The sequence below is a fragment of the Luteibacter sp. 1214 genome (assembly GCF_031455395.1).
GTDB classification, from domain to species: Bacteria; Pseudomonadota; Gammaproteobacteria; order Xanthomonadales; family Rhodanobacteraceae; genus Luteibacter; species Luteibacter mycovicinus.
Map to the genome: position 1 here is coordinate 115,066 of NZ_JAVDSQ010000006.1, position 115,343 is coordinate 230,408.

103 protein-coding genes, 1 pseudogene and 1 riboswitch (2 of these 105 only partly in view) are annotated in these 115,343 nt (G+C 65.3%); of the genes and pseudogenes, 46 read left to right on the forward strand and 58 right to left on the reverse strand.

Annotation, left to right across the window (positions count from 1 at the left end; translation table 11 throughout):
* Positions 1-616: the 5' portion of a glutamate synthase large subunit gene (gene gltB, locus J2X57_RS14550; RefSeq protein WP_308846274.1), read on the reverse strand. Its footprint begins 3,836 nt before the window's first position; the window shows 616 of its 4,452 coding nt (coding positions 1-616); it begins with the start codon at positions 614-616; its stop codon lies off the left edge, out of view.
* A gap of 308 nt (positions 617-924) precedes the next feature.
* Between gltB and J2X57_RS14555 the strand changes: the two genes are divergently transcribed.
* Both J2X57_RS14555 and J2X57_RS14560 read left to right on the forward strand, forming a co-directional pair.
* Positions 925-2,115, forward strand: a complete 1,191-nt coding sequence (locus J2X57_RS14555; protein WP_036116306.1) for a peptidoglycan DD-metalloendopeptidase family protein — start codon at positions 925-927, stop codon at positions 2,113-2,115.
* Positions 2,116-2,129: 14 nt separating this feature from the next.
* Positions 2,130-3,488 carry a S41 family peptidase gene (locus tag J2X57_RS14560; protein ID WP_036116308.1) on the forward strand — a complete coding sequence of 453 codons (1,359 nt, stop codon included), beginning with the start codon at positions 2,130-2,132 and terminating at the stop codon, positions 3,486-3,488.
* 12 nt (positions 3,489-3,500) lie between these two features.
* Here the strand turns inward: J2X57_RS14560 and J2X57_RS14565 are convergent, their stop codons facing one another.
* The 5 genes from J2X57_RS14565 to J2X57_RS14585 all read right to left on the reverse strand — a co-directional run bounded on the left by J2X57_RS14565 (position 3,501) and on the right by J2X57_RS14585 (position 6,357).
* Positions 3,501-4,133: a hypothetical protein gene (locus J2X57_RS14565; RefSeq protein WP_051944042.1), complete on the reverse strand. Its 633-nt coding sequence runs from the start codon at positions 4,131-4,133 to the stop codon at positions 3,501-3,503.
* A 4-nt stretch (positions 4,134-4,137) separates the two neighbouring features.
* A complete protein-coding gene (gene tatC / locus J2X57_RS14570; RefSeq protein WP_036116310.1) occupies positions 4,138-4,899 on the reverse strand; it encodes a twin-arginine translocase subunit TatC in 762 nt (253 codons plus the stop codon).
* Positions 4,886-5,332, reverse strand: coding sequence for a Sec-independent protein translocase protein TatB (tatB, locus tag J2X57_RS14575; RefSeq protein ID WP_079520632.1), 447 nt, complete (start codon positions 5,330-5,332; stop codon positions 4,886-4,888). Before tatB ends, tatC begins: the two co-directional genes overlap by 14 nt.
* Before the next feature lie 13 nt (positions 5,333-5,345).
* Positions 5,346-5,591 (reverse strand): twin-arginine translocase TatA/TatE family subunit, encoded by a 246-nt coding sequence (gene tatA / locus J2X57_RS14580; RefSeq protein WP_036116312.1) that lies wholly within the window; start codon positions 5,589-5,591, stop codon positions 5,346-5,348.
* Positions 5,592-5,667: 76 nt separating this feature from the next.
* Positions 5,668-6,357 (reverse strand): lipid-binding SYLF domain-containing protein, encoded by a 690-nt coding sequence (locus J2X57_RS14585; protein ID WP_036116315.1) that lies wholly within the window; start codon positions 6,355-6,357, stop codon positions 5,668-5,670.
* A 110-nt stretch (positions 6,358-6,467) separates the two neighbouring features.
* On the opposite strand from J2X57_RS14585, the gene hemH reads away from it, so the two are divergent.
* Genes hemH through J2X57_RS14600 form a run of 3 tightly spaced genes read left to right on the forward strand, consistent with a single transcriptional unit; the run spans position 6,468 to position 9,390 of the window.
* A complete protein-coding gene (gene hemH, locus J2X57_RS14590; RefSeq protein WP_308846276.1) occupies positions 6,468-7,589 on the forward strand; it encodes a ferrochelatase in 1,122 nt (373 codons plus the stop codon).
* Positions 7,582-8,418, forward strand: coding sequence for an alpha/beta fold hydrolase (locus tag J2X57_RS14595; protein WP_308846277.1), 837 nt, complete (start codon positions 7,582-7,584; stop codon positions 8,416-8,418). Before hemH ends, J2X57_RS14595 begins: the two co-directional genes overlap by 8 nt.
* Positions 8,419-8,436: 18 nt before the next feature.
* A complete protein-coding gene (locus J2X57_RS14600; protein ID WP_051944044.1) occupies positions 8,437-9,390 on the forward strand; it encodes a bile acid:sodium symporter family protein in 954 nt (317 codons plus the stop codon).
* Here J2X57_RS14600 and cyoE read toward each other — a convergent pair.
* From cyoE to J2X57_RS14620, 4 genes are read right to left on the reverse strand one after another with little or no spacing between them, the layout of a single operon-like run.
* On the reverse strand, positions 9,387-10,304 hold the full coding sequence (gene cyoE / locus J2X57_RS14605) for a heme o synthase (protein WP_309868216.1): 918 nt from the start codon (positions 10,302-10,304) through the stop codon (positions 9,387-9,389). The genes J2X57_RS14600 and cyoE overlap by 4 nt on opposite strands.
* The gene (locus tag J2X57_RS14610) at positions 10,301-11,452 is read right to left on the reverse strand and encodes a COX15/CtaA family protein (protein WP_309868218.1); all 1,152 of its coding nucleotides are present in this window, start codon (positions 11,450-11,452) and stop codon (positions 10,301-10,303) included. Before J2X57_RS14610 ends, cyoE begins: the two co-directional genes overlap by 4 nt.
* The gene (locus tag J2X57_RS14615; RefSeq protein ID WP_309868219.1) at positions 11,452-12,018 is read right to left on the reverse strand and encodes a hypothetical protein; all 567 of its coding nucleotides are present in this window, start codon (positions 12,016-12,018) and stop codon (positions 11,452-11,454) included. Before J2X57_RS14615 ends, J2X57_RS14610 begins: the two co-directional genes overlap by 1 nt.
* Positions 12,015-12,746 (reverse strand): SURF1 family protein, encoded by a 732-nt coding sequence (locus tag J2X57_RS14620; RefSeq protein WP_036116334.1) that lies wholly within the window; start codon positions 12,744-12,746, stop codon positions 12,015-12,017. The genes J2X57_RS14615 and J2X57_RS14620 overlap by 4 nt, the downstream gene beginning before the upstream one ends.
* 41 nt (positions 12,747-12,787) lie before the next feature.
* Between J2X57_RS14620 and J2X57_RS14625 the strand changes: the two genes are divergently transcribed.
* Positions 12,788-13,024: a twin transmembrane helix small protein gene (locus tag J2X57_RS14625; RefSeq protein ID WP_036116337.1), complete on the forward strand. Its 237-nt coding sequence runs from the start codon at positions 12,788-12,790 to the stop codon at positions 13,022-13,024.
* A 52-nt stretch (positions 13,025-13,076) separates the two neighbouring features.
* Here J2X57_RS14625 and J2X57_RS14630 read toward each other — a convergent pair whose 3' ends face one another.
* Both J2X57_RS14630 and J2X57_RS14635 read right to left on the reverse strand, forming a co-directional pair.
* Positions 13,077-13,361 (reverse strand): helix-turn-helix domain-containing protein, encoded by a 285-nt coding sequence (locus J2X57_RS14630; RefSeq protein ID WP_043691971.1) that lies wholly within the window; start codon positions 13,359-13,361, stop codon positions 13,077-13,079.
* The gene (locus J2X57_RS14635; RefSeq protein WP_309868221.1) at positions 13,345-13,698 is read right to left on the reverse strand and encodes a hypothetical protein; all 354 of its coding nucleotides are present in this window, start codon (positions 13,696-13,698) and stop codon (positions 13,345-13,347) included. The genes J2X57_RS14630 and J2X57_RS14635 overlap by 17 nt, the downstream gene beginning before the upstream one ends.
* A gap of 375 nt (positions 13,699-14,073) precedes the next feature.
* Here J2X57_RS14635 and ilvA point away from each other — a divergent pair, with 375 nt between their 5' ends.
* Positions 14,074-15,657, forward strand: a complete 1,584-nt coding sequence (gene ilvA / locus J2X57_RS14640; protein WP_309868223.1) for a threonine ammonia-lyase, biosynthetic — start codon at positions 14,074-14,076, stop codon at positions 15,655-15,657.
* A 53-nt stretch (positions 15,658-15,710) separates the two neighbouring features.
* On the opposite strand, the gene J2X57_RS14645 is transcribed toward ilvA, so the two are convergent.
* The 6 genes from J2X57_RS14645 to J2X57_RS14670 all read right to left on the reverse strand — a co-directional run bounded on the left by J2X57_RS14645 (position 15,711) and on the right by J2X57_RS14670 (position 22,095).
* Positions 15,711-17,195, reverse strand: coding sequence for a trypsin-like peptidase domain-containing protein (locus J2X57_RS14645; RefSeq protein ID WP_309868225.1), 1,485 nt, complete (start codon positions 17,193-17,195; stop codon positions 15,711-15,713).
* A 125-nt stretch (positions 17,196-17,320) separates the two neighbouring features.
* Positions 17,321-17,908 (reverse strand): DUF4760 domain-containing protein, encoded by a 588-nt coding sequence (locus tag J2X57_RS14650; RefSeq protein WP_081907603.1) that lies wholly within the window; start codon positions 17,906-17,908, stop codon positions 17,321-17,323.
* 91 nt (positions 17,909-17,999) lie between these two features.
* Positions 18,000-18,893, reverse strand: a complete 894-nt coding sequence (locus J2X57_RS14655; RefSeq protein ID WP_036116344.1) for a cytochrome c oxidase subunit 3 — start codon at positions 18,891-18,893, stop codon at positions 18,000-18,002.
* Between the two features lie 153 nt (positions 18,894-19,046).
* Entirely contained in the window at positions 19,047-20,660 is a 1,614-nt protein-coding gene (gene ctaD, locus J2X57_RS14660; protein WP_036116347.1) for a cytochrome c oxidase subunit I, read from the reverse strand.
* Positions 20,661-20,692: 32 nt separating this feature from the next.
* Positions 20,693-21,592, reverse strand: a complete 900-nt coding sequence (coxB, locus tag J2X57_RS14665; protein WP_036116349.1) for a cytochrome c oxidase subunit II — start codon at positions 21,590-21,592, stop codon at positions 20,693-20,695.
* A gap of 20 nt (positions 21,593-21,612) precedes the next feature.
* Positions 21,613-22,095, reverse strand: a complete 483-nt coding sequence (locus J2X57_RS14670) for a DUF2244 domain-containing protein (RefSeq protein WP_197056540.1) — start codon at positions 22,093-22,095, stop codon at positions 21,613-21,615.
* Positions 22,096-22,228: 133 nt separating this feature from the next.
* Here J2X57_RS14670 and putA point away from each other — a divergent pair, with 133 nt between their 5' ends.
* The 4 genes from putA (at position 22,229) to J2X57_RS14690 (ending at position 27,245) form a co-directional block, all read left to right on the forward strand.
* On the forward strand, positions 22,229-25,414 hold the full coding sequence (gene putA / locus J2X57_RS14675; RefSeq protein ID WP_309868234.1) for a bifunctional proline dehydrogenase/L-glutamate gamma-semialdehyde dehydrogenase PutA: 3,186 nt from the start codon (positions 22,229-22,231) through the stop codon (positions 25,412-25,414).
* Positions 25,415-25,629: 215 nt separating this feature from the next.
* On the forward strand, positions 25,630-26,052 hold the full coding sequence (locus tag J2X57_RS14680) for a DUF2599 domain-containing protein (RefSeq protein WP_036116351.1): 423 nt from the start codon (positions 25,630-25,632) through the stop codon (positions 26,050-26,052).
* A gap of 6 nt (positions 26,053-26,058) precedes the next feature.
* Positions 26,059-26,532, forward strand: coding sequence for a DUF2599 domain-containing protein (locus J2X57_RS14685; protein ID WP_043691959.1), 474 nt, complete (start codon positions 26,059-26,061; stop codon positions 26,530-26,532).
* Between the two features lie 113 nt (positions 26,533-26,645).
* Positions 26,646-27,245, forward strand: coding sequence for a hypothetical protein (locus J2X57_RS14690; protein WP_036116355.1), 600 nt, complete (start codon positions 26,646-26,648; stop codon positions 27,243-27,245).
* A gap of 58 nt (positions 27,246-27,303) precedes the next feature.
* Here the strand turns inward: J2X57_RS14690 and dcp are convergent, their stop codons facing one another.
* The 3 genes from dcp to bioD form a co-directional block, all read right to left on the reverse strand.
* Entirely contained in the window at positions 27,304-29,490 is a 2,187-nt protein-coding gene (dcp, locus tag J2X57_RS14695; protein WP_308846285.1) for a peptidyl-dipeptidase Dcp, read from the reverse strand.
* 90 nt (positions 29,491-29,580) lie between these two features.
* The gene (locus J2X57_RS14700; RefSeq protein ID WP_308846286.1) at positions 29,581-29,916 is read right to left on the reverse strand and encodes a hypothetical protein; all 336 of its coding nucleotides are present in this window, start codon (positions 29,914-29,916) and stop codon (positions 29,581-29,583) included.
* A 36-nt stretch (positions 29,917-29,952) separates the two neighbouring features.
* Positions 29,953-30,624: a dethiobiotin synthase gene (gene bioD / locus J2X57_RS14705; protein ID WP_309868238.1), complete on the reverse strand. Its 672-nt coding sequence runs from the start codon at positions 30,622-30,624 to the stop codon at positions 29,953-29,955.
* Between the two features lie 79 nt (positions 30,625-30,703).
* Here bioD and J2X57_RS14710 point away from each other — a divergent pair, with 79 nt between their 5' ends.
* Positions 30,704-31,192, forward strand: a complete 489-nt coding sequence (locus J2X57_RS14710) for a GAF domain-containing protein (protein ID WP_309868240.1) — start codon at positions 30,704-30,706, stop codon at positions 31,190-31,192.
* Positions 31,193-31,252: 60 nt separating this feature from the next.
* Here J2X57_RS14710 and yihA read toward each other — a convergent pair whose 3' ends face one another.
* On the reverse strand, positions 31,253-31,897 hold the full coding sequence (gene yihA / locus J2X57_RS14715) for a ribosome biogenesis GTP-binding protein YihA/YsxC (protein WP_036116362.1): 645 nt from the start codon (positions 31,895-31,897) through the stop codon (positions 31,253-31,255).
* A gap of 330 nt (positions 31,898-32,227) precedes the next feature.
* On the opposite strand from yihA, the gene J2X57_RS14720 reads away from it, so the two are divergent.
* The 5 genes from J2X57_RS14720 to J2X57_RS14740 all read left to right on the forward strand — a co-directional run bounded on the left by J2X57_RS14720 (position 32,228) and on the right by J2X57_RS14740 (position 35,778).
* Entirely contained in the window at positions 32,228-32,869 is a 642-nt protein-coding gene (locus J2X57_RS14720; protein WP_239709142.1) for a c-type cytochrome, read from the forward strand.
* Positions 32,870-32,950: 81 nt separating this feature from the next.
* Positions 32,951-33,814, forward strand: a complete 864-nt coding sequence (locus tag J2X57_RS14725; RefSeq protein ID WP_255364036.1) for a thiol:disulfide interchange protein DsbA/DsbL — start codon at positions 32,951-32,953, stop codon at positions 33,812-33,814.
* 30 nt (positions 33,815-33,844) lie between these two features.
* Complete coding sequence (locus tag J2X57_RS14730) at positions 33,845-34,492, forward strand: thiol:disulfide interchange protein DsbA/DsbL (RefSeq protein ID WP_036116366.1); 648 nt, start codon at positions 33,845-33,847, stop codon at positions 34,490-34,492.
* Between the two features lie 86 nt (positions 34,493-34,578).
* Positions 34,579-35,388 (forward strand): endonuclease/exonuclease/phosphatase family protein, encoded by an 810-nt coding sequence (locus J2X57_RS14735; RefSeq protein ID WP_036116368.1) that lies wholly within the window; start codon positions 34,579-34,581, stop codon positions 35,386-35,388.
* 12 nt (positions 35,389-35,400) lie between these two features.
* Positions 35,401-35,778, forward strand: a complete 378-nt coding sequence (locus J2X57_RS14740; RefSeq protein WP_090354793.1) for a hypothetical protein — start codon at positions 35,401-35,403, stop codon at positions 35,776-35,778.
* Here J2X57_RS14740 and J2X57_RS14745 read toward each other — a convergent pair whose 3' ends face one another.
* Positions 35,779-37,413 carry a glycosyl hydrolase family 17 protein gene (locus J2X57_RS14745; RefSeq protein WP_090354796.1) on the reverse strand — a complete coding sequence of 545 codons (1,635 nt, stop codon included), beginning with the start codon at positions 37,411-37,413 and terminating at the stop codon, positions 35,779-35,781.
* A gap of 152 nt (positions 37,414-37,565) precedes the next feature.
* On the opposite strand from J2X57_RS14745, the gene J2X57_RS14750 reads away from it, so the two are divergent.
* The 3 genes from J2X57_RS14750 to J2X57_RS14760 are packed head-to-tail and all read left to right on the forward strand — an operon-like array spanning position 37,566 to position 41,882.
* On the forward strand, positions 37,566-39,668 hold the full coding sequence (locus tag J2X57_RS14750; RefSeq protein WP_309868247.1) for a transglycosylase SLT domain-containing protein: 2,103 nt from the start codon (positions 37,566-37,568) through the stop codon (positions 39,666-39,668).
* 40 nt (positions 39,669-39,708) lie between these two features.
* The gene (locus tag J2X57_RS14755) at positions 39,709-40,650 is read left to right on the forward strand and encodes a complex I NDUFA9 subunit family protein (protein ID WP_309868249.1); all 942 of its coding nucleotides are present in this window, start codon (positions 39,709-39,711) and stop codon (positions 40,648-40,650) included.
* 8 nt (positions 40,651-40,658) lie between these two features.
* Entirely contained in the window at positions 40,659-41,882 is a 1,224-nt protein-coding gene (locus tag J2X57_RS14760) for a multifunctional CCA addition/repair protein (RefSeq protein WP_309868250.1), read from the forward strand.
* Here J2X57_RS14760 and J2X57_RS14765 read toward each other — a convergent pair.
* On the reverse strand, positions 41,879-43,072 hold the full coding sequence (locus J2X57_RS14765; protein WP_309868251.1) for an SAM-dependent methyltransferase: 1,194 nt from the start codon (positions 43,070-43,072) through the stop codon (positions 41,879-41,881). The two genes, J2X57_RS14760 and J2X57_RS14765, sit on opposite strands and share 4 nt — an antisense overlap.
* Positions 43,073-43,153: 81 nt before the next feature.
* Positions 43,154-45,265 (reverse strand): TonB-dependent receptor, encoded by a 2,112-nt coding sequence (locus J2X57_RS14770; RefSeq protein ID WP_309868252.1) that lies wholly within the window; start codon positions 45,263-45,265, stop codon positions 43,154-43,156.
* Between the two features lie 292 nt (positions 45,266-45,557).
* Here J2X57_RS14770 and J2X57_RS14775 point away from each other — a divergent pair, with 292 nt between their 5' ends.
* Both J2X57_RS14775 and J2X57_RS14780 read left to right on the forward strand, forming a co-directional pair.
* Entirely contained in the window at positions 45,558-46,565 is a 1,008-nt protein-coding gene (locus J2X57_RS14775; RefSeq protein ID WP_309868253.1) for a hypothetical protein, read from the forward strand.
* Between the two features lie 52 nt (positions 46,566-46,617).
* Positions 46,618-47,355: a pteridine reductase gene (locus J2X57_RS14780; RefSeq protein WP_309868254.1), complete on the forward strand. Its 738-nt coding sequence runs from the start codon at positions 46,618-46,620 to the stop codon at positions 47,353-47,355.
* Between the two features lie 133 nt (positions 47,356-47,488).
* Here J2X57_RS14780 and J2X57_RS14785 read toward each other — a convergent pair whose 3' ends face one another.
* The 5 genes from J2X57_RS14785 to tsaD all read right to left on the reverse strand — a co-directional run bounded on the left by J2X57_RS14785 (position 47,489) and on the right by tsaD (position 51,716).
* A complete protein-coding gene (locus J2X57_RS14785; RefSeq protein WP_309868256.1) occupies positions 47,489-48,343 on the reverse strand; it encodes a DUF6159 family protein in 855 nt (284 codons plus the stop codon).
* Between the two features lie 103 nt (positions 48,344-48,446).
* Entirely contained in the window at positions 48,447-48,947 is a 501-nt protein-coding gene (folK, locus tag J2X57_RS14790; RefSeq protein ID WP_036116383.1) for a 2-amino-4-hydroxy-6-hydroxymethyldihydropteridine diphosphokinase, read from the reverse strand.
* A 1-nt stretch (position 48,948) separates the two neighbouring features.
* Positions 48,949-50,232: a mechanosensitive ion channel domain-containing protein gene (locus J2X57_RS14795; protein WP_309868258.1), complete on the reverse strand. Its 1,284-nt coding sequence runs from the start codon at positions 50,230-50,232 to the stop codon at positions 48,949-48,951.
* Positions 50,229-50,588, reverse strand: coding sequence for a dihydroneopterin aldolase (gene folB, locus J2X57_RS14800; RefSeq protein ID WP_309868259.1), 360 nt, complete (start codon positions 50,586-50,588; stop codon positions 50,229-50,231). The genes J2X57_RS14795 and folB overlap by 4 nt, the downstream gene beginning before the upstream one ends.
* Positions 50,589-50,693: 105 nt before the next feature.
* Positions 50,694-51,716, reverse strand: coding sequence for a tRNA (adenosine(37)-N6)-threonylcarbamoyltransferase complex transferase subunit TsaD (gene tsaD, locus J2X57_RS14805; protein ID WP_079520740.1), 1,023 nt, complete (start codon positions 51,714-51,716; stop codon positions 50,694-50,696).
* Positions 51,717-51,799: 83 nt separating this feature from the next.
* Between tsaD and rpsU the strand changes: the two genes are divergently transcribed.
* The 6 genes from rpsU (at position 51,800) to J2X57_RS14835 (ending at position 63,208) form a co-directional block, all read left to right on the forward strand.
* On the forward strand, positions 51,800-52,015 hold the full coding sequence (gene rpsU / locus J2X57_RS14810) for a 30S ribosomal protein S21 (protein WP_029213735.1): 216 nt from the start codon (positions 51,800-51,802) through the stop codon (positions 52,013-52,015).
* A 135-nt stretch (positions 52,016-52,150) separates the two neighbouring features.
* Positions 52,151-52,594: a GatB/YqeY domain-containing protein gene (locus J2X57_RS14815; RefSeq protein WP_308846299.1), complete on the forward strand. Its 444-nt coding sequence runs from the start codon at positions 52,151-52,153 to the stop codon at positions 52,592-52,594.
* Between the two features lie 175 nt (positions 52,595-52,769).
* Entirely contained in the window at positions 52,770-52,943 is a 174-nt protein-coding gene (locus J2X57_RS14820) for a DUF1328 domain-containing protein (RefSeq protein ID WP_036116391.1), read from the forward strand.
* 61 nt (positions 52,944-53,004) lie between these two features.
* A complete protein-coding gene (gene dnaG, locus J2X57_RS14825; RefSeq protein ID WP_036116393.1) occupies positions 53,005-54,747 on the forward strand; it encodes a DNA primase in 1,743 nt (580 codons plus the stop codon).
* 91 nt (positions 54,748-54,838) lie between these two features.
* Positions 54,839-55,453: a DedA family protein gene (locus J2X57_RS14830; RefSeq protein ID WP_036116396.1), complete on the forward strand. Its 615-nt coding sequence runs from the start codon at positions 54,839-54,841 to the stop codon at positions 55,451-55,453.
* A gap of 120 nt (positions 55,454-55,573) precedes the next feature.
* Positions 55,574-63,208, forward strand: coding sequence for a neuraminidase-like domain-containing protein (locus J2X57_RS14835; RefSeq protein WP_309868279.1), 7,635 nt, complete (start codon positions 55,574-55,576; stop codon positions 63,206-63,208).
* A gap of 52 nt (positions 63,209-63,260) precedes the next feature.
* Here the strand turns inward: J2X57_RS14835 and J2X57_RS14840 are convergent, their stop codons facing one another.
* Positions 63,261-64,238: a LysR substrate-binding domain-containing protein gene (locus tag J2X57_RS14840; RefSeq protein ID WP_309868280.1), complete on the reverse strand. Its 978-nt coding sequence runs from the start codon at positions 64,236-64,238 to the stop codon at positions 63,261-63,263.
* 3 nt (positions 64,239-64,241) lie between these two features.
* Here J2X57_RS14840 and J2X57_RS14845 point away from each other — a divergent pair, with 3 nt between their 5' ends.
* The 9 genes from J2X57_RS14845 to J2X57_RS14885 all read left to right on the forward strand — a co-directional run bounded on the left by J2X57_RS14845 (position 64,242) and on the right by J2X57_RS14885 (position 73,436).
* A complete protein-coding gene (locus tag J2X57_RS14845; protein WP_036116403.1) occupies positions 64,242-65,246 on the forward strand; it encodes a 2-dehydro-3-deoxygalactonokinase in 1,005 nt (334 codons plus the stop codon).
* A 16-nt stretch (positions 65,247-65,262) separates the two neighbouring features.
* Entirely contained in the window at positions 65,263-66,255 is a 993-nt protein-coding gene (locus tag J2X57_RS14850) for an arabinose ABC transporter substrate-binding protein (RefSeq protein ID WP_309868284.1), read from the forward strand.
* A gap of 2 nt (positions 66,256-66,257) precedes the next feature.
* The gene (gene araG, locus J2X57_RS14855; RefSeq protein WP_309868287.1) at positions 66,258-67,790 is read left to right on the forward strand and encodes an L-arabinose ABC transporter ATP-binding protein AraG; all 1,533 of its coding nucleotides are present in this window, start codon (positions 66,258-66,260) and stop codon (positions 67,788-67,790) included.
* Entirely contained in the window at positions 67,787-68,788 is a 1,002-nt protein-coding gene (araH, locus tag J2X57_RS14860; RefSeq protein ID WP_308846303.1) for an L-arabinose ABC transporter permease AraH, read from the forward strand. The genes araG and araH overlap by 4 nt, the downstream gene beginning before the upstream one ends.
* A complete protein-coding gene (locus J2X57_RS14865) occupies positions 68,788-69,681 on the forward strand; it encodes an SMP-30/gluconolactonase/LRE family protein (RefSeq protein ID WP_036116407.1) in 894 nt (297 codons plus the stop codon). The genes araH and J2X57_RS14865 overlap by 1 nt, the downstream gene beginning before the upstream one ends.
* Positions 69,678-70,487, forward strand: coding sequence for an SDR family oxidoreductase (locus J2X57_RS14870; protein ID WP_239708941.1), 810 nt, complete (start codon positions 69,678-69,680; stop codon positions 70,485-70,487). The genes J2X57_RS14865 and J2X57_RS14870 overlap by 4 nt, the downstream gene beginning before the upstream one ends.
* A 5-nt stretch (positions 70,488-70,492) precedes the next feature.
* Entirely contained in the window at positions 70,493-71,104 is a 612-nt protein-coding gene (locus J2X57_RS14875) for a 2-dehydro-3-deoxy-6-phosphogalactonate aldolase (protein ID WP_308846306.1), read from the forward strand.
* Positions 71,105-71,106: 2 nt separating this feature from the next.
* Positions 71,107-72,258, forward strand: a complete 1,152-nt coding sequence (gene dgoD / locus J2X57_RS14880; protein ID WP_036116413.1) for a galactonate dehydratase — start codon at positions 71,107-71,109, stop codon at positions 72,256-72,258.
* 71 nt (positions 72,259-72,329) lie between these two features.
* Positions 72,330-73,436: a hypothetical protein gene (locus J2X57_RS14885; RefSeq protein WP_309868294.1), complete on the forward strand. Its 1,107-nt coding sequence runs from the start codon at positions 72,330-72,332 to the stop codon at positions 73,434-73,436.
* A gap of 36 nt (positions 73,437-73,472) precedes the next feature.
* Here J2X57_RS14885 and J2X57_RS14890 read toward each other — a convergent pair whose 3' ends face one another.
* Positions 73,473-74,021 carry an rRNA large subunit pseudouridine synthase E gene (locus J2X57_RS14890; protein ID WP_309868296.1) on the reverse strand — a complete coding sequence of 183 codons (549 nt, stop codon included), beginning with the start codon at positions 74,019-74,021 and terminating at the stop codon, positions 73,473-73,475.
* A 1-nt stretch (position 74,022) separates the two neighbouring features.
* Positions 74,023-74,871, reverse strand: a complete 849-nt coding sequence (locus J2X57_RS14895) for a methyltransferase (RefSeq protein WP_309868297.1) — start codon at positions 74,869-74,871, stop codon at positions 74,023-74,025.
* A gap of 171 nt (positions 74,872-75,042) precedes the next feature.
* Between J2X57_RS14895 and J2X57_RS14900 the strand changes: the two genes are divergently transcribed.
* Positions 75,043-77,154, forward strand: coding sequence for a TonB-dependent receptor (locus tag J2X57_RS14900; protein ID WP_309868298.1), 2,112 nt, complete (start codon positions 75,043-75,045; stop codon positions 77,152-77,154).
* Positions 77,155-77,166: 12 nt separating this feature from the next.
* On the opposite strand, the gene J2X57_RS14905 is transcribed toward J2X57_RS14900, so the two are convergent.
* Genes J2X57_RS14905 through J2X57_RS14925 form a run of 5 tightly spaced genes read right to left on the reverse strand, consistent with a single transcriptional unit; the run spans position 77,167 to position 81,235 of the window.
* Positions 77,167-78,342, reverse strand: a complete 1,176-nt coding sequence (locus tag J2X57_RS14905; protein ID WP_036116420.1) for an ABC transporter permease — start codon at positions 78,340-78,342, stop codon at positions 77,167-77,169.
* A complete protein-coding gene (locus tag J2X57_RS14910) occupies positions 78,339-79,073 on the reverse strand; it encodes an ATP-binding cassette domain-containing protein (RefSeq protein WP_036116422.1) in 735 nt (244 codons plus the stop codon). Before J2X57_RS14910 ends, J2X57_RS14905 begins: the two co-directional genes overlap by 4 nt.
* Positions 79,070-80,629 carry an alpha/beta hydrolase gene (locus tag J2X57_RS14915; RefSeq protein ID WP_309868301.1) on the reverse strand — a complete coding sequence of 520 codons (1,560 nt, stop codon included), beginning with the start codon at positions 80,627-80,629 and terminating at the stop codon, positions 79,070-79,072. Before J2X57_RS14915 ends, J2X57_RS14910 begins: the two co-directional genes overlap by 4 nt.
* Positions 80,630-80,633: 4 nt before the next feature.
* Positions 80,634-80,828 (reverse strand): helix-turn-helix transcriptional regulator, encoded by a 195-nt coding sequence (locus tag J2X57_RS14920; protein ID WP_036116425.1) that lies wholly within the window; start codon positions 80,826-80,828, stop codon positions 80,634-80,636.
* Entirely contained in the window at positions 80,825-81,235 is a 411-nt protein-coding gene (locus tag J2X57_RS14925; RefSeq protein ID WP_036116428.1) for a hypothetical protein, read from the reverse strand. The genes J2X57_RS14920 and J2X57_RS14925 overlap by 4 nt, the downstream gene beginning before the upstream one ends.
* Before the next feature lie 294 nt (positions 81,236-81,529).
* Between J2X57_RS14925 and J2X57_RS14930 the strand changes: the two genes are divergently transcribed.
* The 4 genes from J2X57_RS14930 to J2X57_RS14945 are packed head-to-tail and all read left to right on the forward strand — an operon-like array spanning position 81,530 to position 86,094.
* Entirely contained in the window at positions 81,530-82,036 is a 507-nt protein-coding gene (locus J2X57_RS14930; RefSeq protein ID WP_036116434.1) for a spore coat U domain-containing protein, read from the forward strand.
* A 2-nt stretch (positions 82,037-82,038) separates the two neighbouring features.
* Complete coding sequence (locus J2X57_RS14935; RefSeq protein ID WP_051944308.1) at positions 82,039-82,767, forward strand: molecular chaperone; 729 nt, start codon at positions 82,039-82,041, stop codon at positions 82,765-82,767.
* A 1-nt stretch (position 82,768) separates the two neighbouring features.
* Positions 82,769-85,078 carry a fimbria/pilus outer membrane usher protein gene (locus J2X57_RS14940; RefSeq protein ID WP_309868303.1) on the forward strand — a complete coding sequence of 770 codons (2,310 nt, stop codon included), beginning with the start codon at positions 82,769-82,771 and terminating at the stop codon, positions 85,076-85,078.
* Entirely contained in the window at positions 85,075-86,094 is a 1,020-nt protein-coding gene (locus tag J2X57_RS14945; protein WP_309868305.1) for a spore coat U domain-containing protein, read from the forward strand. Before J2X57_RS14940 ends, J2X57_RS14945 begins: the two co-directional genes overlap by 4 nt.
* A gap of 12 nt (positions 86,095-86,106) precedes the next feature.
* Here J2X57_RS14945 and J2X57_RS14950 read toward each other — a convergent pair whose 3' ends face one another.
* Entirely contained in the window at positions 86,107-88,629 is a 2,523-nt protein-coding gene (locus J2X57_RS14950) for a pertactin-like passenger domain-containing protein (protein ID WP_309868307.1), read from the reverse strand.
* A gap of 89 nt (positions 88,630-88,718) precedes the next feature.
* On the reverse strand, positions 88,719-89,774 hold the full coding sequence (gene rsgA, locus J2X57_RS14955; RefSeq protein ID WP_036116442.1) for a ribosome small subunit-dependent GTPase A: 1,056 nt from the start codon (positions 89,772-89,774) through the stop codon (positions 88,719-88,721).
* Positions 89,775-89,892: 118 nt separating this feature from the next.
* Between rsgA and J2X57_RS14960 the strand changes: the two genes are divergently transcribed.
* The 4 genes from J2X57_RS14960 (at position 89,893) to grxD (ending at position 93,786) form a co-directional block, all read left to right on the forward strand.
* On the forward strand, positions 89,893-91,137 hold the full coding sequence (locus tag J2X57_RS14960) for an aminotransferase class I/II-fold pyridoxal phosphate-dependent enzyme (RefSeq protein WP_036116445.1): 1,245 nt from the start codon (positions 89,893-89,895) through the stop codon (positions 91,135-91,137).
* 3 nt (positions 91,138-91,140) lie between these two features.
* A complete protein-coding gene (locus tag J2X57_RS14965) occupies positions 91,141-91,755 on the forward strand; it encodes an SGNH/GDSL hydrolase family protein (RefSeq protein WP_309868312.1) in 615 nt (204 codons plus the stop codon).
* 167 nt (positions 91,756-91,922) lie between these two features.
* Positions 91,923-92,792: a UDP-2,3-diacylglucosamine diphosphatase gene (locus tag J2X57_RS14970; RefSeq protein ID WP_079520686.1), complete on the forward strand. Its 870-nt coding sequence runs from the start codon at positions 91,923-91,925 to the stop codon at positions 92,790-92,792.
* A 70-nt stretch (positions 92,793-92,862) separates the two neighbouring features.
* A complete protein-coding gene (gene grxD, locus J2X57_RS14975) occupies positions 92,863-93,786 on the forward strand; it encodes a Grx4 family monothiol glutaredoxin (RefSeq protein WP_036116451.1) in 924 nt (307 codons plus the stop codon).
* Positions 93,787-93,907: 121 nt separating this feature from the next.
* On the opposite strand, the gene J2X57_RS14980 is transcribed toward grxD, so the two are convergent.
* The 18 genes and pseudogenes from J2X57_RS14980 to mgtA form a co-directional block, all read right to left on the reverse strand.
* On the reverse strand, positions 93,908-99,553 hold the full coding sequence (locus J2X57_RS14980; RefSeq protein ID WP_309868323.1) for an autotransporter-associated beta strand repeat-containing protein: 5,646 nt from the start codon (positions 99,551-99,553) through the stop codon (positions 93,908-93,910).
* A gap of 394 nt (positions 99,554-99,947) precedes the next feature.
* Positions 99,948-100,664, reverse strand: coding sequence for an adenosylcobinamide-GDP ribazoletransferase (locus tag J2X57_RS14985; RefSeq protein ID WP_309868325.1), 717 nt, complete (start codon positions 100,662-100,664; stop codon positions 99,948-99,950).
* The gene (locus J2X57_RS14990) at positions 100,664-101,203 is read right to left on the reverse strand and encodes a histidine phosphatase family protein (RefSeq protein WP_309868327.1); all 540 of its coding nucleotides are present in this window, start codon (positions 101,201-101,203) and stop codon (positions 100,664-100,666) included. Before J2X57_RS14990 ends, J2X57_RS14985 begins: the two co-directional genes overlap by 1 nt.
* Positions 101,200-102,243: a nicotinate-nucleotide--dimethylbenzimidazole phosphoribosyltransferase gene (gene cobT, locus J2X57_RS14995; RefSeq protein ID WP_309868329.1), complete on the reverse strand. Its 1,044-nt coding sequence runs from the start codon at positions 102,241-102,243 to the stop codon at positions 101,200-101,202. The genes J2X57_RS14990 and cobT overlap by 4 nt, the downstream gene beginning before the upstream one ends.
* Entirely contained in the window at positions 102,240-102,761 is a 522-nt protein-coding gene (cobU, locus tag J2X57_RS15000; protein ID WP_079520691.1) for a bifunctional adenosylcobinamide kinase/adenosylcobinamide-phosphate guanylyltransferase, read from the reverse strand. The genes cobT and cobU overlap by 4 nt, the downstream gene beginning before the upstream one ends.
* Positions 102,749-104,221: a cobyric acid synthase gene (locus J2X57_RS15005; protein ID WP_309868331.1), complete on the reverse strand. Its 1,473-nt coding sequence runs from the start codon at positions 104,219-104,221 to the stop codon at positions 102,749-102,751. The genes cobU and J2X57_RS15005 overlap by 13 nt, the downstream gene beginning before the upstream one ends.
* Positions 104,218-105,198 (reverse strand): threonine-phosphate decarboxylase CobD, encoded by a 981-nt coding sequence (gene cobD, locus J2X57_RS15010; RefSeq protein ID WP_309868333.1) that lies wholly within the window; start codon positions 105,196-105,198, stop codon positions 104,218-104,220. The genes J2X57_RS15005 and cobD overlap by 4 nt, the downstream gene beginning before the upstream one ends.
* Positions 105,191-106,081 carry an adenosylcobinamide-phosphate synthase CbiB gene (gene cbiB, locus J2X57_RS15015; protein WP_309868448.1) on the reverse strand — a complete coding sequence of 297 codons (891 nt, stop codon included), beginning with the start codon at positions 106,079-106,081 and terminating at the stop codon, positions 105,191-105,193. Before cbiB ends, cobD begins: the two co-directional genes overlap by 8 nt.
* A gap of 14 nt (positions 106,082-106,095) precedes the next feature.
* On the reverse strand, positions 106,096-107,385 hold the full coding sequence (locus J2X57_RS15020; protein ID WP_309868335.1) for a cobyrinate a,c-diamide synthase: 1,290 nt from the start codon (positions 107,383-107,385) through the stop codon (positions 106,096-106,098).
* Positions 107,382-107,984, reverse strand: a complete 603-nt coding sequence (gene cobO / locus J2X57_RS15025; RefSeq protein WP_343218462.1) for a cob(I)yrinic acid a,c-diamide adenosyltransferase — start codon at positions 107,982-107,984, stop codon at positions 107,382-107,384. Before cobO ends, J2X57_RS15020 begins: the two co-directional genes overlap by 4 nt.
* Positions 107,985-108,010: 26 nt before the next feature.
* Complete coding sequence (locus J2X57_RS15030; RefSeq protein ID WP_090354870.1) at positions 108,011-108,592, reverse strand: hypothetical protein; 582 nt, start codon at positions 108,590-108,592, stop codon at positions 108,011-108,013.
* A 28-nt stretch (positions 108,593-108,620) separates the two neighbouring features.
* Positions 108,621-110,498 (reverse strand): TonB-dependent vitamin B12 receptor, encoded by a 1,878-nt coding sequence (btuB, locus tag J2X57_RS15035; protein WP_309868341.1) that lies wholly within the window; start codon positions 110,496-110,498, stop codon positions 108,621-108,623.
* A 122-nt stretch (positions 110,499-110,620) separates the two neighbouring features.
* Positions 110,621-110,856, reverse strand: a riboswitch (cobalamin riboswitch).
* Positions 110,857-110,879: 23 nt separating this feature from the next.
* Positions 110,880-111,956, reverse strand: a pseudogene (locus J2X57_RS15040) (acyltransferase); the annotation flags it as partial.
* Positions 111,957-112,040: 84 nt separating this feature from the next.
* Positions 112,041-112,757 carry a LytTR family DNA-binding domain-containing protein gene (locus tag J2X57_RS15045; RefSeq protein ID WP_309868343.1) on the reverse strand — a complete coding sequence of 239 codons (717 nt, stop codon included), beginning with the start codon at positions 112,755-112,757 and terminating at the stop codon, positions 112,041-112,043.
* Positions 112,754-113,770, reverse strand: coding sequence for a histidine kinase (locus J2X57_RS15050; protein WP_309868346.1), 1,017 nt, complete (start codon positions 113,768-113,770; stop codon positions 112,754-112,756). The genes J2X57_RS15045 and J2X57_RS15050 overlap by 4 nt, the downstream gene beginning before the upstream one ends.
* 72 nt (positions 113,771-113,842) lie before the next feature.
* A complete protein-coding gene (locus J2X57_RS15055; protein ID WP_036116473.1) occupies positions 113,843-114,319 on the reverse strand; it encodes a nuclear transport factor 2 family protein in 477 nt (158 codons plus the stop codon).
* A gap of 263 nt (positions 114,320-114,582) precedes the next feature.
* Complete coding sequence (locus J2X57_RS15060; protein ID WP_036116475.1) at positions 114,583-115,062, reverse strand: hypothetical protein; 480 nt, start codon at positions 115,060-115,062, stop codon at positions 114,583-114,585.
* A 118-nt stretch (positions 115,063-115,180) separates the two neighbouring features.
* Positions 115,181-115,343: the final stretch of a magnesium-translocating P-type ATPase gene (gene mgtA, locus J2X57_RS15065; protein WP_036116477.1), read on the reverse strand. Its footprint extends 2,465 nt past the window's final position; 163 of the gene's 2,628 nt are visible here — the last part of the coding sequence; the start codon falls outside the window, past its right edge — the gene reads right to left on this strand; its stop codon occupies positions 115,181-115,183.

The following is a 115,343-nucleotide window of genomic DNA, read 5'->3' on the forward strand; positions in this document are numbered from 1 at the left end:
CCGGATAGACCTGACGAAGACGACCGGGGGCCGCCATCGCCTTGTAGCCCACGACCTCGCCCGAGAGCGAGACCACATAGAACTGCTTGTCGTCGGCCAGCTGCAGCTCGGTGCGGCGACGCGCACGGAACAGTGCGGCTTCGAATTTCGCCGGCGAAAGGTCGCCCGGCGCGTCGACGAAGATCTGTCGCACGCGTGGCATCGAAGACGACGCCAGCGGACCGCAGGCATCCGTGTCGACAGCGACGTCGCGCCAGCCGGCGACGGAAAGATTCACGGCGGCCAGCTCGGCCTCGAGCACACGAGCGCCGGTGTCGTCGCCGTTCGGGTCGAGGAAGACCACGCCCGCGGCGAAATGGGTGGCGAGCGTCACGCCCGCTTCGCCGGCGAGCGCGCGCAGCCATTCGACAGGACGGCGAATGAGCACACCGCAGCCGTCGCCGCTTATACCGTCGGCGTTCACGCCACCACGGTGGGAAAGTTTCGCGAGCGCGTCGAATGCGGTGTCGACCAGCTTCGCGCTGGCGTGACCGTCGATCTGCGCGACGATACCGAAGCCGCAGCTGTCGTGTTCGAACGCCTCGTCATAGAGGCGCGGAATGCCTTGCTTCACCATCCGCCTCCTGGTGGCCGTTGGTTTTGCTGGGGTGACGCAGACGTGGCCCCGCGACCTGGAACGGCCGACTCTTCACGTATACGCAGGAAACTAGCGGCCCACTTTAGTCACATTTGTCGCGGCGCGTCAAAGCGTTCGGACGTCCAAACGGAAAGCCAACGGAAATCTTACGGAAGGGAACGAAAGACCAGTCGGGGAAAATGAGGCATGGGGCGGGTTGCGGGGCATACCAGGCCGTACGGCGAGGCGACCCCGAATCGCCAGCAGGGCTGACTCCTACCGGGCCCGGATAGGTAATAATCGACCCTATGCGCCCAACTTTCCGTCTGCCACTCGCCCTGACCCTCGCCATCGCCACGCTTACGCCCCTCCTGCCCGCCCACGCGGCGCAGGATGGCAAGACGCGGTCCCAGCAGGACGAGGCACGGCAAAAGCTCGAAGGTGTCCGCAAGGACATCGACAACCTGACGAAAGAGCAGCGCGAGACCGCCAACGCCCGTGACAGCGCCAACGCCGCGCTGGCGAAACAGGCCGAGCAGGTATCCGCCGCCGCCAGGGCGGTGCGCGAGACGGATGGCGACCTCCAGCAGCGCCAGCACGACCTGGAGCAGCTGAACGCGCAGCGGGCACAGATGGAAGCGGGCCTCTCGAAGCAGAAGGACGCCCTCGGCGACCTGCTCCGCGCGACCTATACGCTCGGACGCGGCTCGGATCTGCAGCTCCTGCTCGGCGACGAAGACGTCAACCGGATCTCGCGCGCCCTGGCCTACTCGAAATATTTTCAGGACAACCGGGTCGAGAAGATCCGCGGCCTGCTTGCGGATCTTTCCCGCCTGCAGGAGGTCGAAGCCGCCATCACCGCCGAACAGCAGAAGCTCGAGGCGACGCGGGCGGAGCGCGAGTCGCGCGCCGCGGAACTGGAAAAGCAGCGCGCCAGCCAGGCGAAACTGGTGGCCGAGGCGGACTCGAAATACAAGGACCAGGCCCAGCGTATGGCCGCGCTGAAACAGAACGAGCAGGACATGAACTCACTGGTCGGCCGCCTGCAGAAGGTGATCGACGACGCGGCGAAGGCCGAGGCGGCCCGGGCGGCCGTCGAGGCGGCTCCTGCGCCCAAGGGCACGCCCGCAGCGGCACCGGTGGGCAACATGCGCGGCAACCTGCCCTGGCCGGCCAACGGTCCGGTGCACGCGTTCGGCAGCGGCGTCATCATCGTCGCGCCGCGCGGCAGCGAGGTGAAAGCGGTCGCGCGCGGCCGCGTGGTCTTCGCCAACTTCCTGCGTGGCTACGGCATGATGATCATCGTGAACCACGGCAACGGATTCATGAGCATGTACGGCAATAATGAGACGCTGCTGCACGGCGTCGGCGACACGGTGGAGGCCGGCCAGGCGGTCGGCACCGCCGCCGCACCCGCCGGCGACAACGGCGCGTACTTCGAGCTGCGCCAGGGTGGCAAACCCATCGACGCGCGTGGCTGGTTGAGCAAGAAGCATTGACCCCGGAGACAGGCATGCGTCAGCACCCCCTTCGCCTCGCCCTCGCACTGGCTCTCGCCGGTGCGATCGCGGTTCCCACCGTCCAGGCGCAACAGGCGAAGCCCGCGCTGAAGCAGCCCGACGCCCCCGCCGCGTCGTCGACCACGGCGGCGAAGGTCGCCACTCAGGCCGACGACGCCGTCGATCTGGACGACATTCGCAATTTCACGCGGGTGTACCAGATCGTTCGGCAGGCCTACGTCGAGAAGCTCGACAACAAGACGATCATGAAAGCCGCCATCAGCGGCATGCTCCAGAACCTCGATCCGCACAGCGAATACCTCGACAAGGAAGGCCTCGACGAACTCGATGAGGACACCACGGGCCAGTACGGCGGTCTGGGCATCGAAGTCCTGCAGGTCGAAGGCGCGCTGAAGATCGTTTCGCCCATCGACGATACCCCCGCGTCGCGTGCTGGCATCAAGCCGGGCGACACCATCCTCAAGGTCGACGGCATGGTCGTCGACAGCCAGAACATCGACGACGCGTTCAAGAAACTGCGAGGCGATCCCGGCAGCAAGGTCACGCTCACCATCCTGCACGAGAAATCCGACAAGCCGATCGACATGCCGCTGGTGCGCGAGCGTATCGCGGTCACCAGCGTCAAGCTGCGTCAGCTCGATCCCGGCTACGTCTACATCCGTCTCAGCCAGTTCCAGGAAGACACGTCGACCGACCTCGACAAGAAGCTGTCGGACTGGATCGCGAAGAACGGCGCGCCCCGTGGCGCCGTGCTCGACCTGCGCTCCAATCCGGGCGGTCTGCTGACCACGGCCGTCGGCGTCGCCGACACCTTCCTGGACTCGGGCACCATCGTCACGACCAAGGGCCGGTTGCCGGACGCCAACCTGCACTTCGATGCCCACCCGGGCGATCTGCTCAAGGGCGCACCGATGGTCATCCTCACGGACAACGGTACGGCGTCCGCCGCCGAGATCGTGTCCGGTGCACTGAAGGACAACCACCGCGCACTCATCATGGGTCGTCGCACCTTCGGCAAGGGCGTGGTGCAGACCGTGCTGCCGCTGGATCAGGACCACGCGGTGAAGATCACCACCGCACGCTACTACACCCCCAACGGCACCTCGATCCAGGCCGAAGGCATCAAGCCGGACATCGCGCTGGCCGATCTCTCCGTGAACAAGAGCGACACGCCGCCCGCGCTGATCGGCTCGGAAGCGGACCTGCCCAATCATCTGGTGAACGAGAAAGCGTCGTCGGACGACAAGAACGCCAACGACGACGACGGCAAGCTCGCGATCGAAGACTATCCGCTGTCGCAGGCGCTCAACGTGCTGAAGGGTTTGTCGCTGGGCCGTAACGTATCGAAGTAAGCGCCCCGGCGCTTACCAGAACTTCCACCACGGACGCGCGGCGCGGGCCTTGACCATCTCACGCCGCAGCTTCCGTGGGAGCTGCGGAGTGGCGCCCGGCGCCAGGGTTTCTTTCGCCGTCCAGCCGGTGAACACCAGCTTGCCGTAAGCGCTGGCGGGAAGGTCCACGTCGAAGGTGGTCACGCTCTGCGCCAGCTCGGGCGGCAGCGAATAAAAATGGTCGACATCGTCGCCTTCGGCATCGGAGGCATCCTGCAATGCTTCGATACGGGCGTGGATGGCATCGAACGCCGGCGGTGGTTCGCCATGCGAGACGATGTGACGGACGTCGTCGCCCTCCCCGTCGTGCTCGACATGCCAGGTGCGCAGGCCATCGACGTAGCACGTGGCGGCGCTGACCATCACGTGCTCCTCCTGTTCGCAGGTGATCACCGTGCAGCCACGCGAAAGCGGGCGCAGCGATTCCTCCGCGATCAGGGGCGAGGCGAACCGTGTGACGACGACAAACCAGCCGGACGGCAGTTCGATGGCGTAGCCTCGACGCGGATCGGTCGTGGTCTGCTCATTGCGGACCAGGTCGAGAGCGGCGAGGACGGCATCGCCATCCTTGCCTTTGACCGCCAGCCAACCGACCGAAACGCCCATCGGCTCACGCCTGCTCGGGCGGTGGTTTCAGAAGAAACTTCACGGCCAGCAAACCGAGCTCGTACAGGATGCACATCGGCACGGCCAGCATCACCATCGAGAGCAGATCCGGCGGCGTGATGAAGGCGGCGATAGCGAACGCGCCCACGACGGCGTAACCGCGCCCCTTGCTGAGCTTTTCGGCGTCGACGATGCCGATGGCGGCAAGGATCACGACCGCGACCGGCACTTCGAAGCACAGGCCGAAGGCGAAGAACATCAGCATGACGAAGTCGAGGTAATGCGTGATGTCCGTCATCATCGCCACGCCGTCGGGCGTCACGGCATTGAGAAACTTGAACGCCGCCGGCAGCACGATGAAATAGGCGAAGGCGCAGCCCGAATAGAACAGCACCAGCGATGCCACCAGCAACGGGCGCGCCAGGCGCTTCTCGTGCTTGTAGAGGCCCGGGCTGACGAAGGCCCAGAGCTGGTACAGGATCATCGGCATGCTGATGAACAGCGCGCAGAAGAAGGCCAGCTTCAACGGAGTGACGAACGGGCTGGCGACCTCCGTGGCGATCAGATGCGCGCCCTGCGGCATGCGCTCGACCAGCGGTTTGGCCAGTTCCGCATACAGGTGGTTGGCGACGGGCATCAGCGCCAGCAACACCACGAGCAACACCACGATGGCGCGGAGCAGGCGGGAACGGAGTTCGATCAGGTGGGAAAACAGACCCTCTTCGACCACGTCGTCGCCGGACGGATCGGAGTCAGCTGCGCTCATGCGGTTCGTTCCTGGGCGGCGGGGTGTCGCCGTGGGCCAGCGGCAGCATGTCGCGCGCCGGGTCGGGCTCACGACCCTCGACGCGAGCTACCGGGGTATCGGAAAAGGTGTCGCGCACACGGTCACCGGTCTGGCGGGCATCGTCGGCGGCGGCACGGAAGTCTTCACGGACGCTGCTGCCAGCCGCGCGGATGTCGTCACGCACGCTGTCATGCGTGGCACGCGCGTTTTCGGCGGTCTCGCGCAGCGTGCGCTTGATCTCTTCGGCCTGGATCTCGCGCTCCACCTCGGATTTGACGCTGTCCCAGCCGTTGCGCATGCGCCGCAACAGGGCACCTGCCGTACGCGCGGCATGCGGAAGGCGCTCGGGGCCGAGCACGATGAGCGCCACCACCGCGAGCAGCAGCAATTTACCGAAGCTGATCTCGATCATGGCGCCGCCGGGATCACGGAGCGCGGTCGCGCGGCTCGGTGGTTTCGCTGTGGACCGGCGGGACCTGGGTGCTCACGGGCGGATCGGCACGCAGCTTCTCCTCCCGTTCGCGCGCTGCACGGGCCTCTTCGTCGCCGTCCAGACCCTTCTTGAAGTCGCGCATGGCGCCACCCAGGTCCGAGCCGATGTTGCGCAGCTTCTTCGTGCCGAAGATCAGCACGACGACGAGCAGCAGGAGGACGATATGGGTAATGCTCATGAAAAACCTCGCGGGCCCGTTCGCTCCGGGCCGTGGGACGGTCCGGCGCCCCTTGGGGCACCGGGTGGGACGACACTCAGCGGTTAGTGTACTCCTCAAGTTTATCCCTGAATTCCACTACCTCGCTTGGAACATTCGTCACACCGCCTTCAAAAATGCGGCGGGCCGTGATTCCAGGGCCGTAAATCTGCTCGTTGGAGTCGTCGTCGATGCTGAAATGGGTGCCATCGAGCGCGATGCCGGCAAACAGGCCCTTGGCGCGCGAATAGGTGTAGATCTCGGCTTTCATCTGGCCATCAGTGGCGGCCGTGGCGGAGCGGCCGACCGGGCCGGCCGCCGCGGAGGCGTTGGCGCCCATGGTGAACTTGCCGTCGATGATGCTCTGTACGCCACGGTCGGTGCGGAACACGAGGATCACGTCGGCGGACTGGATGCCGACCTGGAAGCCGACGCCCGCACCGGCCATCGAGATGAAGTTGGGGTTCGACCACGTGCCGTCACGCGTCTTGATCGAGATCAGGCCTTCGCCCTTGGAGCCAGAGAACACGAAGCCACCCTTGACCATGGCCGGCAGCACCGCGATGGCCTTGGCGTTCTTGAGCAGATCGGCAGGCAGCGATTTGTCGGGCGCGTCGTCGATCATCTCGGACAGCACACGGACCGCGTTCCGGGCCTGTTCTCTCGGCGGGTCGGCGGCCTGGACGGCCAGCGAGGGCAGCAGGGCGAGAAGGCCGAGGGCGAGCAGGCGAAGCGGGCGTGGGGACATCGGGTGGCTCCTATCGATACGCGGGGTGGCAGCGGCTGCGGCATTGAGAGCGAGCCTCGTCGCGCCGCCCTATGGCAGACTGCAACGATTCCCGCGAGCGCCGGACTCCGATGCCAGGTACGCCAAACTATACCGGCCTTGCCGGTCATTCCCACGACACCCTGCCCCAGGCGGGTGTGCTGCTGGTTAATCTCGGTACACCTGAGGCGCCCACCGCGGCCGCCGTACGGCCGTACCTCGCCGAGTTTCTGGGTGATCCGCGCGTCATCGAGTACCCGCGCCTGCTGTGGAAAGCCATTCTCCACGGCGTCATTCTCCGCGTCCGTCCCAAGCGCTCCGCCCACGCGTATGCCCGTATCTGGACCGCGGAAGGCTCGCCCCTGCGAACAGGCAGCGAGGCGCTGGCCGCGTCCCTGCAGGCCGAGCTTGGGCGCCGTCGCAACGGACCGATCCGCGTCGCCCTGGCCATGCGCTACGGGCGGCCCAGCGTAGCGGCGACAGTTGCCCAGTTGCAGCGTGAAGGGGTGCGGCGGTTGCTCGTTCTGCCGCTCTACCCCCAATACTCGGCCACCTCGACCGGCAGCGTGTTCGACGCGGTGGCCGACACGGTGAAGGGTCTGCGCTGGCCACCGGAACTGCGCCAGATCAACGACTACCACGACGATCCCGCCTATATCGCCGCGCTCGCCGCCAGCGTGCGCGACCACTGGGACCGCAACGGCCGGGGCGAAAAGCTGCTGATGAGTTTTCACGGCATTCCCGAGCGCTACGTGCGCAACGGCGATCCGTACTTCTGCCAGTGCCACGCCACCGCTCGCCTGCTCCGCGAAGCGCTGGGCGTCACCGCGGACGAGGCGCCGATGAGCTTTCAGTCACGCGTGGGCCGTGAACGCTGGTTGCACCCGTACACCGACGAGATGGTCAGGCAGTTCGGCGCACAGGGCGTCAAGCGCATCGACACGATCAGTCCGGGCTTTGCCGTCGATTGCCTCGAAACCCTCGAAGAGATCGCCATGCAGAACGCGGAATTCTTCCGCGAGGCCGGCGGCGAGACGCTCAGCTACATCCCCTGTCTCAACGCCCGTCCGGACCACGTGGGCGCCATCGCGGACCTGGTGCTGCGCCACACGCAGGGATGGCCCGAGTTCGCGGCAGATTACGACCCGGCCGCGGCGGCCATGCGCCTCGCCGCCGCGCGCGAACGTGCGCGTAAGGCACGCGCCGATGCGTGAGTTGCGCATCGCCATACCAGGCATGGAGCTCGCCGGACTGAGCTGGGGCGAACCCGACGCCGCGCCGCTGGTGCTGATCCATGGCTGGCTCGACAACGCCGCGAGCTTCGCTCTGCTCGCACCCCGGCTTGCCGACCGGTTCCACGTGATCGCGCTGGACCTTCCTGGCCACGGTCACTCGGACCATCTGCCCGAGAGCACGATCTACACGCATCAGGATTACACGCGGGCTGTGCTCGCCGCCGTCGATTCGCTCGCCCTGCCGCGTTTTCATCTGCTGGGTCATTCTCTGGGTGCCGGTGTGGCGACGATGGTGGCCATCGCGGCGCCGGAGCGCATTCGCGCACTGTCTCTGATCGAAGGCCTGGGGCCGCTCGGAGACGACGGATCGCGCACGCTGGACCGGTTTCGCGAAGCGATGGTGTCGACGGCTGGCGGCGCCCGGCCCCTGCGCGTCTTTCCGTCGATCGACGATGCGGCTCGTGCCCGCGCACTGGCCAGCGGCCTCGATGCGACGCTGGCACGACACATCGTGGAACGCGGCCTGCGCGAAGTCGACGGTGGATACAGCTGGCGCAGCGATGCGCGCCTGTCGCGGCCCACGGCCCTCCGTCTCGCGGAAACGCAGATCATGTCGTTGCTGCTGGGGCTCGCTGCGCCGACGTCGTTGTTGCTCGCCAACCCCTCGCCGCCTTATCTCGAGCCCGAGGCATTGCAGGTACGGATCGATTGCGTCGACGACATCCGGGTGAAGCACATGGATGGAGGGCATCATCTGCACCTCGAGCACCCGGAGGCCGTGGCTGACTGGGTGCATGGCGCGCTGTAAGCAGACAGGGAAAGACACATGCTCGCCAGAGTCACTCGCCTGTTTCCTCTCTGGGCTCTCGCCGTTTCGGTCGCTGCGTACTTCCAGCCCGCCCTCTTCCTCCCCGTCGGCCCCTGGATCGCCTGGCTGCTCATGCTCGTGATGTTCGGCATGGGCGTGACCCTCAGCCTGGACGACTTCAGACGCGTCCTCGTACGCCCCATGCCCGTCTTCGCCGGCACGTTCCTGCACTATCTGGTGATGCCACTTGCGGCGTGGGGGCTGACAAAGATATTCACGATGCCGCCCGATCTCGCGGCCGGCATGATCCTGGTCGGCAGTGTCGCCAGCGGTACGGCGTCCAACGTCATTATCTATCTGGCGAAAGGTGACGTGGCGCTGTCGGTCACGCTGTCATCGGTATCCGCCCTGGTCGGCGTGGTGGCGACACCGCTGCTCACGCGCCTCTACGTCGACACCCGCGTGGCGCCGGACACATGGGCGATGCTGCTGAGTATCGTGCAGATCGTCGCGCTGCCGATCGGCCTGGGCCTGTTGATCCATCACACGGCTCGCGGCGTGGTCAAACGCATCGAGCCCGGCTTACCCTTGTTCTCGATGGTCTGCGTACTGATCCTGATCGGTGCCGTGGTCGCGGCCAGTCAGCCGTCGATCGCCGCCGTGGGCGCGATCACCATCGTCGCGGTCATCCTGCACAACGGCATCGGGCTGATCAGCGGCTACTGGGGCGGCAGGCTGTTCCGCTTCGACGAATCCACCTGCCGCACCCTGGCGATCGAGGTGGGCATGCAGAATTCGGGGCTCGCGGCGACGCTGGGCAAGCTCTATTTCTCACCGCTGGCCGCGCTACCCGGGGCGCTGTTCTCGGTCTGGCACAACCTGTCGGGCTCGATGCTGGCCGGCTACTGGTCGGGCAAGCCGACCGGCGAAGCAACGCATGACGGCCCGGCGGCTCCACGCGGGCCGGTTTAAACCACCGGCTCCATCCGGACGCCCGGCTGCACGACCGGGTCGACCAGCCAGTGATCCGCGAGCAGGAAGGCGAACAACACCATCAGGTACACGATGGAGTAGTTGAACATCTTCATCGCGAACATCTCGTCCGGCGGATTGAACATGCGTGCGGCGTACCAGAGGAAACCGAGGCCGAGGATCACCGCGCCGAACAGGTAGATCAGTCCGCTCATCCCCGTGAAGAACGGCAGCATGGTCACGACGAACAGCAGGATCGTGTAGAACAGGATGTGCCAGCGCGTGAACACCACGCCGTGCGTCACCGGCAACATGGGCACCTGGGCCCGCGAGTAATCGTCGACGCGGAAGATCGCCAGCGCCCAGAAATGCGGCGGCGTCCACACGAAGATGATCAGCAAAAGCTGCAGCGCGAACGGATGCAGCTCGCCGGTCACCGCGGTCCAGCCGAGCATCGGCGGCGCGGCGCCGGCGAGGCCGCCGATGACGATATTCTGCGGCGTCGCACGCTTCAGGTAGGCGGTATAGATCACCGCATAACCGATCAGCGAGAAGAACGTCAGCACCGCGGTCAGCCTGTTGACCAGGAAGACCAGCACCAGCATCGAAACGATGCCCAGCGTCATCGCGAAGACGAACACCTGCATCGGCGTCAGCTGGCCGGTCGCCAGCGGACGATGCGAGGTACGCGCCATGATCTTGTCGATGCGCTGGTCGATCAGGTGATTGAACGCCGCGGCGGAAGCCGAAGCCAGCCAGATGCCGAGCGTGCCGAAGATCGCCGCATGCCACGTCGGCAGTACACGCTGACCGTCGGCGTCCACGGCGAGGAACATGCCGATGACCGCGCAGAACACCAGCATCGCGACGACGCGTGGCTTGGTCAGCTCGAAATATTGACCGATGATGCTCACGGGGACTCCGTCGTGGCGGGCAGCCGCTGCGTGCTCGCCAGGGCGGCAAGCAGCGTGAACAGGAGCAGCGCGGCGACACCATTGTGCGCCGTGGCGACGGGCAACGGCAGGCCGAGGTGCACATTGCCGATGCCGAGCAGCACCTGCGCGATCAGCACCACCGCCACGGCGATACCGATCCTGCGCAGGCCGGCGCGCGCCAGCTTGTGCGACAACCAGCCCAGGTAGACGAAGGTCACCAGCGCACCGATGCGGTGGGCGATCTGGATCGCGCTACGTGCGGCCATGTCCAGCACGCCGCCCTCGTAGTTGACGCCGATGCCGCGCCAGAGCACGAAGGCCTGCGGGAAGTCCGTCTGCGGCCACCACTGACCGAGGCACTGCGGAAAATCCGTGCCACAAGCGAGCGCCGCGTAATTGGAACTGGTCCAGCCGCCGAGCGCGATCTGGCAGACGAGCACGACGATGCCGATGGCGACCGGCGCGCGAAGTGCCGCGAACCGGTCGTCCGGTGTGCCGACACGCCACCAGCGCAGGGCTGCCCATGCGAGAAGGGCGAAGGTCGCCAGTCCGCCGAGCAGATGCCCCATCACGACGATGGGCTTGAGCAGCAAGGTCACCGTCCACATGCCGAGCATGGCCTGGAAGATGATCACGGCAAGCGCGGCCACGCCGACGCGCCAGGCGCCGGGTCGGTCGAGCATCGCCGCGGCGATCAGCGGCAGCGCGATGGCCAGTGCGGACAGGAACGACGACACCACGTATTCGCCGCGCATGTACATCACGACACCCACCGTCGCGAACACCGCCGCCACGAGCACCGCGGCCACCGCCATGCGTCGGCGCCAGGCCGACATCAGGGCGATGGCGAGGACCATCACACCGAGGCTGCCGGCGAGGAAGCGGTGTACCTGCTCACGCCACGCCTTGTGCGTTTCGTACGGACGATCGGGGAAGGCTTCGTTCGCGCGGGCGATGTCCTGAGCGTGGCCCGGCCACGTGGCCTTGCCATAGCAGGTCGGCCAGTCGGGACACGACAGCCCCGCGTTGGACAGACGCACGAAGGCACCGAACATCACGATGCAGAAAGCGAACAGCGCAGCCAGCAAGGCCAGCGTGCGCAGGGTTTTGAGAGCTCGGGGCGACATCAGCGGATCACCTTCTGCAGATCCTTGCGCAGGCCGCTCGGGTCGAAACCGGCGGGATACCAGGACAACGCGGTGGCATTGGATTCAACCAGCACGGCGGCGACCGTGTCGGGCTGGGTGGGACGGAATTCTTCGAAGGCCTTCGCCGCGTCGGTACCGACCTTCCAGTCGGGCATGACGGCGTCCGCGCCCTGCGCGGTCGGCGGCGTGCCGATATAAAGAAGGCGCAGGCGATCGGCGTTGCGGTTGAGCACGATGCGCGCGTTACGCATGAGCGCCAGCGTCTCGAGGCAGTGTGCGGCGCAATCCGGCCCCGGCAACGCGACCAGGGTCAGTCGCGGCTCGCTGTCACGCCATGCCCAGGCCGTGCCGGCGACGTCCACGCGGACCTCGGCCATGCTGCGCTGCGGCACGATGGGACGACCGTTGCCTTTGCCTTCCGGCTGCCAGCCACTCAGCGTCAGCAGGCCCGCCGCGATAATGGGCGCCAGGAACACCAGCATGATCAAGACGAGCTTGAGCCGGCCACTGCCGGGTTTGCGTGGGGGGACGTTCGGATCGGTCATGAATGCTCGGGCCGTTTCGGGCGTCGCTTGCGATGCAGGAGGACGAAGATCACCACAGCCGCCAGGGCGAAGGTGAACCATTGGAAGGCGTAGGCGCGATGGCGCGCCGGCGGCATGAAGCCGGGCGTCCATTCACGGATGTAGATGCTGGCCGGGTCGGGATCCAGAAGGAGTACGCGAGGATACAGGGAGCGCCCGATGTCGTTACCGATCTCCCTGAGATCGACGTAGACCATGGTCTTCTCCGCGCCGTGCTGCTCCGGGAGACGGTCGCCACCCAGGCGCACACCGACACCCGGCGCCGGTACGTAGAGCCCCCGCACGGTGGTGACGCCCACGGGAAGCGGCGGCAGCCGGGGGTTGGCGCCCGCTTCCTTCGGCAGGAAACCGAGGTCGACGAGGAGGTACGGATCGCGCCCATGCGGCGAAAACGGCGCATAGACGTGCACGCCGACCTGACCGGAGTGGGTCTGGTCGTCGAGCAGGTAGTAGTGGTCGGGCAGGTAAACGCCACGTACCGAAAGCCTCGGGTATCGATCGAGGGGAGGATTATCGGCGATGGAACCGAACTCCTCGACGCTTGCTGCGGCCGATGCGGCGTACCGCCGCAGCAATTCATCCTTCTCGTCCGCGCGATCCAGCTGCCATATGCCCAGGCGTACGAACGCCAGCACGCCCACCAGCGTGAGTGCGACAGCGAACCACGTCGGACGGCGCAGGAAAGTCATGCAAGACGCCCCGTGCCCAACGCTATACTCGGATTGTCGATATGGCGCGGAGCCGTCACGTGGAAACCATCTACAAATATGCGCTGGTGATTTTGCTGCTCGTGGTGTTGTTCAACCTCGGGCAGGCGCTGTTCTTCATGATGACCGACAAGGGCCAGAGCAAGCGCACCGTCTGGGCACTCACCCGCCGTATCGGACTCTCACTGCTGCTCATCGCCATGGTGGCGCTGGGCATCTTCATGGGCTGGCTGCACCCCCACGGGGTCGGTCAATTCTAACGCTTGGGGCCGGGGGGCCAAGGCGCGGTGCGGCAATCGGTGCCGTGAAGGGTCAGGCCAGTGCCGCGAGGACATGGCGGGGATCCTTGCGAATGGCCCGAAGGAGAGCCCGGGCGGGACCGGTAGGGGCACGCCGTCCTTGCTCCCAATTGCGCAACGTACCCACGTCGACATCGAGAAGCAGCGCGAACTTTGACTGCGATAAGCCCGTCGTTTCGCGCAGCTCTTTAATCGCGCCGGGATCGACTTCAAACACGCGAGAAGCCTGCTTCTCGCCGCGAAGAATGCCATCCATTTCCTGGACGCTTTCCAGGAGGTCTTCAAAGAACTTGGTCATATCTCCGCTTCCAGTTATCCATAATGGTGGCAAGGACCTTTCGCTGATCGGAGGTCAGGTCTTGCTGCTCGTTCTTCGAAAATATCAACAACATCGCGATCTGTGATCGCGCTACGAAGTGATAATAAATAACTCGGGCGCCGGCACTCTTTCCCCGGCAGCCCAAGGCGACGCGTATCTTTCTGAGACCACCGGTGCCTTCGATCACATCGCCTGCTTCGGGGTAAGCAGCGAGATGCACCTGTAGACGCCCGTAGTTCGCGTCGTCGAGCAATTCCGTAACACGCCTCGTGAAGGCCCGCGTCTCCACGAAGATCACTTCGTGATAGTGCGCCATTGACGCACATACGTCAATGGCGCACCCCTCGATATTTGCTTTCTCATCAGAACACCTCCCTGACGCGGTGAATTCGCCGCATCTGAGAGGGTCGCGTGATGCACAAGCCATGTTCAGTGGCCCTCGCCCAAACGATGCGGAGAGCCAGTGCCGCCCGACGTGCCGTCTCCGGCTGGCATGCGCTGGTTGACACCCCGCTCGTTCAGTAAGAGGATCGGACCATGAACCGCCTCGCCGCCCTCATTACGCTGATTAGCATCGCCGTCTCATCGATGGTGGGTTGAATCACGCGCGACAGGTGACCGACAACCCGCCCTCCGAGGCGGGTTTTTCGTATCCGCCTCCGGGAAAACGAACGCACCGGAGACGCACGCCATGTCCCTCCCCGCTTCACGTCACGCCACTCGGGACGAACCCGTACGCGATGCCGCCGACTACCTGAGGCGCATCCTCAACGCCCGCGTGTACGACGTGGCCCAGCGGACGGAACTGCAGCATGCGACGGTGCTGTTCGAGCAACTGGGGCACCACGTCCTGCTGAAGCGGGAAGACACTCAACCCGTCTCGTCGTTCAAGCTCCGCGGCGCCTACAACCGGATCCGCAACCTTTCCGCCGACGTACTGGCACGCGGCATCATCACGGCGTCAGCGGGAAACCACGCGCAAGGCGTCGCCTGGTCCGCCGCGAAGCTCGGCATCCCGGCTGTCATCGTCGTGCCTGAAACGGCACCCCTCGTTAAGGTCAATGCGACGCGGCGATTCGGTGGGCCCACGGTGGAAGTCATCAAGGCGGGCGATTCGTATAACGATGCGTTCGCCCACGCGATGGCGCTGCAGCGAGAACGCGGCATGACGTTCATCCCAGCCTTCGACGACCCCGACGTTATCGCAGGACAAGGCACCGTAGCGATGGAGATACTGAGCCAGCACCACGGGCATCTCGACGCCATCTTCGTGCCCATCGGAGGGGGTAGTCTCGCCGCGGGAGTCGCGACCTACGTGAAAGCGCTCCGCCCGGATATCCGCGTGATCGGCGTGCAGACGCGTGACTCGTGCGCCATGGCGCAATCGATCCGGGCGGGGCGACGGGTCGAACTCACGGAGGTCGGGCTTTTTTCCGACGGCACGGCGGTGAAGCTGGTGGGGCAGGAAACGTTTCGACTGTGCAGCCAGTACCTCGACGAAGTGATGCTGGTCGACACCGACGAGGTATGCCTTGCGATCAAGGATATCTATCAGGACACGCGGCGTTTCGTTGAGCCGGCGGGAGCGCTCGCCGTCGCGGCTGCGCGTCGCTACGCGACCCAGGCCACCGCCTCGGGAGCGGTCGACCACCCGCTCACCCTTTGTGCCATCGTCTCCGGCGCCAATCTCAATATCGACCGCATCCGCTTCATCGCCGAGCGCGCCGCGGTGGGCGAATCGCGCGAAGCCTTGTTCGCGGTGAGCATCCCCGAGGAGCGCGGCAGCTTCCTGCACTTCTGCGAGCTCGTAGGCGAGCGCAACGTGACGGAATTCAACTACCGTCTCGGCACCGATGAAAACGCACGGATCTTCGTCGGCCTTCAGGTGGACGACCCGGTAGACGAAGCGTCGCTTGCAACCGTCTTCGAGGCAGCGGGATTCGCCGTCGTCAATCTTGGCAACGATGAGCTATCGACGCAGCACATCAGGCATATGGTGGGCGGACGCTCGACAGCCGCACAGGGCGAGCGATTGTTTCGCTTCGAGTTCCCCGAACGACCGGGCGCGTTGATGCGCTTCCTTCGTTCGATGTCGCCAAGCTGGAATATCAGCCTGTTCCATTACCGCAACCAGGGCGCCGATTACAGCTCGACGCTGGTCGGCATCCAGGCGGAAGCGGCGGACGAAGACGCGCTCACGCGGTTCCTCAACCGGCTGGGCTATCCGTACCGCGAAGAGACCAGCAATCCCGCCTACCGACTGTTTCTGAGATAAACGGGGGAAGCAGGAGCGCGCGAGCGCTCCTGTGAAACAACGGCCCGTGCGGATCAATGAGCCTTTGACACGACCAGGTCGATCGATCCCACCGGCGAGAGGTTCCCCGCTTCGTCCGAGCCTTTCGCACACACGCGTAACGGGCCTTTGGCCTTGGGCAGACTGATGAACGACGAAGACAGCGTGCGGTACTTCGCGTCGTCGGCGCAATCGGTGGAGTCGAGGCGCCCCACCTTCACGATCGGCGGCGCGACGTAAGGGCTACGGATCTCCACAATCCATGCAGCATCCGTTTCATCGCGAACGGCGGGTACCGGTACCGCGGTAGGCGCCGTATCGTCGATCACCCGGAGCATGACGCTCGCATGCTCCGGCGCCTGCCAGTCGTTATCGATGCCCAGCTGTCCGATGACGCACATGGCGTACACGCCTTCGGACGGTCCGACCGGCAGACGGTCCAGCGGCTGCTCGCGGGCATACATCGGAGCGCTGTAACCCTCGGGGCTGGCGCAATCGACCGTCGCGGCATCACCGTGCTTGTAGCGGACCCAACGGGTATCGTCATTCACCAGCACGCCCCACCGCGCGGGTACGAGATCCCCCTCTTCGTCGATCTGGCTGCGCGTGTACTCACCGACGGTGCGATCGAGCTTCACACCGTTACCCGCGTCGAGGGCACTGGCGTCCCAGCCGCCATCGGCACGAAGTGCCGAGAGCAGCGGCGCCGCAATACTCTGGTAGCTCGCGCCGACGCGCGACACCGGCTGCCGCCCGGTGAGTTCGCACGGGCGGTCGAAACCGCATCCGTCAAAGCGCGGATCGACCTTCGTACCGAGCACGCCGACAATATCCGACGTGCCGTGGCGCAGCACCGGGGAGCCCGACGAACCACCCGATACACCGGCGCAATCGGTCGCCGATTCACGCAGGAAGAAGCGTTCGCCCTCGAACAGCCGAACGGGCTCACTGGCCTGACAGGTTGCCAGGCGAAGGAAGCGGTCTTCTTCCGACACGCCCACCGCGGGAACCTGCACTAGGTCGACAGGGAGCGACCCGACAATCGCCGGCGCACTCGGGACAAGCGGAGCGACACCGAGTGCCGCAAGATCGGCGTATGAGACGTCCAGCCGGAGCACGGCGATGTCCATGTTCTTGGTGGTCGCGTACAGAATTCGCTCGACTCCAATGGGTCGATGGACCGGCTGGGCATCCTGAAAATAAGCGGGCGTAAAGCGGTAACCCGATGGCGCCACCTCGTCGATCATGACCTGATTGGGGATGAGTTCCTGGCCGAGAACGCAGTGCCCGGACGTAAGCAACAACGCGGGCCGACGACCGTCCGGACTGGCGGAACCCGCGACGATCGAGCCGGTACAGGTTCTTCCGTCGAGCAGATCGAGCTGACCGACAGCGCGGAAGCGCGGGTCGCTGGACGAAGGAAGCAGGTTTGCGTCGCTTGCTAATGCACCGACGGCGTAGCCCATCGACAGGAGCAAGAGCGATGCACGCGACAAACGAGCGGATACTCTCCGATTCATAAGCACTCTCCATGTGTTTGCGTTTTTCGAAGACCTTCACTGCGAAGGCCGATGCCGACTTTAGCAACGCGGTTGGAGAGGAAACATGTCAGAAAGCCCGGTAGATCTGTAGGCGTAAGCCGAAGTCAGTCACGCTTTGACAAAGGCGACTTCTTCCAGCGTCCGTGGAGCCACTCGTACTCTTGCAGCACCGTCGGGGAAAACCGCTCGCGGAGTTTATTGACGAGCGGTTTAGCCCGCTCCCAGGACGTAACAACAGCCGAGTACCAAGTCTTCTTCAGCATCTCTTCGTCGTAAATTCCGGCCTGAATGCCGATACTCACCGCCTCGAAATGATTGAGGAAGTACCGAATGCATACAGCTTCTTCCGACTCGATATTTTCCGGCGAGGCGAGGCAAGCCACATTTCTGTCGTTCGCGTCGACGAAATACTCCAGCTTCCTGGCGCCATTCTGGAGGATGACATCGTTCCGACTCGCAAATAGAAGATCCGCGCTTTGCTTTTTCCGCGCGATGCTGCGCGCGGTGAGAACCGACGCAACGGCAACACCGACGCCGCTGGCAACCAGAAGATTCCTGAAGAGGCCAGAATCGACGGTATCGAAAATCCACTGAAACACTGAGCTTTCCTTCGCATTTCTTGTCCCTGAAAACAAGCTACCCGCCAAGGGGCGGGTAGCTTGGTGTGGCTCACAGGCCGCCAGCGGTGTCATTCATGACTGTCTCCTTTGATGGCAAGACCAGTCTAGCTTGTGCTCAGATCATACGTCCGTAGGAAAAATCTGAATTTCAAACAGAAAAAACTCAAAGCACGTAAACAAACAAGAACAGCGCCAGCCACACCACGTCGACGAAATGCCAGTACCAGGCCACCGCTTCAAACCCGAAGTGATCGTCCTTCGTGAAGTGTCCCTTCGCGCAGCGCAGCCAGATGATGGCCAGCATGATCGTGCCCAGCGTCACGTGCATGCCGTGGAATCCGGTGAGCATGAAGAACGTCGCGCCGTACACGCCGCTGCCCAGCGTCAGGTTGAAGTGCTCGTACGCCTCGGCGTACTCGTGCGCCTGGAACCACAGGAACAGGCAACCCAGCAGCACGGTGGCGCCGAGGCCGATCAGCAGCGCCGTGCGATGACCCGCCTTGAGCGCGTGGTGCGCAATGGTGATGGTCACGCCGGATGACAGCAGGATCAGCGTATTGAGCAGCGGCAGGCCCCATGCGGCGATGGTCTGGAACGAGCCGCCGATCTTCTGCGGACCGCCGCCGCCGTTGGCGCCCCACGAGGCTTCATAACCCTGCCAGACGAACTGGTGGGTGAGCACACCGTGGCCTTCGCCGCCCAGCCACGGCACCGAGAAGATACGGGCGTAGAACAGCGCACCGAAGAAGGCGCCGAAGAACATCACCTCGGAGAAGATGAACCACATCATCCCCATGCGGAACGAGCGATCCACCTGGCCGTTGTAGCTGCCTGCCATGGACTCGCGGATGACCGAACGGAACCAGCCGAAGAACATGCCCAGGATCATCACGATCCCGATCCAGAACAGCGGCTTGCCAAACGTGCTGCCCTCACCCGGTTGCGAGTTCAGCCAGTGCGCGGCCCCGAACACCGTGACGAACATCGAGACCGCGGCCACGATCGGCCAGTAGCTCTTGCTCGGTACATAGTAGACGTCGTGTTGCTGGTGACCCATGGTGGTTTCCCGTGGATATCGCGTGTTTGGCCGGTCAGACCCGGAGCATCTGAACGATCGAGAGCAGAAACACCGCGACCGCGAAACCGCCCGCGATCATGGCCGTCCTGCGGGCGCGTTTGCGACGCGCCTCCGTCCCGGTGTCCGTCATGCTCAGTGATCCGTGTTGCCGTGGGCGAGCTCGTCGTCATGGATGACCGGCGGCACGTCGAACGTATGGAACGGCGCGGGTGAAGGCACCGTCCACTCCAGACCCTTGGCGCCTTCCCAGGAACGATCGGCGGCTTTCTTCTTCGAGAAGAACACGCAATGCACGACCACACCGAGGAAGATCAGCTGCGAGGCGCCGAACCAGAAGCCGCCGATCGAGCTGATCATGTTGAAGTTCGCGAAGGCCACGTTGTAGTCGGGGATACGGCGCGGCATGCCGGCCAGCCCGAGGAAGTGCTGCGGGAAGAACAGCACGTTGACCGAGATGACGCTGGACCAGAAATGGATCTTGCCCCAGGTCTCGCTGTACATGTTGCCCGACCACTTCGGCATCCAGTAATACGCGGCGGCCATGATCGAGAAGGCAGCGCCGGTCACCAGCACGTAGTGGAAATGGGCAACCACGAAGTACGTGTCGTGGTACTGGAAGTCGGCCGGGGCCAGCGCGAGCATCAGGCCCGAAAAACCGCCGATGGTGAACAGGATGACGAAGGCGATCGAGAACAGCATCGGCGTCTCGAAGGTCATCGAGCCGCCCCACATCGTCGAGACCCAGTTGAAGACCTTCACGCCCGTGGGCACCGCGATCAGCATGGTCGCGTACATGAAGAAGATCTCCGCGCCCATCGGCAGGCCCACGGCGAACATGTGGTGCGCCCAGACGATGAACGAGAGGAAGGCGATGGAAGCGATGGCGAACACCATCGCGCGGTAGCCGAAGATCGGCTTGCGGGCGAAGGTGGGGATGATCTCCGAGATGATCCCGAACGCCGGCAGGATCATGATGTAGACCTCGGGATGCCCGAAGAACCAGAAGATGTGCTGGAAGAGCACCGGGTCGCCGCCGCCCGCGGCATTGAAGAAGTTGGTATGGAAGTACTTGTCGGTCAGCAGCATGGTGACCGCGCCGGCCAGTACCGGCATCACCGCGATCAGCAGGAATGCCGTGATCAGCCAGCTCCACACGAACACCGGCATTTTCAGCAGGTCCATGCCGGGCGCGCGCATGTTGAGGATGGTGGCGATGATGTTGATCGCGCCCATGATCGAACTGATGCCCATCAGGTGGACCGCGAAGATGGTGTACGCGATGGACTCGCCCTGCAGCGACAGCGGCGGGTACATGGTCCAGCCGCCGGCCGGGCCACCGCCCGGCATGAACAGCGTCGACAGCAGCAGGATGAAGGCGAACGGCATGATCCAGAACGACAGGTTGTTCATGCGCGGCAAGGCCATGTCCGGCGCGCCGACCATGAGCGGAATCATCCAGTTGGCCAGGCCGACGAACGACGGCATGATGGCACCGAAGATCATCACCAGCGCGTGCATCGTCGTCATTTCATTGAAGAAATACGGCTGCACCAGCTGCATGCCCGGCTTGAACAACTCCGCGCGGATGACCATCGCGAAGGCGCCGCCGATGAAGAACATCGTCAGCGAGAAGATCAGGTACAGCGTGCCGATGTCCTTGTGGTTCGTGGACATCACCCAGCGCTGGAAGAACCCCTTCGGGGCCCCGTGGTGATCGTGGTGGTCGTGGGTGGCTGCGTGGGCCATAACCTTGAACCTCTGCCGGATACTTGAGCGGGTTAACCCTGGGGGACCGGGGCGGGGGCGTTCTGGGCGGTCGCGGCGGCCTTCTGCAGCCTGGAACCGTCTTCCTGCGTCGCCAGCCACTGTTCGAATTCGGCCTTGGGCACGGCCTTGACCACGATCGGCATGAAGCCGTGATCCTGGCCGCAGAGCTCGGCGCACTGGCCGCGGTAGACGCCCGGCTCCTTGATCTTGGTCCAGGCCGCGTTGGCGATGCCCGGGATGGCGTCCATCTTCCAGCCGAGCGCCGGCACCCACCAGGAGTGGATGACGTCGCCGCCGACGATGATGAAACGGATCTTGGTACCGACAGGGACGACCAGGGGTTTGTCCACGTCGAGCAGATAGGTCTGGTAGCCGTCGACCTGGATCTTGCCCGGGTCGAGGTTGGAATGAAGCTGGCGGGTACGGTCGGAGGACTCTTCGAGCTTGGAGATGAAGCCGACCTTGTCGACCCCCTTGCCCTTGTAGTCGACGTAGTCGTAGCGCCACTTCCACTGGTAGCCGGTGATCTTGATGGTCATCTCGGCATTCGTGGTGTCGGCGAACGAGGTCAGACCGCCGGTGGCCAGATGGGCCAGGAAGATCAGGATGATGACGGGGATGACCGTCCAGACGATCTCGAGTCTGGTGCTGTGCGACCACTTCTCGGCGACCGCACCCCGCGACTTACGGAAGCGGAACATCGCCACGAACATGGCACCGAAGACGATGACGCCGATGACCACGCAGACCCACAGGGCCACCATGTGCATCGCATAGGGCGACCACTCGCTGACACCCCGGGTCATGTTCAGCTGGTTGGGTTCCGGGTTGGCCCATGCCGCCCCGCCGAACAGGGCGAGGGCAACCGCCGCCCACGCCGCTTTCCATCGTCCGATGCCGCCAGATGTCATGTCTTGCACCTTTAGTGAACCTACCTGCGCGTCTGGCCTGAGACTTCGGACAGCAGCACCATGAGTTTCCTGGACGCCTCGGCCCTTTCCTCTTCCCCAAGGAACGCGCCGATTTCAAGCTGATTGCCGTGTGACCTGAGCAACAGACGCTGACGCCCGTCCCCCGATGCCAACCCTACCCGTACCCAGTACGTCTGGAAACGGACGATCCGACGACCCGGCACGGCACGCACCTCCAGCGTGTCGGGCCCCACCACGATCCGCTCGCCCCGGCCGCCGGCCCGCCAGGCCGCGCCAAGGGCGAACCCCACGACGAAAGCCTCCGCCAGGGCGAACACGGGAGCGAAAACATTCCCCTGCCACGCACCGAGCGACGCCGTCGCCAGGGCCATCGCCGCGAGACCCACGATCAGTCGACGCAGACCGCGCCTGTCCAGCGCACGGTTGGGCCGGAGCCACAACACGCGCGGCTGACCCGCGGCGGTCGGTCGAAGCACGATCATGCGAATCCCGCGTGCCTTGAACGGACCGATGATAGGGCGGCGGTCAGAATGCGGCAAGGTTGGGAAGCGGCGTGATGCCGCAGGGCGCCCCATCCCGCAAAGCAACACACATGCAGGCCCTGCGTCCCATACAATGCGCGGTCTCCCCCGTCCCGACCCACCCCAAGTGAACCCACAGATCCTCCGTCCCGAACTCCCGACCGGCGCCGAGCCGGCACGCGCGCGTATCACGTCCGCCTGGTTGCGCGACGAAACCGAGGCCGTGAACGACCTGCTTGCCCAGGCCACATTGCCCCCGACCGAGCGTGAGCACGTCATCGACGTGGCCGCCGGCCTGGTGACGCGGGTTCGCGCCCGCGCCAAGGACCAGAGCGCCGTCGAATCCTTCATGCGCCAGTACGACCTGTCCTCGGAAGAGGGGGTCCTGCTGATGTGCGTGGCCGAAGCGCTGCTGCGCATCCCCGACAAGGCCACGGCGGACAAGCTCATCCGCGACAAGCTGGGCGATGCGGACTGGAAGAAACACCTGGGCCAGAGCGAGTCGGTGTTCGTCAACGCCTCGACCTGGGGCCTGATGCTCACCGGCCACCTGGTCAACCTGGCGGAAGAAACCCGCCACGACTTCACCTCCGCGCTGCGCCGCCTGGTCGGCCGCGCCGGTGAACCGGTGGTGCGCCTCGCCGTGCGTCAGGCCATGCGGATCATGGGCCACCAGTTCGTGATGGGTCGCACCATCAAGGAAGCGCTGGACCGTTCCGCCGAAAAAGAGCACGCGGTCTACCGCTATTCGTACGACATGCTCGGCGAGTCGGCGCTGACCCAGGCCACGGCTGAGCGTTACCAGCAGGATTACCGTGACGCGATCAACGCGCTCGGTGGCCGTGGTCCGTTCACCAGCAACCTCGAAGCGCCGTCGATCTCGGTCAAGCTGTCGGCGCTGCATCCGCGCTACGAAGTGGCCAACCGCGCCCGCGCCCGTGCCGAACTCGGCGCCAAGCTGCTCGAACTCTCGCAGCTGGCCTTCAGGAACGGCATCGCGCTGTCCGTCGACGCCGAAGAAACCGATCGCCTCGAGCTCTCGCTCGACATCATCGGCGACGTCTTCGAGCATCCGTCACTGCAGGGCTGGAACGGCCTGGGCATCGTCATCCAGGCGTACCAGAAGCGCGCGCCGTTCGTGATCGACTGGGTGACCGAGAAGGCTCGTACCACCGGTCGCCGCTGGTTCGTACGACTGGTCAAGGGCGCCTACTGGGACGCCGAGATCAAGCGGTCGCAGGAAAACGGCCTGTCGGGCTATCCGGTGTACACGCGCAAGCCCAACACCGACGTCTCGTACCTGGCCTGCGCGCATCGTCTGTTCGCCGCCGGCAGCGACGCGGTGTATCCGCAGTTCGCCACGCACAACGCGCACACCATCGCCGCGATCCACCACATCGCCAGGGGCCGTCCGTACGAAAACCAGCGCCTGCACGGCATGGGCGCGGACCTCTACGCGGAAGTGATCGGCAAGGACAAGCTCAACGTGCCCTGCCGCGTGTACGCGCCGGTGGGCAGCCACGAAGACCTGCTGCCTTACCTGGTCCGCCGCCTGCTCGAGAACGGCGCCAACACCAGCTTCGTCAACCGCGTGGTCGACGAAAGCGTGCCGGTGCGCGACCTGGTCGCCGACCCGTGCGAAACGGTGCGCGCCTTCACCTCCATTCCCCACCCCCGCATTCCCCTGCCGGTCAATCTCTACGGCGAACTTCGGAAGAACTCCATGGGCATGAACTTCGCTAACGACAACGAGCTCAACGAGCTCGCCGACGCCGTCAACCGCCACAGCGGTCCGTGGACGGCCGCGCCGCTGGTCGCCGGTGGCGCCGCCGCCGGCACGAAGACCGAAGTGACGGATCCGTCCGATCGTCGCCGCATCGTCGGCACGGTCGAGAACGCCGATCCGGCGCTGGTCGACAAGGCGCTCGCCGCCGGTGTGAAGGCGCAGCCGGGCTGGGACCGCCTGCCGGCCGCGAGCCGCGCCGCGATCCTCGAGCACGCCGCCGAGCAGCTCGAGCACAACCGCGCGGAGTTCATCGCGCTGTGCGTGCGCGAAGCCGGCAAGAGCCTGCCCGACGCCATCGCCGAAATCCGCGAAGCCGCCGACTTCCTGCGCTACTACGCCACGATGGCGCGTCGCCTGTTCGGCCAGCCCGAGCAGCTGCCGGGCCCCACCGGTGAGAGCAACCAGCTGTTCCTCAATGGCCGCGGCGTCTTCGTCTGCATCAGCCCCTGGAACTTCCCGCTGGCGATCTTCCTCGGTCAGGTGGCCGCCGCGCTCGCCGCCGGCAACGCGGTCGTCGCCAAGCCCGCCGAGCAGACCTCGCTGATCGGCTACGCCGCCGTGAAGCTGCTGCACGCCGCGGGCGTGCCGGCCGACGTGCTGCAATACCTGCCGGGCGACGGTGCCACGGTCGGTGCCGCCCTCACCCGCGACCCGCGCGTCGCCGGCGTCGCCTTCACCGGCTCGACCGACACCGCCTGGGCGATCAACCGTGCGCTGGCCGCGCGTAATGCGCCGATCGCCGCCCTGATCGCCGAGACCGGCGGCCAGAACGCGATGATCGCCGACTCGTCCGCGCTGCCCGAGCAGATCGTCAAGGACGTGATCAACTCGGCGTTCCAGTCGGCCGGCCAGCGCTGCTCCGCCGCGCGCGTACTGTTCGTGCAGGAAGACATCGCCGACAAGGTGATCGACATGCTCGCCGGTGCCATGGCCGAGCTGAAAGTCGGCAACCCCGGACTGCTCTCGACCGACGTCGGCCCGGTCATCGACGAAGACGCGCGCCAGATCCTCGTCGACCACGCCGCGCGCATGGATCGCGAAGCGAAGAAGATCGGCGAAGTCGCCCTGCCGGAAGCCACGACGCACGGCACGTTCTTCGCGCCGCGCGCCTACGAGATCCCGTCGCTGGACGTGCTCACGCGCGAAGTGTTCGGCCCGGTGCTGCACGTCATCCGCTGGAAGGGCGCCGACCTGGAGAAGGTCGTCGACCAGATCAACGCGACGGGCTTCGGCCTGACGCTGGGTATCCACAGCCGCATCGACGACACCATCGATTACATCTCCAGCCACGCGCGCGTCGGCAACTGCTACGTCAACCGTAACCAGATCGGTGCGGTGGTCGGCGTGCAGCCGTTCGGCGGCGAAGGCCTGTCCGGCACCGGCCCCAAGGCGGGTGGCCCGCACTACCTGCTGCGCTTTGCCGGCGAACGGACGCTCACGGTCAACACCACCGCCGCCGGTGGCAATGCGTCGTTGCTGACGATCGGCGAGTAATCGCCGGCCTGCGTCAGCGCTGGCCATTCGAAGCCGCGCCCCTGCGAGGGCGCGGCTTTTTTTCTGCGCGCAATTCCGGCAACTCGCCGGCAACTCTTTTACGCGACGGTGGAAGATCAAATGCCCGGCCCGTTGCAGCCCGGACACGCCAGGCCTAGGCTGAAGCATGTCAGGACACGACGTCGCTGACCCATCGTGCCGCGAGGGAACCACCGATGAACCACAGGATGTGGGCGCGTATCGTCGCTGTGCTGATGCTGGTGTGCTCCGTTGCAAGCCACGCGGCACCCGGGCGCGCAAAGAGCGAGCTTTGTCCGGCGCCTTTCATTTCGGACGGGCAGTGGAGCGTGGGGCCTTATGGACCCATCCTGACACTGCACACGACACTCTGCGGACGTCTGGCGGATGGCTACGATCTGGCCTCCGTGTATGTGGAGGTGGTCAAGCGCTTCAGCGGCAATCCGCTCTGGTACAACCCGCAAGGGCTGCGCGACCAGGTTCGCTGCCACTTCGCGCTCTTTCGTCAGGATGTCACGTTCGAGATCGAGCCCAGCCTGCCTTACGTCGGCGAAGCCAGGACCATAACGTCGCGGTGTAAACCGAAAGTCGCCGACCCCGATCCGCCGGCAAAGAGCTGAACCGACATGAAGACGAGAACGTGCCATCTCACCGCCTTCATCACGCTCGCCTGCGGTGTGGTGACCGCCTGCGCTTCCACACCGGACCCACGGGAGATAACGTCATCGCGCGCCGTCAAGGCTCCGCCCTCCGACTGCCCGCCCCCTTTTGTCGAAAAGGGCGAGTGGACCATCGACGAATACGGCCCGATCCTGCATATCACGCCGACGGCATGTGGGCGCCAGGCGCGAGACCGGGATCCGACGTATGTCGACGTTTTCGACGACGAGGTCCTCAGCAAGTTTTCGGGAAACCCTCTCTGGGATATGGGGCATAACACCAGGGGCCTGCTCGACCAGCTGGAGTGCCACGTCCGGCTCTATCCCGACAAGCCGACCTACAACATCGAACCGACGCGACCCTATGTAGGGCGCAGGAAGACCGAGCAGGAGCAATGCAACCCGTCGGTGTACGATCCCGATCCCGCACCCAAAACCTGATCCGCCGCGCTACGCCTCACGGCCTATTGCGCAGTGCCACGGCGTGATGCAAGAGTTGCCATACTTCGCGTCGGCCGGTACCCGACGTCCATCCCCCAGAGGAGGACAGCGACATGACGTCGCCCGGTACCGATTGCCTGATCCAGCAAGACCGCGGCCATGCCCGCACGATCACCATGCGGGCGCCCTCACCAAAGGGACACCTGACGCCGCTGCAACATATACGCTCGCACAAGGAACTCATGCATCTGAGCTTGCCGCAGGGCAATGAACAAGCCAGTGAGCGTCAGGTGCTGTCGTTTGCCCATCTCGATGAAGGACAGTTGCCGGCCGATGTGCCATTTCGCATCCCGGGAGCGTGGATACTTCCTGTCGAAAAGGACGCCTTGATCGGCGTTCTCGAAGACGACGACGAAAGTCGCGTCGTGTTGACGGCACGACGAGGGTCGAAGAACGAGTGCCTCGTATTGTTCGATGCCAGTTACCGGAAGGTATGCGTCAGCGTCCTGCAGCCGCCGTCGACCCATGAAGCGACCATCACGTTTCTGCGTCATACGACGTTCGCGCGTCTGTACGCGGCGCACTATGAAAAGAGCGGCAATGGGTGCATCGAACGGATGGATAAGCTGGCTGCCCAGAATCTGCACGAGATCCAGGGCATCGTCTGGCGCGGCATGGCCATGGGCATCGAGCGAATCGAACTGATCCCGTGAGGCACTCAAACGAAGACGGCCTCCTTGCGGAGGCCGTCGATCAGGCATTTAAAAATGCTTATTTGAGACCGCGATCCTTCAGCATCGGCTCGATGCTCGGCTCCTTGCCGCGGAAGTCACGGTAGAGCTTGCCGAGTTCTTCCGTGTTGCCCTTCGACAGGATCTTGTCGCGGAAGATCTGGCCGTTTTCGCGGGTCAGGCCGCCGTGCTCCTTGAACCACTCGAAGGCATCCGAGTCGAGCATCTGCGTCCACAGGTACGCGTAGTAACCGGCGGCATAACCGTTACCCCAGATATGCTGGAAGTAGCTGGAGCGGTAACGCGGCGGCACCTGCGCCAGCGTAAAGCCGGCCTTTTTCAGCGCATCGGCTTCGAACTGGTCGACGTCCTGCTTCTTGTCGCTGGCCGGCAGCATGTGCCACTGCATATCGAGCAGCGCCGCCGAGATCAGCTCGCTCATCGCGTAGCCCTGATTGAAGCTCGAGGCCTTCTTGATCTTTTCGACCAGCTCGGCAGGCATGGGCGCGCCGGTCTGGTAGTGCTTGGCGTAGTTGGCGAAAACCTTCGGGTCGGACGCCCACTGTTCGTTGAACTGCGACGGGAACTCGACGAAGTCGCGTGCGGTATTCGCGCCCGAAAGCGACGGGTACTGCGAGTCGGCGAACATGCCGTGCAGCGCGTGACCGAACTCGTGGAACATGGTGGTGACGTCGTCGAACGAGATCAGCGCCGGCTGGCCCGGGGCGGGCTTGCTGAAGTTGGCGACGTTATAGACCACCGGCTTGTTGCCGAACAGCTTGGACTGGTCGACGAGATTGCTCATCCACGCGCCGCCGTTCTTGTTGTCGCGCTTGAAGTAATCGACGTAGAACAGCGCCATCGAGGTGCCGTCCTTGTCGAACACCTCGAACACGCGCATGTCGGGCTGCCAGGTCGGGATGTCCTTGCGCTCTTTGAACGTGATCCCGTAGAGCTGGTTAGCGGCGTAGAACACGCCGTTCTGCAGCACGTTGTCGAGTTCGAAATACGGCTTGACCTGCGCTTCGTCGAGATCGTACTTGGCCTTGCGGACCTTCTCGGCGTAATGGTCCCAGTCCCATGCCTGGACCTGGAAGCCACCCTTTTCCTTGTCGATCACATCCTGGATGTCCTTCGACTCGCTCTTCGCGCGGGCGACCGCCGCAGGCACCAGGCGCTCCATGAACTTCTCGGCGGCCTCGGGCGTCTTCGCCATCTGGTCGTCGAGTTTCCATGCGGCGTAATTGGGGAACCCAAGAAGCTTGGCGCGTTCGGCGCGCAACTGCGCAATGCGCGTGATGGTCTCGCGCGTGTCGTTGGCGTCGCCGTGCTCAGCGCGCTCCCACGAGGCCTTGAACAGCTTCTCACGAGTGGCGCGATCGTTCAGGCCCTGCAGGGCGGGCTGCTGCGTGGTGTTCTGCAGCGCGACCACGTACTTGCCGTCGAGCTTGCGATCTTTGGCGGCATCGGCGGCGGCGGCGATGTCGCCGTCGGACATGCCATCGAGTGCTTTCTTGTCATCGACCACCAGCGCGCCAGCTTTGGTATCGGCGAGCAGCATGTTGGTGAATTTCGTGCTGAGGGTCGACTCTTCCTTGTTGAGCTCTTTCAGCCTGGTTTTGTCGGCTTCGGAGAGCTTCGCGCCTTCATGCACGAAGTCCTTGTAAGTGACCTCGAGCAGACGTGCCGATTCCGGATCGAGTTTGAGCGAATCGCGCTTCTCGTAGAGCGCCTCGACGCGCTTGAACAGCTTGTCGTTGAGGTAGATGGCATCGCTGTGCGCGGCGAGTTTGGGCGACTCTTCTTCGTCGACCTTCTGCAGCGTGTCGTTCGTGTTCGCGCCGGTGAGCGCGCTGAAGACGCTCTGCGCGCGCTTGAGCAGCACGCCGGACTTTTCCATCGCGACGATGGTGTTGTCGAAGGTCGGCTCGTCGGCCGAATTGGCGATCGCCTCGATCTCGGCGATCTGCTGCTTCATGCCTTCTTCAATAGCCGGCTGGAAGTCGCCGTCGACGATCTTGTCGAAGGGCGGCGCCTGGAACGGCAGCGTGCTGGCGACCAGCAGCGGGTTCTCGTGCGCGGCCGGGGCGGCGGCGGTCGTAGCCGCATGGGCGGGAGCCGTGCCGGCGGGTGCCGGGGCGGTGGCCTTATCGGCGTCGTTCGACGACGAGCAGGCGGCGGTGAGGGCGATCGAAGTGGCGATCACGAGGCTACGGACCTTCAGCATGGGTAGGTTGTCCCCTGGCGGTGAGCAAAGCGCCGACTCTAGCGGCGTAAGCCCGGCGGGGACAACCGCCATCAGTCAGGGCAAGGGTTTTCACCGGGTGTCGCGCAGCTCCCAACTGGAGCCGATGAGAAGATTCAGACGATGCTTGACGATCCGCATGGGCAGCGATGTCGTCAGCTGAATGTCGGTGCGGTCGTTGGACAGCTCACCTTTTGCCGAAGCGGTGCCGTCGGTCACGCCCAGGCTGGGATCGACCTCATCCGGCTCGGGCTGCCTGGCGCGCCAGCGCTGGAACAAGCCATCGCCGCGCATGGCGTCGGCGATGTCCGCGGCGAGCTTGTCCGGGCCGATGCCCTCGAACGAAAGCTCCGGGTCCGGACCTTTCGCCCGGCTCATGTCTTTGATCGAAAGAAAGTACGTGGTCATGACGTCCTAGTTACGGCCGCGCGCGTGAAGCCGCCGTCAGCCCAGCGGGGAGAGATCGAGAAACATGGCCGCATCGGGCGGGGCCACGCGGTAAGGCAGCACGCCCAGACAGGGGGCGGCCAGGCTCGCCCGGAGCGTTGCGATGTTTTCTTCCAGCACCGGCATCGTCGGCTCGATAATGTTGGCGATCCAACCGGCGAAGCGACAGCCGTCGGCCTCGATCGCCCGTGCGGTGAGACGGGCATGACTGATGCAGCCAAGACGGACACCGACCACCATCACGACCGGCAGGTCCCAGCGACGAGGAATGTCCTCGGCCGAGATGCCGTCCCCCAGTGGCACCAGCCAGCCGCCGACGCCTTCGACCACCACACGCTCGTAGTCGGCGGCCAGGGACTGAAAGGCCGCGTCCAGCGGTGGCCAGGTGACGGGTCGTCCGCTGCGCTGCGCAGCCAGATGAGGGGCCACGGCCTCCTCGTAGGCGAGCGGGTTGACCAGCGCATACGGGGGCGGGGGCGCGCTGGCGCCGATCAGATCGAGCGCGTCCTGATTACGCAGGCCCTCCTGGCTTCGCGCCGAGCCGCTGGCCACCGGCTTCATGCCGGCGACGCGCTCGCCCGCCTGACGAAAGGCATGAACCAGAGTCTGGGCTCCGTGCGTCTTGCCGATGCCGGTGTCGGTACCGGCGACGAAGAGGTGTCGCGACATGCTGTGACGGCCTTGCGGGGACAGGGTCGTGGCACCATACACGTCTTCTTCCGATCACGAATCCCCTGGATATATCGCCATGTTTGAAGCCAAGGCGCTCGCCACCGACGACAAGGCCACCCTCTACGCCGAGCTGCTGCAGCAGGCGAAGGGGCTGATGCACGGCGAGACGAATACGATCGCCAATGCCGCCAACTTCGCCGCACTGATCTACGACGCCGTACCCGATCTCAACTGGGCCGGGTTCTACCTGTTCGATGGCACCGAGCTGGTCGTCGGCCCGTTCCAGGGCAAGCCTGCCTGCATCCGCATCGCGCTGGGTCGCGGCGTGTGCGGGACGGCTGCGCAGACGCGGCAAACCCAGGTCATCCGTGACGTGCACGACTTCGACGGCCACATCGCCTGCGATGCCGCATCGAATTCGGAGATCGTGGTGCCGCTGGTCAAGGCCGACGGCAGCCTGTTCGGCGTGTGGGACGTGGATAGCCCGTCGGTGGCGCGCTTCGATGACGAGGATCGTCGCGGGATGGAGGCGCTGTGCGAGGTTTTTATGGCTACCGTCGCCTGATACCTTGATCGCGCGCAGGGCGCGCTCCTACCTGTAGGAGCGCGCCCTGCGCGATGTTTTTTATAGTTCGTGCGGTCGCGGCGTAGCCAGCAACTCCATCACCCGCGCCCGCGCTTCCTCGATACCGGTCTTGGCCAGCGACGAGAACATCTGCACGGTCCCCGGCACGTTGTTCTTGCGGAAATCCTTGCGCAGCGTTTCCAGAGCGGCTGACGCCTGGCCGCGCGACAGCTTGTCGGCCTTGGTCATCAGCACGTGGCACGGCAGGTCGGTGGCCGCGCAGAACTCGATCATGGTGCGGTCGAAGTCCTTCAGCTCATGGCGAATGTCCACGATCAGCACGATGCCGCGCAGGCTCCGGCGCATCTTCAGGTAGGCGTCGATCTCGCCACGCCAGTGCTTGCGCATGGCTTCGGGCACCTTGGCGTAGCCATATCCGGGAAGGTCGACCAGGCGCGCGTCCACTGGCGACTCGCCCTCGATCTTCAGTGGCGCCAGGTCGAACACCACCATCAGCTGCGTACGCCCCGGCGTCTTCGACGTGCGGGCCAGGCCGTTGTGCCCGGTCAGCGCGTTGAGGGCGCTCGATTTGCCGGCGTTGGAGCGACCGGCGAACGCCACTTCGGCGCCCTGGTCATAGGGCAGCTGGGTGATTTCATTCGCGGCCAGGACGAAGCGGGCGCTGTTGAGGGGGTTCGAAGACATGTTCGGCGGGCCGGGGAGCGTATACGACAGTCCGGCAGTGTATGCGATACCGCGCGGAGCCGCGCGCCGCACCGGTTTGACCGGGCTCTCTCCCGCCCCCCATAATCTTTTGATCGCGGCGCGCTGGGGAGTTCGCCCGACTCGGAAGCATCCCTCCTGGAGATAGCTATGAAGTTTCGGCACGCCGCCGCTGCCATTACCGCGATGCTCGTCATGAATCTCGCCACGGCTCAGACCGCGGCACCCGCCAGGGCAGGCACCGCCCCGGCAGCGGCAGGCACCGCCGCGACACCGGGCGCGAATCCGGCGACCGACCCGGCGACACCGGGGATGCCGAAAACCGAAACCAGCGTCGCGCCCGTCGGCGGCACCACCGCCGCGATCAAGCCCGGTGACGCCACCGCCGGTCAGGGCAAGGCCGCCGCCTGCGGCGCCTGCCACGGCCTCGACGGCAACTCCACCGATCCGCAGTACCCGCGTCTGGCCGGACAAAGCGAGCAGTACATCGCCGCGCAGCTGGCCGACTTCAAGTCGGGCAAGCGCTCCAATCCGATCATGGCGGGCTTTGCCGCGCCACTGAGCGAACAGGACATGCACGACATCGGCGCCTACTTCGCCACCAAGGCGTCGCTGCCGGGCGTGGCCGATCAGGCCTATGTGGATCAGGGCCAGAAGCTCTATCGCCAGGGCGATGTCGATCGCGGCATTCCCGCCTGCATGGCCTGCCATGGGCCGGACGGCGGCGGCAACCCGGGCGCGCGCTACCCGCAGCTGACCAGTCAGCACGCGAAGTACGTTGAGTCGCGGCTCAAGGCCTGGCACGAGGGCGGCACGCCCAACGACGACCCGCACACGAAGATCATGGTGACCATCGCGCAGAAGCTCGACGACAAGGATATCGCCGCCGTCGCCAGCTATATCGAGGGTCTGCACACGAACGAGGCGACGCAGGCCGCACCCGCGACGCCCTGATGGCGTTAAAGTTGGAAGATCGAACGGGCCCCTTCGGGCCCGTTCTCGTTTAAGAAGGTAAGAAAAGGAACCCTGATGCGTATGCGCCTTCCCCTCCTCTGCGCCGCCCTGATCGGCCTCGCGGCCTGCAGCTCCGGCAACAACGATGCGGCCACCGCGCCGCCACCCGCCGCCGCTTCCACCGCCGCGCCGGCTCCGGCCGCCGCGCCGGCCACGCCGTCCACCGCCAGCGCGCCTGCCGCCACGGATGCCACCGCTTCGGCCGCCCCGGTCGCCGCGCCCAGCGACGCCGACGACAAGCGCCCGCCGGCCAAGCCCTTCGTCGACGACGGCAAGTGGGTCGAAGGTAAGCACTACTTCCGCATCGATCCGTCGCAGCCCACCAGCACCCCGGGCAAGATCGAAGTCACCGAGGTGTTCTCGTACGGCTGCCCGGCCTGCTTCCAGTTCCACGGCATCGTCGACCAGCTGGTCAAGGACCTGCCGCGCGGCACGGTCATGACCTTCACGCCCGCCTCGTTCCGCCCGGATGAGAACTGGCCGCTGCTGCAGCGCGCCTATCTCACCGCGCAGGCCTTCGGCGTCGACAAGCAGAGCCACGACGCCATGTTCGACGCCGTCTTCAAGAGCGGCGAGCTGGGCATCATGGATCAGCAGACCAACAAGCCGAAGCCGCAGTCGGCATGGCCGACCATCGACGACGTCGCAAAGTTTTACGCGAAGTACGGCGTCAAGCCGGAAGAGTTCGTGGCCACCGCCAACTCCTTCACGATCAACACCAAGATGAAGCGTGCGGATGAACTGATCCGTGCCTACGAGGTCGATAGCACGCCGACCATCGTAGTGAACGGCAAGTACCGCTTCACGGCGATCACGGCCGGTGGCTATCCCCAGGCGATAGAGCTCGCACAATGGCTCATCAGCAAGGAAGCCGCGGGTAAGTAACCGCGTTCTCGACCTCTCACGGAGATATCCATGTTCAAGCGTCTCTCGCTCCTTTTCGTCGGCCTCGCGCTCACCGCCGCGTGCAGCGCCAAGCCGGCCGAAGGTGCGCCCCCCTATACCGAAGGCCAGCAGTACGTGGCCACCACCACCCCGCAGCGCCTGGATCCGAAGGACGGCAAGGTGGAAGTGGTCGAGGTGTTCTCGTACGGCTGCATCCATTGCGCCCATTACGAGCCGTACGCGGAGACCCTGCAGAAGAAGTTGCCCAAGGGCGTGACGTTCCGCGTCATTCCGGCGGCATTCAACGATGCATGGCTGCCGTACGCGCAGGCTTACTACGCGGCCAAACAGCTTGGCGTGGCCGAGAAAGCCCATGCGGCACTGTTCAAGGCGATCCATACCGACCACTACCCGATCGCCACGATCGACGAGCTGGCCGACTGGTACGCGAAGAACTACGGTGTCGACAAAGCCAGGTTCCTGCAGCTGGCGACCAAGGACGATGCCATCCGTCAGCGGATCCTCGCCGACGGCAAGCTGATTCAGAACTGGGGCATCGACGGCACGCCCACCGTCGTGGTCGACGGCAAGTACCGCAGCGCGCAGATCAAGGACTTCGACGAGCTCAACGGCGTCGTCAGTTACCTGGTCGACAAGGAACTGAAGGGCGGCAAGTAAGCCCTGACGATCGCCTGCCCTCCGTTCACACGACGGAGGGCATTCTCTGGCGTTATCGCCAGACGAGACCCGACAAAGCCCCTCACATGACCCGCTTCACGCCGCCATCCATCCTCGCTCCGGAGCGCACCCTGCGCCTTCTGAGCTGCAACATCCTCGCCGGCGCGAGCGTCCAGCGGTACACGGACTACGTCACGCGCAGCGTGAACGCGGTCCTTCCGGGCCGCTCGAAGCTGGCAAACCTGGACTCGCTCGCCGAGCTCCTTCACGAATTCGATGTGGTCGGTTTGCAGGAAGCCGATGCCGGCAGCCTGCGCTCCGGCTTCCTCAACCAGACCCGTTACATCGCGGAAGCCGCCGGCATGCCCTTCTGGAGCCATCAGCCGAACCGGCCGATGGCACGCGTCGCGCATTCCGCCAACGGCCTGCTCAGCCGCATCGAGCCCACCGAAGTCATCGACTATCCGCTGCCCGGCCGCATCAAGGGCCGGGGCGCGCTGTTCGTGCGTTTCGGCACGGGGGCCGATGCTCTGGTGGTGGTCATCGCCCACCTGTCTCTTGGCGCCGCGGCACGCATGGGACAGCTGGGTTTCATCGCGGAATTGCTCGCGCCCTATCCGCATGCGGTACTGATGGGCGACCTCAACACCGAGCCCACCTCACCCGAGATGCAGCGCCTGTTCGAGAAGACCGCCCTGCAGATGCCGACGATCAGCACACCGACGTTTCCCAGCTGGAAACCGCGCCGTGCGCTCGACCACATCCTCACGTCGGCCGACATCAAGCTCGAGCGCACGTGGACATTGCCGCGGGCGTTCTCCGATCATCTGCCGCTCGCCGCCGAAATTCGCCTGCCGCTCGCGCTAGCCGAAGCCGCTGGCGCCGCCACCCCCTGAGGTAAGTCGTCCATGAAATCGAGCCTGCGCGCCGCCCTGCCCTGGGCCGTCATCGTTATCGTCGCGTTCGCCGCCACCGTGCTGCGTTACGGCTTCATCGAGCCGGCCGATGCGGCGCATGCCTGCGACGGCGCGGGCGGTCCGTGGTGGTGCGGCACGCGCAACCTCATCGTGCAGGGCTTCCTGACCTACGCCTACGGATACGCGGCGGTGCTGATGGCGCTGGTGGCGCTGTTCTGGCGTAGCACCGTGTCGGCGGTGCTGGCGGCGTCGCTGGGCGTGATCGCGCTGCAGCTGTATTGCTACGAGGGCGGCGCGGTGGCGCTGCTGATCGGCTCGCTGCGACTGGTACGTGCGCAGTTCGGTGGAGCGGAGCCCGCGGCGGCCTGACTAAAGCCGCCGTGCCCGCCGCCAGGCCGTCAGCACCGGCCACGCCAGCGCCAGATTGAGCAGCAGCCAACCCCAGGAGACCGCGTTGACACCGGTTTCCTCGACGACGACCGCGATGCCCAGCAGCGGAATCCACACGGCCATCAAGCGCTCCTCGACCAGCGGCATCAGGCTGTCCTCGCGCGTGCGCAGCAGCCCCAGCAGGAAGAACCCGATGCAAGGCAGCGCGAACAGGCCGATCGGGAAATCGCGATAGCGACCGTTGAAGACCTGCAGAATCCCGTACAGGGTCAGTACGAACATCCAGAAGAAGCGCTGCGGTGTAAACGCGTCCGACCACGCGATACCCAGGCGACGGCGCTCGACCGGACGCGGTGCGACCGCCGCCAGATCGATCGGCGATGCCAGACGCGCGGCGATCGCACGCGCCAGCGACAGCGCCGTCGCCAGTGCGACGACTCCGATGATGATGCCGGTAGCCCATTCGACGTTGTCGCGCGCGGCGAAGGACAGGAGCCGCGCGTGCGCCGCCAACGCCGTGCCCGAGGCAAAACCGGCGAGCGCCAGCGACACCCAGCCCGACGCGCCGTGCCAGCGACGGCGAATGGCGCCCGCAAGCAGGAACAGCAGTGCACCGACGCCGCCGATGCCGAGTGCCCAGGTCCAGCGCGGCTCTTCGACGATCGGGCCCTGCATGGCGAACTTCGGCTTCGCATCCACGTCGAAGATGCCCCAGTAGCCGCCGACCGTGCCTTCCAGGTCGCGCTTCCACGGCTGATCGAAGGCCTCGATCACGTTGTAGGGCATGTCGACCGTGGCGGCGTAGTTGAGGAACTCGCGCATGTAGCGCGCCTCGTTGACCAGGCTCGCACTCGCGTGCCGGCGCGTACGGCCCTGGCTGGGCCAGCCCGTCTCACCGATCATGATTTGCTTGCCCGGGAACTCGCCCTTCATCTTCTGGTAGACGTCGGCCACATGGCGCACGGCATCTTCCGGAGCGACGGGCTCGTCTTCCCAGTAGGGGAGAATGTGAATCGTGAGGTAGTCCGTAACCTTGGCCAGTGCCGGGTGCTTCTGCCAGAACTCCCACACGTCAGCATAGGTGACCGGCACGTCGGTCGCCTCGTTGACGCGGGCGATGTAGGCAGCGAGCGCCTTTTCCGACAACTCGCCCCGGAGAAGCACCTCGTTACCGACGACGATGCCCCGCAGACTGTCGTGATCCCGACGCGCGGCCTCGATGCCCAGCTTGATCTCGCGCTCGTTGGCGACGGGGTCGCGCCCCAGCCAGATGCCCATCAACACCTTCATGTGGTATCGGCCGGCGATGTCAGGCACGGCGCCCAGTCCCTGCCCCATGGAATACGTGCGCACGCAGTCGAAACGCGTGGACAGCGCCTTGAGGTCGGCATCGATCCGCTCGGGCGGGATAAACGCGTTGAGGTCGAACGGCGTCTCGCCCTTGAGCCGGAAGGGCGCGTAGGACACGCAGGCGATCTTCGCCGTCGGCGAATCCGGCAGGGCGATCGGGCGGCCCAGCACAAACCAGTAGCCAGCGCCGAAGACGGCGGCGGCGGCGAGCACGAGCCATGCGAGCGGTCGCGCGAATCGCGCGTAAGGAAGATGGGGCGGCATGCCGTTCCAGTTCGAGAGCGTAAAGGGGGAAGCCGGACAAGCTTAACGGGCTGGGCCCGCGAGGGCGATTGCCGCTGCATTGGCTGCGTTCATCAAGCCTGCGCACACGCTTCCCTTACAATGATGCGGTACGTACACGTGAAGGAATCCCGATGGTCTCCGCCCCGGCAACGCGACGCGCCGCCCGTTCCATTCGCATCCTGGCCGGCCTCGCCCTTGCCGCCTGCGGCCTCGCCGGTAGCCTCCGGGCCTCGGCGGAAGGTTCCGACGCGGAGCGCACGCGCTTCCGCCAGGCCTACGCGACGGCCCAGCAGGGCGGCGATGCATGGCGCGCCCAGGCCACCGGACTCGAACACTACGTGCTTTTCCCGTACCTGGAAGCCGCGTCGCTGGAGCATGATCTGCGGACGCTCGATCGCGCCCGGGTCGATGCCTACCTCGCCGCCAACGCCGGCCTCATCCCTGCCGCCGACCTGCGCCGCGACTTCCTCAACGAGCTGGCGCGCCGTAAGGACTGGGTGACTTTCACCGCGATGTACCAGCCCGGTCTCGGGGACGGACTGAGTTGTTTCGCCCTGCAGGCCAAGCTGTCGCGCGGCCAGCCGCTCGTCTTCGAGACCGACCTGGCCGACCTGTGGAAGAAGGCCAGCCTGCCGAACGCATGCGATCCGGTGCTGAGCGCCGCGCATGACCAGGGCCTGCTGACGCCCGATCGCCTGTGGACGCGGATCCAGACCGCCGCCGATGCGGGCAAGGGCGGCACGGTGGCCGGACTCGCCGCCTGGCTTCCGCCCGAAGATGCCGCTGCGGCCCAGCGCATCGCGCAGGCCCTCAACGACCCGACCAGTGCGCTGCGTGACGCGGCCACCTGGCCGGATACGCCGCGCCATCGTCAGGCCGTGACGCTCGCCCTGCAGCGCATGGCCCGCAAGCAGTCGACCGTGGCCGACAGCGCATGGACCTCGCTGGCGCCGCGCTTCTCACTGAGCGAGCAGCAGAAGGGCGCCGTTCTCAACGCCCTCGCCCTCTTCCACGCGACCGATTTCGACGAGTCGGCGCTCGATCGCCTGGTCGCGCTGCCGCCGGGTGCGCAGACCGACGCGACGCGCGAGTGGCGCGTGCGCGTCGCATTGGCACGACAGGACTGGCCGGCGGCACTCGCTGCCATCGACGCGCTCGCGCCTGCGCAGAAAGACGACGGCGAATGGCGTTATTTCCGTGCGCTGGTGCTCGCAAAGCTCGGACGCCAGGGCGAGGCCAAGGCCATTTACCAGAACGTTGCACAGGAGGCGACGTACTTCGGTTTCCTGGCCGCCGACCGGATCGATGCCTCGTACGCCATCTGCCCCGCGACGATGGCCACCGATGAGCGTCGTGAGGCCGCGTTGCTGACGGAGCCCGGCGTCGACCGCGCTTTCGAGCTCTATGCGGTCGGCCTGCAGAAGTACGCACGTCGTGAATGGACGGCCGCGCTGGCAGGGCGGGACGCCGACACCCAACGGCTCGCCGCCGACCTCGCCTTCCGCAAAGGCTGGTACGACCGTGGCGTCTTCGGCCTGTCGTCGGGCGAGGCCCTGCGCTTGTACGAACAGCGCTTCCCGCTGGCACGCCAGGATGGTGTGGTCGAGCAGGCCAGCCAGGCTGGCATCGAAGCACCCTGGGCCTACGCCATCATCCGCGCCGAGAGCGCATGGATGACGGACGCCCGTTCCGGCGCCGACGCGCGAGGGCTGATGCAGCTGCTGCCCGGCACCGCGTCTCTCGTCGCCAGGCGTAACGGGCTTGCGTGGAGCGGCGGCGACAGCCTCTACGAACCGACGACCAACATCATTCTCGGCACGCGTTATCTCTCGCAGATGGCCGCCCGCTACAACGGGGCGCCCTGGCTGGCGAGCGCCGCCTATAACGCCGGCCCGAACAAGGTCGACCAGTGGGTGAGCGCCCGTGGCTCGCTGGACCCCGACCTCTTCGTCGCGAGCATCCCCTACAAGGAGACGCGCGAATATGTCGCACGCGTGATGGCCTTCGCCGTGATCTACGATTGGCGGCTGACGGGTAATGCGCTGCCGATCGGGTCGCGCATGACACGGATCGGCAGCACGTATGCCCTGCCTGCCCCTGGCGCCGTACGTAAACCGGTCTCCTGTCCGGCGCCTTCGGTCGCCAGACCCGCACCCCCCACGGCGCCGGCTGTCACCCAGCCGGCGCCCGCCGAGGCGACTTCCGCTCCGGCCCCACAGGAACCCCAGAGCTGACTCGCTTGGCGTCGGGCGCCAAGCGGCCTAGGCTGAACTCATGAACGCTCAACGCATTGTCATCCTCGGCGGCACCGGCTTTGTCGGCGGCACGCTCGTACCCCGGCTTGCCGCCGACGGACACTCGCTTCTGTTGCTGTCACGCAACCGGGAAAACCGCCGGCATAGCGCGGTGGGTCGGCAGGTCACCACGGTCAGCGCCGACGTCTACGACCCCGCCGTCCTGCGCAGGCACATCGCGGGAGCGGATGCCGTCATCAACCTGGTGGGCATCCTCAGCGAGAGCGGTCGTCAGACCTTCCAGCGAGCGCACGTCGAACTGATCCGCCTGATCATCGAGGCCTGTCAGGCCACGGGCGTCCATCGTCTGCATCAGATGAGTTCACTCAAGGCCGGCCAGGGGCTGTCCAGATACCTGCGTTCGCGCGGTGAGGCGGAGGCCCTGGTCAAGGCGTCGACGCTCGACTGGACCATCTACCAGCCCAGCACGATTTTCGGCCCGGGCGACGGACTCGTCACGCGCTTCGACAAGCTGCTGCGCGTCGCGCCCGTGATGCCGTTGCCGCGCCCGCAGGCGAAGATGGCGCCCGTCTACGTAGGCGATGTGGCGGAAGCCATCGCCCGCTCGGTCGCCAACCCGGCGATCGGCGCCTTGCGCACGTTCGAACTGTACGGGCCCGAGACCTTGACCCTGATCGACATCGTGCGTGCCATTCGCGATGCGCGCGGCCGCCGTCGTGTCGTCATCCCCATGCCCGACAGCCTCGGCCGCCTGCAGGCGGAGTTCGCGCAGTTCGTGCCGGGCAAGCCGTTCACGCCGGATAATTTTCTCTCGCTGCGTACGGATTCCGTCGGCAAGGTCGATGGCCTCGCGCAGCTGGGCATCGCGCCCCAGTCCTTTTCCGCCTGGTTGCCGCGTCTGCTCGGCCAGCCCGTTCGTCAGCGCCGCCTGGATGAAGCGCGCACCAAACGTCGGCCCTGAACGATCTTATGGATATCTACCTCGTCGGCGGCGCCGTCCGCGATCAGCTGCTGGGCCGTCCGGTCGTGGATCGCGACTGGGTGGTCGTCGGTGCCACGCCCGAAGCCATGCTCGCCGCTGGCTATAAGGCCGTCGGCAAGGACTTCCCCGTTTTCCTGCACGGAGAAACGAAAGAGGAATACGCCCTCGCTCGTACCGAGCGAAAGACGGGTCGCGGATATCACGGGTTCGCGTTTCACGCCGATCCGTCCGTCACGGTGGAGCAGGACCTCGAGCGCCGCGACCTGACCATCAACGCCATCGCCCAGCACGAGGACGGCACGCTGGTGGACCCGTTCGGTGGCGTAGGCGACATCGAGACACGCACGTTGCGTCATGTGTCGGATGCCTTCGCCGAAGATCCGGTCCGCCTGCTGCGCGTTGCGCGCTTTGCCGCACGTTACGCTCCGCTGGGCTTCACCGTAGCGGAGGACACCATGGCGCTGATGCGACGCATGGTCGACGACGGTGAAATCGACCATCTCGTTCCCGAGCGCGTATGGGCCGAGACCCGCAAGGCACTCGCCGAACCGGCGCCGTCGGTCTTCGTGCGCGTGCTTCGGGATAGCGGCGCGTTGCGCGTGCTGTTCCCGGAAGTGGACGCGCTGTACGGCGTACCGCAACGTCCCGAATACCACCCGGAAGTCGACACGGGCATCCACATCGAAATGGTGCTGGATGCCGCGGCCGCGCTCGCGCCCGGCGACGCTCTGGTCGGCTTCTGCGCCCTCACTCACGACCTCGGCAAGGCGCTGACACCGGCGGACGTCCTGCCGCGCCACATCATGCATGAGCAGCGCGGCATCGAGCCCGTGCGCGAGATCTCCGCGCGACTCAAAGTGCCCGCGGAATACGCCTTCATGGCGGAGATGGTCTGCAAACACCACCTCAACGCACACATGGCGTTCGAGCTGAAGCCGACCACGATTCTGCGCCTGCTCGAAGCACTCGGCGCGCTACGCCGACCGGAACGTCTCGAGACCTTCCTCCTTGCCTGCATGGCCGACAAGCGCGGCCGCGGCGGCAACACTGATGCTCCCTACCCGCAAGCCGATTTCCTGCGCGCCTGTCGCCAGGCCGCCGCGGCCGTTACCTCACAACCCTTCGTCGAAAAAGGCCTGCAAGGCCCGGCGATCGGCGAGGCCATGAAAAAAGCCCAGGCATCAGCCATCGCGTCGGTGCTTAAGCCTTAAAGCCGGGCCCCCTGATCCGCCGCCAACACCGCTTCCGGCAATGCCGCCGGATCCACGCCCTTGGCGAACATCATCACCTGAAACCGCTCCCCCATCTGATCGGGCAGGGTCAGCTTCTTCACTTCCTGCGACAGACGAAAGCGCGCCGCCTCATCGCTGAGCCGCAGGTAATCGTCCTCGAAGAACTCCTGCATCCCCGCCGCGATCAGAAACTGCGCCTGAGGGAGATACGCGGCGACACCGAACCCGGCGTTATTTCCCGCCTCCGCAAGCGCCGTGAAGTCGACCGATGCCGTCAGATCCTGCAGTCCCGGAAGAAAGAACGCATCCCCATGCGCACGATGCCGATAAAACGCACGCAGCGTCCCGTCGGTGCGCTCAGGCAGGTAGTACTCACTGCGGGTGTAGCCGTAGTCGGCGAACACCATCGCGCCACGGCGCAACGTGCCCGCCACCGCCTGCATCCAGTACGGCAGCTGCGGAAGAATTTCCGTCCGGTAACCCGCGTCGAATTCGCGTCCGAGGTCACGCTCCACGTGACGGACGGCGCCGCCGACAAGCGCGTCCGCCGGACGATCGCTACGCATGAAGCGGCCATCGCCGTCGAGGATCACGTACTCCTCGTAGATTTCTCCGTCGCGCGCGGTAAACCGCGTCGTCGGCAGCGCATCGATCACCTCGTTGGCGAAGATCACGCCGTCCCACTCCTCCTCGAGCGGACCGTCGAGCCATACGGCACGTGCCGCAAGCCCCGCAGGAAGGTTCGCATGCAGTCGTTCGCGCTGACGCTCACGCAGGTCGGCGCTGGGTTCCAGGATCATGAAGCGGCGTGGCACGACACCCGCTGCCTCGAGCGCCAGCAGGGCCGCCTCGGCGAACGCGCCGCTGCCGCCGCCGATCTCGAGAAAATCCGCGTCGGGGCCGAGCGACGCCAGCACCGGCTCGAACGCGCGCACAACGCAACGCGCGAACAAGGTCCCCAGTTCCGGTGCGGTGACGAAGTCGCCGTCCGCGCCGAACTTGGTCTTGCCGGCGCTGTAATAACCGAGGCCAGGAGCGTAAAGGCAGCGTTCCATGAAACGAGAGAACGGCATCGGCCCGTGGGCCGCGATCTCCTCGCGCAGGAGGCTGGTCAGGTGCTCGGAATGAGCGCGCTCGTCGGCGCTGGGTTCGGGAAGCCGGGTATTCATGCCTTCAGGATAAACGAAGGCATGGCCCCGTTGCAGCGGAGCGCTCCCCGGGGATGCGAAGCCCCCGGGAAGCGCCCGGACTCAGAAGTCCTGCTGTAGCGACAGGAACACGCCGCGGCGCGGACCGAACTGCGGCGCACCGACGCCGATGCCGGAACCGTCACGGAGTTCGTACGTGCGATCCAGCGCATTGACCAGAGCCAGCTGCGTGTGGGTAGCACCGAGGCTGGTGAGGTTGAAGTCGTGCGCCACGCTCAGGTTGAGCTGAAAGTACGACGGCATCGTGTCGCCGTTGGGCACGAGGCCGTCGCGGCGCAGGCCGGAACCGAACAGGTAGTCGGCACCGATGCGCGTGCTGTCGGCGAACGCGTAGCTGACGCCGCCCGACGAGGTGTACTTCTGGTCGTGATCCAGGTGGATGAAGTGGTCCTGGATGTAGGCGAGATCGTCCGGATCGAAGTTGTACTGACCCGTGATAATGCGCTTGCCGACGGAACGGTTGTACGCGAAGTTGAAGTACGCGGTCAGTGCGCCGCCATTGTAGTTCAGGGTGAACTCGTCGCCCTTGACCTTGCCCTGGTCGTAGTTGAAGGTCGAGTAGACCACGGCGGCACCGAACTGGCCTTCGTCCTGGATGCGCGCAACGTGACGCAGATAGCTGTCGATGCCGACGGTCCACTGGTCACCCAGCTTCTGCGAGATGCCCACGTCGTAATAGCTGCTGCGCTCGGCCAGGGGCGTGTCGTTACCGTTGTCCGGCAGCGCGTTGGTCGTGCCGTTGAACTTGGCGATGGAGGTCGGGCTGATCGACTCGCTGGCCGGCGGCGTGAAGTAACGCGAGTAACCGGCGTGGATCGTCGTGCTGTCGGTCGGCTGATAGACGACACCGAGGCGCGGGCTCAGCTGGCTTTCCGGCTTGAACGCATCGTAGCGATCCGCGCGCGCACCGTAGTTGACCGTCCACTTGTCGCCGATGCTCCACTCGTCCTGCAGGTACAGGGCATAGGTGCGGGCCAGGATGCGGCTGCTGTCGAGGATGTTCATCGGCGTGGTCGACGTCTGATTGCCGTCGGCATCGGCCGGGAACACCAGCGCATTATTGCTCGACGTCGCGCGCTCGAACTCACCGTAAACGCCGTAGCGCAGCGTGTGGGTGTCGCCCAGCGGCGTGGAGAAGTCCGCCTGCAGGGTGGTCGCGCGGTTGGCGCGGTGGACGTCCGATGCGACGCCGTTGAACATCAGGTCGCCGATGTCGTCCGGCGTGAAGTTCAGACCGCTGTAACGTTCGCCGGCCGAGACCTGGTAGGCGGTGCTGCCCATCTTGCCCTGCAGGCTGAGGATGCCGAAGCGCGTCTTCTCCGACTGACGCTCGTTGAGCTGTGCCGAGTCGAAGTCGGTCACGTCGAGGTAACCGAACTGCGGCGACTGGCCGGGATTGTTCGGGATCTCGAAGCGGTTGTTGGTCGCGCCGAACATGAAGCTGAGGCGCGTGTCGTTATTGATCAGGTACGAGATGTCGCCGAATGCCTTCACCTGGTTGGTGTGGTCGTGGATGGCCTTGCGGCTCGAGGTCGGGTTTTCGATACCGACATCGTTCTCGAGGTAGTTGGCGGTCAGGAAGAAGCTCCAGTCGTCCTTCTTGCCGAACAGCGTGGCATTCGGGTTGAGCGTGCCGAACTGGCCGCCGGTGATACCGACACTGCCGCCGATGCCGTCCTTCGCCGTGCGGGTGGTGATGTCGACGATGGCCGCGGTGCGCTCGCCGTACTGCGCGGGCAGCGCGCCGGTGAGCAGCTTCACGCTGTCGATCATGCGGGCATCCAGCGTCTGGCCAAAGCCGCCGATGCTCTCGGGGATCAGCACGCCGTTGATGCGGTACTGCAGGTTGGCGTGGTCGCCACGCACATGCAGCTGGCCGTAGGAATCCTGCACCACGCCCGGCGCCTGAAGGACGACCTGGTTCAGCGGCGTCGAATCACCCAGCGGCAACGCCTGGATCGTCTGGCGATCCATGACGTACTGGCTGCTGCCGGTGTCGGGCGAAAGGCTGTTACGCGCCGCGTCGAGCTGCGCGCTGACATCCACTTCGCCCAGATTCGTGGTTTTTTGCGGCGGAGCCGGGTCATCGGTCGCGAAGGCCGGAGCGGCGGACAAGGCAAGGGCGATGCAGAGTGCAAGGCGAACGGGTGTCATCAGGGACTCTTCTTGGCAATGTTATAACGTAACTACCTGCGGCCGCAGGAAGGGGGAATTGGGCGAGGCGACTATGAGGTCTGGACCTTTCGAGCCGCTTTCATCCTTGAGATTTACCTCAAAGCATACACCCGCCCGTTGCGCCGCAACATGCGACCCGCCGCCCCGCCCCGATCAAACTCGGCTCCTTGTAGGAGCCAGCCCTGCTGGCGACCCACCCCGCCTCAAGGCTTCATGACCGACTCACGCTCCCACCCCCACCATTACCTCCATCGAATCCCAGGGAGCACACATGGCGAAGAACGACGCCACCTCCACCTCGAAAGAGATCATCGCCGTCGTCGCCGACCGCGCCGAAAGCCCCGTCGCGAAAGCCATTCTCGAGTTCGTCAGCCGCATCCCCGACAGCGACGTCCCCCGTGCCGCAAAGGGCACCGTCGAGGACGAATGCCGCCGCCTCTCCAGCGCGGCAGCGAACAAGGCGGGTCTCACCGCTGGTTCCCTCGCCCTGCCGCCGGGCCCGCTCGGCTGGCTGACCGTTCTCCCCGAACTCGTCGCCATTTGGCGCATCCAGGGCCAGCTGGTCAGCGACATCGCCGCCGCTTATGGCAAAACGGCGAAGCTCGGCCAGGAACAGATGCTCTGGTGCCTGTTCCGCCACACTGCCGCGCAGGCCTTCCGTGACATCGCCATCCGTGTCGGCGACCGCCTCGTCTTCCGTACGGCCGCCACCAGCGTCCTCCAGCGTCTCGCCGGTCGCATCGGCGTCAGCGTTTCGAAGCGCGCCGTAGGCAAAGGCATCTCCCGCTGGCTGCCCATCGTCGGTGCACTAGGCGTCGGCGCCTACGCCTACTACGACACCGGCCAGGTCGCCAAAACCGCCATGGAACTCTTCAGCGGCGAAATCCACATCGAAGGCGACGACACCCCGGACGGCAGCGGCAGCAAGAAGTCCTCGCGCAACGAGCCGAAAGGCGAGCCAGCGCCACACACCTCGGGCGCCACCGGCCCAGTGGCAGCCAGCTCCGCTGGCGAAACCCCGCCTGGCCCCACCGCCAGGCGAGCCGCAGCCTCTGCAGGAGCCAGCCTTGCTGGCGATGCGCCCAAAGGGCGCTCCCGCAAGGCAGCAACAAAAAAACCGGCCACCCCCAAACGCGCCACCGCCAAAAAATCCGCCTCCCGCAAAGCCACCCCCACCAGGGTCGCCAAGGCATCCACCAGGAAAGCGACAAAGAAAACCGCCGCCCGCCGCACGCCCGCAAAGAAACCAGCTGCCCGCAAAATCAAACCCGCGACGTGACGACAGCACCCGTTTACGGCAAGCTCCCCACCGATAGAACAGGGAGTCGCACGTGAACAAGCAACCGGTCGTCCTCGTCACCGGAGGCGCACGCCGCGTCGGCGCCGCCATCGTGCGTCACCTGCACGCGTCAGGCTGCGACGTCGCTATTCACTATCGTCAATCGGCAGACGAAGCCAAAGCTCTGTCGCAGGAGCTCAACGCTGCGCGCCCTGAAAGCGCCGCCATCTTCGCCGGCGCTTTGGAAGACGACGCCACACCCGACATACTCATCGCCAGCGTCACCGACCGCTTCGGCCGCCTCGACGGACTGGTCAACAACGCATCGGCGTTCTACCCGACGCCGATCGGCGACACCACGGCAGCCCACTGGAACGACCTGTTTGCCGCCAACGCGCGCGCACCGTTTTTCCTCGCACAGGCAGCGACTCCCGCCCTTCGTAAAGCGCGCGGATCGATCGTCAACATCGTCGACATTTACGCCGAACGTCCGCTTGCCGGACACGCGGTGTACTCGATGGCGAAGGCCGCTCTGAACATGCTCACGCAGGCGCTGGCCAAAGACCTCGCACCCGACGTCCGCGTCAACGCCGTCGCACCCGGCGCCATTCTCTGGCCCGAGTCCGGCAAGCCCGAAGAAGCCGCCGATGCGCTCATCGCCAAAACACCGCTCGGCCGCAAAGGCGAGCCCACCGACGTCGCCGAAGCCGTGCGCTGGCTGCTGATGGACGCGCACTACACCACCGGCCAGGTCATCCGCGTCGACGGCGGCCGCGCACTCAACATCTGATTCGCGGTAACGCAAGGGCTACGTGATAGCACCGGCAGGGTCCGCTCCCACCGGCATCGGTTGGCTTCCAGCATCTACAAATGAAGAAGGCCCCGAACGTGGTCGGGGCCTTCCTCGTCATCACAGCGGTGCCTTAGTTCTTCTGACGAAACGCCGATTCCAGCAGAGCGCGGTCGAAGCCCTGACCCGGGTCGCCTTCCGTCGCGAAGCGATACAACGCAGCGGAGTAAACACCGTGCATCGCCGCCTGGAACAGGCTCAGCACGACGAGACTGACAACCGCCGCGACGCCGACCGTGATCATCAACGCCACCGAATGCGTCGCGACGGCACCGAAGAACAACACGGCGCTGGCGAAGATCAGGCAGAAGGTGAGGATGCCACCGGCGAGGCCGATGCCGGCGTTGCCGATCAGGTTTTCGCCCCAGGTTTCCTTCAGCAGCGAGGTGCTGCGCTTCACCGCGTCCACCGGGCCGATGTCCTGCGCGGCGAGCACCGGCACGACGAGGAAGGTGGCGACCGTCCAGCCGAAGCCGAGGATGCCGGCGACGATGCGGCCGACGAAGCCGAGACGTTCCTGCAGCGCACGCAGGATCATGCCGACCGTGGCGGCGATCAGGGCATATCCGATGATGTTCGGCAGCTTGCCCATCGCGGCGCGGAGGCCGTCACCGAGCGTCGGGTCGCCACCGTTGAGACGGATCATGGCGGCGGAGGCGAGCGCGACGTTGAAGAAGATCACCACGCCATACTGCACGAAGTAAAACGCGAAGCTGACCAGCATAAAGAGCGGCGAAACGTGATGGCGCTGGCCTTCGAGATCGACCTGATTCGATCCGACCATGGCGATCACCGGCCAGGCGAAGGTCGCGATGACCAGAAGCGAGGCGAGACCGGCCAGGAGTGGAAAGAGCATCAGCTCCTTGTCCTGGCGGAGGATCGTGGCGCTGGACTTCATCAGTGCCCAGCTGCGTGCGAACTTACCCATATCCTTTCCTTAGAACCCCTTGGTGGAACGCGTTGTATCACCTTGGCTGGCCAGCCGCCACCGGAGGCTGTCACGGGACAGGACGTCCAGACCGACGGCTTTCTCAGGCAACGGCGACCGTGCAGGCCTCGTCGACCACCAGCGGCTCACTCTCCGCCGGAAAGGCAGCCCAGAGTTCGCCCAGCGTCCGTCCATCCACAGGGTGGCGCACGTCCGGCGCGATATCCGCCAGCGGTTTAAGCACAAACGCATGCCGAAGCTCGCCCCGTGGCAGCTCCAGGTGCCCCTTCCCGCTCAGGACCAGATCGTCATAAAGGACGATATCGACATCCAACGTCCGGTCGGCGTAACGCTCGCCACCCCGAACCCGTCCATGCCGATCTTCAAGCGCATGCAGCCAGTCATTGAGCGCTTCCGGCCCCAGGTCGCTGTCCAGGGCCACCGCGAGGTTGAGGAAGTCCGGCCCATCGAAACCGACAGCCGCACTGCGATACACCTGCGACACATTCAGCGCGCCGAAGCGCGCCCGCAACTCGGCGACCGCCGCACCCAGCCAGCGCGCAGCGTCGATGTTGGAACCGAGACTCAGATACGCGCGGCCCATGTCAGTCCTCCGCCGCGACCGGCGTCACCACGGCGGCCGAGCGCATGGACGCGAAGCCCTCGCGCAGATCCCCACCCGACGGCTGCTGGAACGGCCGCAGCCCGAACTCGGGAAGGATCGCAATCAGATGATCGAAGATATCCGCCTGGATGCGCTCGTAGTCGAGCCACACCACCGTATTGGTGAACGCGTAAATCTCCAGCGGGATGCCCAGGGCACCCGGGTCGCGCATGCGCACCATGCGGGTCATCTTGTCGTGCACATCGGGATGCGCCTTGAGGTACGCATCCGCGTAAGCACGGAACGCACCGATGTTGGTCTGGCGACGGCGATTGACCGGCAGCTTGCCGGCGTCACCCAGCGCTTCGTTCCAGCGACGGATGTCTTCGCGCTTGCGCTCGAGATAGGCGGTCAGCAGATGCATCCTGCCGAAACGCTCGAGCTCCTCGTCCTCGAGAAACCGCACGCCCGCCGCATCGATGAACAGCTCGCGCTTGATCCGCCGGCCACCGGAATCCTGCATGCCGCGCCAGTTCTGAAACGACTCGGCGATCAGCCGCCAGGTCGGCACCGTCACGATGGTGCGATCGAAGTTGCGTACCTTGACCGTATGCAGCGTGATGTCAATAACGTCGCCGTCGACACCGGCGGACGTCATCGTGATCCAGTCGCCGACGCGCAGCATGTCGTTGGTGCTTAGCTGGATTCCGGCGACGAAGCCGAGAATCGTATCCTTGAATACCAGCAGCAACACCGCCGACATCGCGCCGATGCCGGACAGCAGCAAGCCGATGCTCTGATGGGTGAGTTTGGTGATCACTAGGACAAGGGCGACGATCCACAACGCCAGCTGCAGCAACTGCACCACGCCCTTGATCGAACGCTTGCCCGCCGGCGTGGCGCTGTACAGCGATTCGAATGCGATCAGTGCGCGACCCAGCGACGCGATGACGCAGACGATCATCCAGCAGACCGCGAGGTTGCGGATGAAGGCACCCATGTCGTCGTCGGCGATCGAGAGGAACATCCCGATGCCGTAATAGACAACGATGGCCGGCAGCATGCGCGCCAGCCACCGGGACGCGCCGTACTCATAGAGCGCGTCGTCCCAGCGCCAGGCGGTATGACGGGTGGCGACACGTACGACGCGATGCAGGAACACGCGGCCAAGCAGACCAACCAGCCAGGCCACGACGAACAGGCCTGCGACGAAAGCCACCCGCTTCAGCTCGGGGGACGCGACAAAGTCTTCCATGACGGTCAGTGTTTTCTCGAAGTGGATCATTCCGGTCGGGTGCCACGCTCGATGCGGACACCCACGGCCTTCGCCCCGCGTACGGCACCGGGCTTGGACAGCTTCAGGCGAACCCACGACACGCCGAACTCCTCACGGACGATCTCGGCGCAGCGCTCGGCCAGTGTCTCGACCAGGCCGAAGCTGGACAACTCCACATACGTCTGCAGGCGTTTGGAAATCGACTTGTAGTTCAGCGTCTCGTTGATGTCGTCACTGGCGGCCGGCTTGCGGTTGTCGAAAGCCATTTCGAGGTCGAACGACAGCGTCTGCCGGATCCGGCGCTCCCAGTCGTAGATGCCGATGACCGCGTCGATGCGCAGGTCTTCGATGAAGACGATATCCATGAGGGGTTCTGGTGGTGCGAAGGGGCGTACAGGGTCGGCGACCGGGGCGTTTTGTGCAACATACGCCCCGCTTGATCGCGCGCGGGGCGCGCTCCTACAGGGACGTCAGGCGGCCGGAAGGGTTTCGAGACTCCACCGCGGGTGCACCTGAATCGTGCGGTCCTGCTGCTGACCCGCCGCGAGGCGAATCGCTCCTGCCAGCGCGATCATCGCGCCGTTGTCGGTGCAGAACGCCAGCCTTGGGAAATACACCCGGAAACCGTCTTTCGCACCCGCTTCGGCCAGCTGCTCCCGCAGACGCTTGTTGGCACCGACGCCACCCGCGATTACCAGCCGTCTGGCACCGCTGGCCTCGAGCGCCCGGCGGCACTTGATCGCAAGGGTGTCGACGATGGCTTCTTCAAAGGCCCGCGCGATATCGGCACGGGTCTGATCCGTCTTGTCCGAAGCCTGCCAGGCCAGCAGGACCTGGGTCTTCAGGCCGGAGAAACTGAAATCGAGCCCCGGCCGGTCGGTCATCGGCCGGGAGAAGCGGAAACGCCCCGGCGTGCCCTGCTCCGCCAGCCTGGCCAGCGCGGGACCGCCGGGGTACGGCAGACCCATCATCTTGGCGGTCTTGTCGAAGGCCTCACCCGCCGCGTCATCCAGGGTGTCGCCAAGAATCCGGTACTCGCCGATGGCCTTCACCTCGACCAGCATCGAGTGGCCGCCGGAGACCAGGAGCGCCACAAAGGGCGGTTCCGGCGGGTCATCCTCCAGCAAAGGCGCCAGCAGGTGACCTTCCATATGGTGAACACCGATGGCCGGCACGCCGAGCGCCCAGGCCATGGCGCGGGCCGCCGACGCCCCCACCAGCAGGGCACCCACAAGGCCGGGGCCTGCCGTGTAGGCCACGCCACCGAGATCCGATGGTGTCAGACCCGCGTCCTTAAGTGCTTCTCGCACAAGGGGAAGTAGCTTACGGACATGGTCGCGACTGGCCAGCTCGGGCACCACGCCGCCGTACTCGGCGTGCAGGGCGATCTGGCTGAACAAGGCATGGGAAAGCAGGCCGCGACCCGGCTTCTCCGGGTCCCAGCGCAGAAGGGCGACGCCCGTTTCGTCACAGGACGTTTCCACACCTAACACGGGCTTTGAATTTTTCGAATCGATCACGTTATAATCCACGGCTCACCCGGGTAGACGGGTCAGTTTAAACAAGTGGAGTTTCCATGCCGAGCGTTAAAGTCCGCGAGAACGAGCCGTTTGAGCTTGCCCTTCGCCGCTTCAAGCGTACGTGCGAGAAGGCTGGCGTCCTGGCCGAAACGCGCAAGCGCGAATTTTACGAAAAGCCCACCCAGGAGCGTAAGCGTAAGCGCGCTGCTGCCGTGAAGCGTCACCTCCGCCGTCTGTCTCGCGACACGACGCGCCGGACCCGCATGTACTGATTGCCTCCCCGGCCTCACGGTCGGGTGTTGGATCCGCGGCTGGCGCGTTCGCCCGCTGCCGCCGCAATCAGGCGGAAAACCGAGCCGGCTTCGCCGAAAGGTGGAGCCGGCTTTTCGTCGTCCCGGAGAAATGCCATGAGTCTGAAATCCAAGATCACCGAAGACATGAAGGCCGCCATGAAGGGCGGCGAGAAAGACCGTCTGGCAGTTATCCGCCTGATGCAGTCCGAGATCAAGCGACGCGAAGTCGATGAGCGGATCGAGCTGGACGATAACCAGGTCCTGGCCGTCCTCGAAAAGATGCAGAAGCAACGCCGCGACTCGATCGAGCAGTTCGACAAGGCGGGTCGTACGGACCTGTCGACCATCGAGCGCTATGAGATGAGCGTCATCGAGGGCTACCTCCCGGCCAAGCTCAGCGACGCCGAGCTGGACGACGTGATCACCGCGGCGATCGCCGAGACGGGTGCGACGACCGCACGGGATATGGGCAAGGTCGTGGCGCTGGTAAAGGAAAGGGCCGCCGGACGTGCCGATATGGGCGCGGTGGCCGGGAAGGTTAAGGCCAGACTCGCCTGACCCAGTACTTGTAGGAGCGCGCCCCGCGCGCGACCCGAGCCCGACGCAAAGTTGGCTTCGCGCGAAGGGCGCGCTCCTACAGGCCTCGCCGTTTCACGGCGAGCCTACACATTTGTGAGCATGCTCCGCACCGCGGCTGGCAGGACGTTCCTCCGGCGCTCGACGGAGAGATCCCATGCTCAAGTACGCCATTATTTTCGGCCTCATCGCCCTGGTCACCGGCGCCCTCGGCTTCAGCCGGATTTCGGGCATCGCCGGCACGATCGCCAAGGTCTGCTTCGCCATCTTCCTTATCCTGTTCGTGATCGCGATCCTGGCGGTCATCGGCGTCTTCCACCTGGCGTTCTGATCGCCCGATAAGGGAATGCGGACTCCATACGGAAGCGGATGCGTGGCATCCTAGGCGACTGATGCGTGGCCGTATTCCCGACAGCTTTATCGATGAACTGCTGACCCGCGTCGACATCGTCGACGTGATCGAGCGGCGTGTCCCGCTGAAGAAGGCAGGGCGCGAATGGACGGCGTGCTGCCCGTTTCACAACGAGCGCTCGCCGTCGTTCTACGTCAGCCCGCAGAAGCAGTTTTTCCATTGCTTCGGCTGCGGCGCCCACGGCAGCGCGATCAAGTTCATCATGGACTACGACCGGCTCGAGTTTCCCGACGCGATCGAGGAACTCGCCCAGTCCGCCGGCCTGAAAGTGCCCTACGAGGGCGGCCGTGACGATAAGCCACGGGAAGACCGCAGCGACCTCTACACCCTCCTCGACGAAGCGGCCAGCTTCTACCAGCGCGAGCTGGGCAGCAGCCCCGAGGCGAAGGCCTACGTCGACGGCCGTGGGCTGGACGAGGAGATCGTCAAACGCTTTCGCATCGGCTGGGCCCCCGCCGGCTTCGACGGCGTGATGAAGGCGCTGGGCACCAATGACCGTCGGCGCCAGCTGCTCAACGAAGCAGGCATGGTCGCCAGCAACGAGCGCGGCAACAGATACGACCGGTTCCGCGAACGGGTCATGTTCCCCATTCTGGATCGCCGCGGCCGGGTCATCGCCTTCGGCGGCCGCGTGCTGTCGTCCGAGCAGAGCCCCAAGTACCTCAATTCGCCGGAGACCGCCCTGTTTCACAAGGGCAAGGAACTGTTCGCGCTGTGGCAGGTGAAGCAGGCGCACCAGCAGGTCACCCGGATCATGGTGGTCGAGGGCTACATGGACGTCATCGCCCTGCATCAGGCCGGGCTGCCCATCGCCGTGGCCACGCTGGGCACCGCGACCACGCCGGACCACGCGGAAGTCCTCTTCCGTGCCGCCCCCGACGTCTATTTCTGCTTCGACGGTGACCGTGCCGGTAAGGCTGCCGCGTGGCGAGCGCTCGAATCGGTGCTGCCGCGCATGCGCGACGGCCGCCAGGCCCACTTCCTGTTCCTGCCCGACGGGGAGGACCCGGACACCCTGGTCCGCAAGGAAGGCAAGGAGGGCTTCGAGAAGCGCATGAAGGACTCCATGCCGATGTCGGAGTACTTCTTCGAGGAACTGGCCCGGGACGTGGACGTGACCCGCCTCGACGGCCGCGCCCGCCTGGCCGAGCGGGCCCGTCCGCTGATCGCGAAGCTGCCCGATGGCGCCTTCCGCGATCTCATGGGCCAGGAGCTGGAGCGCCGCACCGGCGCCCGTGCCGTACTGGAGCCTGAGCCGCCGGCCCCGCGCCAGGACGCCAACCGCCCCACCAACGTCCAGCGCAGCCTGGTCCGCAGCGCGATCACCCTGCTGCTCGCCCAGCCCGATCTGGCGGCCGAAGTGGAGCCACCCTACCCCTTTCTCCGCCTCGACCGGCCTGGCGTGGCGCTGCTGGCCGAGCTGCTCGATGTGGCCCGCGCGCGTCCCGGCATCCGCCCGGCCGTGCTGGTCGAGTACTTCATGGAGCGTCCGGAGTACGCCTCGCTGCAGAAGCTGATGTCGGCCGAGGTCATCGGCGAGCCGGAGATGCAGCGCGTGGAGTTCCACGACGCGCTGATTCAGATGGAGCGACAGGCGACGACACAACGCCGCGAGTACCTGATCTCCCGGGTTCGCGAAGGCGTGCTGGACGACACCGAGAAGGCGGAACTGCGCGTTCTCCTGGCGGCCCGCGCCGCGCCGGCCCGCACGGCGGGCGAATGATGCGGCGCACCGCTCTCATAACACGATCCATGGGATCATCCCCGCCTCGTTCCTCGAAGGGACCGGCCCCAGCCGGCTTTACGCGCCACTGATGGATCTACTCAACGACCTCGTCGATTTTTTCGGAAGGAACGGCTACGCCGCCGTTTTCTTCGCGCTGATGCTTTGTGGCGCGGGTATCCCGCTGCCCGAGGACATCACCCTCGTGGCCGGAGGCATCATTACCGGGCTCGGCTATGGCGACGTCCACACCATGGTGGGCGTCGGCATGGCGGGCGTGCTGTTCGGCGACTCCACGATGTTCCTGCTGGGCCGGCATTTCGGCGGGCGGATCATGAGCTGGCGTGTCGTTGCCCGCCTGCTCACCCCCGAGCGCTATGCGAAAGTGCAGGAGAAGTTCGAGAAGTACGGCAACCGCATGATGTTCGTGGCCCGCTTCCTGCCGGGTATGCGTACCGCGGTGTTCATCACCGCCGGTGCCACTCATCGCGTGGGCTTCTTCCGGTTCCTGCTGCTCGATGGCCTTGCCGCCGCCATCAGCGTGCCGATCTGGGTGTATCTGGGTTACTTCGGCGCGCATAACCACGAATGGCTGTCAATGTGGATCCATCGCGGGCAGACGGGGATTTATCTGGCCATCGCCGCGGCAGTGATCGGGCTGGGCGTCATCTGGTGGCGAAAGCACAAATCTGCGGACGAGCGCTAAGCCTCCGTAGTGAATCGCGGCGGGTCACCTACAACGAACGGTCTATATCACTGCCTGAATCCAACTGCTAGCGTCCTGATACGCGACGTTCCGTCGCCTTAACCAAGGGAAGGATCCCTGATGAGCAGCGACAGCGACGTCACGAATGCTCCATCCGCCGCCACCATCGACGCGGCTACGTACAGCGCACTCTTCGCCGAGGATGCGAATCTGCTGACGGTGGCAGGAGCCGTCGACGACGAGACGGGCCCGGTGGCTTATCTCAGCGACTTGTTCACGTTGAGCAGCCGGCTCGAAGAGGGCGCCGCCCCCGAAAAAGCCTGCCTGCTCGCGATGCGACGACCAGACCTCCCCGACCTCGCTCTCGATAGCGCGGCGCTCCGTCGGGAATATTCCACGCTCGATCTCGTTAACGAGCTGCTGGAGAAGCGCATTGTCCTGTGCACCGGCAGCTCCGCGAGCGTCCAGGAGCGCATGGTCAGCGCCACGACACCCATCGGGCTCCCCTATGACGCGCCATGGAATCGCGTACTCAGCATCCTGCACCTGCGCGGCATCCCGCTATGGCGGGCAGTGCGCCATTCGGACCCGGAATTCCCGGCATTCGTCGCCACGGAGAAACCCAGTAAAGGCTTGCGCGACGCAGTGACAATGGGCTGCGGCTTCTCTCCCGCCGTGCGCAAGATGTTGATCGGGCCCGCCGTGACCACGGATGCGTCCGCGGCAGCGTTGTTCAGCAAAAAAGCTGGCGCCACCCTTGGCGAACTGAGCGCAGTGAAGACGCTCATGGAAGCCACGGGACTGAAACGTCGTGATGTACGCCATCTTCTGGCCGTCGACGGCGTTGCCAAGGAAGCCGATGCAGCCACCGCTGTGTCCCTCGCCCGATACGCTCCCGACGGCACGGGCAAGCCGTCCAGCAAAGCGTATGGCGCTGCGTTTATCAATGCAGGCGCCGGCCCGCTGTGGATAAAACAGCGTGCCGGATCCGCCGACGCCATGGATACGGAAATCGCCGGACTAACAGCCAAGCACATGGATCGCATGCAGCGCCTGCTGCAAGTCCGCACGCGCCTCGACGTTTCGTACGCCGAAGCCGACCTGCTGCTTCGCAGCGCGCTCGCTGCAGAGAAGGCAGCGGCGGATACCTTACCGACCGAGCAGACGCTACGCGCACTAGGCCTCTACGGCCATCTGAAAGCCAGCACAGAGATCACTCCGGACGGCTTCGCCGCGCTTATCGGGAACCTCCCCGTCTATGCGATCGGTCATACGCCTGCGCTACTCGACAGCCTGATCAAGGTAACCAACAAGCCGTTCACGGCAGACGACACCGCAGCGCTCGCCACCGCACTGCGCATCGACACCACGTTGCTGGAACAACTGTTGCAACGTGTCGACGCGGTGCAGAAAACAAGGGCGTGCACGCTGCCAGTGATCTCCGCCTGCTACCGCCTGACGTCGCTACCGCGTCTGCTCGGCCTTAGCATCGAAGAAGGACTCGCCATGTTGGACCTGCTCGAGCAGCAGACCAACGGTTACAACGCCCAGATCGCGGGTAACCCGTCTATAACCAGCTCGCTGGATGCTTTCGACATCCTCGATGTCATACCGGCCATCTGGAACGCGGCCGACTGGGCCCGGCAGCACCATCTTTCGTTTATTAAGCTCAAGCCGCTCTGTGACGACACGGCGCCGACCACCGCCACCAACGCCTGGTTGGCGGCTCTTGCCGATGCTGCCCAATCGCTGTCGACCAGTCGGCTGGATACGCTGACGATCAAGAAGCTCATGCGAGACACCGAGGTCGACTACGACCTCGGTGGAAAAGCGTGGAGCGAGGTCCTGAACGAGTTCGTGGACAACAACGGACTGATCCTTCCCGCCGCACAGGCCATGCAGAGTCCAGCCCTGCGTATCAAGCTGTCCGGGCTTCTGACGAAGCTGAAAAAGCCTGACACCGTATCGCCCGTCGAGGACTACGTGTCAAAACTCGGCAATGCGATCGCCGATACCGCCGCGTCTCAGAACGAGGTCGCGAGTCAATTGCTGCGCACGGCATTCGCACTTGACGTCGCCCAGGCCCCGGCCGTCCTGACCTGGGCCGGCGTCAGCGGTTACCAGTTGCTCGGCGACGCCATGATGGCTCTGAACAACCGCGTCGATGGTGACGCGGACGCAAGCACATTCTCCAGCGACATGACGCAACGCTGGCATCGGGTTCACCGTATCGCTTCGGTGGTCCGCATGTTCGGCCTCAGCGGCACTTGTATCGATGGCCTCGTCGCTCATCCGGAATGGTTCAACCTGCGGAGCTCTGACGGCAAGCCGACACATTCGATCAGGCTTGACATGCTCTATCGTTTAAGCCGCTACCGCGACTGGGTGGGAACGCTTGCAACTGGCTTCGACGAGCCAGATGCATTGGCGTACCTGAAGCGCACCCATGAAAAGGAGCCGCCTGCCATTGACGAAGCGGCAGCGAACCTGGCCAGACTGCTTGGCGCCACCCCCACGGAGATCCGCGAGCTCTCCAGGAGCATCGGAAAAAAAGCCGTTGCCGGCATCGCGGGAGACGTGGCGGACATCGACTATGTCATGCGTTTGCTGGCCTTGCAGCGGGAGCTGGGAATTTCAGTCGCCACGCTGAAGGATCTCAATGACATGAAGGAGACGCCGGACGCGCCGCAGGTCGAGCGCGTGGCTGCGGGCCTGAGTACCACCCTGGACGCCTCCCAGCGTACCGCCCTGGATGGCACGCTCGCGGAAGCCTGGCGCGACGCACTGTGCACGTGGCTTTTGCATTTCGGAAGCTCGCAGCCCGTACCACTGCCGGAGATGGTGCGCCGTGTCGACCTGTCCGCCTACTTGCTCACCGACGTCGAAGTGGGAAGCGAGCCTCGTACGACGCGTGTCGCCGCCGCCATCGCCAGCCTGCAGCAGTACATCCATCGCGTGTATGCGCGCCTGGAGGATGGCTATGCATGGCAGGAACACTTCGTCAGCGAACGCAAGGCGTGGCGAGCCTGGCGCAGCCAGTTCGGCTCGTGGCAGACCTACAACACGATGAAGCGCCAGCCATCGGGCTTTCTCGATCCATCCCGCCGGAGCAGCAAATCAAGCCTGTTCGAGGCTTTTGAGAAACTCGTGGGGCAGGGTAAGTTCGCTGCCGACGAGATTCAGACCGCTATGCTGACTTACCTGGCCGGCTTCGAGCGCGTCAGCAATATCCAGCCGCTATCCGCGTATCACGACGGGGTGGATCCTCAGAACGACACGTTTCACTTCATCGGCCGATCAAACGTGGAGCCGGCGGAGTATTACTGGCGCACACTGGACATGTCGATCCGGGACACCCGAGGCGCACCCAGTATGCTGGCCTGGGGAGAATGGCAGAAGATCACGCTGCCCGCCACGGGCGTCATCGTGCAGACACCTCTCAACAAGGAAACGAGCGCCAACTTCGGCAACGACCCGCGAACCTCGATCGATGCGGTTCGCCCGGTCGTCATTGCAGGGCGCCGATACATCGTGTGGCTGGAGCGTGACGGCACCGCCGCGAACTTCGACAACAAGACAAGCGACGTCTATGTCTTCCGGCTGTGTTACGCCTACCTGCAGACCGATGGTCAATGGAGCACGGCCAACGAGCTTATTCGGCTCGACGGCACCGATCCGGCGGGTCGGCCTGAACGGTGCGGTGGCCAACCTGACAAGACCCTGATGAAAACGCTGAGTTACCAACCCCGCATTGTCGTGATGGTGGACGAAAGCGGCCCACGTACGGACGATCCCTGGCTGGTCGCTCTACTGGTCACACGCGATACCGACGTGTCCTGGAAGAAGAAAAAGGCCACCTACGCGCGCAACAGCGATTACTACATCGCCGCAAAGGATCTTCTTCTCGTCGAAACGCGGGAGATCGATACAGACGACCCTGTCGGACGCCCACGCGAGGCAAAGCTCGTCGACCGGTGGAGCAGGATGTTCGACGACCCCAGGGTCATTCAGCATCGATATGTGGGAGCTGCCACCATCATACGCGACGAGTTAGCTGGCGAAAGCCAGAACGTCATTGCGGATGAAAAGTTGAATCGGACGTTGACCAAACTTAAAGATGAATGGAAGGCAGAAGCCGAAGCGATTGCGAGCGCGGATGAAAAGGATAAAGAGGCTCTGCGTGACAGATATTTCAAAGCTCCTGTCTCAGAACCTCTTCACATTCCTTTTATCAAATTAGATTCCGCGGCGAACGGGGATCGGATACGTGTCTTGTACGGGATAGAAGGGAACATGGCGTTACCGTCTTTACCTAGCGATATGCCGTCTACCGACAGCTACGATACGAACCTCTGGCTCTCACCGTCGAAGCCTGGCTACCTCCAGCTGAGAAGATATAGCAGAGCACCCGGAAAAATGGCCGAGTTGACTTTCTCGGACGGATCGAGCCGCTCACTTTCCTTCGCAAAGTGGTCCGGTAACTTTGGTTACTATTCTTACCAGGAAGCAAAAAGCTTGCTGGGCTCGGTAAGCGTCTATAACCGGGACTTCCGGTATTCGATGGGGCGGTGGGAGTGGAACTTTCCAACCTCCGGGATTGCTTTGGCTGACACGCTCGTTCGCGTTACCGATAGTAAGGGTGCGGAACTTGCACAATTCGTATGTAAGGCTGGTGACAGTCTCGCCGCGTTGACGAGTGAATTCTTCGTGGAGCGAAGCAAGCTCAACGATCCATTCGAAATCACGGTGACGCTCAGCCGCCTGAAGTCCAGGTCGGAACCATATGCCACGCGAACTGCGCGCCTGGCGATTGTCGACCTGCTGGCGGACGAGCTTCAACCCGACGATGGTGTGCCGTCGGTCGTCATGCGCTGCAATGCGTCGCGCATACATAGCCTGGACTTCACTGAGGCGAATCGTAAGGCGCAAGGAGGGAGCACGCTGCCACCGACAGCGATTCCCCTCAGCACCCTTTTCGGCAAGCGCCTCGTTGCCTTGGCCACACACTCCGTTCAGCGCGTGCTCGCCTGGCGCACGCAAACAATGGAAGAGCCTGGCGCGACCAGCGATGCCTCGCCGTCGCCCATCGACTTCGGTGGTTGCAACGGCGTGTATTTCTGGGAGCTCTTCTTCCACGTCCCATGGCTGGTCGCATGGCGTCTTCGCGAAACAAGGCAATTCCGCCTTGCTGAGGAATGGTGTACGAGGCACCTGTTCGATCCGCAGCGCGGTTTGCCTGATGGCGGTAATGGTATGTCGAGGTACTGGAATGCCGTGCCGCTCACCCTCAAGGGCGGTGCGCTCGCCAGCCAGACCTATGTGCAGGATCCGGATGCATTGGCCGACTTTAACTTCGACCACTATCGCCGCGCGACGTTCCTTTTCCTCGTCGAGCTATGGCTCGCCGAAGGCGACAGTTTCTACCGGCAAATGACGCGCGACGCACTGGTGGAGGCGTGGCTGTGTTACGAGAAGGCATTGCGTCTTATCGGTCGGCTACCGGAACCGTTAGCCCCGGAGCGGTGGCAGGTAACCGAACTGAAGTCGCTGTCGATGGAAGCCCTGCATGCCTCGCCAGACCGGCGGATCACGCAGGCTCACCGGAATCTCGTACGTCGCATGGACAACCTACGCCATGGCTTGACCCTCGACGGCAAACCCGGGTTACTTCCCCTGTACGCGGGCGAGACCTCACTCAATTACCTGCTGAATCCGCGCACGGGCTCATCGAGCCAGGGCAGGCCATCCCGGACGCTGACCGCGCCGGGCTACCGATATGGCGAGATCATGCCCAAGGCCCGGGAGGCGGCGGCTTGGTTGACGGAGATGGGCCAGCAACTGTTCCACGTGTATGAGGCGGAGTTCGACGCCGAACTGGCGGTCATGCAGCAGAAGAACCTTATCGATCTTCACCGCTTCACCATCAATCTTCAGAGCAACGGGCTCACGTCCGCACGAGCCGAGCGACTAAAGCTTGAGCGCGGTCGTGACCTTCTCCTCGAGCGCAAGAAGCATTTCGAACGGTTGGTGGACAATGGCCTTTACCACGCCGAGGCCGCTGGCTTCGTGCTCGGCACGACGGCCGGTTTCTTGCGCACCCAGGCTGGGGTGTTCGGCAGCGTCGAGAAAGGGAGCGAAGTCTATCCGACCATCTTCGGGGTGGCCTCAGGGGGTGCTAAACCAGGAGCCATCGCCGGTGCAGTGAGCCAGGCCGTGAAATACGCGGCCGACATGATGGACGTGGCGGCTCAGGCGGCTTTCAAAGAGGCCGAGTTCGCTCGCCGCACGGCGGAATGGAAATTTGAGATTGCGACCGCCAAGGCCGAGTTGTCGGTCTGCGACAGCGAGATAGCGGTGCAGGACCTTGCGGTGGCGGCGGCGGGTCTTGCGCTGGACGAAGCCCAGACCAAGCTGCGCCTCATGGATGACGAATACGTATTCATGACGACTGGCTTCGCCATCGGGCCGACCTATCACTGGATGATTTCCCAACTGACATCGATTTATTCGATGGCATATGACGCGGTCTTCGCACTGTGCCTGGATGCGGAGGCTGCTTACCAACGCGACACAGGCGATTTCGCCAGCGAGTTTGTCAGTTCCGCAGCGTGGTCCGACAAGTGGAAAGGCATGCTGGCCGGCGAATCGTTTCAACGCGATCTGTTGATGATCGACTCCGCTTACCTTCGCAAAAACGAGCGGCGGATACTGGTGGAGCGAGACATATCGCTTGCGGGGCTGAAGGGTGGCGATGACGTCACGGCGCTGCGCCATGGGCTGTCCGGCAGGGGCTTCGTGTTCTCGCTGCCGTCGCTGTTGTTTGATCAGGATTATCCGGGACATTACCTGCGCCAGATCCAGCATGTTTCGGTCACGCTTGTCCTGAACGGCGTGGAGGCCGTCGATTCCACGTGCCACGTGCCCGCTTTACTCACACAGATCAGCAGCACCATTCTTACTGAGGCGGACACGAAGGCACTCGAACGCCTCTACAAACCCGAGACCGGCACACACGAGGCGCTACGCACCTCTGTGCGGGCCAATCAGCAGACCGCGGTGTCGACACGGACCGCCGACGCGCTGACGGCGGAAGGTGAGAGCGTGCTGGCCTCGCTGCTTTTTGACGATTGCCGGCTACTGCCCTTCGAAGGCACGGGCGCCATCTCAACATGGCGACTGGAGCTGCCCGGCATCAGGACCGGGTGGGAGACGGTGCTGGGCAAAGGCGCCTCGCGACTCACCGACGTCATTTTCCGCGTCAAGTACACGGCTCGTGATGGGGGAGCCGCATTCACGGCCGCAGCCAGCGCCCTTGCGAACACACTCGGCAGCAAGGTCCTGGGCCGATCTCCGCTGGCCAGCCCGGTGGCGACATATCAGGAGAATCCAGCCGAGATCGACCCAGCGACAGCAGCGGCTTTCTTTAAGAACTTCTATGAGATCATCGTTGGCACCGCGAAGTTCGGCCCCCAGGCGAAGGCTGCCAGTGTTGCCCCTTACTACCGAAAATCCATGCCGGATGCCATTGCGAACGATACGACGCTGGCCATCCTCGGCTCGTTAACGTCGCGCGTTACAGGGCAATACGCCATCTTCGATATCGTCCTGGCCATGATAAGCGAGGACGGGACGTTACTGGACGAAGCTTCGACCGATACCAGGGGAGGGGTATACGACCGCGTTGTCGTGGACATCTCGGATGCGGCGTGGAAAATCACCGAGCACGCTCGTTCGAATCATCCCTTTGACGAATGACCCGAAGCCGATCGTGAACACTGGCGGTACCACGTCAGGGCGTGGATACCGCTCACGCCCCGACCGATACTTCGGCGAACAACCAGTCGCGAAAGACCATCGTCTCCTCGCGCGACGCCGCATCGCGCGACACTGCCAGGTAATACGTGTGCTGCAACGGCAGCTCGAGCCGGAACGGCTCGACCAGTCGCCCGGCGGCGAGGTCATATGCGACCAGCAGTTCCTGCGCCAGCGCCACGCCCTGCCCCTCGATCGCCGCCTGCAGCATCATCGTGCCGTCACCAAAGCCCATGTCGCGCGCGATGGCTCCGGGCTCGATCCCCGCGCGCTCGAACCACTGATCCCAGCTCGCCGCGGCCGCCGAGCGGCGATTGGACCGCTCATGCAACAGCATCTGGTCGAGCAGCGAGGCAGGCTCCCCGACACGAGCCGCCACAGCGGGCGAACACACCGGCGTGTAGCCGCTGCTCGCCAGGATGACCTGCTCGAGACCCTCGCCCAGCCGATCGTCGATCGCGAGGTCCCAGCCACCCTCCTCGGCACCGTCCGTCACGACCTCGACAGCGATCCCGGGATGCCTTCCGAAAAAGCGGAACAACCTCGGCACCAGCCATTTCGTACCGAACGTGGGCGGCACCGACACCCTCAAAGAGGCCGGGCGCTCGCCCATCACCTGGCCCGTAGCATGTTGCAGCGCACGAAACGCGTCGCGAACGCGGGGAAAATAATTCTCACCGGCCGCCGTCAGCGACAGTCGATTGTTGCTCCGCACAAATAACGGCGTACCGAGATAGGACTCCAGCAATTTGACCTGAGCGCTCACCGCGGCCGCCGTCAGAGAGAGTTCTTCACCAGCCTTCGTAAAGCTCAAATGCTGCGCTGCAAGTTCGAAGACGCGCACGGCATTCAGGGGTAGGGAGCGCTTCATTGCGAAGTCATCAAATTTTTTTTGGGGAAGACCCCGACAAATTCTAGTTTGCCTGCCTGATTCGCGAACGCCAAGAATCCGTAGCGCTCTTCCCACGGACACTCGATGAACATCCTCACCATCGACACAGGCACGACCAACACGCGAGTCACCGTCTGGCAGGACGGCAAGGTCGTTGGACACGGTGCCCGACAGGTCGGCGTACGCGACACCGCCATTACCGGCAATACGCGCAAGCTGGAGGAAGGCGTCCGCGAGACCATCGCCGAAGCTCTCGCCAACGCCAGGCTGGAAGCCGGCGACATCGGCCGCGTACTCGCCTCGGGCATGATCACCTCCAATGTGGGGCTCTGCGAGATTCCGCACGTACCGGCACCGGCAAGCATCGACGACCTGGCAAAGGCCATGCGCGAGTCGCTGGTCGAAAACGTATGGCACGCGCCGATCTGGTTCGTGCCGGGTGTGCGTAACGCCGTCGACCACATCGGCCTGCACAACTGCGAGGCGATGGACATGATGCGCGGCGAGGAGACCGAATCCTTCGCGCTGGTCGAACGCCTGGGCCTCGACGAACCCACCGTCATCGTGCTGCCAGGCTCGCACTCGAAGTTCGTCAGCATCGACAAGAGCGGGCGCATCGATGGCTGCGTCACGACGCTGGCCGGTGAGCTGCTGCACGTGATCTCGCACGACACCATCCTGGCTGGCTCGCTGAAGGAAGGCTTCGCCAAACGCATCGATCCGGAAATGCTGCTGGCGGGTGCCGCTTCGGCGAACAAGATAGGCCTGGGCCGTGCGTGCTTCAGCGTGCGTATCCTCGATCAGTTCGCGGTGTACGACGCCAATGCGCGCGCCAACTTCCTGCTAGGCGCGGTGCTGGGTTCCGACCTGCTCACCCTCAAGAATTCCAGCGCGATCCGGATGAGTCCGGGCACGCGCTTTGTCGTCAGCGGCAAGCCGATCCTGCGCGAAGCGATCGCGCGGCTGGTCGAAGGCGACGACTTTTTCTCCGGCACCGTGACGGTGCTGGGCGACGACGACCAACGCGATCTAGCGGGAGCCGGCGCGATCGCCGTGGCCCGTCGCCGTGGGCTGGTCGACCATGAGTAATCCGAGGAGGGAACGCATGAAAACGAAAATCGCACTGGGCCTACGTGTCCTGGCTGTCGCACTCGCTATCGGCTCGGCACCGGCTTTCGCCGCCGACGAGCCGGTCAAGATCGGTTTCGTGGTGAAACAGCCCGAGGAGCCCTGGTTCCAGGACGAGTGGAAGTACGCCGAACAGGCCGCCAAGGAAAAAGGCTTCACCCTGGTCAAGATTGCCGCTCCCGATGGCGGGCAGGTGCTCACCGCCATCGACAACCTGAAGTCCCAGCATGCGCAGGGCTTCGTCATCTGCACGCCGGACGTCAAACTCGGTCCGTCGATCGTCGCCAAGGCCAGGATCGACAAGCTTAAGCTGATGACCGTGGACGATCGCCTCGTCGACGGTTCGGGCAAGCCGATCGAATCCGTGCCGCACATGGGCATCTCGGCGACCAAGATCGGTGAGCAGGTCGGTCAGGCGATCTCCGAAGAGATGAAGAAGCGTGGCTGGAAGCCGGAAGAAACCGGCGCGCTGCGTATTTCGTACGACCAGCTGCCGACCGCCAAGGACCGTACGGATGGCGCGATCGCCGCGCTCACCGCCGCGGGTTTCCCGAAGGCCAACGTGATCAACGCGCCGCAAGCCAAGACCGATACGGAGAACGCGTTCAACGCGGCCAACATCGCCATCACGCAGAACCCGAAGTTCAAGCACTGGGTCGCGTTCGGCCTGAACGATGAAGCCGTGCTCGGTGCCGTGCGCGCTGCGGAAGGTCGTAACTTACGCGCCGACAACATGATCGGCGTGGGTATCGGCGGCAGCAAGTCGGCACTCAACGAGTTCGCCAAAGCCCAGCCGACCGGCTTCTTCGGCAGCGTACTGATCAGCCCGAAGCGTCATGGCTATGAGACCTCGGTGAACATGTACGAATGGATCAAGAACGACAAGGCCCCGCCGCCGCTCACGCTGACCACCGGCAAGCTGGTGACACGCGCCAACGTGACGGAAGTCCGCAAGGAAATGGGTCTCTGATGATGAGTGACACGCCACGCCTGGAATTTCGCCACATCGGGAAGACGTTCCCGGGCGTGCGCGCGCTCGGCGACGTGGGTTTCGCCGTGCGTGCCGGCACCGTTCACGGCCTGCTCGGCGAGAACGGTGCCGGCAAGTCGACGATGATGAAAATTCTCGGCGGCGAATACATCCCCGACGAGGGTGAGGTGGCGATCGACGGTCATGTCATGCATTTCCGCAAGGCCGCCGACGCCATCGACGCCGGTGTCGCCGTGATCCACCAGGAGCTCCAGTACGTACCGGAGCTCTCGGTCATGGAGAACCTCCTGCTCGGTCGCCTGCCAACGCGTTTCGGCCTGGTCGACCGGCGCAAGGCGCTGGCCTGGACGCGTGAGCGCCTCGACGCCCTCGGTGTCGACCTCGACCCGCGTGCGAAGCTCAGGCAGCTGTCGATCGGTCAGCGGCAGATGGTCGAGATCGTCAAGGCAATCCTTCGCGACGCGAAGATCCTCGCCCTCGACGAGCCGACCAGCTCGCTGTCGCACCGTGAGACCGAGGTGCTGTTCCGCCTGGTCAACGACCTGCGTGCGCAGGGCAAGGCCATGATCTACATCTCGCATCGCCTCGATGAGATTTTCGAGCTTTGCGATGCCGCCACGATCTTCCGCGACGGACGTAAGGTGGCCGACTTCGACACGCTCGAAGGCGTCACCCGCGACCAGCTCGTGCAGCGCATGGTCGGTCGCGAGATCAGCGATATCTTCGGTTATCGCCCCCGTGCGCACGGCAAGGTGCGTCTCGACGTCAAGGCCGTCACTGGCCGCGCCGTGCAGCTGCCCGTGAGCTTCGAGGTGAAGGCCGGCGAGATCGTCGGTTTCTTCGGCCTGGTCGGCGCGGGCCGCAGTGAGGTGATGCGAGTGATTTACGGTGCGGATCGCCGCACCGCCGGGGAAGTCACGGTGGACGGGCGTGCGGTGAAGCCATCGCACGTGCGCGACGCCATTCGTCACGGCCTGGTGTTCTGCCCCGAGGACCGCAAGGAAGACGGCATCATCGGCGTGCGCTCGGTGTCGGAGAACATCAACATCAGTGCGCGACGCAACCATCTTACGGCGGGGCTGTTCGTCAACGACCGCAATGAGGCGCGTACCGCCGACACCTTCATCGATCGCCTGCGCATCCGTACGCCGCATCGTCGGCAGGAGATCCGTCTGCTCTCGGGCGGCAATCAGCAGAAAGCCGTGCTGTCGCGCTGGCTGGCCGAGAAGGACCTCCGCGTACTCATCGTCGACGAACCCACCCGCGGTATCGATGTCGGCGCCAAGAACGAAATCTACAACGTGCTTTACGAACTGGCCGACCGTGGCGTCGCCGTGGTGATGATCTCAAGCGAACTTCCCGAAGTGCTCGGCGTCTCCGACCGCGTCGTCACCATGTGCCGCGGTCGCATCACCGCACAGTTCGACCGCGCGCAGGCGAATGAGGAGAACGTCCTCGCCGCCGCTCTCAATGAAGGCGCCAGCGCCATCCCGACGAGGAACGTTTCACCATGACCGAACCCAACGCCGCCGCCATCGGCGCGACGCGCGAAACACGCGACGACCGCCGCCGTGCCCTGCTCTGGCAGGCTATCGACGACTACAGCCTGATCGGCATCTTCATCGTGCTGTTCGGGGTACTGAGCGTCACCGTGCAGTACTTCTTCTCGTGGGACAACATCGTCGGCCTGGCCTTGTCCGTCTCACAGATCGGCATGGTCGCCTGCACCATGATGTTCTGTCTGGCTTCGCGGGACTTCGATCTTTCGGTCGGTTCCACCGTGGCTTTTGCCGGCGTGTTCTGCGCCATCGTCTCCAACGCCACCGGCAGCGTCACGCTGGGTATCGGCGCGAGCCTGCTGGCCGGTGCGTTCATCGGCTTCATCAACGGCGCGGTCATCGCCAAGCTGAAGATCAACGCGCTGATCACGACGCTGGCGACGATGGAGATCGTCCGCGGTCTGGCCTTCATCTCGTCTTCGGGCCAGGCGGTCGGCGTCACCAGCGAGGCGTTCTTCACCCTGGGCAGCGCGGAGCTGTTCGGTCTGCCGGTGCCGGTGTGGGTCACGCTGGGCTGCTTCGTCCTCTTCGGTGTACTGCTCAACAAGACGATCTACGGCCGCAATACGCTGGCCATCGGTGGCAATCCCGATGCCGCGCGTCTTGCCGGTGTGCCGGTGGACCGCGTGCGGATCCTGATCTTCCTGATTCAGGGCCTGGTCGCCGCACTGGCCGGCATCATCCTCGCTTCGCGCATGACCAGCGGTCAGCCCAATGCGGGTGAGGGCTTCGAGCTCAACGTGATCTCGGCCTGCGTCCTGGGCGGCGTCTCGCTGATGGGCGGCCGGGCGAGCATCAGCGGCGTGCTTGTTGGCGTTCTCATCATGGGAACTGTGCAGAATGCGATGAGTCTGATGAACATCGACGCCTTCTACCAGTATCTGGTCCGCGGCACGATCCTCCTGATCGCCGTCCTCGTGGACCAGCTCAAGAACCGCAGGCAAGCCCGCTGATGACCGATTCGTTCAAACCCTTGTCCCCGCAGCGCCAGGCCCATGGCGAGGGAGTGATCTGGGACGACCTGATGGGACTGGTCCGCTGGACCGACATCTCCGCGTCAACGATCTACGACTACGACCCCGGCACGGGCGTGGTGCGCGAACACGCGCTGCCCGCCCGCGTCTGTTGCTTCGCCCTGACCCATGAGCCCGGCGTACTGCTGCTGGCACTGGAGAAGCAGCTGGCCCGTTTCGATACACGCGACGGCAAGCTGCACGTGCTCGGGGACATCGAGGCGGATGTCGCCGGCACCCGCGCCAACGACGGTCGCTGCGACCGGGGTGGCAACTTCATCTTCGGCACCCTCAACGAGCGCGGCCCGGAGCAGATCGCTTCGTTCTGGCGTTACACGCCGGCAGGCGGGCTCAGCCGCCTGTCACTGCCCAAGGCAGCGATCACCAACAGCATCTGTTTCAGCCCTGACGGGAAAACGATGTATTTCACGGATTCGCCGACGGCACGGATCATGGCCTGCGACTACGACGACAGCACGGGTGAGGTCGACCGCATCCGCGGTTTCGCCGAGCTGAGCGCCGGTCATGAGCCCGACGGCTCGACGATCGATGCGGAAGGCTACCTGTGGAATGCGCAGTGGGCGGCGTCCCGCGTGGTGCGCTACGCACCCGACGGTCGCGTCGATGCCACCATCGAGCTGCCCGCGCGCCAGCCCAGCTGCGTGAGCTTTGCCGGCGCCGAGCTGGACCGGATGGTGATCACTTCCGCGTACAAGGGTCTCGACGAGGCCGTGCTGAAGGACGAGCCGCTCAACGGTGCGATCTTCATCGGCACGCCGCCGCGCGGTCGCGGTCTTCCCGAAGCCCGCTACGGGCACAAGGTCGTCACGTGAGCGCTGTCATGACCGCGGACCCGCGCACGACACCGCTTCCCCGCCTGGCTGGGAAGGTCGCCATCGTGACGGGTGCGACGCAGGGCATCGGTGCGGCGACGGCGCGGTTGTTCGCGGCGCATGGGGCGAAGGTCGTGCTCAATGTGCTCGAGGACAACGCGCAGGCACGTGAGACGCTGGCATCGCTGAACACCGACGACGCGATGCTGTTTCAGGCCGATATCACCGACGGGGAGGCCATCACGCGCATGGTGGCCGCCGCGACGGAGCGCTTCGGCGCGCCGGACGTACTGATCAACAACGCGGGTATCAACGTCTTCAACGAGCCGCTGTCGCTCACCGATGACGAGTGGGCGCGTTGCTTCGAGGTGGACCTGAAAGGCGCGTGGAACTGCGCCAGGGCCGTCCTGCCGGGCATGCTCTCGCTCGGTCGCGGCAGCATCGTCAATATCGCTTCGGTGCATGGGCACAAGATCATTCCGCACTGCTTCCCCTACCCCGTCGCCAAGCACGGCCTTATCGGCCTGACCAAGGCACTCGGTATCGAGTACGCGCCGCACAACATCCGGGTGAACTCGATCTCGCCGGGCCTGGTCCTCACCGCGATCGCGGAAGCCGGCTTTGCCGCCGCCGCGGATCCGGTGGCCGAGCGCCGCAAGCAGACCGATATCCTGCCCAACAAGCGCATCGGCGAACCGCTGGAGATCGCCTATACGGCGCTGTTCCTCGCTTCCGATGAGGCCCGCTACATCAATGCCGCCGACATCCGCATCGACGGCGGTCGTTCGCAGCTTTACCACGAGTAATCGTCATGGCCTGGCCTACCGCTCTTCCCCTTATCGCGATCCTGCGCGGCATCACTCCCGACGAGGTCGTCGACCACGTCGAGGTACTGATCGAAGCCGGTTTCGATGCGATCGAGATTCCGCTCAATTCCCCGGACTGGCGACGCAGCATCCCGCTGGCCGTCCAGGCGGCCGGCAAGCGTGCATTGGTGGGCGCGGGGACCGTGCTGTCGCCCGAGCTGGCATCCGAAGTCGCCGATCTGGGCGGCCATCTGATGGTCACGCCCAACACGGATCCGGCAACCATCCGCAAGGCGCGCGAGCGCAATCTCTACACGGCGATCGGTTTCATGACGCCGAGCGAGGCATTCGCCGCCCTCGCCGCCGGAGCGCAGTCGCTGAAGCTGTTCCCGGCGACCAACCTCGGACCGGCGTACATCAAGGCGATTCGTGCCGTGTTGCCACCCGATGTGCCGCTGCTGGCGGTGGGTGGGGTCACACCCGATAATCTCGGACAGTTCCTCGACGCCGGTTGCATCGGCGCGGGTCTGGGCGGCGACCTGTATAAACCAGGACAGCCCGTCTCCCGCACGCGCGACCAGGCCGCCGCCTTCGTCAAAGCCTATCGTTCGGTCTGAGCATGAAAGTCACCAAGATCACCACCTATCGCGTTCCGCCTCGCTGGATGTTCCTCAAGATGGAGACCGACGAAGGCGTCGTCGGCTGGGGCGAGCCCGTGGTGGAAGGCCGCGCGCGCACCGTCGAGGCCGCCGTGCAGGAGCTGTCCGAATTCGTCATCGGACAGGATCCCGCGCGCATCAACGACATCTGGCAGGCGATGTATCGCGGCGGCTTCTACCGCGGCGGCGCCGTCTTCATGAGCGCCATCGCCGGCATCGACCAGGCGCTCTGGGACATCAAGGGCAAGGTGCTCGATGCCCCGGTATACGAACTGCTCGGTGGGCGCGTGCGCGACCGCATGAAGACCTATTGCTGGGTCGGCGGCGATCGTCCGGCGGACGTCATCGCGCAGATTCGTGAACGCCTGACCCATGGCTTCGACACGTTCAAGATGAACGGTTGCGAAGAAATGGCGATCATCGACTCGAGCAAGGCGGTCGACGCCGCGGTCGCCCGTGTCGCCGAGATCCGCGAGGCCTTCGGTAACACCATCGAGTTCGGTCTCGATTTCCACGGTCGCGTCTCCGCGCCGATGGCCAAGGTGCTGGTGAAGGAACTGGAGCCGTTCCGCCCCCTCTTCATCGAAGAGCCGGTGCTGGCAGAACTTGCCGAGTACTACCCTCGCATCGCCGAACAGACGTCCATTCCGCTCGCGGCGGGAGAGCGCATGTACTCGCGTTACGAGTTCAAGCATGTGCTCGAGCGCGGCGGCATTTCTATCCTGCAGCCCGATCTGTCACACGCGGGGGGGATCACCGAGTGCGTGAAGATCGCCGCCATGGCCGAGGCCTATGACGTGGCGCTCGCCCCGCATTGCCCGCTGGGCCCGATCGCCCTGGCCGCGTGCCTGCACGTGGACTTCGTCAGCTGGAACGCCACGCTGCAGGAACAGAGTATGGGCATCCACTACAACAAGGGTGGCGAGGTGCTCGACTACGTCCGCAACAAGGACGCGCTGAAGCTGGACGACGGCGGTTATGCGCAGCCGTTCACCGGTCCGGGTCTGGGTATCGATGTGGACGAGGAGCGGATCATCGAACGCAGCCGCGAGGCCGCGGAGTGGCGGAATCCGCTGTGGCGGCATAAGGATGGGTCGGTCGCGGAATGGTAAGCCATTGCGCGAATTGACGTTTCCAGGATTATCCACAATTATTCAACTTTGAATAATTATGGATAACTGGTATGGGCCTGTCGTTCGAACTGCCGTACTTCCCCCGGAAAGGACTCGTTGAGGACGTCCTTCGGATCCTTACCAGCGGACTGAAGCAAGGGGTGACGCTGTTTGCCCCTCGACGGCAGGGTAAGACTTCCTTCGTCCGGCACGAGCTCATCCCGGCTGCTCATGAGCTCGGCTGGAAGACGCTGTATATCGATCTCTGGAGGCGAAGAGGCGAGCCGGAACTTGCGCTCGTCGAGGGCCTGGAGGCTTTCCTCGAGGCAAGACGCAGCGGCTGGAAGCGACGTCTACGTTTCAGGCACCTTCGCGCCAAGGCGAGCGCCGGCGCCGCCGAAGTCGAATCGACTCTCGAGCCCGTGAGTTTCACGCCCGATGCCGTTCTGGAGAACAGGCTCGACTTCGCCCTGTCCGCGCTCGCGGAGAAAGACGTCACCCTCCTTGTGCTCGACGAGGTCCAAGCGCTGGCCGGAGCAAAGCGCGAAGACTTCGTCGCGGCACTACGGACGGTCATCCAGAAGCTGCAAGGGCGACTACTGGTGTTTTACACGGGATCCTCCCGCGAGGGTTTGAACCATATGTTCCGCCAGCAAAGAGCGCCACTGTTCGCGTCTGCGATGCCCGTACAGCTCCCCGACCTTGGCGACGACTTCATCGAAGACCGAATGGTTTTTCTCGCGGAACGTACCCGTGCCCGGATCGACGAGGCATCGCTCAGAAACGCGTTCGAACGCCTCGGCCGGACGCCCGAGTTCCTCAACGAAGTGATCCTGCACCTGTTGATCGCGGGCAACGGCAATATCGATGCCGCGATGGCGAAGTGGATGCAGTCGCACACGGAGACGGGTGCGGGCGCGCTGCTCGAAGAATTGCGACCACTCGAACTCGCCTTGATGAACATGCTGGCGCAACCCGGTCACCCGTCGGTATACAGCACCGAATCCGTCGCCTGGCTAAGCCGCTGGCCTGACATCGACGCGAGCCTGACGACTGCGAAGATCCAGGCTGCGCTGAAGCGACTGACCAGAATGGAACTCGTCGCACCCACGGGCAGGCAAGGTGACTATGAAATCGAAGATCGTGCCGTGCTGCTACACCTCCGCGCAGGCACGTGAACGTGAGGCCGAAGATGTCGCCCGCGAGTCGCGCTCCTACCTGAGAGAGCGCGGCTCGATGACCCGGAGCTCGCCCAGGCCCAGCCCGTCCAGGCGGTAGTCGCCGATCGCCTCGCGGATAAGCCGCAAGGTGGGGAGGCCTACCGCCGCCGTCATCCGCCGCACCTGGCGATTACGCCCTTCGCGCAGCACGATCCGCAACCATCCGTCCGGCACGGTCTTGCGAAAACGCACCGGCGGATCGCGCGGCCACAGCCACTCCGGCTCGTCTATCGCCTCGACCCCCGCCGGTAGCGTCGGCCCGTCGTTGAGCGTCACGCCGCGACGCAGGCGCCCGAGGGCTTCCTCGGAGGGCACACCCTCGACCTGCACGACATACGTCTTCGGCTGCTTGTGCTTCGGGTCGGCCAGGCGATGCTGCAACTTACCGTCATCGGTCAAAAGCAGCAGACCTTCGCTGTCGTGGTCCAGTCGCCCCGCCGCGTAGACTCCCTTCTGCGGCACGAAGTCGGCCAGCGTGCGCCGGCCGGCTTCGTCGGTGAACTGACAGAGCACCCCGTAGGGCTTGTTGAGCGCGACCAGCACCTTACTTCGCGGAAGCGGGCTTCACGAAGCGCAGCGTCATGCGATCGGACTCGCCGATCGCCGCCCACTTCGCCTTGTCCGTCTCGCCCATGTCGTAGGTCGGCGGCAGCGTCCACACGCCCTTGGGATGGTTGTGGTCATCCTTCGGATTGGCGTTGATCTCGCTCTGCGCGTCCAGCTTGAAGCCGGCATCGGTGGCGAGCTTGATCACGTAGTCGGTCGGCAGGTAGCCGGAGTTGACCACGTCGTCGAGCTTCTTGCCCGCGTCGGCGCGATGGTCTTCCACGCCGAGCACGCCGCCGGGCTTGAGCACCGTGAAGAACGACTTGAACATCGCTTCGGCACTGCCATCGGCGGCCCAGTTATGCACGTTGCGGAAGGTCAGCACCATGTCGGCCGATCCCGGTGCGCCCAGCACAGGGGCCTTGTGGTTGAACTCCACGATCTTTGCCGTGCCGTACTGTGCCGAGGCGAACGAGAACTTCTTCTGCATCGAGGCCACGCCCTTGGAGCCGGTCTCGATCGCGCCGATGTAGTGGCCGTTGTCGTGCAGGTAAGGCGCCAGTATCTCGGTGAACCAGCCGCCCGACGGCCAGATCTCGATCACGGTCATATCCGGGCGAATACCGAAGAAGGTCAGCATCTGCTTGGGGTGACGGTAGACGTCGCGCGCCTTGTTCTCCGGCGAACGCCAGCTGCCGGCGATCGCCTTGTCGAGCTGGGCCGAGCTGAGCTGACCGGCGCTGGCGGGTGGCGTGGTCTGCGCGGGCTGGTCGACGTCGGCCGCCAGCGCGGTGTGCGAGAGGGCCAGACCGAGCAGTCCAGCGCAGGCGAATGCGAGCTTCTTCATGGCGACACCGGGTGTTTGCGGGAATGTGGCCGGGAAGGCTAGCACGGCGATCCGGCCCTGCCACCTGCCTTTCCGTTCGTCTGCGGCGGACCGGTGAAAGCGCGAAAACATCCGTGCCGTTACACTGGTGCCTTCTGCATTGCAGCATTTGTTCCGCAGGGATCCTCACACATGCGCTCTTTCCCCCTTCGCCCGCTCGCCGCTGGCGTACTCCTCGCGCTGGCCGGCAACGCCGCCGCACAGGAAGCCACGCTGGCACCGGTCGTGGTCACGGCCACCCGTACCGCCCAGTCTCCCTACGATATTCCGGCGGCGATCGACGTGGTGACGACGCCTCCCGATGGCTCGCTGGACGTGAATCTCTCGGAGCGCGTGCAATCCATTCCCGGCATTATCGCCCGTGACCGCCAGAACTATGCGCAGGACGCCCAGGTGTCGATTCGCGGCTTCGGCGCGCGTTCCACCTTCGGCATCCGCGGCATCCGCCTGTACACCGACGGCATTCCGGCGACCATGCCGGACGGTCAGGGCCAGGTATCGCACTTCAACCTCGATTCCTCCGACCGTATCGAAGTGCTGCGCGGGCCGTTCTCGGCCCTCTACGGCAATGCGTCAGGCGGCGTCGTGCAGATCTTCACCGCCGACGGTACCGAGACCCCGGAGCTGCGCTTCGGTGTGGCCGGCGGCAGCAACGGCAACTTCCGCAGCTCGGTCAACGCGCGCGGCACCGAAGGCCCGGTGGACTACAACATCGACTTCAGCCATTTCCGCACCAGCGGCTATCGCGATCACAGCGCCGCGCGCCGCGAGTCCGGCAACGCGAAGATCGGCTGGAAGATCGACGACGACAGCAAGCTGACGCTGGTCGTGAACACTGTCGACGTGCCGGATGCGCAGGATCCGCTCGGTCTGACCCGGGCCCAGGTGAAAGCCGACCCGCAACAGGTCGCCTCGGTCGCGGAGACGTATAACACGCGCAAGTCGACCGATCAGCAGCAGGCCGGTCTGATCTGGGACCAGCGCATCGACAGCGCGAACAGCCTGCGCGTCATGGGCTATTACGGCCAGCGCAGCGTCACCCAGTACCTGTCGATTCCCAAGGCGACGCAGGCGGCTCAGCCGGGCAACTCCGGCGGCGTCGTCGACCTGGATAACGAATACGGCGGCGGCGACGCGCGCTGGACCTGGAGCGACACGCTGGCCGGCCGGCCCTTCGAGGTCGCCGGTGGCATCAGCTACGACAACCAGGAACAGCATCGCCAGGGTTACAACAACTACATTGGCAATACCCTCGGCGTACAGGGCGCGAAACGTCGCGACGAGATCGACCGCGTGTTCGACTTCGACCAGTACGCACAGGCCACGTGGCGTGTCGCCGAGGACTGGAGTCTGATGGGCGGCCTGCGTCACAGCGAGGTGCGCTTCCGCTCGACGGATCGATACATCGCCGCAGGCAACCCGGACGACAGCGGCACCACGAAGTACAGCGCGACCACGCCGGCCTTCGGTGTGATGTGGCGTGCGGCCCCATGGGCACATGTGTACGCGAACTGGGGTCGCGGCTTCGAGACGCCGACCTTCTCCGAGCTCGGATATCGCGCCGATGGCGGTGCGGGTCTCGCCTTCGACCTGAAACCCTCGCGCTCGCACAACGGCGAAGTCGGCATCAAGCTGCAGCCGTCCGACCACACGGAAGCCGGCCTCGCCGTGTTCCGTGCGGACAGCGACGACGAGCTGGCCGTGGCGACCAATCTGGGGGGTCGCACGACCTACCAGAACATCGCGCGCTCGCGCCGTCAGGGGCTGGAAGCATCGTTCCGCACCGAGCTCGCCCCGAACCTCGACTTCGTCGCGTCGTACACGCGCCTGCAGGCGACCTTCCGTACGCCGTTTCTCACCTGCGTGTCGACCGGCTGCTCCACGCCGGATACGCCGGTGGCCGCGGGGACGCGCATTCCCGGCGTGCCACGCTCGAACGGTTATGCCGCGCTGAAGTACGGTGCCGAGCGTGGCTGGCAGGTCGGGCTGGATATGAATGCCATGGGCTCGACCTCGGTGAACGACCTGGGGACCGAGTCGGCCGCGGGATACGCGCTGTTCGGTCTGTCCGGCGGGTACATCGTCGATGACGGCCCGTGGCGGATCAACACGTTCGCGAGGGTGGACAACCTCGTCGACCGGCATGTGGTCGGCTCGGTGATCGTCAATGACGGCAACGGGCGATATTACGAGCCGGCGCCGGGACGGACGTTCCTGGTGGGTGTGGATTTGCGCTGGCGGTAAGGCAGGAGCGAGTCAGCCCGAAATCGCCAGCCGCTCCGACCGGTACAACATCGCCGCGGCCCACACGGCCACGAGCGCCGCGGCAAACCCACCGGCAAGGCAGGTACCGATCTGCCACGCCGGCATGCCGTCGCCACGCAGCAACTGCACGATCCCCAGGTTCTGCCCCAGCAAAGGCACCGCATACATCCACGGTTCCGCGCGCACCGGAATCACCGACAAAAGCACGCTGGGCAGAATCGGGATCATCATCAGGATCGACAGATACGTCTGCGCTTCGCGGTAGCTTTTGGCCATCGCCGACACGAGCGACTGCAGCGCGGCCATCAGCACGATCAGCGGCAGCATGATCAGCGCCACCTGCGCACCGAAGCGAGGCCCCAGATCGAGCGCGATACCCAGCTTCTCCGTCGGAATGAAGAACGGCGCGGTCATGAACGCGGCGATCGTGAGGAACAGGCTGACCAGCGAGAACGTGCTGATCGCGGCCAGCTTGCCGGCGAGGATCTTCCAGCGCGCGACGGGGTTCACGAACAACGGTTCCAGCGACTGCCGCTCACGCTCGCCGGCCGTCAGGTCGATGGCGAGGTACATGCCACCGAGAAACACCGTGAGCGTGAAGAAGTAAGGCAGGAACGAAAACATCAGCGCCGAACGCGACTGTGAAGTCGCCTGGTCACGCTCCGCGACCTGCACCGGCCACGCCGTGGTCGGTGAAAGCCCGCGCGCGATCAGACGCATCGCGCCCTCACGACGTCCGTAGCTCTCGACCACGCTGCGCACACGCATCACGGGCGTCGATGCATCGCGTCGCGAGGAGTCGTAGATCAGCTCGACCTGGACGCTCTGGCCTTTGTTCCATGCCCTGGCGTAATCCGGCCCGATACGGATGACGACATCGGCACGCTGTTCACGGACGGCGTTCTCCGGATCGCTCATGCCGGGATCGGCGTTGATGCCCGCACCTTTCAATGCCGCCATGAGGTTGGGTGCCAGCTCGGCGCCGATCACCGGCACTTCGATGTTGCGGTCCGCTTTGGCGAGTTCCCGGTTCACCATGACGTTCATCAGCATGATGAAGATCACCGGCCCCAGCAGCGGGCCGGTGATCAGCGCACTGACCAGCGTCCGGCGATCGCGGAGGTTCTCGCGAACTTCCTTCCAGTAAACGGCGGAGAAGGCGCTCATGCGGCAAGCCCCTCGTCGGTACCGATGATTTTCACGAAGGCATCCTCGAGGCTGGTCTCGCCCGTCTGCTCCAGCAGCGCGGCCGGTGTTTCGTCGGCGACCACGCGACCGTGCGCGATCACCACGATGCGATCGCACAGCGCGGCCACCTCCTGCATGATGTGGCTGGAAAAAAGTACGCAGCGGCCCTCATCGCGCAACTGCCGCATGAAACGCCGCATGGCGCGGGTCGCCATGACGTCGAGGCCGTTGGTGGGCTCGTCGAGCAGTACGTTACGCGGATCGTGAACCAGTGCCCGGGCGATGGCGGTCTTCACGCGCTGGCCCTGCGAAAAACCTTCGGTGCGTCGATGGGCGATGTCACGCATCTCCAGCGCATCGATCAGCGCTTCGCGGCGACGTGCCAGAAGCTCCGGCGCCATGCCTTGCAGACGACCGAAGTAATCGATGTTCTCCGAAGCGGTCAGGCGCTTGTAGAGACCCCGGGCATCCGGCAGCACACCGAGCCGGCGACGCACCGCCAGCGCGTCGTCGTAGGCATTCACGCCATCGACCAGCACCTCGCCGGCGTCGGGTTTCATCAGCGTGTACAGCATGCGCAGCGTGGTCGTCTTGCCCGCCCCGTTCGGACCGAGCAGGCCCGTGATCTCGCCGTCGCGCGCGGTGAAGCTCACACCGTTGACGGCATGCACCTCGCCAAACGACTTCAGCAGGTTCTTCACCTCGATCATGGCGTCGCTCCGTTGAATCCGACAAACACCGGCAGCGGCTGCAGCCGATCGAGGCAACCGACGTCGAGCGTCTTCGCGTTGGCGTCGTCGACGAAGTGGTCGAGCACGCGTGGCATGCAACCGCGCGCGATCACGTTATGGCCCTGCCCTTTCAGCACGACGTGCCGACCGTTGGGAAGTCCCTTGAGCACCTCGTCACCGTAGCGCGGCGGCGTCACGGGATCGAACTCGCCCGACATCAACAGCGTGGGAACGTTGCTCCTGAGCGGTTCGTGGAAGTCGGCCGGGCGCTGCCCATGTGGCCACACCGAACACGCCGCACGGAATGCCTCGATCATCGTGTCACCGAGAATCGTGTCCTTGTCCTGCGGGCGTGACGTCAGCAGATCGCCGTCCTCGCTGCAGATCACGGAGTACTGCATGCCACCGTCCATCGTGTCACCGAGATCGCCGGTCAGCAGCTTGGCCTGACCGAGCAGCGGTCCGACATCGCCGCGCGCGGCGGCGTCGATGGATAGCGGCAGCAACGCCGCCGTCTCCGGCGAGTAGGCGAACATACGAACCACCGTAGCCAGGGCGTGCTCGCTGAGTACGCGTTTTACCGACGCGTAGTTCTGCGGGTCGCGAAAGCTCACGGTATGCGGGTTGGCGCGCAGCGCATCGCGCAGCTGGAACAGCGTCTGATAAGGGTCGCTGAAGCGCGCACGGCAGGCATCGTCCGCTTCGCAGCGGGCGAACTGCGCCTTCAGCGCCGCGTCGAGATTCACCGCGAAGTCTTCGCCGAGCACCAGCGCGTTAGGGGCCACGCCATCGAGTACCAGGGTGCGCAGACCGTCGGGGTGCCGCATGGCGTACTGCTGGGCCACACGCGTGCCATACGACACGCCGATCAGGTCGAACTTCGGCGTCCCCAGCGCATGCCTCACGTCCTCGAGATCGGCGACGGCGTCGGTCGTCGTGTAGAAACGTACGTCCGCATCCTGCGACAGCTGGTCGAGGCAGTGCTGGGTTTCCCTGCGCACCGCGGCTGCGTCGAATCCGTGAGGTTCGTCGTCACTGGAGGGCGCACCCGGTTCGTCGTCGCGACAGCTCAGCGGGTGCGAGCCGCCGGTACCGCGCTGATCGAGCAGGAGCAGGTTGCGATGCGCGAGCAGGGGCGCCATGGCCGGCGCGATCGCCGGGTAGCTCTCGGCGGCCGACTGGCCCGGGCCACCCGCGATGAAGGCGAGCATGTCGTCGGCGGGCACCTGGGCGCTGCTGCGAACGACGGCCAGGCGCAGCGTGATCTTGCGCCCCTGAGGCCGCGAGCGGTCCTCGGGAACCTGATAAGGCGCGCACCAGGCGGCGGTCGAGAGGCCCGAATGCGGTTGCGCCAGTTCGCAGGGCGTGAGCTCGACCGAGCCCAGATGCCAGACGCGCGGCGGCGCGGGACGGGTCGCCGTCGGCGTTGACGCGCGAGCCCCGTCCTCGACCGGGGACGCCTTCACGAAATGTCGGCCGGAGAGCACGGCGGCAAGGATCGCGACGATGATGGCGATGCGTGGCGGTCGTTTCATGCCGTCATTCCTCGGGAACGAAGATGGATTCGATGGACAGGTCGAACAGGCGGGCGATCTTGAACGCCAGCGGCAGGCTCGGGTCGTACTTGCCCGTCTCGACGGCATTAACGGTCTGACGCGAAACGTCGAGGCGGTCGCCGAGGTCGGCCTGCGACCAGCCCAGCGCGGTGCGGAGTTCACGGACGCGGTTATTCATCGTGCGCGGTGGTAGTACAGCCTGAAGACACACTTGGCCATGCCGAAGACGAACATCATCACCGGCATCACCCAGATCGCGACAGCCTCGGCGGGCGGTGCGGCCAGCACTTTGGCGTTGAGCAACATGCCGAAGGTAAAGAAGCCGAAGCTACCGATGCCGCCCGCCACCGCGAGGGCCTCGAGGTCGATCCGGCGCTCGAACTCGTCCTGATCGCGGATCACCCGGACCATGGCCCGGATAACGAAGGCGACGGGGATGGTGGGGAGCAAGGTCACGAAGGTGCGCGCGACAGTGCCTTCCAGCGTTTTCAGCCAGCTGACCGACAGGAGGATCAGCAGCACGTAGGCGAACATCGCCGGAAAGAACTCACGCAGATAACGCTTGTGCACGGCACGCATGGCCATTCCCCGATCTCCCTGGTCGTGTCAGGTCGAAACGTGACGTGCAACGCCATCACGAATCGTTCGTCAGCAAAAAGATGTAAAGCACCCTTGACACGCATCGTGACCCTCTCCGCGCGCCATGTCAAGCAGCCTTGACATAAGGGTGAACACATTCGGCATCGCTACGTCGTTCCGGCATGGCGCGAGGTCATCCACTCCCGTGACGTCCTACCTTCCCCGATCCTTGCTTCCGACGGAGACACAGCTCAGCGACGCGCCGGGAATACGACGCATCGAACCTCACAGGAGAACATCATGTCCTTCCGCTCGATCGCCGCCACCGCCACCCTGCTCGCCGCCTCCGTCGCCGCCACCTCCACGCAGGCCGCCACCGCGACCACGACCTTCAACGTCCGTATCACCATCACCGCCGCTTGCGACATCAGCACGACGGCACCGACGGACGTCAACTTCGGCACCGCGCCGTCGACCGCCACCAACGTCGACAATCAGGGCGCGCTCAACGTGAACTGCACGCCCAGCGCGCCGTACACCATCGCGCTCGACAACGGGCAGAACGGTACCGACGCCAACACGCGCAAGATGAGCAGCGGCACCGCACAGGTGCCGTATCAGCTCTATCGCGCCGCGACCCGCACCGCCGCCGACGTCTGGGGAAGCACCACCGGCACCGGCGGCAACGTGTATGCGGCCACCGGCAGCGGTACCGTGCAGACCGTCCCGGTCTACGGCCGTGTGCCTAACACCAATTTCCCGGCGGGCAGCTACGCCGACGTCATCACCGCCACGATCACGTATTGACGGTGTGCCCGTGGCCGCTCCGCTGGGCGCTGGCCGTCGCGCTGGCCGCCGCGGCCCTCGCCACGCACGCGAGCGGCCTGCAGGTCTCGCCTATCGGCCTGCGGCTGGCCGCCTCGGCGTCGGCCGAAGCCATGTGGCTGACCAATACGGGCACCGATCCGGTCCATGCCCAGGTACGCGTCTTTCGCTGGACGCAGGTGGATGGCAAGGATGTGCTCGAGCCATCGCGCGATCTCGTGGTGAGCCCGCCGATGGTGACGATCGCACCGGGCGACCGACAGCTGGTGCGCGTCATCCGTCGGGTGGCGCCGCCCACCGATGGAACCGAGACCGCGTACCGGGTGCTCGTCGACGAATTGCCGGTGGATGCGGGCGACAAGCCCGGGCTGAAGTTCGTCCTGCGCTATTCGGTGCCGGTCTTCCTCGCGCCCACGGGCGATCCCTCGATGAAGGCGACATTGCAGGCCACCTGGGAGCACACGCCGGAAGGTCCCCGACTGCGCGTGCGCAACACGGGAAACGGCCATGCGCAGATCGCCGACGTGACATGGCAGGGCGCCAGAGGCCAGCGAACGACACTCCTGCCGGGGCTGGTCGGATACGCCCTCCCCGGCGCGACGATGAGCTGGAAACTGCCGGACAACGCACGGCACGCGGATGGTGCCGTGCGCGCAAGGATCAACGGTGAGCCGGCCGAATCGACCTTGGTGGTGGACGCGGACGGCCGCTAGCATGCTGGCCCTCGACGCCGCTGCCGTGCATGCCGTGGAGCGCGAAACGGAGCCCGCACCGCCACCGGCGACGGTCACGCCGCGCGTACGCGTCGCGGGCGAAGACCTCTATCTCGAAGTGGTGCTCAACGGCACGCGAACCGAAAAGCTGGTGCACTTCACCCGTCACGGCGAAGCGCTGTGCGCACTGGCGCCGGATCTTCGGGGCCTCGGCTTCGTTCTGTCGCCGGGCGAAGACGAGCGCTGCCTGCCCGACCTTCCCGGCGTGCGCTACACCTACGACGTCGCACAGCAACGCGTGAACATCGACGTGCCGACCGGTCAGCTCAATTTGCCGACGCAGATCCTCAACGCCCCGGAGCACACCGGCACCCGGGCATCGAGCGGCACGGGCATCCTGATCAACTACGACATCTACGCGGCTCACGGCGGTGGTCTCAGCAATGTCAGCGGCCTGGCGGAACTCCGTGCTTTCAGCGACGGGCTGGGCGTACTCAGCAACACGTCGCTGACGCGTCGCTATCAGACCCCTGCCGACGGCTGGCAAGGCGACACGGTGCGACTCGACACGCAATGGCGACTGTCATTCCCCGACCGCGCACAGACGTTGACTGTCGGCGACACGTTCACCGGGTATCTTTCGTGGTCACGCGCCACGCGCATCGGAGGCATCGCCTATGGCACCGACTTCGCGCTGCAGCCTTACCGCGTCACCACGCCGCTGCCGCAGTTCTTCGGGCAGGCCGCCGCGCCCTCGTCCGTTGAGCTCTATATCGACGGCATCCGCCAGTACTCGGGCAAAGTCCCCGCCGGTCCTTTCCAGCTCACCGCCGTGCCCGGTGTGGACCAGGCGGGTCAGGCCCAGGTCGTTCTGACCGACGCGCTCGGTCGCAGCAGTACGGTGACCTTCCCGTTTTATGCCGCGCGCCAGCTGCTTCGTGCCGGCCTCGACGACTGGTCGGTCGAACTCGGCACCGTCCGCGAGGCATACGGTATCGACTCCTTCTCGTACGGCGACGCGCCCGTGGGTAGTGCGACGTGGCGGCGAGGCATCACCGACCGGCTCACACTCGAAGCGCATACCGAGGGCGGCGATGGACGAGGTACCGCAGGCGCAGGCATGGTGTGGAACCCCGTCGGGGCCTTCGTCGTTAACGGGTCGTACGCGAGATCGCGCGACGCCGGCGCCCAGTACGGCGGGGGCTTTTCGTGGAACGGGCGCTACATCAACGCATCCGTGGACACCCTGCGCAGCAACTCGCGCTATAACGACATCGCCAGCGGCTACGGCTCGCCGCCGCCCCGCACCAGCGACCGCGCGCTGATCGGTTTCAACGTGCGCGAGTCGAGCTTCGGCGCCAACTACGTGCGCCTGCGCTATGGCGGACAGCCGGCAACGCGCTATGCGGGGCTGTTCGCGCTGCGTAACTTCGGTCGCGGGATCTCGGTCAACGTCAGTTACAACCAGAACCTGGATCTGGCATCGGACCGTAGCTTCTTTCTCGGCATGACGATGTCGCTCGACGCGCGCACGACATGGAGCGCGTCCGCGCAGCGCGACCGCGAACAGACGTTCGGCATCGTCGATGCGAGCCGTCCGATCGACGGCGACGGCGGCTTCGGCTGGCATGTTCAGGGACGGACCGGCGATACCGGCGGCGGACTGGGCGAGGTCGGCTGGCTCGGCAACAGCGGACAACTCACGGTCGGTGCGAGCGACTTCGGCAGCTCGTCGTATGCGTATGCCGATGCGAACGGAGCGGTCGTGCTCATGGGTGGCCATGCCTTCGCCGCGCGACGTATCGACGACGCGTTCGCACTGGTCACCACGGAAGGAACGCCGGACATTCCCGTACTCCTCGAAAACCGGCGCACCGGCGTCACCGACAGCAGCGGACTGTTGCTCGTGTCACGACTGAACGCATACCAGGACAACCGGCTGGCGATCGACCCGATCGACCTGCCTGCGGATGAGCGCGTACAGCGGGTCGAGACCATCGTCGCACCGTCCGATCGCGCCGGCGTCGTGGTGCGCTTTCCCGTGAAGCGCGTACGTGCGGCGTCGGCGATCCTCGTCGATGCCGGCGGCCAGCCGCTGCCCGTCGGCGCTACCGTCGCGACGGGTGATGCGGCTCCCGCCATGGTCGGCTATGACGGCCTGGTGTACCTCGACAACCTGCAGGGTGGCGATACGCCTCTGAATGTGACGCTGCCCGGAGGGACACACTGCAAGACGACGCTGACGTACCCGGCACATGCGCGCGACCTGCCGGAACTCGGCCCGCTGATCTGCCGCACGGTGACGCCATGAAGTGGTTCGTCCTCATACTCCTGGCCATCGCGGCGATGGCAGCCACGCCGCGCGTCGATGCCGCGACCACCTGCAGCATCACCAGCATTACCAACCTGGCCTTCGGCACGGTGGATCCGACCGGTACCGTCGTCAACACGCAGGCGACCGTGAACTACAGTTGCAGCTACTCGGGCGTGCTCGGTGGCCTGTACGGCAGCTACATCTCGGCATGTGTCAGCCTCGCGCCGGACGAGCTGGGAAATTTCGCTCCACGAACCCTGCTCAACACCGCGAATACCGACCGCATGCAGTACCAGGCGTTCAAGGACGGGAGTTACAGCACGATCTGGGGGCGTGTGAACAATGCGACGTACACGCCGCAAACGTTCACCCGAAACTTCGGTTTGCTATCCAATAACGTGACCATCACCGGCAGCCTCACGATCTACGGTCAGGTACCGGCGCTGCAGAGCGGCCTTTCGCCTGGCAACTACAGCGGCACGCTTGCCGGGTCGCTCACAGGCACGTCGATTACCTGGAGCTACAACGAAGTTCTTCTGACGCTCGGCACCTTCCCTGCGTCATGCACCAGCGGCGGAACCGTAGCGGCGCAGACGGTGGCCGGTCCGGCACTGACCGCCACCGCCAGCGTCGCCGCCAAATGCACCGTCGGCACGGCGACCGAACTCAACTTCGGCAGCGTCTCCGGCCTGCTCCGTGTCAATACCGACCAGACCTCACTGGTACGCGCGACCTGCACCCAACGGGCGGCGTACCAGATCGGTCTGGACAACGGAAAGAATGCGTCGGGAACGACGAGACGCATGACCGATGGGACGCATTTCGTTACGTACCAGCTGTTCACCGACCCCGGACGGACGACGCGGTGGGGCAACACGCTCAACACCGATACCGCCGCGGGAACCGGTTCCGGGTCCGAGCAGACGCTCACTGTCTACGGTCGCGTACCCATACAGCCCGCACAACCGGCAGGTTCGTACAGCGACATCGTGACGGTGACCGTGACGTATTGAGATCGCGTGGCATCAGAACGCTATCGCGGCACCCAGGCGTACACCGAAGGAGGAGTCGCCCCGGCCGCCGATCCTGACTTGCCGGTTGATGTCGCCGGAAAGCGTGATGGCCCGGCGAAATGCCAACGTGGTACCCGCTGCCACCTGCAGCGCCCGGCCGCCATGTCCCGTTGCGAAGCGGACGCCCGACAAGGCCAGCGCCGCACCGGTATCCCGTGTCGCTTCGATACGACCGTCAAGAAACGCGGACCACGCACTCACCCGCTGCCCCTGCAACGGAAAGAGACGCGTAGCTCGCGCTCCGACACGCGCCGTCATGCGTTCCGGACGCCCAGGCTGCAGGATGATGCCGTCGCGGTCGGTGGCCTTGCCGAAGCGAAGACGCTGCCAGAGCAACGATATTCCCGGCTCGATGACGACGTTCCGCGGGGCCGTCCAGCGGAAACCCGCGGACAACGACGCATCGCTGCTGTTCACCCGCAACCGGGCGAGCGTCTCACCGCGTCGCGGCGTTCGCACGGCGACCCGGTAGTGCGTAAAAGCATAGGCCGCGCCGATACGCCATCCGTCATCGCCGCTGAACGTGTGGGTGATCGCCAGGCCGCGACCCTGCGCACGGGCGTCGCTCGCGCCGTCTACGGCACGAGGGGTGACCTGCGTGCTTCCGAGACTCGCGGACACACCCGAACGCATATGCCACGTCCCGGCATCGAAAGACGCGAGATCGCCACCTACCTGCAGGCCGCGGTCGCGACGGATGCTGTCGAAGCCAAAGCGCGTGAAACCGAGCGAATTGCGATAGCTGGCGCTCCCGCCGAAGCTGCGTGCGCGGAAAGTCGACCCGCCGTCGTTGGCGGAGGCGTCGGGTCCCGCGGCATCGATGGAAGTCCGGCCGTAGCCGAACAAGGCCCCGGCGAGCACCAGGTAGGATGGCACCTGCGGCGCCAGCGCATCGCGGGCAGGCATGGCCGGCGACGTCGGATCCGCCGTGCGGCCGAGCGCGTCACGCCAACGCCCCTGCGAATCGATCTTCGTGCTCTGCAGGCGGTAGTCCCAGAAGCCGGATCCGTTTTCCGCGACGAGTCGCTGCGATGCGTCCGACTCGCCGGGACCGTATGCGTTCAGACCGTAACGCCATGGTCCCGCAACCACGTAGTCGCCGACGAGACGGAACGATGTATCGCTGGCCGAACCGTTGACCTGCACGAGACTGATACCGCCAGAGCTACCGGGTGCGGTGCCGGCACCGCCGCCCTCCGCCGCCGCGACCTCGAGTCGTGTCGTTCCGTCGACGTCGCCGTCGACCAGTAGCCGGTCCGTACCCTGCCGCGAGAGGGTACCGCCGGCATCCAGGCGCGTACGCAGACGGATGGCGGCGTCGCCGCCCTGGCTGTCGAGGTGGCTCACGCGTAGCGTCGAAAAAGCGCCCGTGCCCTCCGGGAAAGACACGCGGGCGGCACCTGCGAGCGTCAGCCGTCCGAGGACGCTGCCCCCTGTCAGGGACCAATGGCCGTCATCGATGGTCAGAGCGCTGACACCCTGTGCACGCCCCAGCCACCGGGATCGCGCAAGAGTGACATCCAGCGATCCCGTGCCTGCCCGATGCAGATCGCCGCGCGGTTCGCTGTCCTCGGCGTTGAGCACGAGCGAAGCGTCGCCGCTGACGATGTCGCCCACCGAGCGTGAGCCCGCCAGCAGATCGACCTGCAACGTGCCTGCGCCGGGAACGCGCGTGGTGATCGCACCTCCGTTGCCATTCAACTCCGCCGCGGTGAGGATCGCGCGCCCCGAGGTACCGGAAAGCGCCCAGGCGTGTTCACCCTCGGCAACGATATGGCTGCGCGATGTGCTGAATCCCGAGGCCTCACCATCGATTACGACGGCACCGACATTCGCATGTCGGGCAATGACCGAGCTGTCGCTCAGGCTGATCCGCGCGCCGTCGCGAACGGCGATGGCTTGCGCGCGACCCGGCGCGGATGCGGCACCCCGGTGTTCTATGTCGGCAAGCCCGACGACGGCGGCGTCCGTGCCCTGTGCGACCAGCGCCGTGCTATCCGGTCCGTCGATACTCAGGTGCGCGCGGTTCATCAGGATCGCCGCACCTGACCGCGCGGTGATGCCGATGCTGTTCGCGCCGAGCGTAGTGAGCTGCACCCCGGCGAACACGGCACGCGAGGCGCCCTGCACCTGCACGCCCACCGACCGGTCACCGCGGGTGATGAGCGATCCGGCGGACATCGACGCCTGGCTGCCGTCGAACGCCAGCACGCCGTAGGCATAGCCTGCCGGATTGCCGCTCGTGCGGTTCTCGATCGAAACGTCCGTGGCGTCGAACGAGCCGCGCGACTCCACGGTGACGACACGCCCGGTCGCCAGGCCGCTTACCGAGATGCGGTCCCCGGGCTCGAGCGTGAGTGCCGTGCCTTTCTCGACGAGGATGCCGTAAGGAAACTCGGTAGCCGACGCGGACGCGGCAAAAACACCGCACAAGGCAGCCGCTACTGCGCGGCGCCGGTAACAATGGACGACCATGAAGACTTCCTCGCTCTCGTAGGGAGGAAGTCAACTTATTCAGCAGGTGGATGCCTGTATGTCGGGAGCGCGCGCGACGAAAGTAAGTGTTAGTCGTCGCCGCGTCGCCACTCGCCGCGTTTCGGTTTACCGGCGGGGCGCGGACCCGCCTTGCGCTTCAGGCGTGCTTCGAGGGTCGCCGCCTGCTCTTCGCGCTCGTCGTGCAGCTTGAGAAAATTGCGCCAGCGTTGCGGCGACAGCTCGCCGGAAGCGAGCGCGGCCTGGATCGCGCAACCCGGTTCGTTGCTGTGTCCGCAGTCGGCAAAGCGGCACTGCGCGGAAAGCGCTTCGATGTCGGCGAACAGGTCGAGGTTTTCCTCGCCGGTCAGCTTCAGTTCGCGCATGCCGGGCGTATCGATCAGGCAACCGCCGCTGGGCAGGCTGAGCAGCGCACGGTGCGTCGTGGTGTGCCGGCCGCGGCTGTCGTGCGAGCGTACCGCGCCGGTGGCCATGCGTTCTTCGCCCAGCAAGGTGTTGGTGAGCGTCGACTTGCCCGCTCCCGACGAGCCGACGAGGACCGCGCTGGAGCCCGGCCCGAGGTAGGACGCAAGCAAGGCCACCGTCGCGGGATCCTTCGCGTTGATCGCATGCACCGCCGCTTCGGCGGGCAGGCGCGCGGCGAGAGCGGCGACCGCTCCCTCGACGTCCACGTCGGTATCCGCCTTGCTGAGCAGGACGACCGGACGCGCCCCGGAACCCTCGACCAGGGTCAGGTAGCGCTCGATGCGCGACGGGTTGAAGTCGCCGTCGAGGCCGGTGATGACGAGAACGTAGTCGATGTTGGTCGCGATGATCTGCCGCTCGTATCGCTCGCCCGCGGCGGCACGGGTCAGGACGGAACGGCGCGGCAGCACCTCCTCGATCACCGGGTGGCTGGCGTGGTCGAGGAAGACGAAGTCGCCGACCGCCGGGCGAAGCGACGGGTCCAGCCCCCTTTTCAGAAACTGGCCGGCAGGCTGCGCGTTGAAGGCCGAGGAGCCGTCATGCAGCTCGTAACCGGCGCGATGCTGGGCCACGACGCGGGCAAGGCGGCGGGAATCGTCGGGCAAGGCGGGGTCGCGCCAGCCGATATGGCGCAGGCGCGCCAGGTCCGGGGTGTCGGTCATGGGCGGGATTATGCCCGCTTATCGCCCGAAATCCGCCTCGCGACGCCGCCGCGACGCTGTTAGGATCGGGTGACGACGGCGGGAAACGGCCCGCCGTACTTACCGGAACTCGTCAGAAGTGTCCTCGATCAAGCCCAGCGCGCACCTGGCGGAAGTGCGCTACGAAATCCGCGGCGCCCTCACCCGGCGCGCCCGCGACATGGAAGCGGCCGGCCAGCCGATCATCAAACTGAACATCGGTAACCCGGGCCGCTATGGTTTTTCCACGCCCCCGCACCTGCGCGAAGCCATCGGCGCCCATCTGACCGACAGCGAGGCCTACGGGCACGAGCAGGGTCTGGAGGAAGCCCGCGAGGCCATCGTGGCCCAGCAGAAAGCGCGTGGTTCGTTCGGCGTGGACGTGGAGCGCGTGTTCATCGGCAACGGCGTCAGCGAACTCATCGACATCTCCCTGCGCGCACTCCTGCAGCCGGGCGACGAGGTGCTCCTGCCCAGCCCGGATTACCCGCTGTGGAGCGCCGCCACGATCCTCAACGACGGCAGCCCCCGCTACTACCGCTGCCTGGCCGAGAACGCGCACCTGCCCGATCCGGAAGAGATCGAGGCCCTGATCGGACCGCGCACGCGCGCCCTGGTCCTGATCAATCCGAACAATCCCACCGGCGCCGTGTATCCCGGGGCCTTGCTCGAGCGCATCGTCGACGTCGCCCGCCGCCATGGCCTGCTGTTGCTGTGCGACGAGATCTACGACGAAATCCTCTACGACGACACGCCCTTCCAGCCACTGGCGGCCGTGGCCGGCGATCACCCCTGCGTCAGCTTCGGCGGTCTGTCGAAAGTGCACCGTGCCTGCGGCTACCGGGTCGGCTGGATGAGCCTGTCAGGCGACCCGAAGCGCACCGCGGAATACCGCGACGCATTGCAGTTGCTGGCCGCGCTACGCCTTTGTGCGAACGTCACCGCGCAGTGGGCCGTGCGTCCCGCGCTGCTCGACAAGCCGACCATCGGTGAACTCACCGCGCCGGGCGGCCGCCTGCACCGCGCGCGTCAGGTGGTGCTCGACAGCGTCGCCGCCAGCCCGTTCCTGGATGTCGTGGCACCGGGCGGAGCGATCTACGCGTTTCCGCAGATCCGCGCCGACGCCATCGCGCATTTCGACGACACGGCGTTCGCGCTGCGCCTTCTCGAACAGGAAAGCGTGCTGGTCGTGCCCGGCACCAGCTTCAATCTTTCCGCCAGCCGGCACCTGCGTCTCACGCTGCTGCCCGAGCCGACGCAGTTGCAGGAGGTGTTCGTGCGGATGAACCGCGTGCTGGAGCGGATGGCCGAGGAAGCCGCACCGGTCGCGAGCGCGGTCGCCTGAGCCGTGGCGGAAGCGAGCTTCCTCGCCCTCGGCGATTCGTACACGATCGGCGAGGGCGTGCCCGAAGAAGGTTGCTGGCCGGTGCAACTGGTTGCCCGGCTGCGCGAGCATGGTGTGGCCGTGGCTGCGCCAAAAATCGTCGCCACTACCGGCTGGACGACGGACGAGCTGTCGTCGGCGATGGATGTCGCCGGACTGCACGGCAAGTACGGGCTGGTGACCCTGCTGATCGGGGTCAACAACCAGTACCGCGGGCGCTCATCGGTCGAATATCGCGAGCAGTTTCTTGCTCTGCTCGAACGCGCGGGCAAGCTCGCCGGCGACTCGCGCCGCGTGGTGGTCGTGTCGATTCCCGACTGGGGCGTGACGGCGTTTGCCGAGGGACGGGATCGCGCGGCGATCGGGCGTGAGATCGATGCGTTCAATGCCATTGCGCATGACGAAACGCATCGGGCGCACGCACGCTGGGTGGATGTGACGACCGCGTCGCGCGAGGCCGGCGCGAAGCCGGACATGCTCGTGGATGATGGCCTTCATCCTTCCGCCAGGCAGTACGGGATGTGGGTGGAGCGGATTTTTCCGCAGGCGCTCGCGGCCGTTCGCGAACTGCCAGGCTGATCGTCGCCAGGCCACTGCCAACCGACCGCCGCAACCCGGAGGCAAACTGCCCGCCGCGATGCATGCCCCGGATGCCCACCCGCAACACACCTGCAACATCCACGCCATGCCCCGGTTACGTCCCGCCCCGAGACTGATCTCCCGGGACAACCCCGGAAATCGCCGCCATGGCCAAGTTCACGTGTCGCGCCGCCTTCATTTCCGACGTGCACCTCGGTACGCCGGACTGCAAGGCTGCCTATCTTCTCGATTTCCTGAAGAGCCTCGACTGCGAGCGCCTCTACCTCGTCGGCGACATCGTCGACCTGGAAGCGTTGGCCAAACGCCACTGGTGGCACCCGGATCACAGCGCGGTGATCGCCGAGCTGATCGCGATGGCGGCACGAGGCATCCAGGTGACCTACCTTCCTGGCAACCACGACTACCAGATGCGCGGCCTCGCCGGCTCGACCATCGCCGGGATCCGGGTGGAACTGGATGCGGTGCACGAGGGCGCGGATGGCCGCCGCTACCGCGTCAGCCATGGCGACGAGTACGACCCCGAGCACATCGGTCGCAAGTGGATCAACTGGCTGGGCGACACCCTGCACCGCTTCATCTGCTGGGCCAACCGCCGCGTGCATGCGGTGCGCAAGCGTCTCGAACTGCCGTACATGCCGCTGTCGATCATCCTCAAGTCACACGTCGGTGCCGCACTGGCCTATATCCGCGACTACGAACAACGCGTCGCCACCGATGCCCGCGAGCGCGGATTCGACGGGCATATCTGCGGGCACATCCACTTCGGCCACATCCGTCCGCTGGAAGGCGTGCTCTACATGAACGACGGCGACTGGGTCGAGCACTGCACCGCCCTGGTTGAGGACTTCAGCGGCGCGATGGAGCTGATTCACTGGACCGAGCGCCGCACGCCGCTGGGTCGCGCCAGCCGTGAGACGGTACTGCCCTCGCCCGAGGCCGTTCTGGGGTTCGCTCCGCTCGCCGATTGCCGGGCCAATCTGGCGGAGTTGCGGGCGGAAACGTCACTAGCAGGTTGAAAGTCACGAGAACGGGCCCATGTGCGAGGGATGCCGGTAAAATGGCCCCTTTCCTATCCGCGGTGACCCCATGGCCCTCGATACACCCACTCGCGAGCGCATCGAATCCCTCCTTTCCGAGCACGAGGTCGTGCTGTTCATGAAGGGAACGCGCCAGCAGCCGATGTGCGGTTTCTCCGCCGCGGCGACCAACACGCTCAACGACATCATCCCGACCTACCACACCGTCAACGTGCTGGAAGACCCGGAAATCCGCGAGGGCATCAAGGAGTACGGCCAGTGGCCGACGATCCCGCAGCTCTACGTCAAGGGTGAGCTGGTCGGCGGTTCGGACATCATCCGTCAGATGTACACCAGCGGCGAGCTGTACACGCTGTTCGGCGCCAGCGCGCCGGACCGTACCCCGCCGGAAATCACCATTACCGACAAGGCCGCCGAAGCCATTCGTGGCGGCATGGCCAATGCCCAGGGCCAAGCCCTGCATCTGGAAATCGGCCCGGACCACAGCGCCGGCTTCCAGCTGGCTCCGGCCGGCGACCACGACATCGTCGTCGTCGCCAGCGGTATCGAAGTGCACTTCGATCCGGGCAGCGCCCAGCGGGCCAAGGGCATCGTGATCGACTGGGTCAGCACCGTCCAAGGCGAAGGCCTCAGCCTCAAGTTCCCGGGTGCGGTCGAGATCACGTCGATCACCGTGCATCAGCTGAAGGACAAGCTCGCCGCGGGCGAGGTCATCCTCGTCGACGTGCGCCCGGCGCACGGTCGCGCCATGGCGGCCCCGCTGGCCGGCGCGCGCATTCTGGAAGACGAGGGCTACGAAGCCTTCGCCGCTCTGCCCAAGGACACGGCCATCGCCTTCATCTGCCACCACGGCATTTCCAGCCAGGCGGCGGCCGAGCGTCTGGCGGCGCACGGCTTCACCCACCTGTTCAATGTGGAAGGCGGCATGGATGCATGGGCTCGCGAGATCGACCCGACGGTTCCGCGTTACTGATCGCGTTCGACAGCGAAGAAAAAGGCGCCCCTCTCGCGAGGGGCGCCTTTTTCTTTAGGTACCCGCCGCAGCGAGCTTTTTACACGCGCTGCGAGCGGGCTTTTTCCCCGGATGCGTCGCCTCAGAAGGCGACGCGCACACCGGCAGTCACACCGTATGCCGTCCGGCCCGAACCCTGTTCGGCGGTGAGGCCGCCGTAGAGGTAGGTGTTGCGGGCAAGGCGCATCGTACCGTTCGCGTTGAACTGCACGAAACCGCGACCCGCATCCGGTGCCTTGGTTTCGAACTGTTCGCCGGCGAGCTGGGCGCGTACCGTCGGATCGAGCAGCTTGCCCGAATCCACGCCGCCGGCGACACCGACGCGCCAGGTCAGCTCGGAGGCGAGCGGATCGTTCGCGTTCGAGCCGGCGGTCACGCCCACCAGGGCACGGGTGCCGGTCACGGACAGCTTGTCCAGCGACAGCGCCGCCGGCGACGTGCCCGTCTCGTTCACCGCATCACGTTCCACCTTCTGCCAGATCACACCGGCATACGGCTCGATGCGCAGGCCACCGGCATTCATCGGAAGGCGCGCCGTGAGGCTGGCCATCGTGTCATGACCATCCGTGCGCGTCTCGAGCGAACCATTGCCGAACGGATCCATGCGACGGCTCGACCAGTCGTCCGAACCGTAGGACACGACACCGTCGACGATGACGGCACCGGCCTTCTGCTGGGCGTAGATCAGGCCGGCGTTGCCGCGGATGGTGCCCTGGCCGCCGGTGGCGATGATGTTGCTCTCGCCATGCGACGCGCCCACACCGATGACCGTGGTGTCGTTCGTGAAGACGTCTACGCCCGCGGTGACGTGGCTGGTGCTGGCGTTGTAGCCGGAGCCCTGGTTGTCGGCGACAAAGCGCTGGCCGTCCTGGGTCACGTTTGCCCAGACCTTGTTGGCCGGATTGGTCGTGTCGGTGCCCAGGTGATCGAAGGCATCGCGGTTGAGCGCCAGACCCATGCCGCGTGCTGCGGCCGCCTGGTCGGCGTGCACTTCGCCGGCCATCGCCTTGACGGTGTCGGCGATGCGACCGGTATCGAGCGCACCGATGGCGTTGACGACAGCGGTATAGGCCGCGCCGTTGCCGGCGATCTGCGCATCCACCGCGCGGTCCAGCGCACCGGCCAGCGCCAGCGTATTGCGCGTGGTACCCGTGCCGAGGAACTCGCTGTACGCCTTCGGCACGACGCGCAGGTCGATGCTGTTGCTGTTGGCGAGGTTGTAGAAGGCCAGGAAGCGCGTGTTCGCGGGCAGGCCGACGCTCGGCTGGTCGAGGCTGCTGAAGCGTCCGACGATACCGCCTTCGGCGGTGACGATACGGTAGGTATCGCCCAGCGTCGGCGTGAAGGTATTGCTCGCGTCACCGGTGATGCCGCGGAGCAGCGGTGCCAGCGTGCCATTGGCGATGAACTGATGACCCGCGCCTACCACGAGCAAACGGGAGTAGTTGCCTGCGCCCGTGCCGGTTCCCTTGCCATCGATGTCAGCTTCGAAGGTGCTGCCCGCATTCATCGTCACCGTACCGTTGACGGTCAGCGTACCCGGCGAGTTACCCGGTGCCAGGCGGCCTGTCACGTTGACGGGACCGTTGATGACACCGACGCCACGCAGCGTGCCGATCGCGTCGACATTGACGAAGCTGCTGTTGAGCGTGCCGTTCGCGCGGAGGGTACCGTTCTGCACGCAGGTACCCTGGTCGAGCGACGCCTTGCCGGTGAGGCTCAGTGCACCGGCGCCGCTCTTGATGAAGCAACCCGAGGCGCCACTGGTGTTGATGTCGCCCGACAGCACGGTGGTGGTGCCGGCGGAGACATTCACGCCTGAGTTGCCGCTGACCAGGACCGTCTGACCCGTACCGAGGGTCGCATAGGTCTGCAGCGTGCCACCTTGCAGGATGATGTCGCCGGTGCCGAGCGACGAACCGCTGTCGATGCGGATGGTGCCGCCGTTGACCAGTGTGCCGCCCGTGAAGCTGTTGTTGCCGCTGACGATCAGCGTGCCGCCACCGAGCTTGGTCAGCGTGCCGTTGCCCGAGATGCTGCCCGTCTGGCTGAGCGTGGCCCCGGTGTCCGTGGTGATCGAGCCGCCGCCGTTGTCGATGACGATGTTGCGCGCGGTAGTGATGCTCGAGGTCACCGTCAGGTTGCCGCCGTTGAGCGTGACGGCATTGGCGGCATCACCCAGGTTGGCATCGCTGGCGATGCTCAGCGTGCCGCCGTTGATCACGGTTCCGCCGGTGTAGGTGTTGTTGCCCGAGAGCACCAGCGTGCCTTCGTTGACGGTCGTGCCGCCGGTATGCGAGGCGACGCCGGTGATCGAGAGCGTACCTTCGCCGTTCTTGACCAGTCCGCCGTTGCCGACAACTGCGCCCGCGGCGGTGAACGAGGTGCCGGCGTCGCTGACGACGGTGGCATTGCCGGCGAGGTTGAGCGTGCGCTGGGTGACGATGTTACCGGTGGTGTGCAGCGAGCCGCCGTTGAAGGTCAGGCCGGATGTCGATGCGCCGAGGTTGGTGTCGGACGCGATCTGCAGCGTGCCGGCGTCGATCGTGGTCGCACCCGTGTACGTGTTGTCGCCGCTGAGAATCAGGGTGCCGTCGCCCTTCTTCGTGACGCCACCGTTGCCGGAAACCGTACCCGATGTCGCGAAGCTCGCACCGGCATCCGTCGCGATGACCGCGTCGGCGTTCACCGTGACGGCGCGCGCACCGCTTACGTCGCCGGTGGCGTGCAGCGTGCCGCCGTTGAAGACCAGGGCGTCCGACGTATTGCCGAGGTTCGCGTCGCTGCCGACCTGCAGCGTGCCGCCGTTGAGCGTGGTGCCGCCGGTGTAGCTGTTGTTGCCCGTCAGAACCAGCGTACCGTCGTTGATCGTGGTACCGCCGGTGTGCGACGCCGTGCCATCGATCTCGAGCGTGCCGCTGCCGTTCTTCACCAGACCGCCGTTGCCGCCGACGTTGCCCGTCGTGGCAAACGTGGCGCCCTGGTCGATGGCGAACGCACCGCCGTTCACCGTGACGTTGCGGGCCGAAGCGACATCGCCCGTCGCCTGCAGCGTGCCGCCGGCGAGCGTGATGGCGCCGGTTGCGGCACCGAGCGCCGCGTCGTTACCGATCCGCACCGTGCCGCCGTTCACGGAGGTACCGCCGGTGTACGTGTTGGCGCCGCCGAGGACCAGGGTACCCGTGCCGGATGCCACCAGACCGCCCTGGCCCTGCACCGTGCCGTTGAGCGCTACCGTCTTTCCGCCGTCGACGACGAGGTCGGCATCGGAACCGGCGGTCGTATCGACCGTGCGCGCCGTCGTGGTATCGCCGGTCACGTGCAACTGGCCGCCCTGGAAGACGACATGGTTGGCGGCGTCACCGAGGTTGGCGTCGCTGGCGATCTGAAGCGTGCCGTCGTTGAGGGTGTTGGCACCCTCGTAGGTGTTGTTGCCCGACAGGACCAGCGTACCGTCGTTGACCGTCACGCCACCGACCTGGCTGAGCGTGCCGGACATCGCGAGCGTGCCTTCGCCATTCTTGATCAAGGCTCCGGCACCGTTGACGGTACCCGAGGTGCTGAAGGTGGTTCCTGCGTCGACATCGACGCCGCCCGCACCGCCCGTTGTGACGTCGCGCGTGCTGGTGATGTCGGCGGTCGAGTGCAGGGTGCCGCCGAACAGGCCGATGGCGCCGCCCGCTGCGCCGAGATTGGCGTCGGAAGAGATCTGCAGGACGCCACCGTTAATCGCGGTGCCGCCGGTGTAGGTATTCGTTCCGGCAAGCACGATCGTGCCCGCGCCCTGCGTGTTCAATGTACCGCTGCCGGACACAACGCCCGTCGATGTGAGCGTGGTGCCCGTGCTGGCACCGAGGCTGCTACCCGCGCTGCCGACCGTCACGTCGCGCGCCGTGGCGAAGCTTCCGGTCGCGATCAGCGCGCCGCCGTCGAGATCGACCTGGTTCGCGGACGCGCCGAGGTTGTTATCGCGAGACACGAGGACGGTCGCACCGGTGTTGATGGTCGTGTCGCCGGTATAGGTATTGGTGCCGCCCAGGGAAAGCACGCCACCGTTCGCGGTCACGCCACCGGCCTGCGAGGCGACGCCGTCGACGATCAGGGTGCCGCCGCCGTTCTTGATCAGGCCACCGGTACCGCTGACGCTGCCGGTCGAGGTCAGCTGCTGACCGCCGTCCACCGCGATGGCGCCACCGGCCACGTGGATGTCGCGTGCCGTGCTACCCGTGCCGGTCGCTTCGAGCGTACCGCCGTTGAGGGTCAGGCTGCCCGCCGCGTCGCCGAGGTTGGCGTCGCTGGCAAAAGCGAGCGTGCCGTCGTTGACCGTGGTACCACCGCTGTAGGTGTTGCTGCCAGTCAGGACCTGCGTGTTGCTGCCATTCTTGATCAGGCCGCCGGTACCGGAAAGCACGCCGCCGTACGTGGTGGACGCGCCGTTGCCGCTGAGGGTCAGGGTCGTGCCTTCGAGATCGATACCGCCGTCGCCAGCAAGGCCTGCGACCGTCTGCGTGGCGTTGTTCATCGTTACGGCGGAGCCGGTGTCGACGTTCAGTATGCCGGTGCCGAGGTTCCCGCTGCTGGCGACGATCAGGTCGCCCCCGGCGACATGGGTGCCGCCGGTGTAGGTATTCGTGCCGGACAGCGTGAGCGTGCCCGTGCCCGTCTTGGTCAGCGAACCGGTGCCCGAGATGCTGTTCGAGACATCGGTATCGTAGGTCTGCAGGTCGAACGTGCCGCCATTGGCGCCAAGCGTGACGTTGCGTCCGCTGTTCAGGTCGAAGTCCGCGCCCCACTGCAGGCTGCCGCCATTGAACTTGAGGTCGTTGCTTGTATCGCCCAGGGCCGCATCGGACAGCACGTTGATCGCGCCACCGTTGAGGTCGATCTCGCCGACGGACGTGTTGTCGCCGCGCAGGTTGAGCGTGCCTTCGCCCTGCTTGATGAGCGCGCCGCGGCCATCCATCTCGCCGGTGAGCGTGAGGTTGTGACCGTTGGTGTCGAACGTGCCGTTATTGTTCGTGATGCTGACCATCTGGGTCATGGTGCCGTCGGCGGTGTTCTTCACCATGCCGCCGTCCATGATCAACGGATCGATCGCATACGTCTGGTCGACGACCTGGCCGGCCACCACGTGCGGTGCCGTGCTGAGGTCGGCATTGATGATCGTGATCGTGCTCGACAGGATCACGTTGTCGATCGGTGCCCAGACCTGGGTCGGGTTGGCGATGGGGATATAGGTGAAGGTGTAGGTACCGTGCACTAGGTTATTGAAGGTCACGCCCTGCCAGTTCGCGATCACCCGATTTGGCGTGCCGATGAGCTTGGTGCCGTCCGAGAAGAAGTTCGTGTCGCCGTCGACCAGGCCGGCGGGCTTGGTGCCGGTCAGGATGTTGAACGAGACGGTTTGGTCGAAGCCGGCCGTGGAGGTGAGGTGGAGCGAACCTTCCGTGTACGTCGCTTCGTCGGACTGATGGTACGTGCCGTAATAGAACGACAGCGAGTTGTTGCCCGAATTCGCGTAGCCGATGGACGTCGTGTGCGCGAAGGCGCCAGTCGTCCCGGCCAGGGCGAGAAGCACACCAGCCGCCAGACGGCCCCTGGTGGTGGCGATCGCGGAGCCGCCGCCGCCGGTGGAGCGTGCGCCCTTGGCGCGCGAACGGCAAAGTTCAGAGGCGACCACGAACTGATTAAGTGCGCGATTCCATACGATGCGAAAAACTCTGTTCAAAACGGCGATCTCCTGAATTTTGGGTGCGACAGGCCGTCACGGTTCCGTGGAACTGCGCTAGGTAAAGACGGCTGGATGCCAATGCGGCGGCTTCCCCTGTACGGAGAAGGATCAGAGCAAAGTGTGTGCCAACACCAATGAGATGCAATTTCGGCAAGACGTGAAGAAAATGTGGCGACACATAACAGAAATGAGAACCTGTGCACAGATTCCATGTGTGACGACGTGTAGTGCCTCATCGCGGCACGATCTGTCGCGCTGCGTCACCCATCCGGCCAGCCACGCGGCATGCGCAGGCTCGCCCCGCCAGACCGGGCGGACCCGATCGATGCAGACTCGGTGATTACCGGAGCGATCTACCTTTAGTGGACGCCGGGTGTCGTCGACAGTGGCGTCAGCGCGTCGCCACGAGCGCGAGCACCGTCGCCGCTTCCACCATCTCCACCATCGCGCCGGCGGTATCGCCGGTGAAGCCGCCAAGGCGAACCACGCACGCGCGCCGCCAGCAGGCGCCGACGACGAGGCCGACGCCGATTGCGATGGCGCCCCGCGCGCCGAAGCAGGCGGCAACGGCCACCGCGATGAAGAATGACGCCCGGCAGCCGGTGGCCGAAGCGCCGCGCAAGGCATCGCCCATCCCGCCCTTGCGAACATACGGCGTGGTGAGAAACAGGCCGACCAGCGCCGCGCGCCCCAGCAGGGGCGGCAGCACCAGTAACAAGGGATCGGCCAGCGAGGCCAGCGCCGAGAATTTGAGCAACAGGACGAGCGCCAGAGCGACGATGGCCGCCGGCCCGCTGCGCGGATCCTTCATGATCGTCAGGGTGCGTTCGCGATCGCCCATCCCGCCGATCCACGCGTCGGCGCTGTCGGCAAGGCCGTCCAGATGCAGGGCACCGGTGAGCGCGACCCAGAGCAGAAGCACGAGGGCGGCTCCCGGTAGCGTCGCCCATCGCTGCGCCACGAGGGCCAGCGCACTGAGCGCCAGACCGATCACCAGTCCGACAAAGGGGTACCACTTCAGCGAAGCGGCCTGTTCGCGCTCGTCCATCGCCACGCGGGGCATCGGGATGCGCGTGAGGAAGGCGAACGCGGTCACGAGTCCGCGCACTACGGTGTCCAGGCGATGCGGTGCAGCGACGCGTGTGGAACGTCGATGCCCGCCATGTCACCGAAGCAGCGATCTTCAGCCACGCAACGCAGCAGGCGAATCGCACCGCCGTGGGTCACGACGAGCACGCGCGCATCGCTCGCCTCTACCGCGATGTCGTCGAGCGCCGCCGACAGTCGCTCGCGAAAGGCGTCGAATGTTTCCGCGCCCGGGGGCGGATGCATCACGGGGTCGGCCCAGAAGCGGCCGAGCGCATCGCCGTCCGTCTCCGCGATCGTCTCGACAGGCACGCCCTGCCAGTCGCCGAAGTGATATTCCACAAGCCGCGTATCGATGCGCAGCGGCAGACCGCGCCTTTCGGCCAGTTCGGTCGCGAAACGCGAGCAGCGCGCCATCGACGAGCAGACGATGCGGTCCCACTCATGGCCCAGCACCGCGTCGCGGAGTTGTTGCCAGCCCAGTTCGGTCAGGGGATCGTCAAGCTGCCCGCGATAGCTTCGCTGACCGGTGTCGCCATGGCGCAGCAGATCGATGCTCATGCCTCGGACACTCCGGCCTCGGCGAAGGTCGCCATCGAACCGTGCAGGGTGCAGGCCAGACGCAGCAGCGGGACGGCCAACGCGGCGCCACTGGCTTCGCCCAGCCGCAGCTGCAGGTCGAGCAACGGCTCGCCACCCAGCGCGGCGAGCACGCGCGCGTGGCCGCGCTCCTGTGAGCGATGCGCAAACATCAGCCATGGGCGTACATCGGGGCGCAACGCGACGGCGGCCAGCGCGGCCACGGAGGTGATGAAGCCATCGACGAGCACCGGCATGCCATGCTGAGCCGCGGCGACGAAGGCGCCGGTCAAGGCGGCGATTTCGAAACCGCCCAGACAGCGCAGGCATTCGAGCGGCGTGATGGCTGCCGCGTTGGCACGCAGCGCGCGCTCGATCGTCGCGGCCTTGCGCGCGATGCCCGCCTGGTCGAGTCCGGTGCCGGCGCCCACGAGCACATCGGGCGATTCACCCAGCAAGGCGCAGGCAAGCGCGCTGGCGACGGCCGTATTGCCGATACCCATGTCACCGCCGATGAAGACCTGCGCGTCGGCGGCGACCGCGCGCTCGACACTACGTACGCCGGTGATCAGCGCCGCGTCGAGCTGGTCATCCGTCATGGCCGGCCCCTCGGCGATATTCGCGGTCGACGGCGCGATGATTTCACGGCGTACGCCGGCGACGTCGCCCGGATCGTTGACCGTGCCGAGGCTGACGACATCGAGGGTGGCGTTGAGCGCCCTCGCCAGCACGGATATCGCGGCGCCGCCGAGCGCGAAGTTACGCAGCATCTCGCCGGTGACCACCTGCGGGAACGCGGAGACACCTTCGACCGCCACGCCATGGTCACCGGCGAACACCGCGATCCAGACCACGTCGACGCGAGGACGCTCACGCCCCTGCAGCGCGGCGAGTTGTACGGCGAGCGATTCCAGTCTACCCAACGAGCCAGGCGGCTTGGTCAGCGTCGCCTGGCGCAAGGTCGCCGCCTCGGCTGCGGCGGCATCGGGGACCCGTGCGGGTGTGGCGAGCCAGTGCTTCATGGCAGGGTTCCTTTCAAAGCGAGGGGCAGGCCGGCGGCGGTAAACAACACGCGATCGCAGCGCTGTGCCAGTGACTGGTGAAGCCGACCGGCTTCGTCGACAAACCGGCGGCTCAGCGCGCCCATGGGAGTGACACCCAGACCGACTTCATTGCTCACAAACAGAATGTCGCCCGGCAACGTCGCCACCGTGGCCAGCAGCGCCTCGTGCTCACTGCCGAAATGACGACCGTCGTCGATGCCCAGCAGATTGGACAGCCACAAGGTGAGGCAATCGACGAGTACGCAGCGATGCTCCGCCGCGTGCTCCCGAAGGACGCGGGCGAGCATCAGCGGCTCTTCCACGGAGGTCCACGACGCGGGCCGCCGTGCGCGGTGATGCGCGATGCGTTCGGCCATCTCCAGGTCGAGCGCCTGCGCGGTGGCCACGTACACCACCTCGCGGCCGGACGCGCTGGCCAATCTCTCCGCCAGCGCACTTTTGCCGGAGCGGGCTCCGCCCAGAATCAGGGTCTGCATGCATCGAGTCCAAAAAGTCGGGTGAGTACCGCCGTATTCATGTGCGCGTCTATCGTGTCGGCCAGACGGTCGATCGTCGCCTCGCGTAACGCGCCGAGGTCGAAGGGCGCCGGCTCATCGAGGCCCGCGTGTCCCAGCCATGCGCGCAACGCATCCGGGTGATCGAACAGCCCGTGCAGGTAGGTACCGATGACGCGTCCATCGTCGGAGCGCGCGCCGTCGTCGCGCCCGTCGTCCAGCACGACGGCGGGACGCTTCATCCCCGCGCCGGTGCTTACACCGCAGTGAATCTCGTAACCGGTGACCATGGCATCGCCGTCCCCCACCCGACCGCTGACGATGCGCAGCTGTTTGGCGGGCGCCAGTGTCGTTTCGAGGTCGAGCAGGCCCAGCCCGCTGCTGGAACCCGCGGCCCCTTCGACGCCGAGCGGGTCGTGTACCGCGTGGCCGAGCATCTGCATGCCGCCGCAGATGCCGATGACGTGGCCGCCGTAACGGACGTGCCGGAGGATGGCCTGGTCCCAGCCCTGAGACCGCAGCCATGCCAGATCCGCGCGGGTGGACTTCGATCCGGGCAGGACGATCAGGTCGCATGCCGGAAAGCTCTCGCCCGGACCGACGAAGACACATGCCACATCGGGATGCAGGCGCAGCGCGTCCAGATCGGTGTGATTGCTGATCCGTGGAAGCGCGGGCACGGCCACACGCAGGCGCGCGTGCTCGCGACGCACCCGGTCCCGCGGCAAGGCGTCTTCGGCTTCCAGCACCATGCCGTGAAGATAGGGCAGGACGCCCAGTACCGGCTTGCCTGTTTCACGCTCCAGCCAGTCGAGACCAGGCTGGAGCAGCGCGATATCGCCGCGAAAACGATTGATGACGAAGCCCGCCACCCGGTTACGTTCGCTCTCCGACAGCAAAGCCAGCGTACCGACGAGATGGGCGAAGACGCCGCCACGGTCGATGTCGGCCACCAGAATGACAGGACAGTCGACCGCCTCGGCGTACCCCATATTGGCGATATCGCGATCGCGCAGGTTGATCTCGGCGGGGCTCCCGGCACCTTCGACGACGATCGCCGCATAGGCGTCGGCGAGTCGCGCATGCGATGCGAGCACCGCGTCCATCGCGACACGTTTGTACGCGTGGTAGCCGACGGCGTCCATGTTGCCGACGGGGTGTCCGTGGACGATCACCTGCGCACCGGTGTCGCTGTTCGGCTTGAGCAGGACGGGGTTGAAATCGGTATGCGGCATGACGCCCGCCGCCTGCGCCTGCACCGCCTGTGCGCGACCGATCTCGCCCCCATCGACCGTGACGGCGGAGTTCAAAGCCATGTTCTGCGGCTTGAACGGCGCGACCGCGACACCGCGGCGGCGCAGCCAGCGGCACAGCGCGGCGACGACGGTGCTCTTGCCCGCGTCGGACGTGCAACCCTGCACCATGAGTACGCGCGCGCTCAAGCCAGCACCTCGGCCAGTGCCACATCCAGGCGCTCGAAACCGACCTCGTCGCCTGGCAGGCCGAAACGCAGCGCCGGCGGATCGTCGAAGCGGCGGGTGAGGATGGCACGCGTCGCGAGGGCGTCGTGAAGACGAGCGGCGTCGGGATGGCGACAATACTGAAAGAGATCGCAGCCACCATCGGGACGCAGTCCGTGCTCCGTCAGCAACGCAACCAGCCGCGCACTGTCTTCGCGCACCCGCGCGCGCATCGTGATCTGCCAGTCGACGTCGGTCAGCGCCGCCTTCACGACGTGGCGCGTCGGCCCGCTCAGCGTCCACGGCCCCAGACATTCACGCAGTGCCTCCAGCAGGCCCGGCGACGACGCGACAAACCCCGCGCGCACGCCGGCGAGGCCGAAGAACTTACCCACCGAGCGCAAGACGATCAGACCGTCGCATGCCGCTGCGCACAGCGTGCCGTCCGGTCGCGTGTCGATGAACGCCTCGTCGACGATCAACCAGCCACCGCGCGACGCGAGCGATGCGTGCAACGCGAGCAGCGCCTCGCGACGGAACCGGTCGCCGCCAGGGTTGTTGGGATGAATGAGCACGATCACGTCAAAGTCGGCGGCGCGTTCGAACAATGCATCCGCCGGACACTCGCGGACGTCGTGACCGTGTTGCCGCCACGCATGCGCATGCTCGTTGTAGCCCGGCGAGATCACGCCCACACGCGAGCGTGACCGCATGCGCGGCAACGCCATGATCGCCGCCTGCGAGCCGGGAACGGCCAGAAGATGCGGCGCCGCGTAGTAGGCGCGGGCCACGTGCATGAGCCCGTCGTCGTCCTCGGGCAACCGGTGCCATGCCTCGGCCGGTACGGCAGGCACGGGATAGGCATACGGGCTGATACCCGTCGACAGATCGAGCCAGTGCTCGCGTGGGATGCCGTGCTGTGTCACCGCACGAGCCAGACGTCCACCGTGCTCAAGCATGAGCGGCTACTCCAGCCACGAGTGCGAGACCGATCCAGATCGCTACGCCCCGATCGACGAGACGCAGGGCGCGTCGTATCGAGGTGGCGTCGGGCGCATCCCCGGTACCGAGGACAGGACGGTCTTCCCACTGACCGTGGTATGGCGCGGGCCCACCCAGTCGGACGTTGAGTGCACCCGCACCGGCGGCCATCACCGGGCCGGCGTTGGGGCTGTCCCACAACGGTGCCTGCGTCGCCCAGCAACGACGTGCCGTCGTGAATTCGCCCGCCAGTGCATATGTCAGCGCGGTGAGCCTTGCGGGGATGAACCCGAGCACGTCGTCGATACGCGCCGCCGCCCAGCCGAAGCGCAGGTAGCGCGGCGTCCGGTAGCCCCACATCGCATCCAGCGTATTCGCCAGACGGAACAACAGCACGCCCGGCGCGCCCAGCAACAGAAACCAGAACAGCGCACCGAAGACGGCGTCGTGGCCGTTCTCGAGGACGGATTCCGTCGCGGCGGCGGCCACACGCGAGGCATCCAGGGCCTCCGTATCGCGGCTGACCATTCGACCGACCGCCTGCCGCGCCGCACCGATATCGGCCGCGCTCAGCGCATCGGCGACGGGCGACGCGTGCTCCGCGAGGCTGCGCCGACCCACGGCGAGATACAGCACCACCGTATCGATGACAAACCCGGGCGCGGCGGGCATCCCGTATCGGATCAGCGCGAGCAGTCCGACCAGCGGAAGCACCGCCAGGCACCAGGCCAGGACGCCCCGGGGGCGGCGACCGGCATAAAGCTGTCGCTCGATCCATTGAGCGAGATGGCCGAAGCCGACCAGCGGATGCGCGCGTCGTGGCTCGCCCCACCATGCATCGAGCAGCAGCGCCGCGAGCATCGCGAAGGCGGTGGTCACAGCAGGAAAAGACGCAGCGCGGCGTCGATATTCGATGGGAAATAAAAGTGCACGAAGCTGGCGGTCATGCGCCCACGGCGGTAGACCGCCTCGGCGGTGGGCCCGCCATTCGGGTTGCTCGCCACCGCCAGAGCCGTGGCGGCGATCGTCGCCGTCGCATAGTGAAACGAATGACCGCGCAGGATCCCTTCGGGCAGGTCCACCGACTGCATGCCGAGCGCCGCCATGCGCGGCTGCATCGTCGCGTCTCCGGCGATCAGCCCCGCCATGCCGGCTGCATGGCCATGCGTGTCGGTAAGCCGGTCGAGGGCATAGAGCAGACCGCCGCACTCCGCCAGCAGGGGGCGTCCGGCATCGACATGCGCGTGCAGATCGCGGCGCAGATCGTCACGGCTCGCCAGCGTGTCGAGGTGCAATTCAGGGTAGCCTCCCGGAAGCCAGATCGCATCGCATGGGGGCAAGGCGTCGCCCGCCAGCGGACTGAAGAAGATCAGCTCCGCGCCGGCGTCACGCAGCACGTCGAGATTGGCCGGGTACACGAAAGCGAATGCTTCGTCGCAGGCGATGGCGATGCGGCGGCCGTCCAGCCGCCGCGTGGAATGTCGGTCGACCGGTGGCTGGAAAACGACCGGGGGTGGCAGCTGGCCCACCGCCTCGGCGGGCAACGCGTCGGCCAGCGCATCCAGCCGCGCGTCGAGATCCGCCAGCTCCGCGGCGGACACGAGGCCGAGATGCCGCTCCGGCAGACCCATGGCCGCATCGCGCGGGAGCGCGCCGTACCAGGTAAGCGCAGGCGGCAAACTCTCGCGCAGCAAGGTGGCGTGATACGCGCTGCCAACACGGTTGGCGATCACGCCGTGCACGATGAGCCCGTCGCGATAACTGGCCAGTCCATGCGCCAGCGCACCGAACGTCTGCGCCATGGCACTGCCATCGATCACGGCGAGAACGGGCAAACCGAACCGCTGGGCCAGATCCGCGCTCGACGGGCGCCCGTCGAACAGCCCCATCACGCCCTCGATGAGGATCAGGTCCGCCTCCTCCGCCGCGGCATGGAGTCGCGCGCGAACGTCGTCTTCGCCACCCATCCAGGTGTCGAGCTGGTAAACCGGAGCGCCGGCTGCGCGCTGGAGGATCATCGGGTCGAGAAAATCGGGTCCGGTCTTGAAGACGCGGACCCGGCGGCCGGCACGCGCATGCGCACGCGCCAGCGCCGCCGTCACACTGGTCTTGCCCTGCCCCGACGCAGGTGCCGAGACCAGCAGCGCGGGACACGAACGGCTCACAGTTCCACGCCCTTCTGCGCGCGGATACCCGCCTGATAGGCGTGTTTCACCACGCGCATCTCGGTCACGGTATCCGCCAGTTCGACGAGCGCATCCGGCGCGCCACGGCCCGTGATCACCACATGCTGTCGTTCGGGCCGCGCCCGGCAGGCGTCGAGCACGCGATCGAGCGGGATGTATTGCTTCACCAGCGCGATGTTCAGCTCGTCGAGCAGGATGAAATCGTATGCCGGGTCGGCGAGCATGCGCTCGGCGACATCCCACGCGGCCATGGCCGCCGCGATGTCGCGCGCCTTGTCCTGTGTCTCCCACGTATAGCCTTCGCCCATCACGTGGTAATCGAGCGCACCGTCTTCGTACATGCGGAAGAATGCCTCCTCGCCGGTGGAAAAACTGCCCTTGATGAACTGGACGACGCCACAACGAAAGCCATGGCCGAGCGACCGCGCCAGCATACCGAATCCGGACGAGCTCTTTCCCTTGCCGTTGCCGGTGTTGACCACGAGCACGCCGCGATCGATGGTCGCTTTCGCGATACGCCGGTCGATCAGCTCCTTCTTCCGGCGCATGCGGTCGCGATGACGAGCCTCCTCGTCCATTTCACTCCATGGCGTGGTGTCGCCGCTCATGCGTGAGTGGTACGGGCGTCCCGTGCCCGCGGTGCGAAGCGCCAGACCGCCGCCTGGACCACCTGAGCCACCAGCACATACGCCGCGGCGGCACGCACGAAGAGCGGCGCCCATTGCATGAAGCGCTGGACGTACTGGGTCATGTTGGTATCGGTGTAACGGCCACCCAGCCAGTAGAACGCACCATTGGATATGGCGTACGAGACCGTGGCGCAGACCAGCAATGCCGCGAATACCATCGCATGCGATGCCAGTGAACCGTCGAAACGCGGTGCCACCAGGCGGCCGCCGTACCAGAGCACGGCGTACGCCAGCGGCATGAACGAATAGGCCACCGTGATGCAGAAGTCGCTCACGCCCGCGTAGCTGATCGAAACCCAGTCGATCAGCACCGCCAGGACGACGAAGGCCACGAAGGCCAGGTGCTTTCGCAGGTAGATACCCCCGAGGAAGAACAACGCCATCGACGCGTCGGGAAGATGGAGTACATCGCCGAAGTGATGAAAACGCGTGGCGATCATGATCAGCGCGAACCATGCCGACATGGCGACAAACAACGGACGTGACAGGGGTTTCATCGGGGCGTACCTCGTACGGGGGGACGGATTACGAGCGGGGCTGGTAGCGGAACGTGAGCATGTAGTTGCGACCCAGCTGATTGAAGTAACGCGCGGTCTCGTAGTGGCGATCGAAGACATTCTTGCCGGCCAGCTCCACCGACCACGCCGGCGCGAAGGCGTACGCGATGCGCAGATCGGTCAGCGCGTAGCCACCCAGTCGGTGCAGGTTGGTCGAGTCGTCATAGCGATAGCCCGAGGCGAACACACTGGCACCGACGCTCAGCGCGCCGAACGAGCGGTCGACGTCGATATTCGCGGTGCGGCGGGCACGTCGTGGCAACAGGTTGCCCTTGCTGTCGTCGTCGCTATCGTCTTCCGGCTGCAGCCACGTCGCGTTACCCGAGAGGTGCCAGTCGGCGACGGTGGTGTCGGCTGCCAGCTCCACGCCACGGATCCGTGCGCGGTCGATATTGTTCGCGCCACCAAACGGGAACAGCGGACCGGTCAGGCTCGAGTCGAAGACGATCAGGTTGTCGATGTGATTCTGGAAGGCATTGATCGACCAGTTACCCCACGTGGGCGTACCGCGCAGCCCCAGCTCCCAGTTGCGGGAAGTTTCCGGGCGGAGGTCCGGATTGCCGTAGTCGGGGTAGTACAGGTCGTTGAACGTCGGTGCCTTGAACGCGGTGCCGTAGCTGCCGGTGACACGCAGGTCCTTCGTCAGCATGTAGCCGTACTGCAGGCTGCCGGTGGTCTTGCCGCCGAACTGGCTGTTCTCGTCACGGCGCAGACTGGCCTGGATCGAGCTGTCGCCGAATGCCTGCAACCACTGGCCGAAAATCGCGTGGTTGCGACGCGCATCGACGAAGTAGTCGGTGCTGCCGACGACGCGATCGCGCTGCCAGTCGTAACCGAGCGTGGTCTGGCCTGCGTCCCCACCGACATGACCGAGGTCCGCCTGCGCCGAGGCGACGTCGCGATGCGTGTTGAACGTATCGGCGTAGACGCCGTTCTCGTGGTCGGTCGAGAAGTCACCGCTGCGACCGAGGTTGAGGGTGAACTTCACGTCCTTCGACGGTGTATAGCGCAGACGGCCGCCAACGACCTGCGTCGACGAGTCGGCGAAGTTGCTGCTGGTGCCGTCGTAATGGTTGGCGCCTTCGGTGCGCATGGCATTGACGTCGGCGTCCCACTGCTCGTCGAAGCGCCATCCGCCCTTCAGCGACAGCGCATTGTTGCGGTAACCGTCCTTGTCCGGCTCGTAGGTGTAGCAACCGCCGCCGCCCGGGCTGGGGCGGCCGCGGCATGCGTTGATGCCGTCGGTCTGGTCGTGGTTCGCTTCCACCGCGTACCAGCCGTTCGAGCCGCGTCCGCTGAAGCCGGCCGAGCCGCGCAAGGTGTCGTAGCTGCCGCCACCGATGGAGAAGTTCGGCACGAAGCTGCCTTCCGGGCGACGGGTAAAGATCTGGATGACGCCACCCAGCGCGTCCGAGCCATAGAGGCTGGAAAACGGGCCACGGACGATTTCGATGCGCTCGATCTGGTCGACCGGAATATCCTGGAAGGCCGCCGTACCGGAGGTCGCTGAACCCACCTTCACGCCATCGATCAGCACGAGGACGTGGTCGGACTCGGTGCCGCGCATGAAGACGGAGGTCGACTTGCCCGGGCCGCCGTTATTGGCGATGGACACACCGGGCGTCGCACGCAGCAGGTCGGCCAGCGAGCGCGGCTGCAGCCGCTCGATCCCGGCACGGTCGATCACCGTGGAGGCGGACAGCACCTGCGCCTGGGTCTGCTCGGTCCGGCTCGCGGTGACCACCACCTTGTCGAGGTCGGTGGAGGTGTCATCGGCGAAGGCCGCGGCGGGAACGAGGCATGCCATCGCGATGGCGACCGCGAGGGTGGAAATACGAAGCGACACGTGGTGACTCCTGCACTACCGCGCCCATCCGCGCGGCATGAATGGCGAGAGACAGGGAGACGGTAGCGGGGAGCGCCGATGGCGGAAGGCCGGCCGGCCACCCACGACATGGCCCTCCGCCTGTCCGGTGTTACCTCGAAGGCCGGTCTCCGGGCTTGCGAGCGCAGGGAGAATCCCTGCCGGTCGGCGCCTTCCCATGCCTTTCGGGGCACAGTGGCTTCATGCAGACCTTTGGCTCGCCTACCGTTGCGGGGGCAGCTCCGGAATGACGCGGACCTCGTGGATCGCGCGGGTCACCGGATTCCCGTTTCAATCCCCGGCTGCGACGCCGGGAATCACCTTGGGCGGCGGTAGTGTATCCGAAGCATGAACGCGGCGGTCGCGCCAGCGCAGGAACGGGCGCTCGACACCATAGTGAAGCAGCGCACCGCCAGCCAGGGTCGCGGACGCATAGATGGCGAAACGGACGAAGCGATGACCGGCCAGACCGTCACCGAGCAGCCCCTCCGTCAGATGAAAAACGCCTTTGTGGCAGAGATAGAGGCTGTACGAAGCGGCGGCCAGCCATCCGGCACCGGGCACCCGCAGCCTTGCGAAGACGGTCGGGCCGCTGAAGGCGGCGACGAAGCCACCCATCGCCAGCGACAGCAGGGGGTAGCCGATGACGCAGGGCCAGAACAGGGGGCGTGCACCGTCGAAAAGGACCAGACAGACGCCAAGGAGAACGGTGGCGGCGCCGAGCACCCAGCCCGCGCGCGCATGGATCCATGCCATCCACTGCGGGCGATACACCCCGCACGCCGCCAGGGCGACACCGGCGACGAGCCCATCCAGGCGCGACCACGTGGGGTAATAGAGGTAACGGAGATAGAGCAGGCCCGCACTGATGTCCGTATCACGAGCCGGTCCCAGCAAATCGGACCACAGCCACGCCCGCAACAGGAGGCCGCCGGCGACCACCGCGACGCATACGGTGATGAACTTCCACAGAGCGGGTTTGCGCGTCAGCGCGAAGGCCAGCAAGGGAAAGACGAGATAGAAGTGTTCTTCCACGCATAGCGACCACACGTGGGAGAACGCATAGTTGTCGCCGTTGTCGAACAACAGGTTGAAGGTAAACGTCGGAAATTGCCACAACGGCTGCATACCCGGCGTTTCTCGCCATGCCGGCCATAACGCATACATCGCCAGCACGACGATGAACGCAGGAAATATCCGTACGAAACGGCGCCGGTAGAAGCCAGGGAAATCGAGTCTTCCGGTGGTCTTCAGGGACTTCAGCACCTGCGTGCCGATGAGGTAGCCGCTCAGCACGAAGAACAGGTCGACGCCCATCCACCCCGACCATTCCAGCTTGCTGAAGCCCTCGCCGAGGCCGCCGACCAGATAACTGTGAAACAACATCACCCAGGCGATGGCGATCGCGCGCAGCGTGTCGAGGCCGGGAGTGCGGTTCATGCGTGGGATCCCCTGGGTGTCACGTCAATGTGCGGGCGCGTCCGGGCGGATGCACGGCGCGTTTATGGCGATTCGCGGGCGCGCTCATTGCCCGCGGTGCAACGCGGCGAGCAGGGCATCGATATAGGTACGACTTGCGCGCAGCGTCGCACCATCTTTCAATCGAACCACCGCGTCGCGGTTGGACCGTGGCAGGAGTTCGGCGACCTGATCCACCCGAACGATGGCCGAGCGGTGCACCCGGAGAAAGCGCAGCGGGTCAAGTCGCCTGGACAGCGTATGCAGGGTTTCGCGGAGCAGATACCGTTCGCCGCGTACATGCAGCGCCGCGTAATCGCCGTCGGCCTCGATCCACTCGACCTCGTCCGCAGCGACGTAGTGAATGCGGGCGCCGATGCGAATGGCGAAGCGTTCGGCCTGCCTCGTTGTCGTGGTCACCGCCCTGCCGAGTTGTCGACGAGCCCGTTCAATCGCTTCGGCGAAGCGTTCATCATCGATGGGCTTCAGCAGGTAATCCACCGCGCCCAGTTCAAAGGCACGGAGAGCGAAGCTGTCGTGCGCGGTCAACAGGATCGCCAACGGTCGGTCGGGAGGCGGTATGGCCGCCAGGGCATCGATACCGGTCAGGCCAGGCATCTGGACATCGACGATCGCGAGATCCACATCGGTTCGACGCATGGCGGCCAGCGCCTGACCATCCACCGCCTCGGCGACGACGATAACGTCGGGCTCCGCATTAAGGCGGACCTGCACGCCCCTGCGAGCGAGGGGCTCGTCATCGACGACGGCGATGCGAATCATGCGGTTGTCCGCATGACGGCAGAGCGCACGGGCAAGGTGACCGCCGTGCGCCACCGATCGCCGCGAGGGCCAGCTTCCAGCAGGTGATTGCCGGGATAGAGCACATCGAGGCGGGCACATACATTCGTCAGACCCACGCCCTGCCCTCCTGCTGAAGGCCCGTCGAAGCGATCGTTATCGACCCACACGCGAAGTGTTCCTCCGTCACGCTCGACACGAATGTCGATCCGGCCGCCCTCACGGCGGGGTGCGATGCCATGCCGGATGGCGTTCTCGACCAGCGGCTGCAGCAGGAGGTAGGGCACCTGCGCATCGAGCGTGTCCGGACCGGTGTGAATGTTCACGCGCAGCCGGTCGCCCAGCCGCGCCTTCTCGATATCCAGGTAGGTAGAGGTAAAGGCGATCTCGTCCGCGACCGTCACTTCGTGCCCGGGCGACTGCTCCAGCGTCGCGCGAAGAAAATCGCCCAGGCGGGCGATCATGCGCGTGGCATCGCGCTTACGATCGTCGCGTACCAGGGCCGAGATCGCATTCAGCGTGTTGAAAAGGAAGTGTGGCTGCAGCTGGTAGCGCAAGGCACGCAACTCCGCATCACGGGCCGCTTGCGATGCCTCGCGCAACCGAAGGCCTTCGGCGCGAAGTTCCGCCCGGTGCAGCACCATTGCCTGCATGCCACAAAAAGCGATCAGCGCCAGCCAGCAGCCGTCGAGCCCGCCGAACACCCAGGCCCAGCCGACCCGCGCTCGCATGGCCGGACTCGCGAGAAATTCGAGGGCGAAGAGTGCATTGGCGACGGACATCGCGTAGCTGATCGGCAGCAACCAGGCTGCCATCGTCCATGCGCTCGCCGCCCGTCGCCATAGCACGCGCTGGAGCCAGCCCAGCGGGACGATCCATGCCAGGTACGCAGCGGTGTAGAAGAGGCGAAACGCGAGGACCTTCGGATCGGCAAGCGACGGCAAACCCATCACCAGCATGCAGCCGAGGATAGGCAGGCCTGCGATCCAGGCCATGCCCGGCGATACTGTTACGTTCCTGTCTTCCCGCATGCGCCGCCCTCGTTCGCCCGGATCCGATTCTATCGGTCAGAAGTTCGACGAGTAGAGCATGGCCGCGATTTTCCAGCCGTCCGGCGTATGGATCATCTGCCAGGTTTCGGCGCCATGGTTGGCTATCTTGCCGTCGGCGAGGAAGTCGAAATCGAAGTAGACGGAGGCGACCGTTCCGTCGGTATCGATGCGGACGTTGTGGAAGCGCTCCTCGACCTGGACCTTGCCGGAGCCGATGAAGTCGGTGAACTGTTTGAGGGTGCCGGCTTTGTAAGCCGTGGTTACCTCGGAGTGTCTGGCCTTGACGCTCGTGAAGGACGCATCACCCAGTGAGGTGTACCAGGAGATGTTGTCGTTGAGAAACAGGGAGGAGACGCTTTTGGCGTCGTGAGCTTTCAATGCGGTCTGGAAGGTGTCGACGACGTGCTGGATTTCGGCTTTGGGTGCGTCGGCGGCGAAGCAGGGGAGCGTGAGCAGGAGAGCGAATGCGCTGAATGCGGGGTGCAAGGACATGGTCAAGGCCTCGTACGTGGTGAGACGTACGAGGAGATCAGGTGTGGGGATGGGTCGCCAAGAGTGTGTGCGGTGGGGCGGGCGTGGAGTGCGATGAAACGGTTGGGAAGCGTTACTGGCACAACGGAAGTTCGCCGCGTCACCGCCTTGTTGGCTTTTCGCCGGCAGGGCTGGCTCCGACGACAGCGGGAAGCCGCCGGCGCCGCTTTCGCGGAGCCGGCGGCCCGGGTCGTATCAAACCTTACCGGTATAGCCCGATGGGCTCAGAGACAGCCGACGAGGCTGTCGTAGACGGAATTGCGGGACCCGGGGAGCTTGGCGTTGAGGGCGTCATCCGCCTTCATGGCCTCGTAGAACTGTTCCACCAGCATGTCCTTCGGCAGACGGATCTTGCACTTGTACAGCTTGCCGGCGGCCTGCACGGCACCGGACTTGGTGACCACCGAAGCGGTGGTCCCGGCAAAGGTCCACACGCACTGCTTCATGCTGCTTTTGGTCGCGTCGACCGAACAGGTCAGCTGCATAGGGCGGAGGTTGTGAAACTCGCCTTCGCAGAAGGTGTCGCCGCAGATCTTGTCGAAGCCACCGTTGAGCGTGGCTTCGACACCGGCGAAACGGTCGAGGCTGGCTTCCGCGGTCGGCCAGTTGACGATGTCGACGTACCGATCGGCGGCGGGCGGCGTCTGGGCGAAAGCCGCCAGCGGCAGGACGAGAAGAGCGGCAGCGAGGGTGTTTCGAAGCATCGTTGTGACTCCGTGGTTGAGGAGCACACATGACACCGTGTTCGGCGCGGCGGGTCTGTCCCGCCGCGCCCGGGGCACATCGTAGCGTTCGGGCGACGCTTCCTGTGGGACGCGATCCCTACAGCCAGTGGCCGTAGCGCTTGATGTAGATCGTCTTCATCACCTGGGTCAGCACACAGTAGGACGCGAGGGTGAGCGCCAGCCAGGCGAAGTAGATGCCCGGCAGCGGCTGCATGCCGATGCGCGCACCGATCGCCGTGTACGGAATGAACATGCCGATG

Bases quoted from the DNA above. Each gene is read 5' to 3' on its own strand.
- J2X57_RS14865 (WP_036116407.1), top strand. From the start codon at position 68,788: ATGACCGATTCGTTCAAACCCTTGTCCCCGCAGCGCCAGGCCCATGGC.
- J2X57_RS14795 (WP_309868258.1), bottom strand. From the start codon at position 50,232: ATGATCCACTTCGAGAAAACACTGACCGTCATGGAAGACTTTGTCGCG.
- rsgA (WP_036116442.1), bottom strand. From the start codon at position 89,774: ATGACCGACACCCCGGACCTGGCGCGCCTGCGCCATATCGGCTGGCGC.
- J2X57_RS14560 (WP_036116308.1), top strand. From the start codon at position 2,130: ATGCGTCAGCACCCCCTTCGCCTCGCCCTCGCACTGGCTCTCGCCGGT.
- J2X57_RS14625 (WP_036116337.1), top strand. From the start codon at position 12,788: ATGGCGCGGAGCCGTCACGTGGAAACCATCTACAAATATGCGCTGGTG.
- bioD (WP_309868238.1), bottom strand. From the start codon at position 30,624: ATGTCGCGACACCTCTTCGTCGCCGGTACCGACACCGGCATCGGCAAG.
- J2X57_RS14600 (WP_051944044.1), top strand. From the start codon at position 8,437: ATGCTCGCCAGAGTCACTCGCCTGTTTCCTCTCTGGGCTCTCGCCGTT.
- J2X57_RS14620 (WP_036116334.1), bottom strand. From the start codon at position 12,746: ATGACTTTCCTGCGCCGTCCGACGTGGTTCGCTGTCGCACTCACGCTG.
- dcp (WP_308846285.1), bottom strand. From the start codon at position 29,490: ATGCTGAAGGTCCGTAGCCTCGTGATCGCCACTTCGATCGCCCTCACC.
- J2X57_RS15050 (WP_309868346.1), bottom strand. From the start codon at position 113,770: ATGGCCTGGATCGCAGGCCTGCCTATCCTCGGCTGCATGCTGGTGATG.
- J2X57_RS14690 (WP_036116355.1), top strand. From the start codon at position 26,646: ATGACGTCGCCCGGTACCGATTGCCTGATCCAGCAAGACCGCGGCCAT.
- J2X57_RS15060 (WP_036116475.1), bottom strand. From the start codon at position 115,062: ATGCTTCGAAACACCCTCGCTGCCGCTCTTCTCGTCCTGCCGCTGGCG.
- araH (WP_308846303.1), top strand. From the start codon at position 67,787: ATGACCGAACCCAACGCCGCCGCCATCGGCGCGACGCGCGAAACACGC.
- J2X57_RS14910 (WP_036116422.1), bottom strand. From the start codon at position 79,073: ATGATCGAGGTGAAGAACCTGCTGAAGTCGTTTGGCGAGGTGCATGCC.
- J2X57_RS14875 (WP_308846306.1), top strand. From the start codon at position 70,493: ATGGCCTGGCCTACCGCTCTTCCCCTTATCGCGATCCTGCGCGGCATC.
- ctaD (WP_036116347.1), bottom strand. From the start codon at position 20,660: ATGGCCCACGCAGCCACCCACGACCACCACGATCACCACGGGGCCCCG.
- J2X57_RS14685 (WP_043691959.1), top strand. From the start codon at position 26,059: ATGAAGACGAGAACGTGCCATCTCACCGCCTTCATCACGCTCGCCTGC.
- tatC (WP_036116310.1), bottom strand. From the start codon at position 4,899: ATGAGCGCAGCTGACTCCGATCCGTCCGGCGACGACGTGGTCGAAGAG.
- J2X57_RS15055 (WP_036116473.1), bottom strand. From the start codon at position 114,319: ATGTCCTTGCACCCCGCATTCAGCGCATTCGCTCTCCTGCTCACGCTC.
- J2X57_RS14905 (WP_036116420.1), bottom strand. From the start codon at position 78,342: ATGAGCGCCTTCTCCGCCGTTTACTGGAAGGAAGTTCGCGAGAACCTC.
- hemH (WP_308846276.1), top strand. From the start codon at position 6,468: ATGCCAGGTACGCCAAACTATACCGGCCTTGCCGGTCATTCCCACGAC.
- J2X57_RS14770 (WP_309868252.1), bottom strand. From the start codon at position 45,265: ATGACACCCGTTCGCCTTGCACTCTGCATCGCCCTTGCCTTGTCCGCC.
- J2X57_RS14750 (WP_309868247.1), top strand. From the start codon at position 37,566: ATGGTCTCCGCCCCGGCAACGCGACGCGCCGCCCGTTCCATTCGCATC.
- cobO (WP_343218462.1), bottom strand. From the start codon at position 107,984: ATGGACGAGGAGGCTCGTCATCGCGACCGCATGCGCCGGAAGAAGGAG.
- rpsU (WP_029213735.1), top strand. From the start codon at position 51,800: ATGCCGAGCGTTAAAGTCCGCGAGAACGAGCCGTTTGAGCTTGCCCTT.
- grxD (WP_036116451.1), top strand. From the start codon at position 92,863: ATGGCCCTCGATACACCCACTCGCGAGCGCATCGAATCCCTCCTTTCC.
- J2X57_RS14785 (WP_309868256.1), bottom strand. From the start codon at position 48,343: ATGGGTAAGTTCGCACGCAGCTGGGCACTGATGAAGTCCAGCGCCACG.
- J2X57_RS14630 (WP_043691971.1), bottom strand. From the start codon at position 13,361: ATGACCAAGTTCTTTGAAGACCTCCTGGAAAGCGTCCAGGAAATGGAT.
- J2X57_RS14615 (WP_309868219.1), bottom strand. From the start codon at position 12,018: ATGACCGATCCGAACGTCCCCCCACGCAAACCCGGCAGTGGCCGGCTC.
- J2X57_RS14815 (WP_308846299.1), top strand. From the start codon at position 52,151: ATGAGTCTGAAATCCAAGATCACCGAAGACATGAAGGCCGCCATGAAG.
- dnaG (WP_036116393.1), top strand. From the start codon at position 53,005: ATGCGTGGCCGTATTCCCGACAGCTTTATCGATGAACTGCTGACCCGC.
- tatB (WP_079520632.1), bottom strand. From the start codon at position 5,332: ATGATCGAGATCAGCTTCGGTAAATTGCTGCTGCTCGCGGTGGTGGCG.
- J2X57_RS14755 (WP_309868249.1), top strand. From the start codon at position 39,709: ATGAACGCTCAACGCATTGTCATCCTCGGCGGCACCGGCTTTGTCGGC.
- J2X57_RS14735 (WP_036116368.1), top strand. From the start codon at position 34,579: ATGACCCGCTTCACGCCGCCATCCATCCTCGCTCCGGAGCGCACCCTG.
- J2X57_RS15030 (WP_090354870.1), bottom strand. From the start codon at position 108,592: ATGAAACCCCTGTCACGTCCGTTGTTTGTCGCCATGTCGGCATGGTTC.
- J2X57_RS14730 (WP_036116366.1), top strand. From the start codon at position 33,845: ATGTTCAAGCGTCTCTCGCTCCTTTTCGTCGGCCTCGCGCTCACCGCC.
- J2X57_RS14925 (WP_036116428.1), bottom strand. From the start codon at position 81,235: ATGGCCATGCGTGCCGTGCACAAGCGTTATCTGCGTGAGTTCTTTCCG.
- J2X57_RS14900 (WP_309868298.1), top strand. From the start codon at position 75,043: ATGCGCTCTTTCCCCCTTCGCCCGCTCGCCGCTGGCGTACTCCTCGCG.
- coxB (WP_036116349.1), bottom strand. From the start codon at position 21,592: ATGACATCTGGCGGCATCGGACGATGGAAAGCGGCGTGGGCGGCGGTT.
- cobU (WP_079520691.1), bottom strand. From the start codon at position 102,761: ATGCAGACCCTGATTCTGGGCGGAGCCCGCTCCGGCAAAAGTGCGCTG.
- tatA (WP_036116312.1), bottom strand. From the start codon at position 5,591: ATGAGCATTACCCATATCGTCCTCCTGCTGCTCGTCGTCGTGCTGATC.
- J2X57_RS14720 (WP_239709142.1), top strand. From the start codon at position 32,228: ATGCCGAAAACCGAAACCAGCGTCGCGCCCGTCGGCGGCACCACCGCC.
- J2X57_RS14740 (WP_090354793.1), top strand. From the start codon at position 35,401: ATGAAATCGAGCCTGCGCGCCGCCCTGCCCTGGGCCGTCATCGTTATC.
- cobT (WP_309868329.1), bottom strand. From the start codon at position 102,243: ATGAAGCACTGGCTCGCCACACCCGCACGGGTCCCCGATGCCGCCGCA.
- J2X57_RS14950 (WP_309868307.1), bottom strand. From the start codon at position 88,629: ATGGTCGTCCATTGTTACCGGCGCCGCGCAGTAGCGGCTGCCTTGTGC.
- J2X57_RS14725 (WP_255364036.1), top strand. From the start codon at position 32,951: ATGCGCCTTCCCCTCCTCTGCGCCGCCCTGATCGGCCTCGCGGCCTGC.
- cbiB (WP_309868448.1), bottom strand. From the start codon at position 106,081: ATGCTCGCGGCGCTGCTGCTCGATGCATGGTGGGGCGAGCCACGACGC.
- J2X57_RS14680 (WP_036116351.1), top strand. From the start codon at position 25,630: ATGAACCACAGGATGTGGGCGCGTATCGTCGCTGTGCTGATGCTGGTG.
- J2X57_RS14830 (WP_036116396.1), top strand. From the start codon at position 54,839: ATGGATCTACTCAACGACCTCGTCGATTTTTTCGGAAGGAACGGCTAC.
- J2X57_RS14930 (WP_036116434.1), top strand. From the start codon at position 81,530: ATGTCCTTCCGCTCGATCGCCGCCACCGCCACCCTGCTCGCCGCCTCC.
- J2X57_RS14920 (WP_036116425.1), bottom strand. From the start codon at position 80,828: ATGAATAACCGCGTCCGTGAACTCCGCACCGCGCTGGGCTGGTCGCAG.
- folB (WP_309868259.1), bottom strand. From the start codon at position 50,588: ATGGATATCGTCTTCATCGAAGACCTGCGCATCGACGCGGTCATCGGC.
- J2X57_RS14595 (WP_308846277.1), top strand. From the start codon at position 7,582: ATGCGTGAGTTGCGCATCGCCATACCAGGCATGGAGCTCGCCGGACTG.
- araG (WP_309868287.1), top strand. From the start codon at position 66,258: ATGAGTGACACGCCACGCCTGGAATTTCGCCACATCGGGAAGACGTTC.
- J2X57_RS14710 (WP_309868240.1), top strand. From the start codon at position 30,704: ATGTTTGAAGCCAAGGCGCTCGCCACCGACGACAAGGCCACCCTCTAC.
- J2X57_RS14655 (WP_036116344.1), bottom strand. From the start codon at position 18,893: ATGGGTCACCAGCAACACGACGTCTACTATGTACCGAGCAAGAGCTAC.
- J2X57_RS14645 (WP_309868225.1), bottom strand. From the start codon at position 17,195: ATGAATCGGAGAGTATCCGCTCGTTTGTCGCGTGCATCGCTCTTGCTC.
- J2X57_RS14555 (WP_036116306.1), top strand. From the start codon at position 925: ATGCGCCCAACTTTCCGTCTGCCACTCGCCCTGACCCTCGCCATCGCC.
- J2X57_RS14845 (WP_036116403.1), top strand. From the start codon at position 64,242: ATGAACATCCTCACCATCGACACAGGCACGACCAACACGCGAGTCACC.
- J2X57_RS14990 (WP_309868327.1), bottom strand. From the start codon at position 101,203: ATGAGCATCGATCTGCTGCGCCATGGCGACACCGGTCAGCGAAGCTAT.
- J2X57_RS14915 (WP_309868301.1), bottom strand. From the start codon at position 80,629: ATGAAACGACCGCCACGCATCGCCATCATCGTCGCGATCCTTGCCGCC.
- J2X57_RS14635 (WP_309868221.1), bottom strand. From the start codon at position 13,698: ATGGCGCACTATCACGAAGTGATCTTCGTGGAGACGCGGGCCTTCACG.
- J2X57_RS14650 (WP_081907603.1), bottom strand. From the start codon at position 17,908: ATGACACCGCTGGCGGCCTGTGAGCCACACCAAGCTACCCGCCCCTTG.
- J2X57_RS14670 (WP_197056540.1), bottom strand. From the start codon at position 22,095: ATGATCGTGCTTCGACCGACCGCCGCGGGTCAGCCGCGCGTGTTGTGG.
- J2X57_RS14820 (WP_036116391.1), top strand. From the start codon at position 52,770: ATGCTCAAGTACGCCATTATTTTCGGCCTCATCGCCCTGGTCACCGGC.
- cobD (WP_309868333.1), bottom strand. From the start codon at position 105,198: ATGCTTGAGCACGGTGGACGTCTGGCTCGTGCGGTGACACAGCACGGC.
- J2X57_RS14610 (WP_309868218.1), bottom strand. From the start codon at position 11,452: ATGTCGCCCCGAGCTCTCAAAACCCTGCGCACGCTGGCCTTGCTGGCT.
- J2X57_RS14850 (WP_309868284.1), top strand. From the start codon at position 65,263: ATGAAAACGAAAATCGCACTGGGCCTACGTGTCCTGGCTGTCGCACTC.
- J2X57_RS14585 (WP_036116315.1), bottom strand. From the start codon at position 6,357: ATGTCCCCACGCCCGCTTCGCCTGCTCGCCCTCGGCCTTCTCGCCCTG.
- J2X57_RS14885 (WP_309868294.1), top strand. From the start codon at position 72,330: ATGGGCCTGTCGTTCGAACTGCCGTACTTCCCCCGGAAAGGACTCGTT.
- J2X57_RS14565 (WP_051944042.1), bottom strand. From the start codon at position 4,133: ATGGGCGTTTCGGTCGGTTGGCTGGCGGTCAAAGGCAAGGATGGCGAT.
- J2X57_RS14895 (WP_309868297.1), bottom strand. From the start codon at position 74,871: ATGAAGAAGCTCGCATTCGCCTGCGCTGGACTGCTCGGTCTGGCCCTC.
- J2X57_RS14760 (WP_309868250.1), top strand. From the start codon at position 40,659: ATGGATATCTACCTCGTCGGCGGCGCCGTCCGCGATCAGCTGCTGGGC.
- J2X57_RS14970 (WP_079520686.1), top strand. From the start codon at position 91,923: ATGGCCAAGTTCACGTGTCGCGCCGCCTTCATTTCCGACGTGCACCTC.
- J2X57_RS14940 (WP_309868303.1), top strand. From the start codon at position 82,769: ATGCTGGCCCTCGACGCCGCTGCCGTGCATGCCGTGGAGCGCGAAACG.
- J2X57_RS15045 (WP_309868343.1), bottom strand. From the start codon at position 112,757: ATGATTCGCATCGCCGTCGTCGATGACGAGCCCCTCGCTCGCAGGGGC.
- folK (WP_036116383.1), bottom strand. From the start codon at position 48,947: ATGGGCCGCGCGTATCTGAGTCTCGGTTCCAACATCGACGCTGCGCGC.
- J2X57_RS14835 (WP_309868279.1), top strand. From the start codon at position 55,574: ATGAGCAGCGACAGCGACGTCACGAATGCTCCATCCGCCGCCACCATC.
- J2X57_RS14945 (WP_309868305.1), top strand. From the start codon at position 85,075: ATGAAGTGGTTCGTCCTCATACTCCTGGCCATCGCGGCGATGGCAGCC.
- J2X57_RS14775 (WP_309868253.1), top strand. From the start codon at position 45,558: ATGGCGAAGAACGACGCCACCTCCACCTCGAAAGAGATCATCGCCGTC.
- dgoD (WP_036116413.1), top strand. From the start codon at position 71,107: ATGAAAGTCACCAAGATCACCACCTATCGCGTTCCGCCTCGCTGGATG.
- yihA (WP_036116362.1), bottom strand. From the start codon at position 31,897: ATGTCTTCGAACCCCCTCAACAGCGCCCGCTTCGTCCTGGCCGCGAAT.
- J2X57_RS14745 (WP_090354796.1), bottom strand. From the start codon at position 37,413: ATGCCGCCCCATCTTCCTTACGCGCGATTCGCGCGACCGCTCGCATGG.
- J2X57_RS14765 (WP_309868251.1), bottom strand. From the start codon at position 43,072: ATGAATACCCGGCTTCCCGAACCCAGCGCCGACGAGCGCGCTCATTCC.
- putA (WP_309868234.1), top strand. From the start codon at position 22,229: ATGCGCGGTCTCCCCCGTCCCGACCCACCCCAAGTGAACCCACAGATC.
- J2X57_RS14700 (WP_308846286.1), bottom strand. From the start codon at position 29,916: ATGACCACGTACTTTCTTTCGATCAAAGACATGAGCCGGGCGAAAGGT.
- ilvA (WP_309868223.1), top strand. From the start codon at position 14,074: ATGTCCCTCCCCGCTTCACGTCACGCCACTCGGGACGAACCCGTACGC.